Source organism: Fodinibius sp. AD559, from assembly GCF_052712805.1.
The window spans coordinates 172140-287482 of record NZ_JBQPVW010000001.1 but is presented as its reverse complement, the minus strand read 5'-3'; the positions used below and the strand labels follow the sequence as shown (position 1 = coordinate 287482).

Below are 115343 nucleotides of genomic sequence, written 5' to 3'. Positions count from 1 at the left end.
GTGTTCCGGAGTAAAGAGTGGAATTACATCAAACTTTACAGGATCGTCGCTGTAAATCGTTGTACCAATACGAAACGAACCGGGATTAAATAACGACACTACATCACCGGGATAAGCTTCTTCCAGAATATTACGCTCATCGCCCATCAATGTATGCGGGGTAGACATCTTTACTTTGTTACCTGTATTGCTTTCGGTAACCTGGAGTCCGCGCTCAAACTTTCCGGATGTAATCCGAAAAAAGGCCGCACAATCGCGGTGATCGGGATTCATGTTGGCCTGCATCTTAAAAACAAAACCTGAAAATCCGCGATCCAGATCACGGTCTTCACCGCTTTCATCCTGATAAGGCTGCGGAGGATTCGCCAGCTCTGAGAAATAATCCAAAAACACATCCAGTCCAAAATTATTAAGCGCCGAACCGAAAAATACGGGCGTTGCCTTACCGTTGGCAAAAGCTTCATCATCCATCATATCCATCATATCCTCGGTCAGCATTACCTCTTCGCGAAACTTCTCCTTGTCAAAATCAGAAAGTCGTGCTTCCTCGATTCCCTCTTCTAAATCATACAATTCAGTCTCGGCCTTTTTAGCCCCGTGCTCTTCCTTTTTCTGAAGATGCAGTTTCTTGCCAATCAGATCATAAATACCTTGGAAATCACGTCCGTAGCCCAACGGCCAGGAAGCGGGAACAGGTTCAATACCCAACTGGTTTTCAATATTACTGATTACTTCCAGCGGCTCCAGTCCCGGGCGGTCGCATTTGTTTACAAAAGTGATAATGGGAATTTCGCGCATCTTACAAACTTCAAAGAGCTTCTCGGTCTGCTCCTCAACGCCTTTGGCGACATCAATAACCATCAGCGCCGTATCGGCGGCAACCAGTGTCCGCAGGGTATCCTCGGAAAAGTCTTTGTGGCCCGGTGTATCCAGCAGGTTGAATTTAATGCCATCTTTTTCGAATCGTAGTACCGATGATGTTACCGAAATACCTCGCTCCTTCTCGATAGCCATCCAGTCGGAGGCCGCATAGCGGTTGGCCTTACGCTGACGGATTGATCCCGCTTCGTGTATCGCCCCACCATACAGAAGCAACTTCTCGGTGAGCGTTGTTTTACCCGCATCGGGATGCGAAATAATGGCAAAAGTACGCCGGCGCTTAGCCTCTTCTATAATTTCTTGCTGCTGGTTTGTTTTGGTATCAGTCTTGGACATGAAATGATCTCAGAGTTGGATATTCAAAAAGCCTGTAAAGATAAGGAAATTTCGAGCATATATCACCCTACAATACAACTTCCCATCTATTAAAAGAAAACATCACTATGTATTTATAACTTTTGTTATTCACCAGATGACAAGTTAAATCCTCTGATAAAAGGTCAATCAAAACAGATTCATCTGTTTACTTTGTCGATCGATAGGCCAAGCTGGCATTGGATCCATTTCAACTAAATCAGACAGTAATTGATGAAATCGCCGGGCATTCTTGGGCTGACTCACTTTATCCGGTGTATGGATAAATACATAGGGATGCAGCCCTTCTTTAATCCAGTCGGCCACCACAATCGCCCACTCTTTTAAATAAGGCTCGTTTCCAACGGGATCGTTGGATCCCACGAAACGCACAAAGGGACGAGCCGCCGTATTATCAAAACGAACCGGCACTTTCGGCTTCTTCTTTTTCGCCTCCAGCACCGAAGACTCCTCTGATTTCATAGCATGTAGTTTCCGCGTATCAAAAATGACACGGTCAATGCTGTAGCTTTTGAGCAACCGATTTAAGCGGTGCTCTTGGCGACCGTGATTAAAAAAATCGGGATGGCGAACTTCTACTGCATAATGATAGGAACTGGGCAAAAGGCTAACAAGGTTTTCCAACCGCAAGAATTCATCCGGGGAAAAATTGGGTGGTAACTGAATATGAAATGGGCCTAACCGATCGGCAATGGGATCAAAAGTCTCAATAAAGTTTAGAATCTCATCCTCAACATCATCCAGACGTTTTTCATGAGTAATTGACCGGTGAAACTTAAAACAGAATTTGAATCCGTCCGGTGTAGCTTTTCTCCATTTTATCAAAGTCTCTCTCGAAGGAATATTGTAAAACGTAGTGTTCCCTTCTACCGCATTAAAAACCGAAGAATATTGCTTTAGAAAATCATCCGGCTTGGCATCATCGGCAAAAAAGTTACCGATCCAATCTTTTAAGCTCCAACCGGTACATCCAATATGATATTTTCGGATTCCCATGCGAAAAAGTTAGATATTACATTAGCACCGTTTATTATTTTAACGAAACAGCATCAAAAACCGTTCTGTGGAATTTACTTTTCCGGCAGCATGGTTCCAAAAATACGATCCCATAGCGTGGTAGAAACAGCACAAGCCTTATCCAAGATAAAAGGTAAGCATAATAAAACTACTCTTGCTGAATGCTATCAACAGGATTAATAAGAGCTGCACGAAGGGATTGATAACTTACGGTCAGCAGTCCAATTACAATCGTAGCAACTCCTACCATCACAAAGATCGCTGCAAGATTCCATCCCAGTTCTATCCGGTTGGGAAACTCCTGCAACCACTGCACTGCCAGATAATAAATAACCGGCCAAGCTATAATGTTTGAAATCACGATTAGCTTCAGATAATCCTTTGACAAAAGTGCTACAATATTAGGAACGGTAGCTCCCAGCGTTTTTCGGATTCCAATCTCTTTCGTTCTTCGAGAGGCCGTATAAGAAGCGAGTCCAAAAAGTCCCAGGCACGCCACCAAAATACATAACAGGGTAAAAAAGCCAGAAACGCTGCTCATTTGTGCTTCGGACTTATATATTTCTTGCAGTCTTTCATCCTGAAAAAAGTATGTGAACGGATCTATATGGTTGACCTCTTTCCAGACCGTTCTGAGATCCTCAATCCCATTTTGAGTACTTCCCACTGCCAGTTTTGCTGTAGCGTATTCGATATTTCTAACCGTTGGACGTCCTTCCTTCACCAAGTTAATCACCAATGGAGAGATCTCTTTCTTGATGGAGGTATAATTAAAGTCATCAACGACACCAATCACTTCAAAAGCCTTGCGCTCACTCTCAGCAGTAGTATAATAAAATCGTGTTCCCAACGCATCGCGCGGAGTTTCGGCATCAATTTGATTCAACATTGCCTTGTTAATCAAAATGGAATTCTCTGCATCCGCGGAATAATCGCGGGAAAAGTCACGCCCGGCCAGCAATTTGATATTATAGGTATCAAGAAAATCGTGCTTTACGTGGAGCGTCATATTTGTTGGCGGCGCATCGGGCTGGTTTGCAGGCGAATATTTTGAAAAGAACTGGCTGTCAGATCCCAAAATCTTGCTCACTCCGGTAATACCTTTAATATGAGAACTTTTAAGCGCTTTTTCTTTAAACTGATCAAACTCCCATGCAATAAGCGTTTGTGTAATCGGCATCACCACAACCTGCTCCTGAGCAAAACCCATTTTTTTATTCTGCAGATGTTGCAACTGTAAATAGACGATAATAGTACCAATAATTAAAGTCACCGAAAGGGTAAACTGTAATACCACTAATCCCTTGCGCAGCAGCTTTTCTCCCGCACCACTTTGCGTTCCTTTAGACCCGTGCATTATAGATGTAGGCTTAAACCCTGATAAGTATAACGCCGGATATAAGCCAGCGAGTAACGCCACTACAATAAATAAAACCAATAAGCCGCCAATCACCTTCCCGTTCGTTATGACTTCAGCTCCCAGTGACATACCTAAAAATTGATTAAACCAAGGTAATGACAGATAGACCAAAAAAAGTGCCGTCAAAAATCCTAATCCTGTTATCAGCATCGACTCTCCCAAAAATTGCGCAAAAAGCTGCTTTCGTTGGGCTCCCAGCACCTTTCGCATCCCAACCTCCCGAGCTCTTTCGGTGGAACGAGCAGTACTCAGATTCATAAAGTTGATGGCTGCAATAACCAAGATCAGTATAGCCACTGCGGTAAACAGATACACATAAAAAATGGAGCCATTAGCTTCCATCTCCTGATCCAGATTGGAATAAAGGTGAATATCGGTGAGCGATTGCAGACTCAACGTAATTGTTTCTCCCTCTTCGCGATCAGCATAGTTTTTATCTACAAAACCAGAAAGTTGCGACTCCAATGCTTGTGGAGCAACACCTTCTTTAAGCAGCACGTATGTCCAGCAGGGATTCCAGAACCAGCGCTCCAAAAAATCACGGGTTCCATATAACTTAGGCAAGCTGTTAAATGACACTAACATATCAACCTGGAAGTGTGACGTTTCGGGTAAGGCTTTCATCATGCCTGTTACCGTAAAATCTTCGACCCCTTTAAAGGTCAGCTGTTTACCGATGGGATTCTGATTCCCAAAAAAGCGGCGCGCCTGCTCTTCGGTAATTACCGCCGACATCGGCTCATCGAGTACCGTTTGTGGATTTCCACGGACAAGATCGGCAGTAAAGACATCAAAAAAAGTAGAATCAACCACATAGAAATGGTCTACACGGAATGATTCTTCGGTCTGGGCATTCAGAATAGTTCGTACTTCTTCCTGCATATCAAAAAAACGAACCGTTTTTTCTATCTGACCCGAAAAATCATTTTGTAATGTCGGACCTACGGGGAAAGGCGTAGTAGCACCAGATTCGTTCTTGGAGGAGGTTTCCGTTGTTTGTGTTACTCGGAATATGCGATCAGATTTTTTATGAAACTGATCATAACTGAGCTCATGCAACACATAAGCTGCAATAAGCAGACAACTGGCAATGCCTATTGCCAATCCCAATACATTAATGAATGCAAACCCCTTTCGCTTGCCCAAATTACGAAAAGCAATTTTCAAATAATTTTTAATCATAGCCTTCTAAACTTCTAAAACTCAATTATCTCTCAAGAATATTGCCGAAGATGTAATATAAAGAGCTACACCACCCCAATTTGTTACAAAATTAACCTCTATATTAAGACAATTTAATGAGCTGTTATTTTAAAGATCTCAGGTAGGGAATAATCTGTTCGCGAAGCAGATCAAAAACCGGCTCTTTATAGCTTCGAGACTGTGTTGCATTATCGAGCGCACCGGTTAACACTACTGTTGCATTGAGGTTGGGAATTATAAAGATATACTGTCCGCCATATCCCCAGGCAAAATAAACCTTGTAATCACCAACCGGTTTATTCCACCACATATATCCATAGTTATAGGGGTTAAAATTACTGCGGGTATAGGTTTTGAATGAATCGACAATCCAATCCCTGGATATAATTCTTTTGTCATTATAAACGCCATCATTCAACATCATTTGGCCAATTTTGACCATATCCTCAGGTGCTAACGCCATATTATTTCCACCCATATAATACCCCTGCGGGTCGCGATCCCAGCCGCCCACCTTTATACCCATCGGCCCGAAAAGCTGTTTTTCTGCAAACGACTTGGTAGTCATTCCTGTGGCCTTACTTATAATTACGGATAACAAATGTGAGGTGCCGGTACTGTAGGCCATATCACCGCCGGGTTGTTTTTCCAGCGGCTGATCCAAAGCGAATTCGACCCAGTTATCACTTATTACCCAGCGCCCGTAGTTATGAAAGCTGGTGGTTTCCAGCCCTGATCGCATCGTCAGCAAATTTTCAATCGTGATCATTTCCTTTACAGAATCGGGGTTGGCGTTAAAATAATTCTCAAAATAGGACCGAATAGGTTGTTCTATTGACTCGATATATCCTTCATCTACAGCAATTCCAACAAGCAAAGAGATGATACTTTTCGATGCGGATTTAATATTCGTGGTTTCACCTTCTTCCATCCCCCTAAAATAGAATTTGGCCAACTGCTCACCGTCTTGCTGAATCAATAAGCTGGTAACGGAGTGAATGGAAGTAGCACTATGCTGGATTTGCTGAAGGGATACAGAATCTGCCGGAGATACCGACCGGGCATCAACACCATGAATACCAATCAAAAAAGTTAATAGTATGCTATATCCTGCCCATTTGATAGGACTGACGAATATTCTCACAATCTCAATAATTTATTTTGTCCTGCTAAACTTGTGATGTATCAGTTTATTGAAGGATAAATGCGCTCATAAGGTTCCGATTGTGAGATAAATACAAATACTAAATGAGTTTGTCCTACACGTGAAATCCTTCTTCCACTTCTTCTTGTACTATTTGTCCATCAAAGAGGTTTATCGTTCGCTCAGCATAACCGGCGTCGTGTGGTGAGTGGGTCACCATCACAATAGTCGTGCCCTGGTCGTTAAGCTCTGCCAAAAGCTTCATCACTTCATCTCCGTGGTCGGAATCCAGATTGCCGGTAGGTTCATCGGCAAGAATTAATTTGGCATTTGCCACAACTGCACGAGCAATAGCTACGCGCTGCTGCTGACCACCGGAAAGCTGCTGTGGAAAGTGATTCTGTCGATGCACCATATTCATACGATCGATAGCAGCTTCTGCTTTTTCTTTGCGCTCATCTTCAGGCATCCCCAGATACAGCAACGGAAGCTCTACATTTTCAAAAACGGTAAGCTCGTCAATTAGGTTAAAACTCTGAAATACAAACCCGATATTCCCTTTGCGGAGTCGGGCTCGCTCGCGTTCTGACTTATCAGACACTTCATAATCCAGAAACTCATAGGTGCCTTCTGTGGGATTATCAAGCAGCCCCAAAATATTTAGCAGCGTCGACTTCCCACATCCCGATGGACCCATAACAGCACAAAACTCTCCTTCACTTATTTCCAAATCTATGCCATTAAGAGCTGTTGTTTCAACTTCATCAGTGGTATATACCTTTTTAAAATTATTTGTCTTGATCATAGTCTAATGTATTAAGGTTTCAAGTATTAGCATCATTCCTCTATGTTTAATACCTCATTTTCGCCAAAAGAACTGTAATTAGAGGTTATCACTCGATCTCCCTCGTCCAGGCCGGATAGCACTTCAAAATAATTTGGGTTCTGCCTGCCCAATCGGATGTCATGCCTCACCGCTTTATCACCATCCTCTGTAATTTTATAGATCCAGTTCCCACCAGTCTTTTGATAAAATCCGCCTCTATCCAATACTAATGTAGATCCCGATTCCCCGAGCATAAGTTGAATGCGGAGCGTCTGTCCACGAGTAAGATCACCGGGAACCTGTTCGGTAAATTCCATATCTACCTTAAACTGTCCGTTTTCCACAACCGGATATACCTTGGCAATCTCCAGCTGGTGGGTATTACCGTTATAATCAAATGTGCCTTTCAGGCCCGTCGTAACTCTGGAAAGATGATACTCATCTATTTGTACACGAACTTTGTAGTTATCCAAAATATCGACTTGCCCAATCCGCTCGCTGGATGAAATAGATTGCCCGGGATTTAGCTCAATGGTAGATAGTTGTCCCGATATGGGAGCCGTCACTACCAGTCGATCTAAAATGTTCTGTACTGCTTCTAAGCTCGTCCACATTCGTTCCAACGATTGATCGATCTGGCGAATCTGCTGGCTCGATTTGATAGAATCCTGTTTGAAGGATTCATAAATCAAGTCGTATCGCTTTTGCTGATAGTCATAATTTTCTTGTGTCTCCAAGAACTGCTGCTCGGCGATAAGATTTTGCTCGTATAACTTCTTCTCGCGCTCATAATTAGATTTCGTAATTTCCAGCTGTTTTTTTGCCTGAGCTAACCGCTCTTTCAGACTCAATGTATTTTGCTCAATATTGAGACGAGAATTTCGTGTTTGGTTAATTTGGTCATAAATAGCGGAGGTCTGTTGTAAAACGTTGAGACGTAAATCAGAGTTGGAAAGAACAATAATCGTATCCCCCCGCTCTACCATCGCTCCAGACTCTCTATAAATCTCATCGACCACTCCACCCTCTACCGCATCCAGGTACATGGTTTGAATAGGCTGCACTGTGCCCGTAACCTGAATAAACTCTTGAAAGGATTCTTGCTGAACCGTACTAATATTTATGATTTCCCGATCCACATTTAAGGTGGACCGTGTATCCATAAAAACAAAGCTGTATACAAAAACTGCAAGAATAGCCAGCCCTCCGAAAAGCATCCCCAGTTGTTTCTTGTCCCAGCTGCTTTTTTTAATTTTTTTGTCCATTCCCTCACTGGAAATGCGCGAACCCTTCTCCGTGGCCATTATTAAGCCCTAAAATTATTTTTACTTTCTGTATTTATTGATCCCGTATTATCAGAACATACTTTTCCCACGGTCAATCGAGTTAAACAGGAGTTTTTCAGAACCTATTTGTTACAAAACATATCTGACAAAAAATTATATTTAAACAGATATCATGACTGTCCCAGTATTTTTTCGATCTTTTCTTTTAACTCTTTATCGTATTTTTTTCGATGATGACTGGGAACCGTAGGTTCATATTCTGGATTATTTATTGTTATCTTCGTCTTATTATCTTCCAAGCGTTCTATAATAATCTCACCTTCATCACTAGCCTGGGTCTGAGTATTGACATATGAAGTAGCATGAAATGTCACAAAATATCGATTTCCATCATCTGACTTTCGACTGTAGTTTACCTCTAATGATCGACCTCGAATGGCCTGCTCCACCGTTTCTACCATCGTATCAAAATCCTCCTCGTATGTCATCGATCGATCTCCTGATACCGATTCCAGCGGTCCGCATCCCTGTAAAAAAACTATCACTGAAATAGTGAATAAAACCAGCACTCTCTTTTTAATAGTATTCATAAAAATTGTCGTTGGGTTCTCCTTTATTTTTGTAAAAAATCAGTATAAAAAAATATATCCAATAAATTTAGCCGCTTCTAAAACTTTAGTATTACGAAGGTTCTTACACTAATGAATACTTTTCGCCTTTTATCTCTCACCTCGTATATTTCAGCAAATTAACACTCACACTCGGGTTGCATACTTATGCCAAATAAGCCGCTGCTTACGGTATCTATCATCGTGCAAAATCATCGGGATGTTATCGAATCTACACTGACATCACTCTACGAAATTTCGGGTATCCCCTTTGAACTTTTTATTGTTGATGACGGATCTACCGACAACAGTGATGAAGTTATTCAATCGGTTCTGGACTACTATCAACATGAACAAACTTTCTATTTTACCCACGAAAAGCCAGCGGGATTGGGCAACTCATTGAATGAAATCTTATCCCAACGGAACGGGCGACTTTTCTGGGCACCGCAGACTATTTCTGAAATTAATACTGAACAGTTAAGTCTCCGGCTGGAGCAGCTCACCGAATCAACCGATAGTGTGTTGGCGCTTCAAAACCATACGCTTCCAACCGGTTATGAAGAGTGGATCAATCTTATTTCACAAAAGAACTTGCCACAAAACGGCTCTTTTATCTGGGATTTATCAGCCCTGTCACCCGGTAACCGGTTCTTTAATCCCTATCTAAAGGAATTCCACGGGCTTGAACTGGCAGCCCGGCTCGATGACATTTCCTCGATCAAAAGTCCCAAAAGCTGGTTTACCCCAAGCAGCCTTTTTGAAGCTCCGGAACCGGACTTTAATCTTCGACAAGAACTACTGCTGACCTTGCTTCGTCGAGCCGATTACGGCGGACAAATGCGAGAAACAATCCTTCAACCCCTTCAAAATCTCTCTGCTAAATCTAAGGAATCCTATGATAACGACCTGCTTAATGAAGCAGTTCAGATGAAGCAGGATGGTCGGTTTAATTCGGCACTGGAACTTATCGGGGAAGTGCTGGAAAATAATCCGAGTCATAGTGGGGCACGTAATCTCAAAATTAAGATCCTCGAAAAAAAGCGTCGATATGTAGAGGCATCGGAACTCAAGCACCAGGTTTCAAAATCAGAAAAGCAGGAAAAAGAAGAGGAAAAACAAGAGCCAAAGAAACAATCCGCTACTGAACCGCATCAACCTGCTGATCCCGAAGATGTTACCACAAGTCTGATAATACCAACAACCACCTACGGTAAACCCGCCCTTGAACACTGCCTACTTTCGGTTTCAGAGCATTGCGATACCTCTCAACTCGAGCTCATTGTCGTTGACAACGCCAGTTTGGATAATACCCACGATTACTTGGATGAGCTCAAAGAACGAAACTTTCTAAACTGCCGGGTCATCACTAATAAAAAGAATGCGGGCTTTGCCGCCTCTGTAAATCAAGCGATGGAAAAGGTAAATGGGGATTATGCCTGTATTATCCACAACGACATTGAATTCGTTGATGACGCCATAGCTCAGCTTCGGGACTTGATGGAGTCTCATCCCAAATATGCTGTCATCGGTCCAACAACAGACAAAACCCTCAATCCCGATCAATCAACCCAAAATGTTCAAGAAGAGGATCCCGATTTTCTTCGCACAGAATATCTTGACAGTTTTTGCATGATGCTGCGCACAGATGCTAATTTAAAGATGGATAAGGCCTACCAGCTGGCGTTTTTTGAAGATATCGATCTCTGCTTCCAGGCGCGTGCTAAGGATTTTAAAGTCGGAATTGCTCCACATGTTCAGGTCAAGCATCATTTCGGCACTACCACATTTTCACTGGATCTGGATACCGAAAGCGAACAATATTGGAGAAATGTGTCCTATTTTAATGAAAAATGGAATATCGAAGTCTTTTCCGAAGATGAACTCAAGTCGCTCAGTACGTTCGACCAGCTGTTAGCGCTCGATGATCTTGTAAATCCATTATTCCCAGAACCCAAAATTCAGCAGCAGTTTGAGCGGCTTTTTACCGATGAGCTAAAAACTGAAATCCTGAACACCCAGCACGACGATGAAACACTCTGCAAGCTTGTGCACCTGTTTATGGTAATGGAAGAGCGGGAAATTATGCGTCGCCTCGAAGACAAACTCAAAAATATTAATATTCCTACATCACTCATTTATCAACTGGTGCGCTTTTATTTCAACCGCAACATTTACTCGCGCTGCACACACTACCTCAATCAACTTAAACCACAAAACGAATCGCTGCGCGCCGATTTATACCGTTTGGCTATCCTTGTTGAAAACAAAGACCTTGACGAGGCTATACCTATGCTAAAAGAGCTGATGGATCACGCACCTGCAAATCCGATGCTCTATAAACTGGCCGGCGATATCCACAAATTTAGTGGTAATAAAGAAGAGGCGATCTCATTTTATGATCTGGCAGAACAAATCAATCCTTTTGAGTTTGCCAACGAAGAGAAAGATGCGTTTGGGTTTAAACTCTAAAACAATTGCTTCTCCACAAAAGAAAGGGCTCAAAAAGAAAGACCCCACCGATCAAGGTAGGGCCTCCACTATTCATCAAGAGAGACGCCTAAAAAGGCGCTTTGTAAGATCATTAATTATATACAGAGTTCAAAATTTAATCACGATTAAATTTCGTAAAAACGTTGTCAGCGAACCATAATCTCAACGGTATTCAATAGTTTTTTCAGGCTCTCTACCGTATCCAGCTTACCCTGCTTTTCATAACTGTTGATGATATTCCGGATGCAGCGAGCAAGAATATCCTCTTCGCTGCTGCTCATAAAATGCTCGGTCTTGGGCTCTACCCCATTCTGCTTCAAAAAATAATAACATTGATCGTAGGTAACTACTTTTCCATGATCAAAGGGATCAATCAAAATTTCTTCATTTGCCGTTTTGTACTTCATCATAAAATGAATTGGCATATTGATTCCATAAAAGGGAAGATCCAATCGGCGTCCAAGAAACAACACGATTAGAGCCAGCGAAATAGGTAAACCCTCCCGCCGATCAATTACGCGATTCAAATATGAATTATGCGGGTTATAATAGTCATTCGTACTTCCACTGAATTCCAGATCCTCAAATACAAAGTTGAGAACCTTACGCATTTTCTGAGTCTCACTGAGCGAATAACGGACGTCATCAGCAATCATATCCGCAAAACGATCGAGCTTTTTCTTGTATTCACTTTCGCGCAGCGTGGGGTTATCAAATCGCGATAAAATAAACACGGCATTTTCCAGCTGTTTCATACTCGAAAGCCCGCCTTCGAGCACATCCATAAAATCCTGCTCCACACTCCCAAAGGTTATATGCTGGATTATCTCATTGATGAGCTCCCGCGCTTCTACATCACTGGTTTCACTTTTCTGTTGATCGAGCAGTGGCACTGCCGTTTCACCAAGCTCAAACAAACGATTGCGAACTTGTGATTTTACGAAGGGATCGGGGTCATCCAATAAATAAACAAGCGATTCAATTTCTGACTTTTTTGCTGACATTATTTTGGGGATAAATTCTTACGCCATCTGATTACTATTTTTAAACAGCTTTGACCATTAAATCGTGCGATTAAAATAGAGAAAAAGTTTTCGAATTATCTACCTAAATCTCAATTTAAATATTGCCCGTTCAAAACGTATATTTGGCCATGTGTTATATCCTTATCGGCCATTTTTTTAATCTACTTAATAAAAAATATACATGAAGCTATCTGTAACGTCCGAAACCGGATTATTAAAAAGCGTTATTGTCCACACTCCCGGCAAAGAGGTTTCACTGGTTAATCCCGAGCTCAAAGACGAGCTCCTTTTTGATGATATTATTTTTGAAAATGACGCCCGCCAGGAACACTTGGACATGCTCAAAGTTTTTAAAACAGCCATGCCCAAAGACGGAGAAATCCATGAAATTACAGATCTATTTGGCCAGGCCCTGAATACTGAGGATGCTCGAGCATATTTTATTGAGAAACTGATTAACCGCCTGCCGGAAGAAAACCTTAAAGCCATTGAACAAAGTTTACTTATTCTCTCAGGCGATGAACTACTGCGCTTTGTGATTGACGGGGCAACACCTTCCATTCCTGACTTTAACATGCATCCCACCCCTAACCTCTTGTTTACCCGTGATCTGGCAGCCGTTGTAAACGAGAGCATTCTCTTATCACGTCCCGCAAAAAAAGCCCGCGTTCGGGAAGCGGTACTCATGGAAACACTAATTAAGTTTCACCCGCTATTTGAGGGGATTAAAGAAAAAACAATAAAAATTTCCGATCAGGAATCTATCGAGGGTGGCGATGTGCTTGTTGCCTCAGATAAAGTCGTGCTTATAGGCATGAGTCAACGGACCTCATTCAGCGGATTAATGAATGCTACCGAAGGATTACTGGAGCAAGGCATTGAACATGTGCTTGCCGTAGATATCCCTAAGCAGCGTTCTTCCATGCATCTGGATACCATTTTTACCTTTGCCAGCGAAACCGAATGTGTGGTTTTTCCGCCGGCTATTACCGAACGCAGCAATAACGTGGTTGCTCTGCGATCCCAAAATGGGTCCATCATTTCGGAATCCAAGCCTTCATTAAGAAAAGCCCTTGAGGAACTGTTGGATCGTGACTTAACGTTTATCAATTGCGGAGGATCCCAGCGCACCAATCAATTTCGTGAGCAATGGACCGACGGTGCTAACGTTTTTGCAATAGCGCCCGGTGTTATTGTAGGCTACGAACGAAACACAAATACTTTTAACGAGTTGAAGGAACATGGTTATCAACTAATGAATCAATACGAATTTATTGAGGAATACGGCGATATCCCCTTTGATCCTACAGACAAAAAAATTGCCATTAGCTTTTTAGGGCACGAACTCTGTCGGGGTCGCGGCGGCGCTCGTTGTATGACCATGCCCATAGCAAGAGAATCTTAAAACACTGCAGCACCTTTGGATAACAAACCCACCACCGAGACAACTAAATTTAAAATCAGCGACTTTACCCCCGAGCCTACCATTTGGGAAACCATGCAGCGCGATCTTGATCCCAAAACGGTAACCAAACATCTATCTTTATTTTTGATCACCGTTCTTACGGTTTCGCTGGCCGGAGCCGGCTTTGTAGGTTTTAATCCCGTACCATTTCCCTTGGCACTTCCTTCTCTATCCGACTTTTATCGCGGACTTCTTTTCTCCGGACTCCTTTTAGGGTTTTTGGGCGTGCACGAATTCGGCCATTATTTTGCCGCACTTTACCATCATATTAAAGTAACACTGCCCTACTTTATTCCAATCCCGCTGGGTATTGGCACGGTGGGAGCCGTCATCCGCATTAAACAAAAAATTAACGATACTTATAAAATGTTCGATGTGGGAGCTGCTGGGCCATTGGCTGGTTTTGCTGTCTCCCTTGGCGTTTTACTCTATGGATTTTCTACCCTGCCCGATCCCTCATTTATACAAAATTTCGCAGGTCACGAAGCCGTCAAAGAATACGTCGCCCAATACGGCGTCTTTCCCGATAATCCTCTGCAAGAAACCAATGGCAATGTCTTGATTGTCGGTGATACGCTGCTCTATGGACTTTTGGCTTCTTTTTTTGAGAATGTCCCGCCTATGTGGGAGATGTATCACTATCCCTTTTTATTCGCAGGATGGCTGGGACTCTTTTTTACGGCCCTCAACCTTACACCTATTGGTCAGCTCGACGGCGGACATATTCTGTACTCACTAATCGGATTTAAAAAACACAAAATTGTTGCACGAATCTTCTTTGCTGTGCTCATTACGCTGGGAGGAACCGAAGCAGTACCCTTTATCCATTTATCACTTGGCGAATTTGCTTATCCCTATGGGCTACTAAGCTGGGTCATTTGGGGCGGTGTATTGATGATGCTGCTGCGCAAAGCATTCCGAAACGATTTCGAGTGGATAATACCAGTCTTTACAGCCTCACTTGGAGTAACAGCTTTATATTTATTTTTCGTTGTTGGTAACCTTACAACCGCGGGATCACTGATCTGGGTCGTCTGGTCATTTTTTATCGCTTATTTTGTAGGGATTGAACATCCCCCGGCACTGCGCGAACGTGAGCTTGATCCCACCCGCAAATTTCTTGGATGGCTCAGTATGGCTATCTTTGTTCTCTGCATCAGTCCTAACCCACTATATTTAATTTAAAAATCGCTATCTTTACTCGATTTAACCGCAAAACCTAATCCCTCTATTTTGATGCGTTACCTATTTCTATCAATTGTTGCCCTGTTTTTTATTTCATGCTCAAACAAAACCCCTGAGAATGTATCTGAACGGGTAAATCAGCTCATCGCCGAGGATAACTATACTCAGGCTTTGGATATCTTAACAAATACAGATCCTCAACAATCGGATGCGGATATCCCCAAGCTTAAAGAAAAGACATATCTCAATTATGGACTGTACCTGGAGTATCGAGGCCCTGAAGACAGCACCATGCGCGATCGAATGACCTCTGCACTCGAACAATATATTGAGGTGCTCAAATTAAATCCTGATAACCAGAAAGCACGAAAAGAGATCCAGCAAATTATGGGTATTTACCAAACCATGCCCGACAAATCGCCCGGTGAAGATATTGTCGCAGAGCTAAATAAACTGGGGTTTGATTATTAGGAGAAGGCAGACTTGAAACGGCAAAAGTGAACGGAGATAACCTTTCGTCTCACTTTTACCTTCTGCCTTTTTACACGACCCAGTTAAAGCTTATATTGAATTATATGAGATATTTTCAATAAAACATATCAGTCAACCCCAAACATGTCCAACAACTCCAATCCAACTATAAAAAATCGTAAAGCACGGCACGATTATCATGTTGAAGAAACCTACGAAGCCGGTATCGTTTTACGGGGAAGTGAGGTGAAATCACTCCGCGATGGTAATGCCAGCCTCAGCGAGTCTTTTGCATACCTGCAAGATGGGGAAGTATTTCTGCGGGACATGTATATTAAACCGTATAAGGAGGCTTCGTACACCAACCACGATGAGCGACGTGAACGCAAGCTGCTGCTAAACAAAAGAGAAATTGGTGAGCTTGATAAAGCTGTATCCCAAAAGGGATACACGCTTGTACCCCTCAAGCTTTATTTTAAAAAAGGATACGCCAAAATTTTACTGGGACTGGCACGTGGTAAACAAAAACATGACAAGCGAGAAGATATTAAAGAACGCGATACCAGACGCGAGCTGGAACGCAAGTATAAAGGTACCTACAAAGTTAATATGTAACCGACTATGCCATGTTCGGGTTTAAAAAATGGTGGCGAAAACGTCTACTGAAGAAAAGTTTTCCGGAGAACCAGCTTGCCATCCTAAAAAAGAATGTCCCCTACTACCATCATTTGCCATCCCACTTGCAAGAAAAGCTGGTCGGATTAACACAAATATTTCTGAACGAAAAGCGTTTTGAAGGATGTGCCGACCTTGAAATTACAGATGAGATTCGAATTTCTATTGCTGCCCAGGCCTCCATACTTCTACTGGGTAGCGAAGACCTCTCCTACTTTTATGAGGATTTGCGCTCGGTGCTTGTATATCCCAAAAAATATGTGGCTAAAGTTAAACACCGGAATAACGGTATTTTTGTCGAGGAGGGGTTTGAACAACGTCACGGAGAAGCATGGTCGCATGGCTATGTTGTTTTAGCCTGGAATGAAGTTCAGCAAGGCGTCTCCGATATTCGTGACGGACAAAATCTCGTATTCCACGAATTTGCCCACCAGCTGGACTACGAATATGGAGCAACCGACCAGATAAAACAAGACCATAACAACTCCCATTTTATATCCTGGGCCCGGATCATAGGTAGCGAATATGAACAATTTTTGAAATCCATCGAACAAAACCAGCAAACGCTTATCGATGACTATGGTGCCACCAACCCGGCAGAGTTTTTTGCCGTAGTCACAGAGCTTTTTTTTGAAAAACCAAAGGAGCTAAAACGTAAGCATCCCAAACTATACCATCAGTTCACAGAATTTTATCAGCAAGATCCTGCGGCTTATCTCAAATCTTGACGTTAGTCTTGAGTTTCGGACTGTTTTTCAGCGTTTGATAGATTACGCAGTACCGTTCGGTGAGCTCAATAAGTTTTTTAATCTTTTTCTCTACTGCGTCGGTCTTCAAATCGAAATGCATATCGATACTTTTAAATCCCACCGGTGCTTCTTGTGACACGGCCAGCGTGCCGCGAAAATCAAGCACGCCCTCCGCTTTAACCGTACCCTCTTCAATCTCAATTTCCATTGCCGTAGCTACTGACTTTAGCGTTACTCCTGCACAAGCTACCAAAGCTTCCAGCAACATATCGCCAGAGCAGGCCTGTGAACCATCCCCTCCTGTAGCCGGATGCAATCCTGCCTCTATTTCACCGGCATTAGTTGGCACAAAACATGCTATATCCTCCCCCAGCCTGCCTTCGACATGGAGCGTCCTTTCACCTTCTTTGGGATTGGTCTTATATTTCTTTTTTAGCGGGGTCTGCCGAGTGCGCAGTTCTGACTTCTCCATCTACAATAAAATTTTTTGGTTACACATAAACGTTCGGTGAGAAAATAAGCTTTAGACAACCCAGTTCCCAGCTATCTTCAATTAATTTAAGCAACAGCTTGGTATTTGAGCTTCCCAAGAAATAGAAAAACAGCTTTATATTTTTGGGACAACAGATATTCGTCCAGAACCAAAACTTTTTTACTGGTTTTAAAATCCTAAAACACACTTGTCCATCTTCTATGAAAGGAATCTGTTGAATATGAGGTTTTCGAAAACTTTAATCCTAATATACACATCTGATCAAAAGCATTAATTACAGCCTAAAAGACAAAAGACCGTCCTGCTCGGACGGCCTTTTGATATAGTTTCTCGGGATGATCTATAAGCCGAATTCTGTATCCCGACTGTGTCGGGATGGCAATCATTTATCTGGTCCCCAAATTACTTCGGGGCTCGAGCACTCTACCCGGCTGTATTGCGACGAGCGGCGCACAGCCTGCATGAGCTTGCACCCCGTGAGGTTTACCCTGCCTCCGAATGTTACCACCGGAGCGGTGAGCTCTTACCTCACCTTTTCACCTTTCCCCCCGATTGCTCGGGGGTAGTCTATTTTCTGTGGCACTGGCTATCCCGAAAAAAAATCGGGATCTTCCTGTTAGGAAGCACGGTGCTCGTTGGTGTTCGGACTTTCCTCCCCGACACTTACGTCGAGGCGATTGCCCGATCATCCCTCTAATTTCATTACTTTAAAGGACTATAATACCATTATAAACGAAAAAGATGCACAACATTATAATACATGTCGTACATCTTAAAAACAGTTAGTTAACAAAAAACGTTCTACAGCGTGAGCTCTTCTTTAGCATTCTCAAAAAATGAAGGATGCACAACAATACGCCCACTGTTTTCATCAATAATGATTTTATTCTTTTTACGCACTTCAACCTGCGTCTGTGGCGGTAATGCCATACCAAGTGCAGCCCCACGTTCCATAGGTACCACGGCAAGCCCGTTTGAGAGACCGTTTCGAAGACGTTTATAACTTTTCAGATAGCGTTCGTCAATATTTTCCTCGACTTCTTCACGCTTCTCTAAAAGCATGTCTTCCTCTTTCTGCGTATCTTTCTTTACCTCCTTAAGGTTTTCTTTCTTCTCTTCGTGCAACTCTTCAATATCATCAAGCTTTTCTTGAAGCTCTTCCATCTCAGGATCAACTTCTTGAAGACGTTTTTCTATCTCTTCTAATCGAGATTCTGAGTTTTCGATCACCTGCTTTTGAGATTCAATCTCTTTTGTGAGCGCATCATATTCACGATTATTACGCACCGACATCTGCTGTTCTTCATACTTTTCCATCTTGTTTTCAGCATCCTTGATCTCCAGCTCGAGGTTATCTCTTTCAACCTTCAGCTCTTTCTTCTCTTCCTCAAGACGACTGATTTTAGCTTCCAGCCGATTGATGTCAGTTTCAATATCCAGAATTTCTTCCGGCAAATCGCCACGCAGCTGTTTAAGCTCGTCTATTCTGCTGTCGATATATTGAAGATTCGCTAATTGTTGTAGTACTTCTTCCATAGATTAGATTACGTCGTTTATTCCTGCGGATTTTGTTTAGCATCAGGCAAATACACCTGCATTGGATTGGTGATTACTTCGGTTTCAAGAACTTCCAAATCTTCAAACGCTTCAGTAAGTTCTTGCTGAAGAGCCGACACCACCGGCACTTCGCTTTCGTAATGGCCTACATCGACCAGTAAAAAATTCTCTGTATCAGTAAAATAATCATGATACTTAATATCGGCGGTAACAAACGCCTGAGCACCTTCGCCGATAGCATTTCCAGCAAGTGAAACCCCCGCACCGCCACAAACAGCTACTTTTTTAATGCGGTCAGCGGATCCTGAAAAACGAACGGCTTTTACATCAAGCGCCTCAGCTACCGTGTCTAAAAATTGTTGCTGTGTCAATCCCTTGTCGCGATAAAAACCAACGACCCCCATACCTACATTTTTCGACGGGCTGGCAACATCCATCACCTGAAAATTACCATGATGCAACAGTCCGTTCTTTTCAAGCTCTTTCTCTAAATCAGCCACATGGTGTTCATCAATAATAGCTTCGTATGTAAACTGATGATCTTTCTTCCCCTCTACCTTATAGTAATGAGCTTCTTCAGCCGAATAGTAGTTCAATAGCTTTAGTACCGAGTCACTCTCGGAGTGACCGGTTGTCAATACAATTTTTCGGCTGATGTTGTAGCTGTTATCAAGGAACTTCAAGTTTTCGAGTCCCAACTCTTTTGCCAGCACAAAAGAAACTCCATCAAGAGCCGCATCAAGATTGGTATGGGCGGCAATTAATCCTATATCATTTTTAATGAGCTTAAAAATGATCTTACCCTGTTCATTAGTAGGGTTGATGCTGTCAATACTTTTGAAAATGAGAGGATGATGTGCGACAATGAGATCACAATTATTTGCAATCGCTTCATCAACAACATCCAGCGTAATATCTAAACAGGTGAGAACTCGTGACACTTGCTGGTGCGGATCGCCGACGAGCAGACCCACATTATCGTAGTCGAGTTTTGTGCTGGGCGGAGCCCATTGATTTAGGAAGGTGGATATATGCCGAACCTGAATATTCATTTGGGTTATCGGCCTCCGTGCTTTAAAGTTGCGGTTCTACAGCACCTGAGGCGATGTAAAAATATATCAGAGTCGAAATAAAAAATACTCAGTGTGTGAACTATCAATTTACCTTTGATTCTTTAATTCAGACTCCTAAAATACCATTTTAATAGCTTTCTTAAAAGCTTATTTTTAAAGTGTCACTTAGTTGTTCGTTATTCAATATCAACATTTAGTATAACCCAAACAGATTTAAAAACAGGTTTTCTATGCCCGAAGACATTTGTAACAATATTAAAGAACTGCAAAACAGAATAACCCAAGCTTGTGAAAGCGCCGAACGCGATTCCAGTGAAATTACGCTCGTTGCTGTCAGCAAAACGAAGCCACTTGATGATATAAAAACAGCTTATAGCTGTGGACAAATCCATTTTGGTGAAAATCGGGCAAAAGAGTTGCAGGATAAGATGGATGATTATGAGAACGAGGACATCCAGTGGCACATGGTTGGCAACCTGCAAACTAACAAAATTAAATATATGGTTGAGCGTGTAAACTGGATCCACTCCATCGAAAAGAGCAAATACCTTCGTGAAATAGAAAAACGGGCCTCCCGTATTGATCGCGTCATCAATACCTTGATACAGATTAACATCAGCGGTGAGGAACAGAAAAGCGGCTGCAACCCCGAGGACTTGAAAGAAATCCTCGAATATGCACAAGGCCTTGACCACGTACGAGTACGCGGACTCATGGGAATGGCAACATTTGTAGATCCCGAAGAAGTAGAGAAAGTACGTCCCGAGTTTAAAATGCTCAAAGAAATACGCGATGAACATCGCAGCTTTGAAACAGAAAATATACAGCTCGATGAACTTTCCATGGGAATGACAAATGATATGGAAATTGCCATTCAGGAAGGTTCTACCATGCTGAGAGTGGGCCGGGCTATATTTGGCGAACGTAACTACTAAGCAAAAATATCGTTATAAAACCTTTCAATCTTATTGAGATTTAGTACATTACAAAAGGTTAACTAAAATAACGCTTATTATGGCAGCATGGATTTGGGTACTTATACCGCTGGTAGCAATTATTGGAGCCTTTATCATCGAGTATCAGAAGAATAAAATGTCGATGAAGGATCGCAGCCGACAGAATGAAGAGGAAGTCGAAGATCTCCGAAAGTTGATTAATTCCTTAAAGGGTCGGATCGAAAACCTCGAAGCTATTGCTGCCGGTGAACCTGATGATTTTTCTACAGGAGCGGGACGAGGTATGGAAGAAATTGAAATTGATGAAGCCTCAAGCGTTGAGGAAAATAAGAAGGAAGTTTCTAATCTTGCAGATAAAGAGCGTAATAAATCATGAGTGGACCTGAATTTATTGTAGCTATTGTTGCAATTGGTTGTATTACAGGACTAATAAAAAAGTGGATGGACAATCGGTACAGTGGAACTGAAGCAATAAGTAAAGATGAACTGGAAGAGCTTCAGCAAACATTTGACCAGCACAAGAATAAGATGCAGAAACGCGTTCAAAATCTTGAGGCCATTGTTGCTGATGAAGATGACAATGAAAATATAGAGCCGGAATATCGTCAAATTGAAACATCATCATCGGGCAGCAGCCTTAATAATGATCTTAAACAAAAAGACCGGGTTCGATCATGAATGAAGATATTATAATTGTAGCAATTGTTTTTGGATCAATTCTTGGCATGATTGCCATTCCCATGCTTATTAACCTAGCTAAGAAGTGGATCGACCGAAACAACAGTTCCATTCCCGAAGAGCAATTTAACCGGTTGGCTCGAGCGTTTATGGAGCATAAAAAGGATACGCAGCGTCGAATTCAAAACCTGGAAGCAATTATCGCTGACGATGACTCCGTTGAAGGTTCTCCAAACAAAGAAACGTCCAACCAAATTGAGGCACCAAAGGAAAGTATAGAATTTGATGATGCCGAGAATGTATCGGAAGAGTCGGAATCTAACGGAAATAAAAACAATTTGCGGAACATGCTGCGGGAATAGCATGTTAAACTAACCACTTTATTTGACAGACAGCTCATAAATATCATGAAATTAACAGCTCTTGAAATAAAACAGCAGGAATTTGATAAGTCGCTGCGTGGCTACGACAAAGACGAAGTACAAGCATTTCTAAACCTGATGTCGAATGAGTGGGAGCACATGGTGGCAAAAAACCGTGAGCTTGAAAAACGTATCGACGAACTGGAGGAAAAGCTTAAGCATTACGAACGCGTTGAAGAGGCCCTTCACGAAACGCTACAAACAGCTAAAGAGTCGGCGGAGCAAAAACTTACAGGAGCCCGTAAAGATGCCCGTAACAAAATTGAAAAAGCCGAAATGGAGGCTGAGTCTATCGTTCGCGAAGCCACCCAGCAGCGACAACAGGTACGCCAAAGTATTATCCGACTGCTTGATCGACGCAAAGAGATTATCAGCGGTATTCGGTCCTACTTGGAAATGGCTCAGGAATCACTGGAACAATTTTCCAAAGATGAGGCTGCCCTTTTTGATCTGCCTGCCGAGGAGAATGAGTTCTCTGAAAAATTGAGCGAACAGGTCAACCGCCGCAGCAAGGCTCTCTTTGATGAAGATGACAACCAGCTCGAGGACGAAAGCCAGAACATGCCCCCCGGCAGTGAAAATATCGATGATTTAATTGACGAGCTTGACTAACCTTTTGAGCATTTGTCATATCGAGTCTAATAATATCTTTCGGCGATTGTAATTTCCTATCTACACAGGCTTTTTATATTTTCTGTAATCTATTTGAACCACTAAGCTTACTGTATTTATGCAAAGAGATACTGTTGAAGAATTCCGGAAAAAGCGTGAAGAAGCCCTTTCCTTTCTTAAAAAACAAACTGATGAACAACCGGATTATTTAATTATTCTCGGAACCGGCCTTGGTCGCCTGGCTGATGATATCGATGTTATTGACAGCATTTCCTATTCCGACATCCCACACTTTCCTGATTCAACAGTGGAAGGCCATGCCGGTAAACTTCTTTTTGGATCTCTTAGCGAAAAAAGTGTCGTAGCCATGCAGGGACGTTTTCACTATTACGAAGGCTACTCTATGCAGGAAATTGCTTTTCCCCCTCGCGTGCTCAATGCTATGGGGGCCGAAACGCTCATTGTCAGTAATGCCAGCGGCGGCATGAATCCCAATTATTCTCGCGGCGACATCATGCTGATTAACGATCATATTAATATGTTCGGCGACAATCCGTTGATCGGCCCCAATGATGATGAGCTCGGTCCTCGCTTTCCTGATATGAGCGATCCCTATACTGAAGGCCTGCGGGAAGTAGCTGAAAAAGTAGCCTTAGAAAAGGGTATCAAAATGCACGAAGGAGTGTATTTAGCTCTCAGCGGCCCAACAATGGAAACAAAGGCCGAATATCGGTTTCTTCGGAATATTGGCGCTGATGTAGTCGGAATGAGTACGGTCCCAGAAGTAATTGCTGCCGTCCATATGGGAATGGATGTGCTTGGTGTTTCGGTAATTACGGACGAATGTTTCCCCGACGCTCTTGAACCAGTCGACATTGAAAAGGTTTTGGAAGCTGCCGGCGAAGCAGAACCAGACATGACCGAAGTAATTACCGGTGTGCTGCAAGAACTTTAATAATTTCAGCTCCGATGCCATATCGCTACAGCTATATTTTTCTGATTTGTTTTACAACTCTTCTATTAAGCTGTAGGACCACTGATAAAACAAAGTCAGCACCGGAAGTAACCAAAGAAAATGTTAAAGTGGTTACCGAAACCACCCCTGTTATTATTGGTGGATTACAAGCTCTTTACCAAAAGTTGATCTATCCCTCTAATAGCTCGCAACAGACATCAAATATTACCTTAGAAGCCAATATTCTCGTTAGTAGTAATGGAGAGGTAAAACAAATTTCGTTCGATAAAGATCAATATCCCAAATATAAAAAAGCGGCCCGCGAAGCAATACATGCAGTTAGGTTTGTGCCGGGTAAACGCAATGGTGAAGCCGTTGATATGTTTATAACTATTCCAATTCAGTTCAACGCCCGATAAAACAACGGAACTGGATTTTTCCCACGAAAAGTTTAGTGTCAGGAATAAAAATTATATCAATTTTAATTTAAAAAGCGTTAATTTACAGAAGCTTTTATACTTCTAAGAGGATATAAGTAATAAACCATATCACCCGATCTTAATCATATGTCCAACGGCAATTTTAATGATCACATTTGGGATGAACATCAATGGGAATCTCACCTGAATGAAATTGAACGAAAAAGTTCCCGTCTGAGAAAGTTCATTATTTCCGAACACTCCGGCAACATTCCCCGATGGCTTAAGCTTCTGCAGGAAAGCTCAGACGAGTTTGACGCTGTGGACGCCTTTATTGAGGAAGAACTGCTCATTGACGAAGCCTATTTCCCCGACGAAGACGACGAAGAGATCGACGATGATGACGATGGAGAAGAAGAGTGGGAAGACCTTTCATTCGACGATTTCGAAGATGATTTTCTCTTCAATGATGAATATGATGACTTCGATGCTGGCGAAGAGTGGAAAGAACTCAGCGATGACTTTGCAATGTCAAATATGGGTTCAATAGATACCCTTTACATATACAACACTTCCCGCACCTTAGCAGCCGCCGTATTACAATGGGCCGAAACTATAAACCCCAAGAATATCAGCCGTGATTTCAATGAATTTATTGGTAATATATTGAAAATTGGTGCTAAAATTGCCGGCGGGTATAGCTTTGGATTTGATCGCGATTTCCTGGGCGGTAATATTGCCTACACCAAAAAAGCTCTATACTGCTCTAACGATGCTCTCATAATTTTACAGCGTGATCTGAAAGGAAGCTCTTACATCACCAAAAAACAATATTATTATTTCCACGAACAACTCTTTACTCTACGCAATGATATTGGCATTTATATCCAAGAGTTACGCGAAGAGTTCTACAATGGAATATAAAAAGTACTGAAGTGTTGGAGTCTTAAAGTTACACTACTTCAACACCACAGTACTCAAACATTGTCAATCTAATCCCAAATAGCTACCTCTCTATTCCCTTCGGAATCCGAACTGCCGCGGAACATTCCGTTGGTATTCATATCCATGTAGATATTGCCATATTTATCCACAGCAATCATTCCAGCCTCACCCGGATTCAACACATCTTGTAGCAAATAGTCACCGGCCTCCTTCAATGTTGCCGGCTTATATTTCATATATGCACTTACTGTATGTCCAGATACAGCACGCATAATTTTTTCGCCCCAGCCGGTCATTGATACTGCCACCACATCACTGGCGTAGGTACCGCTCCCAATAATAGGCACATCGCCAACGCGACCAAACTTCTTATTTGTCATACCACCCGTAGATGTCCCGGCAACAATTTGCCCATCCTTATCAACAGCTACAGCACCGACCGTTCCAAACTTTTCACCATCGGCATATAGTGCTGTTTTATCTTCATCCGGAATAAGGCTCGACTGCTTGCCATCTTCTTCCTCCTCTTGTTCTAAAGCCCGCTGCAAAGCTTTGTACCGAGATTCCGTATAAAAATAATCTTGATCTACCCGTTCAACACCTACCTTATCAGCATATCTTTCGGCTCCTTCCGTGGCAAACATCACGTGTTCGGAGGTCTCCATTACTTTTCGAGCAAGCGTAATAGGATTTTTCACAGTTTTAACGCCCGTCACCGTACCCGCCTCACGCGTATTGCCAACCATAAATGCGGCATCCAACTCGTGTTCTCCATCATGTGTAAATACAGCACCTTTCCCGGCATTAAACCGTGGGTTATCCTCCAGATAGTTAATTACCTTTTCCACTGCATCTTCTGCAGAGCCGCCACTGGACAAAATATCCTCTCCAATAGTCAGTGCTTCATCCAAATCATCAAAATAAGCCTGTTTTACCGAATCGGGGCGATCTTCAGAAATAGCACCTGCCCCTCCATGCAATGCCAGCGCCCACTCTTTTTGTTTGTTTTCTTGCTGTGCATCAGATTGTGTGCATCCAACTACAATTAACACTGCCAAAAGGCCAATAAGTTTTTTCCCTAATCCCATATCAATATATCCTTTAGTTATTAGTTAGCGGTTGTAAAATTATAAGCACCGCAGACCTCATTTCAAAGTTACTAAACCAGTTATAACATCATTTAATAGCTGTAAGGTTTAGCCAGCTCATCGGTCATACTAATGTGAGTATTCGTCAAACATATCAATTTCCCTTCGCATCCTATCCTGCCATCAGAATAGTATTATTGCTGGCCGGGGGTATTATTCTGGATTACCAGATTGATCCCACACTATCAATATGGGCATTCATTTTCGGATGCGCGACTATTTTGTACCTGGTAACAGAAATTATCTATCGCAAATCCTTAAATAGCCGAGTCTACAATATTGCTATCCTATCATATTTAGGAATCATCTTCAGCTTTGGCGGCACTTGGCATTCTTTTTGGGATTATCGCGACCTTCCGCAAGAGGCCCAAGTTATTAATACTTACACCTGGCAAGAACTTACGTTTAACGGTAGTATCCAGCAGATTAAACAAACGAGCACCGGAAAATTTCAAGTTGATGTCAATGTAGATACTACCATTTTTCCCAATGACCTTATTTGGAATAAGTCCCATAAATTACGCGCTGTACTCGATCCCGCCGATCACAACGTACCTGCCAACTTTGAGCTGGGGAATAAGATCACCTTTGAGGCCACCGTATATCCACTCGAAGAAAAAAGGAATCCCTCCCAATTTAACTATAACCAGTATCTTGCCTCACAAGACATCTACAGCCAAGTGGGCATACAACAAATAATCTCAATTATCCCCGTCCACAACATCTGGCGGTGGAGCTATTTCAGAAAACACGTACTCAATGCCATCGATACCAACTTCAGTAACGAAAGCGCCTCGCTGGCTAAAGCACTTTTGATCGGTTATAAAAACGAGTTGGCCCGGGAAGATAAAATTTCGTTTTCGCGAGCCGGACTTTCCCATATTATGGCAGTATCAGGATTGCATGTTGGATTTTTACTGTTTCCGTTCTGGCTGGTAATCCCATTCTTCTGGACCCTCAAGTATGGAAAACAGATCGGGATTACCCTGCTTATTATCACGCTATTTATATATGCCGGGCTTACAGATTTTTCTCCCTCCGTAACACGGGCTTCCTTAGTGGGAATACTGCTGGCTTATGGCAAGCTATTCCATAAAGTTCGCGACTCCAAAAATCTTACCGCCGTAGCAGCACTTATCATTCTGTTGATCAATCCTTCCGATCTGTTTTCTATTGGGTTTCAGCTCTCATTCGGAGCCGTTTACATTATTCTACTTACCGCTCCCGTTATTCAGCGCTGGCTGCCTCCCTGGATTCGATTCCGCTGGTACGGCAAGCCCATCATGATCATCATTATTTCATTTATTGTTCAAGTAGGCCTCTTTCCACTGCTTGCCTATTACTTTGGCGAATTTTCTCTCGTGGGACCTCTGGCGAATGCCTTAGTCATCCCTTTTCTGGGGATCGCCGTGCCTTTTGCACTGGTCGTACTTTTAATAACACCTTTTGCATCAGACATTGCCCAAACCCTGAACTATCCCGTCGATATTTTCCTGCAATGGTTGTATAGCTTTGTTGATTTTGCAGCCAGTCTACCCTGGAGCTGGGTTCAGGTCCACATTGATAGCCTGCTATTTTTCGGGATCTGGACTTCCATCATCTTTTTAATTGCCTCTCTTCCCATCCCCAAACTTCGGTGGAAGTTTTTAATCCTGCTTTTACTGGTTGGCTGTCTTCATCAGGGAAACAGGATTATTCAAAAATTTTCTCCTGCTACACTGAACCTTACATTTTTTGATGTGGGACAAGGTGATGCGGCACTCGTCACCACTCCTAATAATAAACACTTTTTAATTGATGCAGGCCGCTGGCAACCCAACTATAACAGTGCAAAATATATCATCATCCCTCATTTAAAAAAGCAAGGCATCAATAAACTGGATGCTGTTTTTCTCTCCCATCCGCATGCAGATCATATTGGGGGCATTCTGGAAATCATTGATTCTATTCCAGTGGATACGATTTATAATTCTGGCACAAACTATAATTCGCAGCTTTATAAAACATACAACCAAAAAGCTTTTGAGCATGATATCCCCATTAAATCCCTGCACGCCGGTGATGAAATTTATATCGATCCCGCGATGCGACTGTTTGTTTATGGTCCACAGAAATCTGTCTCTCAATCAAATGTCAACAACCGATCACTGGTTTTAGAACTAATTTATGGAGATACAGAATTTCTATTCATGGGGGATGCAGAACACAGACAAGAAGAAAATCTCCTGAAGCGCTACCCTAAATTGATTGACACTGACTTCCTTAAAGTGGGTCATCACGGCAGTAAAACCAGTTCGGGTTCTTTGCTCTTACAATCGACAACCCCTCAGATAGCGGTTGTCTCACTGGCGAAAAGCAACCGATTCGGACATCCCCATCAACAGGCATCCAGACGATTACATGAGCATATTCCCTCTCTTTACTTTACCAGCCTCGAAGGAGCAGTGCAATTTTATTCCAATGGCAAAAATATCTATAAACAATAATCCCTCTCAAACTTTCTAACACTCAACTCATGCTTTTGCTATACAGAAAAAGAGTTGGAATCTGACTACTAAAACTTTTTATTTATATGGTTTAAGAAAACATATATCGATTATAAGCAATTTTTATGTCCGAAAAGGAACGACCAAGCTTCGAACAGGCTTTACAAAGACTGGAAGACATCGTTAATCAACTTGAAGACGAGTCTATTTCACTGGAAAAATCTATTGATCTCTACGAAGAAGGAATTAAGCTATCTAAAATTTGCACAGAAACCCTTGAAGAAGCAGAGCTTCGCATCAAGAAAGTAGCGGATCAACATGACGATGACAACAAAAATGAATAACCCATTATGGAATTTGAAGAAGTAACTCCAGGTCCCCTTTTAGCAGAAATTGATTCGCCTGATGACCTAAAAAAATTAGATCCCGAACAGCTTGTGGACGTATGTGATGAGCTTCGGGATTTCATTATCGATACCGTCTCCATTCACGGCGGACATTTTGGAGCCAGCCTGGGCGTAGTAGAAATGACGGTAGCGCTACATTATGTATATGATACACCCAAAGATCTGTTGCTTTGGGATGTCGGTCACCAAGCATACGGCCATAAAATTTTAACCGGTCGACGTGATAATTTTCACACCAATCGAAAATATGGCGGACTTTCAGGATTTCCCAAACGAAGTGAAAGCGAATACGATACTTTTGGCGTAGGACATTCCAGCACCTCTATTTCTGCGGGACTCGGTATGGCTGTTGCCCGTGACCTTGATCAGAGTGATAAAAAAGTTGTCTCGGTTATTGGCGACGGAGCCATGACGGGCGGACTTGCTTACGAAGCCATGAATAATGCCGGGGTTATGAATTCTGACATCCTGGTCATTCTCAACGACAATAACATGTCCATTGATCCCAATGTGGGAGCAATGAAAGAATATCTAACCGAGATTACGACCAGCAAGACGTTCAACAAACTGCGTGACGAAATTTATGATATGCTGGGTCACTTTAAATCGGCTGGCGAAAAAATGAGAACCGTTGCATCACGTCTCGAAAAAGCTATTTCCTCCGCTATTACTCCGGGTGGATTATTTCAGGCATTAGGTTTTAAGTACTATGGCCCCGTAGACGGACACAATGTGGATGCCATGCGTCGCCATTTAGAAGATCTTAAAGATATTCCTGGCCCCAAACTCTTGCACGCTGTTACCGTTAAAGGAAAAGGGTTTGCTCCCGCCGAACGCGAACAGACCAAATGGCACGCGCAAAGCAGTCCGTTTGATAAAATTACCGGTAAACAGATCGACCCTGACACCTCTCCAAAACCACCGAAATACCAACACGTTTTCGGTGAGGCGGTTGTAGAACTTGCCGATAAAAACGAGGATATCGTAGGGATTACTCCGGCCATGCCCAGTGGATCGAGCTTATGGCCACTGATGAATAAATATCCCGATCGCGCTTTTGATGTCGGCATTGCAGAACAACACTCTATCACATTTGCAGCGGGATTGGCGGCGGAAGGTAAAAAAGCTTTTGCGGCTATTTATTCTACCTTTCTGCAGCGGGCCTATGACCAGGTAATTCACGATGTAGCCATTCAAAAGCTGCCGGTTGTGTTCTGTATTGATCGTGCCGGCTTGGTGGGCGCTGATGGACCAACCCATCACGGTTTGTATGACATCTCCTATCTCCGCAATGTGCCGAATATGATCGTTTCTTCTCCAATGAATGAGGAAGAGTTGCGCGACATGATGTACACTGCCTCAAAATATGATGAATGTGCCTGGGCTATTCGCTACCCCCGTGGACGCGCAACCGGCATGGACTATCCCGAAGGATTTAAGAATATGGAAATTGGCAAAGGCCAGAAATTGCGTGACGGTGACGAAATTGCCATTCTAAGTTTTGGCCCCTTTGGCAACTACGTAATGGAAGCTGCTGATGATCTATCCGAAGAAGGTATTAACGTTGGACATTTCAACATGCGTTTCGCCAAACCGCTGGATACGGATTTGATCGACGAAATCTGTCACACCTACGAGCGCATTATCACAATCGAAGATGGTACCAAGTTAGGTGGTTTCGGAAGTGCGGTAGTCGAGTATCTTGCTGACAAACCGCATCATATTCCTACAACTATCATGGGCGTTCCCGACCGCATTGTTGAGCACGGTACACAGGAAGAACTTCACGCCGAAGTTGAACTCGACCCCGAAGGCATCAAAAAGAAAGCGCGCGAAGTTCATGAATCTGCTTCGTTAAAAGCCTAACTGCTTACCACAACAGAATTTTTTGATCCTCAGGTTATTAGATATCCTGAAGGACTTTTAATTTTTTGTGTCAATGGCCTCAAACTCTGCCTCTTTTTCAAGCGCAGACTTTAATCTTCGTTCATACTCTTCGGCTGGTATTTCAATGCAGCCGAACTGTGCCAAATGCTCCGTCCAGAATTGCGTATCCCAAAGCTCAAAGCCCCCTTGTTTTAGGGCCTGATGCGTCCAATACAGTGCCACTTTTGAGGCTTCTTTAGCCCAGCCAAAAAGTGATTCTCCGAAAAAGACCGCTCCTAATGACACGCCATATTGACCGCCAACAAGCTCCCACTTCTTGTTATAAACGCTTACTGAATGCGCATGTCCCAACTCATGCAAACGACAGTACGATTCAATAATCTCATGAGATATCCACGTCGAATCGCGATCGGCGCACGCCTCCATCACCTGACGAAAATTGGAGTCAAACTTGATGTGGTAGTGGTGATTGCGGACGATCCGCCGCACGTTGGATGAGACATAAAAATTATCTATTGGTATTACCCCGCGTCGGCTTGAAGTATACCACTTGGCCTCCTCATCATCCCGGGAATCCGCCATCGGAAAAATCCCGTTGGCATAGGCATTGAGTAATTCTTGGGGATCGATCATTTATATTTTCATTTTATTACAAGATCCTGAAACAAGTTCAGGGATGACACTATTAGTTGCGCAACTGAACTACACAATCAAATGACAAAGTTAAAGCTTTTAATCAATATCCTTTTACTACGCACAAGACTCTGTAGAGCAACCTAAATCCCTCTTCTCCCGCCGAATACTCGGGACAGGCAAGTGGGACTTTCCAGACTAATTATTTCTAATAATTTTCTGCCTTAACAAAGAAGTTTTTTTCTTGGAAAAGCCTACCTGCGCGAAGCCGTGGCTTAGCTTCGGCGAAAGCAGGGAGGACAAGAATTTTGAACATCTAATAGAAACTACACTGCAAAAAAGTAGAATCATCACTGCCGATGGGAGAGCCCGGCGGAGGACTTAATGGTTCTGTCGGCATAAACATCTCACCCTTATCCTTAAATTGCTGGAGCGTTCGGTAACCGTACAGCAAAGAAGCAATGCGCTGTTCCTTTTCGGCCCTGTTCTCTGCCTCCTCACGCATCCATTCACGCAAAGCCTCAAGCTTAAAGTTAGTCACGGCACGCACTTGCGAAGAGGCGTTCTCATCCGCCGCCAAAGTCATCATCTGGTAAAGAACTACGTGATTGATAGTATTTTGTACAGCTCCCTGGTAGCTATCAGTAATCGATTTTTTCCACGTATTTTCAATGACTTCATCCAATAAATCACCCAGTCCCAGATTATCAATATTTTGTGCCTCAGACGCTACAAGTCGTGCTGCTCTATTGGTATTAAATAATAATTCAGCTGACATTGCAGCAGCGGTTTCAGCAGCTCCTAACGGATCAAAAGCAGGATCAGTGTGACTATTAAATAGCTCTCGCGAATCATAATAGCCGATGGGACGCGGTGGAATGAGTTCCACAATCCGCTGGGGCATTTTTAAAGCATCCACACTTAGTGTTTGTAACATAGCGTCCAGGGCCTCGCGCTGTGTTGAGTCAGCCACGGGCTCAGGTCCATGCTGATTATCCCCACGCAAATTATAGGTATAATCCAGTCCGCCAATAAGTTTTACCGTGCCTTCAATCTGATAACGATGATACAAATAAATCGGTACCAGCGCATCTTCAAGTTCTGCCATTGGTGTACCTTGTGGAATATTCGACTCAGAAAAGTTCTCCAACGCAATTTCACGTACATCCATAATATGATGGAGCTGATCCACCGCATCTTCGCCGTTATCCCACAAATGGGCTTTCGGATGCGCTCCGCCTTCCGGACGTGCATCCCGATCCGAGATAAACAGTAATCCCTCGTCAATTGCATCTTCAATCACGTTATTCAATGCAACTTCTTCATTCGGCAAACCAGATACATCTTTATATCCGTATTTTACCGCAACCTTATCCCATTCACCTATACCTATGTCGTAAGCCTCAGATAAATCAAGTGTACTGTCTTGGGTGATATTTACTTTGGGAGCGGGATAATCCATGACCGATGCACGGTCGTTTGTACTTGCTGCAAAATTATGGGCTAATCCTATCGTATGACCTACTTCGTGCGCCGATAACTGACGTATACGTGCCAGTGCCATCTCTAACATGGGATTATTTTCATCAAATGTTTTTCCCTCTTTGTATGGAGATAACAATCCTTCGGCAATCAGATAATCTTGTCGTACCCGAAGCGATCCCAGCAATACATGCCCCTTAATAATTTCTCCCGTACGGGGATCCACAACCGACGAGCCATACGACCATCCGCGCGTTGAGCGATGCACCCAGTTGATCATATTATAACGCACATCCATGGGATGCGCACTGTCCGGCAACACTTCTACACGAAAGGCATTCTTATATCCTGCCGCCTCAAAAGCCTCATTCCACCAGCGAGCTCCGTCCAACAATGCTCCACGTACCGGCTCCGGCGTTCCCGGATCCAGATAATAAACGATCGGCTCTACCGGCTCACTCATCTCCGCATCAGGATTTTTCTTTTTGAGTCGATGTTTTGTAATAAATCGTTTCGTGATAGGTTTCCCAATAGAAGTGCTGTAATCCTGGTAGCTGATGCCAAAATATCCGGCCCGGGGGTCAAAGGTTCGCGGCTCAAAATTATCATCCGGGAGGGCTACAAAAGAGTGATGCTGACGAACGGTAATCGCATTTGATGTGGGCGTCACCGAGCGAACCTGTCCGCCGGGATTATTACCCGTAAAGGTAAGAGTCGCCTCAAATTCCGTATTTTGGGGAAAGTTCATTGTGGCCTCACGATATAGAGCTGAACGATCTTTGTCTATGCTAAAATTACCTTCATCGCTCTGTTTTAATCGCTGACTCACCCCGTGAGCATCGCGCATCAGAAAATCCGTTGCATCAACAAGTACCGCGATCTCGTTCTGAGCAACAATTTCAAATCCCCACAACACCGATTGCGCAAACGCATCGCGCACCGACTGCTTTTCTTTGGGATTATCAGTTATCGCCCGGTAGGAATAGTTGGGCTGTACCATCAGCACTTTGGGGCCGCGCCGCTCAAATTTTACGATACGATCATCACCCAGCTGATTGCGATCGAGCCCGATATCATTAGACCCGACTCCAGCCGTAAGCGAATTGACATACAAAAACTCCGTATCAAACTTGTCGATCTCCAGCCATATTTTACCGGCAGTATCATCCCAGTAATAGGTAAAGTATCCCTCCTCTTTTTCGAGTCCCTGAGTTTTTTCGCTAATCGAAGAAAGATCTTGGGAAAATCCAGTTGCCGTAATAAATAGAAATGAAAAAAGTATAACAGATAGTTGCTTCATCGGTGCACTATTTTTGTTGGGAGTTAAAACCGTTGGTAAGTAACTGGTTTTCGTAGAAAGATTAAAACTCAATACATCTTTTAAGAAAATCCTATAACCACACAACTGAACTTTCTAACATCAAAACAGCAAGATAACAACTTTTCCTTGAGATGATTAAAAACTGAAAATACTAAGGCACCTGTATAATTTAATTCTTTGTCATCGCCCTCACAAAAACCGTGCGTTTCCCCCTTCGAAGGGGGACAGGGGGGATGATAGCTTTTTATCATAACCAATTACCAAAGGCAATAAAAAATGCCCGGCACTTTAAAAGTGCCGGGCATTTAACAAAAAGGTATTAAAGCAATTAATTATTACACTTCACCTTCATCATCGGCATATACTTTAGCCAGATCGTTAATCATCTCTTCGTCGATACCAGACGTAACAAACCCCCCATCATGATAGAGGTTCTGCATGGTAACTTTGCGCGTAAGATCTGAAAACAGCGTCACGCAATAGTCCGCACATTCGTCAGCGGTTGGGTTCCCCATTGGAGCAATTTTATCGGCGAAAGTATACATGCCGTCAAATCCTTTAATCCCTTTGCCTGCCGAGGTTCTGGTCGGAGCCTGCGAAACAGTATTCACACGGATTCCGCGGTCGGCCAGGCGGCTTCCATAATTGCGGGCAATACTTTCGAGCAGTGCTTTAGCATCATTCATATCACTATATTTTGAGAAAATGCGATGCGCACCGATATAAGAAAGTGCTATAATGCTTCCGCCTTCAGCCAAGATATCAGCTTCATCCGCATAGCGAATAACTTTATGCAGCGAAATTGCTGAAATATCCATCGTCTGTTGCATCCACTGGTAATTCAGTTCTTTATAATCTTGCTTTTTGCGCACATTAGGAGACATCCCAATGGCGTGGAGCATAAAATCGATCTTGCCGTGCTCCTCTTTTACATTCTGCATCAACTCCTCAATTTCATCTTCATTCGTTACATCGCAGGGAAAAACTTTAGCGCCCGTTTCATCGGATAGCTCATCAAGATCTCCAAATCGAAGAGCCACCGGGGCATTGGATAATGAAAACTCTGCGCCCTCTCGTTTACACGCCAATGCGATTCTCCAAGCTATGCTGCGCTCATCCAGTGCGCCAAAGATCAACCCTTTCTTTCCCTTAAGCAGTCCATATCCTTGTTGGTCAGCCATAAAATGATATCCTCAATTTCTTTGAATTCAATAGATTTCTGTGGGAAGATAATAAAAGAAACATAAAAACTGTCATTACATATTTTACCTAAACTCCTGCCATTATTTTAACAAATAATTCTGTTGATAACCCAATAAAATGTCCTTATTTTGCGTGACTCTTATTCCCATGCCGTATTCGGGAATACATTAATTGTTTTAAAGCTTAGATAGTTAGTAACATATGTTTCAAGATCTCTCATCAAAATTAGATAGCGCCTTTCAAAAGCTGAAAGGCGAAGCTAAGATTACCGACGTCAACATTGCGGAGACGGTGAGAGAAATACGTCGAGCCCTGCTCGATGCCGATGTGAACTACGAAGTTGCAAAAGAGTTCACGAACAAAGTTAAAGAACGTGCAATGGGCGAAGACGTGCTTAAGGCCGTTAATCCCGGTCAGCAGTTTACCAAGATTGTACATGATGAGCTGACTGACATTTTAGGTCAAGAGCGTGTAGATATCTCTGTTGCACACACGCCGCCCACGGTTATCTTGATTGCCGGGCTGCAAGGTTCCGGTAAGACAACCTTTAGTGCCAAGCTGGCTCGGTACTTGAAACAAGAAAACAATCGCAATCCTATTTTAGCAGCCGCCGACGTTTATCGTCCGGCAGCAATTGACCAGCTTAAAACGCTGGCTAATCAGATCGATGTTCCCGTCTATTCTATTGATCAGAAAGATGCAGTTCGTGCTGCAAAAGAGGCCGTTTCGATGGCCAAAAGCCTGGCGCTCGATACTGTTATTATTGATACGGCCGGGCGCATGCACGTAGATGAGAAGATGATGGACGAAGTGGCTGAAATAAAAGAAGCTGTTGAGCCACACGAAACACTGTTCATTGTTGACTCTATGACGGGACAAGATGCTGTAAATACAGCAAAAGAATTTAACGAAGTCATCAATTATGATGGTGTAGTATTAACCAAACTTGACGGTGATACCCGCGGCGGGGCGGCCCTTTCGATTAAGAAGGTGGTCCAAAAACCGATTAAGTTTGTAAGTACCGGCGAAAAGCTGGATGCTCTCTCTCCATTCTATCCTGAGCGGATGTCGAAGCGCATTCTCGGTATGGGTGATGTTGTATCACTCGTGGAGAAAGCACAGAAAGAATTTGATGAAGAAGAAGCACAAAAGCTGCAGAAAAAGATTAAGTCCGATGAGTTTGATCTCGACGACTTCTATCAGCAGCTGCAACAAGTAAAAGGCATGGGCAATATCCAGGATCTGGTCGGAATGATACCCGGTGCTGGAAAAGCCCTGCAAGAATCTGATACAGAAATTGATGAAGATTCCTTCAAGCCAATTGAAGCAATTATTTGCTCAATGACTCCGGAAGAGAAACATAATCCAGATATTCTAAATGCCACTCGAAAACGACGCATCGCCAAGGGTTCCGGGACTCGCGTTTCGGATATCAACGACCTGTTGAAACAGTTTGAACAGATGAAGAAGATGATGAAGTCGTTCTCCGGCATGGGTAAAATGGGCAAATTAATGCAAGGCATGAAAGGAATGAAAGGAAATTTACCATTTGGTTAACACCATTGATGCCGACTGTTTAGCCCAGTCCGGCATCTTTTATATAAAAAATATATTGCGCAAGATTCCGACAATATCCTCTATCAGAAATCAACGCAAATTTAAAATTATAACTAAGGAGATAATCCATTGTTAAGAATAAGATTACAACGTAGAGGTCGAAAAAAGCGACCGATCCATCACATTGTCGTTGCGGATAACCGTAAACCCAGAGATGGTCGTATTATTGAAGACTTAGGTCGTTTTGATAACGTAACCCCTAAAAATCAGCTCGATTTAAATCGTGAGCGTGCGCTCCATTGGTTAAAACAAGGAGCTCAGCCCACCGATACCGTTCGTTCTATTTTCAAGGACGAAGGGATCATGTACGAAATGCACCTGATTCGCTGGGGTAAGTCGGAAGAAGAAATTGAAGAAGCTCTTACTGAATGGCGTGAGCGTCGTGAGGAAAAGGAAAAAGAAGTTCCTACGCGCAAAGAACGTCAGCAGGCACTCTTGGAAGCCGAGGAGAAAGAATTCCAAAAGCAGCTTAAGAAGAAAGCTGAAGAAGCGGCTAAAGAAAAAGCCAAGCAAGAAGCGCTTGCTTCTGACGAAGATGATGAAGAAGAGGAAGCAAAAGCCGAGGCTGATGAAGAAGCAGCAGCTGAAGAGGACGATCAGCAAGAAGCTGAGGCACAAGAAGAAACGGCCGATGAGGAAGTTAAAGAAGAAGCCGCTGACAAAGAAGAGACTAAAGACGTCGAAGCTGAAGAGGATGAGTCTGATCAAGACGATTCTGAAGAAAAAGCTGAAGCTCAGGAAGAAGAGTCTGACGAGGACGAATCTGATGAAGAGCAAGTTGAAGTCAAGGAAGAAGACACCCCTGAAGAAGAGGTTGAAGCATCTGATGACGGAGAAGAGGAAGACGAAGATACTGAAGACGCTGCCGATGAGGATGAAGAAGAATCAAAAGCAGAAGGACAAGTATCTACTGATATGTTAGCCAAAGAGGCTATCGAACATATCGAAAATACACCTCTTGATGAGCTTGAAGGTTTTGTCCCTGAAGACGAAGATCGGGTAACCGTTCAGCGTGCTTTGGACGACAAGAAAGAAGATAATTAAATAAAGATAGATACCATCTTTAAGATGGAGTCTATCAGCAGAACAGATGCTGGAACCAATTGAAAACCAGTACAAAAAGATCGGGTATATTTCCCGATCGCACGGCGTACAGGGAGAAGTATTAATCATTCCCGACGTTTACGCGCCAACACTTTTTGATGCTCTTGACCTGGTACGTATTGAAACGGCCAGAGGGGATTTAGTCCCCGCTCGTATTGAGTCGGTTCGGGTGCAAGAAAAACACAACCGGCTTTCGTTCTTTGTAAAATTTGAACACGTAACGGATCGCACGCAGGCCGAGAACCTCAAAAACTCTTCGGTCTTTGCCGATCGCGAAATCGTTGAATCACTGCTTGATACGGATGCACGGCCACTGGATCTGACATCCTTTGCAATAATAAGCGATGAACAATCCATTGGTGAAGTAGAAGAAATGCTGGAGAACCCGGCACATCCGATACTTCAAGTAGTCACAGACAAACAAGAGCAGTTGCTCATCCCACTTGTAGATGAGTATATTGCCGATATTGATGAGGAATCAAAGCAAATTCAATGCAAAAATCTGGAACAACTGAAAGGTATATAGCATGATGCGCATTGATATTATATCGGCCGTTCCGCAGCTCTTGGAGAGCCCGCTGAAGCATAGTATTGTGGGCAACGCTCAGGATGAAGGATTGGTTGAAATCCATAGCCATGATCTGCGTGACTATACCGAGGACAAGCATAACAAGGTCGACGATTATCCCTATGGCGGCGGTGCCGGCATGGTGTTAACACCACAGCCGATTTTTTCTTGCATTGAACACCTACAAAGCCAGCGGGATTATGATGAAATTATTTTTACGGCTCCAAACGGCAAGCCGTTTAAACAGGAAGACGCCAACAGGCTGTCGACCGATAAAAACCTCATTTTTCTATGCGGTCACTACAAAGGTGTCGATCAGCGTGTAATAGATTCATTAATCACCAAGACATACAGCATTGGCGATTATGTACTTTCGGGCGGTGAACTGCCGGCTCTTGTGATGGTTGATTCCATTGTACGGGTTTTGCCCGGTGTTTTAGGCGACTCTGAAAGTGCGCTAACGGACTCTTTCCAAAATGAGAACTTGCTGGAAGGACCTGTTTATACGCGTCCCGCTGAATTTAAGGGGCTGGAAGTGCCAAAAGTGCTGCGATCAGGTGATCATCAAAAAGTGAAGGAATGGCGACATCAACAGTCGCTTGAGCGTACGAAGGAAGTACGTCCGGATATTTACAAGAAATTTCGAAACGAACAGTAGTAAGGTAACATTATGGATAAGTTAAAATTAGCAGAACAGACATTAATTGACGATGAGTATCCCGAGTTTAAAACCGGTGATACTGTTATTGTTCACTATCGCGTTCGCGAAGGCGACAAGGAGCGAATCCAGAAGTTTGAAGGACTCGTGATTTCTCGCCGCGGAACCGGTGCCAACCAGACATTTATGGTTCGTAAAATTTCCGCAGGGAATATCGGTGTTGAGCGTATTTTTCCGCTCCACTCTCCTTTTGTAGCCAAAATTGAGCTGAAGCGACAAGGTGATATTAAACGCTCCAAGCTCTATTATCTGCGCGACAGACAAGGAAAATCTGCCCGTATTAAAGAGAAAGATCAGAACCGAGATGAGGTTCGTGAACTGAACCGTGAGGCAGAAGCAAAAGCTGCTGCCAAAAAAGCACAAAACGCTGACGAAGAAGAGTAAGCTTTCTTCGTCTTGGTGTTTATTTTTATTAGTCTGATCTACAGATAAACAGATTGAAATTAGGAAGTCATTCTATTCCTGTAGTGGGATGGAATGGCTTTTTTATTTGTTTCCCAATAGAGCTTCTTGCCAAATAGCTTCTACTATCTGTAAACAAAGATCTCTCACTACGTTCGAGATGACACATGATTTTAATATTAAGTAATCGTCATTTCAATCTGCGAGAGAAACCTATATTTAATACGAATTAAATGAAGGGGTTAGCAAATCGCTCTTCGCAAATCTATTCCTTCATAGCCTCATAAACGGTCATAGGTGGAATATTTCGCCACTCCCAAGAGGTTTTTACGTCGCCAAAGGTATCCCGAAGGGGATCTTCGAGATGCCCTGATGTTTGGTAGGCCAAGAACTCTCCGCCATCGCGCAAGAGCTTATAACTTTGGTCGAGTATAGACGATTTGACTTCTGTATCCAAAAAAGAAAAAGGGATACCTGAAATAATAAAATCTACTTGCCCATTAATATTCTCGGGCAATAATTCGGTTACATATTCTACGCTCTGATTGTAGAACATGGTCCGAGGATCATCGATCTGTTGCAGTTTCTCAAACAAGTTCTCGTTGGTTTCAAAGAGATGCAGTTGAGAATTGGGGGTCATATGATCAAGCAAATAATGGGCAAATACGCCCGCACCGGCACCATATTCTACTATGGTGATATCTTGCGAAAAGTCGATGGGCCGACAGACCGTACGCACGCAAAAGCGTGAAGTGGGCGTCACCGAAGCAACATCTTTGTCTTTAAAAAAACTTTTGAGGTATGCTAACGTACTCATATTTGGGTATTGGTTAATTGTTATTGGTTATTAGAACTTCCAATCAACTAAGAACCAATAACTGATAAATTAATCTAATTCATTTTCTAATTGTTCTATTTGATCCCGAATACGAGCCGCTTCCTCGAACTCCATATTCTGCGCGGCCGTGTACATTGAGTCACGAAGATATTCCAAAAACTCTTCTTTGTCATCGAAAGTAACTTCGTTCATCGCAGGATTGGCCTTGTACTTAATACCATCGTCAGCCACTTTCACCACTTCAAGCGGATCCTCTTCGTCCCCATCCCGATCATCCAGATCAAAGTCTTTGTTAGAAATAAGCGCTGGATCGACCAGTGGCTTGAGTTCTTTTTCAATCGTTTTAGGCGTGATGCCGTGCTCTTCGTTAAATTCTTTCTGAATCTTACGACGACGCTCAGTTTCGTCGATTACCGTCTGCATGCTGTCTGTAATCTTATCAGCGTACATGATCGCTTTCCCATCGACGTTTCGCGCCGCACGACCAATTATCTGAAATAGGGATGTTTCTGATCGTAGAAATCCTTCTTTGTCGGCATCCAAAATGGCTACCAAACTGAGCTCGGGAATATCGATCCCCTCCCGCAGCAGGTTAATACCTACAAGCACGTCGAAGTCGCCACGACGGAATTTAAAGAGCACTTCTACCCGCTCCATGGCATTAAGCTCGCTGTGCATATAAGCAGCTGAAATACCAACGCTTTTGAGATATTCGCTGAGCTCTTCACTCAATCGCTTAGTTAGCGTAATGCATAGCACACGGTCTCCTTTGGCAACGCGCTCCTGAATTTGCTCCAGCAGATCGTCAATCTGATTATCCACGGGACGTACTTCAATTTCGGGCTCCATAAGTCCGGTCGGACGCACAATCTGTTCAACAAATACGCCTCCGCTTTTTTCAAGCTCATAGTCACTTGGGGTAGCACTCACAAAAATAGCCTGGTTCGTAACCTCTTCCCATTCCTCAAAAGTAAGTGGACGGTTGTCCATAGCTGATGGCAGTCTAAAGCCATTCTCTACCAACTCAATCTTACGGGATCGGTCTCCACCGTACATCGCCGAAATCTGAGGTACGGTCTGATGACTCTCATCCACAACGAGCAAAAAGTCATCCGGGAAATAATCGAACAAGCAATACGGACGTTCCCCCGGCTTTCGGTTACTTAGGTAACGGGAATAATTTTCAATACCAGAACAGTATCCAATCTCCTGCATCATCTCAATATCGAAGAGTGTTCGCTGCTCCAGTCGTTTGGCCTCCAGATGTTTTCCCTCATCGTTAAGAGTCCCTATGCGCCAGTGCAACTCATCCCGAATTTGCTCAATCGCTTCCTGAAGTCGATCTTCGGTGGTTACATAGTGTGATGCGGGAAAAATTCGAAACTCATCTACCGTATCCAGCACATCTCCACTTTCCGGCTCAACGATCTCCATCTTTTCGATTTCATCGCCCCAAAAGTGAATACGGAGTCCATGTTCGGCATAGGCCGGATAGAGATCTACAACATCCCCGCGCACCCGAAACGTCCCGCGCTCAAATTCGCGATCATTCCGCGTATAGTGCAGATCTACAAGATCGTAAAGCAATTTGTTTCTCGGGACTTCCGTGCCCGTTTCCAAGTTAATAATCAGTTTTTCATACTCAGACGGTGATCCAATACCGTAAATACAACTCACTGATGAAACAATAATTACATCGCGGCGCCCGGAAAGCAATGAGCTGGTGGCCCGGAGCCGAAGTCGCTGGATTTCATCGTTAATTGACAGATCCTTTTCGATGTATTTATCCTGCGAGGAAAGATAAGCTTCCGGCTGATAGTAATCATAATAGGAGATGAAAAACTCAACACGGTTATCCGGGAAAAAATCACTGAGCTCGCGATACAGCTGTGCGGCCAGTGTTTTATTGTGACTCATCACCAGCGTTGGCTTTTCAACCTCGTCAATCACGCCAGATACCGTTCGGGTTTTTCCCGAGCCCGTAATACCAAGCAGGGTCTGGTATTTATCACCGTTTTCAACACCTTCCACCAACTGTTCAATAGCTTCGGGTTGGTCTCCGGCCGGTGGCCAGGGAGATTGTAAATCAAAATGGGACATGTATTTTACTTAATTCTTAGATTTAAACCCTCGAGGTTTCAAAAAGGGCCAAAAAATTACACATGAATAACTTCTGTCAAACCCCAAGGGGTTTACTTGATTTCTATTCACATTTTTATAAAACGAAAACAGCGCTAAATCATTCTGTTAAAATCCCATATTTTTCGGGGAATTAACAGTAAAGCTTCTATTTAATTTCCAACCGCCAACTCGTTGTTAAATCTATCGATAAATTTATTTCATGCTCAATAAATTTGTATTTTAGCCCGCTCCAGCTGCTGAAATAAGTTCAGTACCATATTGTAGTTTACAGATCAATAGTTTATGACTCCAAAAGAAAAGAAACTTGGTCCACAACGTAATCGTATTGATGAAATAGATTCTAAGCTCTTGGAGCTTCTGGCCGAGCGGCGAGGGATTGTGCACGAAGTTATCGACAAAAAAATAAAAAATCAGTTGCCAATTTTCGCTCCCAAACGGGAAGACGAAAAAACGGAAAAATTTCGCAAAATGGCCGCCGATCATGATCTCGACCCCGACTGGGCCGAGGATTTTTTGCGAATGATTATGGCTTCTTCGCGTGCCAGTCAATCTTCGAACGAGTTTCCACGAGCTACCGAAGACCCAAAACACATACTTATTGTCGGAGCCAAGGGGGGCATGGGAAGTTTATATGCACGCATTATCGAGCAAACCGGTCATAACGTTTATAAGATCGATAAACACAACTGGCACGAACTCGAAGAAATTGTACCTAAGCTTGATCTGGCTATCGTTTCTGTTCCTATTAATGTAACCGTGGATGTCATTGAGCGATTAGCGCCCAAACTTAATAATAATACCATCCTCGCTGACTTTACCAGCAATAAAACTGATCCTATAGAGGCTATGAAGCAGGCGCATGACGGACCTGTTTTGGGATTACACCCCATGCACGGGCCCGACGTTGATAACCTCTCCAAACAGCTGATGGTTGCTTGTCCGGTACGAAATGCCGAGGCTTCGCAGTGGGTTATTGAACAATCCAAATTATGGGGCATGCGCGTAGTTGAAGCCGACGCCGAAAAGCATGATCACGTGATGCACATGGTACAGGGTCTGCGGCACTTTGTAGCGCTCACACACGGATCTTTCATGAAAACCTACGACCTGAAACCGCAGGATATTCTGGATTATTCTTCGCCTATCTACCGCGCCGAGTTGATGATGACGGGACGTATTTTTGCCCAGAGTGCCGAACTGTATGCTGATATCGTTTTTGCCAACGAAGAGCGTCGGGAGCTACTGCTTAACTTTATTGAACACAACGAAAAGCTGGCCCAGATGGTCAAAAATGATGACAAGAAAGGATTTATTAAAGAGTTTGAGTCAGTAACTGATTTCTTTGGCAAATTTGCCTCACAAGCGCTAAAGGAAAGCGGATACCTTATCAATCGACTGGCAGATCGTTTTGCTTAGTACTTTTTTTAGGTATAGTAACCCTGAATTCAGATCCCTTACCCGGCTCGCTTTCAACAGTTAGTTCTCCATTATGCATCTTCACAAACTCCTTGCAAAGTAGTAATCCCAAGCCAGTCCCTTTTTCATTATCAGTTCCTTCCCTTTTGGGACGTTTTTCAGGATTAAAAATATTCTGCCGTACTTCTTCAGGCATTCCCATTCCTTCATCCCTGACGGTGACGCTTCTTATGTCATCCGTAGAATCGACCTGAATGAATATGCGGCCTTCAGAATCAGAAAATTTAATAGCATTAGATATTAGGTTCCTAAAAACTGTAGAAATCATCTGTCTATCAGCTTCTATCATTGTATTCTCCGATTCAAATTCAATATCAACCTGCTTTTTTCTTGCCTTTACTTCATAGAGCCCAATGCTTTCCTCAATACATTCTGAAAGCGAAAATTTTGTGGAATCTAAATCTAAAAGATCTGTCTGCATGCGAGTCCACATCAGAAGATTTTCCAGTATTTGATTTGCTGCATGTGAAGATTGATAAATCAGAGAAATATTTTCCTTTATATCTTTATCTACCTCATGCCGGGCAATGTCCTCTTGCAGGATATCCGCGATACCCGAAATTCCAAACAGTGCACCCTTCAAATCGTGGGCAATAATTGAGTAGAGCTTATCTTTCGTTTCTGACAGTTGCTGAAGCTCTTGCTGCTGCTGAACAATTTGATCCCGGGCTTTCTTTAAGCTTAGGTGCGTATCGATGCGCGCCAGCAATTCTCCACTATTAAACGGCTTTGTTACATAATCGGCCCCACCGAGATTTAATCCCTTAATTATATCCTCCTCTTCGGATCGGGCCGTTAAAAAGATCACCGGAATTTCTTCAAGTTTATTATCCGCTTTCAGCTCTTGGCATACCTCATATCCCGATTTTTCAGGCATCATTATATCCAATAAGATCAAATCCGGCATATGCTTTTTCGCTGCTCTTACTACTTGGTCGCCCTTGGTAACCGCGACAACCTGATACCCCTTATTATCCAAAATTTTACCAAGCAACTGGATATTCTTTGGAACATCATCAACAATCAGAATTAAAGAATCGCCATTTTTTTTGTTGTCAGTATTTTTCATAAGCCACTCCCTAAATTAGAAATGGATAATACAATCCATATGAACTTCAAACTACTTTTTAAGATCTTCAATCAGCTGAGGATATTTATTAGTTGCCAAATTCCGTATTTGCTCGATATCAAATAAATCAATTGCCGATTCAAGATTATTATTAAATTGAACGAGTTGCTCCGCCGCAAATCTTTCTTCGATAGTTCTCATTTTTTTGAGTAATTCCCTGTATTGATCCATCATTATCGAATCCGTATCCAATGCTGCAACAATACCGGAAATATCACCTTTCAATTTTTTAAGCAGTTTCTCTTTTTTCTCTTTACTGATGGCTTGACCGGAGGATTTTTTCATCTTTTCCCCATCTTTTTTCAAGTTCAGTTTTTTATCTCCCCCCTCCTGTAAACCGACATATTTTGCCAGCTCCTGTAAAATCTGAGAGCGGTTAACTGGTTTCCTAAGATATCCGTCAAACCAATCCTCCCCCTTTGCCTCATTATGAAAATCAAAGGCAGAAGCAGTCAGCGCAACGATAGGCAGTGATTTCCTCTGTTGTTTTATCTGGCTCATCGCTTCGATCCCATCCATCTGAGCCATTTTGATATCCATGAAAATAAGATCCAGATTTTCTTTAGAGGCTATATCCACAGCTTCAACTCCATTTTGGGCTTCCAAAACCTCTATAGGATATTCTTTCAAAAACTCAGTAACCAGTCTGCGATTCAGCTGTATATCATCGACAATAAGAATTCTTCCTTTTTTCAGGGATATATCATAATCTTTATCTGTATCCTCCTGTTCCTCCTCCAGCATGGTGGCAATGGAAACATCAGGAATAAAAACAGTGAAAGTGCTGCCTCCATCCTTTTCGCTCTCTACCTCAATAGAACCGTTCATAAGCTTCGCAAGTCGACTGGAGATTGCCAGCCCCAAACCGGTACCACCAAATTCGTCTGATATGGAATAATCTTCCTGTTCGAATTCACGGAATATCGCTTCCTGCTTGTCTTCAGATATACCCTTGCCCGTATCTTTAATATATACTTCCAAGTTTATCCGGCTTTCAATTTCATTAAGCTCTTCTGATCGCACTCCAATTTCAACAAATCCCTGCTGAGTAAATTTTACCGCATTCCCAACAAGATTAAGTAATATCTGGCGAAGTTTCGTCTCATCCATCAGCAAAGAAGCGGGTAAATCATCATCAATATTCAGGCGCATTTGCAATCCCTTGTCTCCAGCCTTTAGCGAAAACATACTTTGAATCTCATCCAGGACACGCTCAACATCAATCGGCCGGATATCAACACCCTTTTTGCCCGCTTCTATTTTCGAAAGATCCAATACATCATTGATCAGCTTCAGCAGATTTTGCCCGCTCTTGCGAATATTTTCGACATATTCTTTCTCAAGATCGCTGTCCACCAATTCCTTCATCATATCAGCAAATCCCAGAATGGAATTCATCGGAGTTCGGATTTCATGACTCATATTCGCGATAAACTGGCTCTTAGCCCTATTCGCTTCTTCTGCTTTTTCTTTTGCATCAGTAAGCTCCCGTTCTAACTCTTTGCGCTCATTAATATCCCTGCCAATGATATACAGCAGACCGGATTCTTCATCAAAGGTTGCGGTCCAAGCCACCCAGCAAAGAGTGCCGTCTTTGCGTCGTAAACGGTTTTCAAAATCTACTACCACCTCCTGTTCACCGGTAGCTAACTTTTCGATCTCCTTCATCGTCGGCTCGACATCATCAGGATGAATTAATTCGGTGAACGGATCGCTCAACAGTTTCTCTTCGGAATATCCCAACACTTCTTCAAAATGGGAATTGATCTCTTTAAAATAACCATCGGGAGTAGCCGTACACATTAGATTAAGGGGCAGGGAATAAAATTTCTGGATTTCCCGGTCAGACTCCTTGCGTTCAGCTATATCTCTAACCACTCCCAGATAACCGACCACTTTTCCGCTGTCATTTTTTATTTTCTTCAAAACGGTTTCGGCATCAAGAATACCTCCATCTTTCTTTTTATAGCGGGTTTCGAAGGTTACAGAACCATTATTTGAATTATCGAAAAAAGATTTATCATCTCTCTTTTCAAAATCCGCTGGATTTACATGGAAGTGCTTTACCGATTCCCCTATTAATTCCGACGCCTTATATCCCAGTATCCTTTCCGCTACCTTATTTACGCCCACGATATTAAAATCAAGATCTTCTACAACAACAATATCAGGAAAGGAATCCAAAATATAGTCGAGGGGGGCCCCTTTTTTAGATAAAAAATGTACTAAGTCAGTATCTAAATCTTCTTCCCATTTCATACAAATACATTTTGAACCAAATTTACCTAATAAACAATATATTAAAAATTTCTAACATTATTTTAGGTGCGGGCAACTTTATATGGCATTTCATTATAGCTGAGGGGCTTTTTTTAGAAACCATAACGTTTTCTATTTAAAGAAAACTGGCAATTTCTTCGAGTGACTTCTTTGAAATATCCGGTACTTTCACATCCTCTTTAGGATATCCGACTACCAACAACAAAAACGGTCGCTCATTCTCGGGCCGATCTAAAATATCATTCAGGAAACCCATAGGGCTGGGTGTATGGGTAAGGGATGCCAGACCCGCTTTGTGAATAGCTGTTATTAATATCCCCGTTGCAATTCCAACCGATTCTTTAACATAGTAATGCTTTTCCTTTTCACCGTTCTCTTTGATACCATAACGCTGTGAAAATATAGCAATAAGATAGGGTGCCTCTTCCAGAAAGGGTTTATCAGCATCAGTACCAAGCGGAGCCAACGCCTCCAGCCATTCATCTGTAGCTCTGTTCTCGTAAAATTCTCGCTCCTCCTCTTCCGCAGCCTCACGAATTTCCTTTTTAACTTCGGGATTACTGACAACCGCAAAATGCCACGGTTGTTTATTCGCTCCATTCGGCGCTGTTCCGGCTGCTCGAATACAATCTTTAATTATTTCTTTCGGCACTTCTCGGTTCGAAAAGTCCCGCACCGTCCTTCGTCGTTTCATATCCCCATAAAAAGATCGAGCACGCTCACGCATCTCTTCAACGGGATACTCTTTGTAATCCGAATGTTCAATAAATTTATTTTCACTCATGATGTTCAAACTTTCATTCGAGAACCTTACAACCAACAAGATCAGAATGGTCCTGCACCTTCTTGCCCGACTTAACATTCCGCAACAACCATAAAATTAATATATCACCACTGGCAGCAAGAGTAAAAAAGAAGCCAAACCCCAGCAGCCATCCATTTCGAAAGATAAGCGCAAGCAGATAGGGAACAATACCTAACACAATACCCGGCATAGCCACGCCCCAGCGATAATTACTTACTTCCACCGGCTCGGGACAGTGTACATAAGGCGTTAGTACTTTCCATTTAAAACCAAAATGAATCTTTTTCCAGGGAATATCATCGAGCCACCACCAGCTTACTGCATGAATAAATTCATGTACCGTAATCCCTATAAAAATTATAATCAAAAAGAACAATGGATTGCCAAGTCCCTGAATGATATCTAATCCAAAAGACGACCACCCGTAAAGTAATCCATAGGGTACATAATATCCGACAATAATGGGGATATAGACCAGCAATGAATACATGTTCGCCTCTAAAAAAGATAGCGTATATTTTTTCATATGCTTTTACTACTTCAGTGTTGACTCGTTTGCTGTCCAATATTAAAAAACCATACACAGAAAACTTATCGCCAATACGGTTCTTATTACTTTGTTCTTTTTAGGATGTTTTAGTTAACGCCAAATTAGTAAAGTTTTAATCATAGTTTCCAACACCTTTTTCAGTTTCCAAGAATTGCATCCACTTCACCTCCCTTTGCAGTCGCTCCTGATAACGGTTACGCAGTTGCAACTCCTTTAACTGCTCTATAAACTGCTCAGCCAGATCCACTTTATTTCGATATGCCAAGTGATGAATTAGTTGCTGATAATCATCAAAGTATTTTGGATCCAGCGATTCCTTCAATAATTGATTAGCGTACTGTCCCATCTTCTGCCACTGTTCCTGTTCGATTGCCCTGCGTATACTTCGAACCTTTGTCCGGTGAAGGGCTTCATCAAACGAAGCAGAATCAGGCAAATTATTGTTATACGTCATCTGTCGATAAATCTGCCATTGACGGCGATCTTTTCGCGTTACCAGAGCAGCTTTTAGGAGAGAATCAGGATTTTCTTCAAACAACTTCTGTCCTTTTAATAAATATTTATCCGCCTCCTCCCAATTTCCGGTCATGGCAAAAGCATCTGCATACAGCAACTGCAAATCTACGGTTGTATCGCGAAGGGAAGCCTCTTCTTGAACTTTTTGAGGTTGACCACTTATCAAATTTTGATAGCTCCACTCGGTCTTTATCGGCTCTGCGCTATCCGCTTCAACTAAGGCCTGGTCTAAAAATTGCAACGCCCGTGCTGTATCTCTGTTCGCCAGTGAGAAGCGATAGTTATCATACGCAGTAGCAAAATCAGACACTACATGCGGACATTCTTTTTCAAACAGCGATCGCATCCCAAAAATACGCCGCGCAACCTGTTGATCGATAGAATCCGCTTCAACGGTGTCCAACACAGCATGCCATTCATTTGCCAATGTCTGCCAGTCCGTTTGATACGAGTCTTGTAAATTTCCAGTCCCATATGCTTTCTTTAAATATTCTATAGGATAATTCTGCATCAGAAACCATACAAACGATCCGCTTGTGGTATAGTTCACGCCCGAACGCCCGCCGTAAAAGCCCCAAAACGAAAACGCCTTTTGCAATTCTTCTGCAGTAGGATACGGCTTTTCGGATACCACCATTTGATGTATCGTTGAAGTCGATGAGGAACCTCCGTCAATAGCTACGGCAATGCCCTCAATCAAACCGATACTCCAGCTGGCGTTAAACCAGTTGCCAAACTGTTTGGCCATCACATGCACCAGCTCGTGTTTTAAGCTGTTAGCAATTTGCTCCTTGGCAATATGCAGTTGATCCTGCTCCAGCCATACCGGCACATAGCTGGTAAACTTGGCACCTACCAACTGCTTTTTCTGCCAGGGATGTCCGTATAAATAGCTTTCGATTTTATTAGTTGTATCTCTCTCAGGCAGTACAAGCTGACTGGAAATCTGATCAAAATAGAACTCGTGCTCTTTCGCCAGTAAATCGATTTCGTAATCACTGTAAAGACGCTGATCGTAATACAGTTCAAAATGCTCGGTGGACTGATGCCCACCCAAAACCTTTTGAAGATGAGATCGCGGAGAGTTAACACCAAACTCGGTTAATTGCGTATAACTAATCAAAATCGCGACCATCGAAAACCCCACAATCCATCTTGTATATCGCTCTTTATCCAAAACCGGAATGTGCCAGAGAAGGATAGCCCACAACAACGTCAGCATGCGAAAAAAGACGGTTACTCCATTTACTTTCACGACCTCATCATAAATCGGTCCCGGCCAGCCACCCCACACGTGATTAAAAAAATACACCTGAGGATAAGTCAACAATTCAATCAACAGAATACCAACGCCAACAAATAATAGAATGCCAACCGTTACCACCTTCGCATATGGTATTTTTAAACTGCGGGTTAGTCGACCGATAGCATATCCGAAGAACACGCTGGGCAGGGGAAATAGTAACCAGAATGCCAGTCCGTGAATACTGAAACAGCCCGTAAATAAAGCATTTACAAGTAATGGCAAACCAACCAAAAACAGGTAGCCGGTAATTCTAAGGGCAGCATAAAAATCTCTTTCTGTTGATTGGCTGCTTGCATAGATTCCGGCCCAAAAACATCCCACTAAAGAAACAAGTATAGCTGACTCGATGTGAAAATCACCAACCAGTGGGATAAAAAGTAGGGCAATCCCAGCAATGACGGGTATATAAAGTGTCTGCCACTTATGTGTTGTCCAGCTATTCATAAAACTTAATGTAAGGGGCAGAAGTGAAATGGCAAAAGTGAAACAGAACAGTCGTTTCACTTTTCATGCTTGCTATTTCACTCAACGCAAGCACGCCCAATATACCCAGTAGATCAACAGAAATTGTAACGGAAGCCGGGCAACAGTTACCATGCTGTATAATGAAGTGTATCCTGATTTCTGAACGGATTCGACTGTCATGTTGATATTGGCAGGGAATACGGCAATCAGCAGCAAAATGAGTCCCCAGCCCGCCCATAATTGTGTCTTTTCAAAGAGGATTGCCAATCCACCGAGTATCTCTGCTGCTCCACTAATATACACCATCGAAAGATGATAGGGAATGTAATCCGGCATGATACTGGCAAAAACCTTCGGCTTTACAAAATGGAGTATTCCTGTTAGTAAAAACAGCGCAGCAAGTATATAACGATGAACTTCTGGTGATATCCCCATATTATTTCTGGAATAATGTGGAAAGCACAAACCATATATTTTCTTTTCGCTCCATCAGACGGCGCTTAAAATAAGGGAACCACATCGTACCAAAAGGCACATAAATTCGCGCATTGTATCCATCGGAAACAAATTCTTCCATCGTTCCCTGGCGCAGTCCATAGAGCATCTGAAATTCAAATCGGGATTCTCCAATATCGTTTTCCTCAGTATACTCTTTAGTCCAATTTATCAACTCATCATCATGCGTGGCAATGCGCGGATAAGGGGTTTTTCCCAATAACACTTTCGCGTATTCTTTGAACGCCTCGCGGATGTCATCCATATTTTGTAGGGCGATATCTTTGGGCTCTTTATAAGCCCCCTTGCAAAGCCGCACATCGGCACCCATTTCGGCCAACTCCTCGATGTCTTCTTTAGTACGATGCAGATAGGCCTGAATTACAATACCTACGTGCTTGCCATATTCTTGAAAGGCTTCCTTAAAAATATCGATGGTCATCTGGGTATAATCGGAACCTTCCATATCAATGCGGACAAACTGATCGTTCTCGCGGGCAACATCGAGCAATCTAAACAGGTTATCTTTGCAGTAATTGCGGTCTATATCCAATCCCATCATGGTAAGTTTGATTGATATCGTGCTGTCCAATTCCGACTCATCAATATCATTCAGAAGCTGTATATAGTTTTCGACGGTCTCATCCGCAGTTTGCCGATCTTCTACGTTTTCGCCCAGCAAATCGAGGGTTATCTTTATCCCTTTTTCATTCAGCGCTTTAACTTTCGGTTTAGCCTGATCAAAAGATTCTCCCGCCACAAATCGCTTGGCAAGCACAAATGGTAATTTCATAAATAACTTTCATTTTATCCTATTTCTAAGCTGTCTGAAAATAATGAATTGATAGCAGCTCTCCTACCTCCAAACCCTTTGCTGCCAATTCTATAATTTCTGAAACTCTTTGTGAATTAATATCGTATCACAAAACTGTGATTCTATAAAATAAAATTTAACGAGGAGGACTTATGACTGCCCGAAATATATACATAACCAAGGTTTTACTTGCACTAACCTTTTCACTTATTCTTAGCCTTCTTTTAGTGAGTGCCTCAGTTGCTTCAGCTAACCTTGGGTCACTCGATCAAGATGATCCTTACCGTACAGAAGAATTTAACGTTAATGCTCCCGGAGAGCTTCAAGTTCGTACTTCGGGCGGACATATAACCGTCGAGGGCTCAAAATCTAACTCAGTTCATGTTGAGATGTACGTCCGCAAGGATGGCAAAAATCTTAGCCCAGACGATATCAGCCTTGATCAATGGGAGATTGATATTTCACAATCCGGAAATTCTGTTAAGGCCATTGCTAAGTATAAAAAAAGCAACAGCTGGTCTTCATGGAATAATGAACGCCCGTCTATTTCATTTGTGGTATTTGTCCCAAAGGAGATGAGTACTGACCTCAAAACAAGCGGCGGTCATATTGATTCCAAGAACCTTGAAGGAGATCAAACCATTACCACAAGCGGCGGGCATTTAAACTTGGCAAATCTAAAAGGTGTAATTCAAGCCAAAACCTCAGGCGGACATATTGACCTGGCTGATATTGAAGGTGATTTAAATGTTCGAACGAGTGGGGGACACATTAGTGCTAACAACGTGGCCGGAACACTACAAGCTAAAACCAGCGGGGGACATATAAAACTTTCAGATATTAGCGGAAGCATTAAAGCAGCAACAAGCGGGGGAAACATAACAGCCAATCTTAATACGGTGGATCAATTTGTTGATCTTAAAACCAGTGGTGGAAATGTAAATATCACCATTCCCAAAAACATTGGTGTTGACCTACAATTAAAGGGTTCTTTCGTTCAAGGAACGTTCAATAATTTTTCAGGAGAGATGGAGAATAATGAGGTTGATGGCAAACTAAATGGCGGTGGAGCGAAAGTGTCTGCACGAACTTCTGGCGGAACTGTTTCGCTTTCTTTTAATTAACCAGAATGATCAGAAATTTGAGAAAACTAACAAGACAAATTTACTTAGTTCTGCTCAATACTCACTGTATTTCCCTGACCAGACTGACGAACTTGCGCGGAATTATTACTCCCTTGCTGAGAAATATCAACATTGTTCAAACTACCTTGCTGTACTGTCCTGATCGTATTTGATACACCTATCTGTTGCGACCTGAACAAATTGTAGCTTCCAATCTGCCGGACTTCGTTTTCGGTTCGGTTAAAAGTACCAAAAACGTCTTCTGAATAAATATCTTGTCTTACCCTGTTATATGATCCGTTTTGTGTTACCGACAACCGGGCGTTATATGCATTAAACACATTCTGAATGGTCGTGTTGTAGTTTCCAATTGATGTGACTATAAAATCAGAATAGTAGGTATTATATAATGTCTGACTCAAATAATTACCAATCCCTATCTGGGTAATCATCCGCCTGTTCCCAAAACTTCCTACAATTTCGTCATCAAGCTCATTATTCTGTCCAAGCTCGTAATAGCTTAGGTTATTATTTACTTGAGCAATTCTCGGTGATGACTGCCGATTACTCTGCCGTTTTAAATTAAAATCTATTGCCCCTCCTTGATTATTGACTATCCAGCTGAAACCAATATTATTAGCGAATTCAGGGAGATCAAAAAGTAAATTCCTATCTGATTGCTCTTGTTGAACCAGCTCGGATTCCTTAACACTTTTCTCAGGCTTTTTAAGCTTAATCTTTTCAACCTTTATTCCCGAGGTATTAAGATTTTTTTGAATATTCGGCTTAATAATTTTAGGGGGACGATATAATGGTACCTTCGGTTTAACGCTAGAATCTAAATCGCTTAATGTACCATCCCCCAGCAGGGTACTATCCAAAGAAAGGAAATATATATCCGGGGGGACTACCTGTTGAGATTCCGGAGAAGCAGGAGGAGCAGGATTAATAAATCGTTGCAAATCATGCTTTAGCAAAAACGCCAATGCTACCAGTACAGCAACAGAAACAATTCTATAGAACCAATATTTTTGACGTGAATTTTCCATATCTGAAAAATAACATAGCCACCCCTATTCACACGAAATAGAAATTATCCAGTCTACTTAGTCTGCATATGTGCCGCTTACCACTATAGAATCTATTGTAGTATGATGAACATATTTTGAAAACTCATCTATATTTTTTTCGCCGGCAGAAAGAGCCGTATCCGCTTCTTCCCTGGAATACGTTTCCCCAGAGGTATAGATATCAAAGTAAACTTCGTACCTGTCAATATCGATATCATCACTGCTGTTCGCTACCTCGTACTCCACATCCGCAAATGTGCTGTCGGCGCCCGTGCTGTCAATATTAACCCTTCTCTCATTCCAGGCGGTAACTTTAGCTGTTAAACTTTTCTCCCCGCTTCCACTTTCGGGATCGAGATAAATCTGTGCCGTTGCCGTTTTACCTTCACGCACATTGACACTCACTGTTGTTGACTCAAAGTCGGACTTACTGGCTGTTATATTATAGTTCCCGGTTGTAACTTCATTAAGACTAAAACTCCCGTCCTGATTAGTAACTATAGAGTTTGTGGCCGGAGAAGTAGTAATATTTACCGCGGCAATCCCCTCTTCTGTTTCACTATTCAAGACCTGTCCATCGATATTACCAAAGGTTTCGGGGGTTATCGTTTCTTTGGAACAGCCCCATAGAGCGGTTATACAAAGTACAGCGACAATCGAATTCTTAATATTCATAAAGATACTATCTAAAATAAACCTTAGCTATTTAGTTGTTGCTGATAATTACTGGAACTCTCATCTTGTCTGTTGTGATCTGAATAGCAGGACTACCCGCATTTTTGGGAGTCAAAGTAAACTGGGTTTCATTTCCACCCATCGGTATTTGCGTAGCAGTATATTCCAAACCACTTCCCTTAAAGTCAAAGAAGGTATCTCGATTATTTACCTTTTGATCAAAATCGAGATAATGACTGCTGCCCTGCATATTGATAACAGACCTTAAATTATTTCCATCCTGATTTAAAAATGCCTTATGGTTTGATCCATGTTGAATAATGGCACCGTAAATATTTTCGCCCGTCTGTGTTAAATTTGCCACGTTGTTATCTCCAACCTGTTCGATAATTGCAACATTACCTCCATCGCCAGGAGTATCCTCTCTTTCAATACTTGAAGTCAGAAAATGTCTGATTCCAAATTCTTTCTGGGCTTCATTGTACTCAATACCAGGATTATTAATTTCCTCTACCTTATTTTCAGAAAAAGGACCATCTATATTCTCTTCCTGGGCAAAAGCTGATCCAAATCCAACGAACAGCACCACAAAAACCGTAATTAGTAATTTGCGTAACTTCATAGCGAGCCTCCTTGTGTTTTATGAATATTTTTTACTCAAAATGAGTATTATATTTTCTGATAATTTATTGCAAAAACTTTGGCGAATAACTAACGCCGGTACTTATGTTCCACATCTGATCATGTATTGTTCCCTTGCTTATTCCATCAAGCCCATCCCTTATCAAATAACGATAGTTAAATCCTACATGCACTCCGATTCGTTCTGATATCCGGTAATCCAAGCCCGCTTCGGCCGATACCGTTGGAAAGTATCCCCTATTCGAAAATGTGGGCTTACTGTCATAGGTAATATTTCCGGCACCTATCCCAACAAAGGGCGAAAGCTTTAAATTAGGTGTAAAGTATTTATTAACTGTTACATCAAAGGCCGTATAAGGTCTTGAAAACACCTTTTGTGCTCCCACATTCGACCGTTCCACATTTCCTTTTAGCGAAAGTTGCGGACTAAAAAAGTATTCGGCCTTCAGAGAAGCCCCTATCTCATTGTTAGCTGTAGGATAACTACCTATATGACTGCCAAACAAAAGATTTCCAGAGACATTTAAACCCGTTCGAAATTTTTCATTACTGTTCAACCCAAAATAATTGGTCTGTGCCCGCTGCTCCCACTCTTTTTTCTGCTCAAATTTATCAACATACTGCTTGAATGCGGTCGTATCCCGGGCACTCCAAATTCCCTGTTTTTCACCGTTAATAACCAGCAATTTCACCGCTTCATCAATGGCTTCGGTTACGGCCATCACCGGCGGTTCGTTATAGGTAAATCCCGCTTCAGCTTCGAGCAAACGATTGGTATCGATGTAGCGAAACGCCCCGCTCTGCAGCTCTTGTGATATAATAGATTTGGTTGTGTGCACAGTTTCGAGCACTTTTCCTGTTTTAGTGGAAACAGCCCGTAGATAAATAGTTACCTGATCTTTGCGATATTGACCCGAAGCGCCGGTACCAAGCAGTCGCGCGCCTCCGCCACCGGTAATAACATTCGTATCGTAACCAATAATGCCGCCTTCGAGCAATACGCCGGCAAATAACATGGGCGGCAGCTGCCCGCTTTGGTTATTTTGCTGGCGTGTTTTTTGGATAATCTGTCGCTCATTCAATAGATTCGAAACGCCCGCCCGCTCAATGGGCGTAAACCAACCAGAATCTTCCAGCGACTTAATTAAAATGGACGTTGCACCCTGCGTTACAGCTGTCGACCAGCTTGCCCCGCGTTCAGACGGTTTGTACTGCCCCGTCTGGTCGCGAAACCGATAAACAGCTGCCACTACTTTATTCTGCGGATCGGGCATTTTAGTTAATTCATCATGCACCTTGCTTTGAATACCCGGCTTTACACGCTCGGTTTCCAACGGGTGCAAGGCCGACGTACAGGAGCCAAGCATGAATGCCGCTAAAAATATGCCGCAGATCGTAACTGCTTTACTATGCATCAAATCTGATTAGGTAAAATTGCTATTTGTTCTGTTAAAAATATTTTGCTGCTAAAAGAAAACCGGGAGAGGAATCTTCCATCCTCTCCGGTCGATAATTTTATTTATCATAGTGCTTGACAGGAAAGGCCCCCTTCCCTTTAAAGACACTAAGAGATTTTATTAGTTCTGAGTGATGGTTGCAGTATTACTACCAGATTGCCAAACAGAGGCCGAATGGTTACCACCGGTTTGTGTAACTGTTGCTGTGTTAGCACCATGTTGTTCAAGATCAACAATATGATCGTCACCAGTTTGTGAAATAGTTGCCATATTCCAACCAGATGCATCACTATTATCTGTTTGAATGGCATACTCAACTTCGCTGGCACCATTCTGGAGAATATTCAAATTGTTCATCTCACCTAGCTGAACAAGAGCTTGACCACCTTCAGCATTACCTCGGAAAAAGGTATCATCAGCTCCACTTACCAGTTTACTCTCTGTTCCGGCAGAAGCATCACCGCTCTGGGTAATAGTCATAATGTTATCAGTACCCTCTTGGTAAGCACCGGGACCGTTATGACTGTATTCACCTACACTGTTTTCTCCTAAGCCTTGATTAATGTAGATTTGATTAGTTGCTTCACCTGAACCTGTTGAAACTTGGGCTTCGACATTAGCAATGTCTCCACCTGTTTGGTTTATTGTCAAAAGGTTACCCTCACCGGCTTGATCAGCGTCCCAAACTTTATTTCCAGCAGCTTCACCAGGAGCAAATTGTGCAATATGGATGAAGCCATCATAACTGTTGACTCCACCCTGTCCACCTTGCTCAGGATGCGATTGTACAATGTTACCCTCACCACTCTGGATTATACCGTAGTAGTTACCGGCACCCTTCTGGTTCAGGCCTCGAACTTCATTCGAAACACCATCTTGGTTAACTACAGCTTGGTTCATAGCTGCAGATTGGCCAGCATCATATACTTGGTTAATATCAGCACTATTATCAGTGCCTACTTGATCCACATCAGACGAATTGTTCTGCGCAAATGCCATAGAGCTGGCAAACACAAGAACGAAAAGTAGTGTTGTTAGCTTTTTCATAATAGGTTACCCCTATGTTGTTTTTATTCACATTAATTGAAGATTTAACAAGCCAACTAATTAGTATTCCGTTTATCGGAATAGGATCCGGGAGCTTATGTCCGGATCACATAGGAGCGAACAGTACGGAAGGCAAAAGCCCATTGAAGAAGGGATCACATCTTGTTATATTAAGATGTTTTAACATTCTACAATGGGCGGCATCAGAGGTTCTCCCTTCTCACAACCTTTCGGTTGGAGAAGATCCCTGGTGCTGCCCTCCTTATTTGATTCAGCTCCTAAATTCTTTGTACAATTCCATTTCTAATTCCTTTAGTGTTAATAATTTTACCTTAATTTCCTCCAAAATTACCACCGCTAAAACCGGATGGTATGGTTACAGTCGTCGACTCCCCGGACAAAATATTCTGAATCTGAATACTTACACCGTCCGGTCCGGGATTGACACTGATATTGAACTCTCCAAATTCAAAGTTACTCCGCTCACTCAAATCAATACCTCCTTCACCAAAACGATCTCCAATAATTTGTCTAGTCAATTGTGATAATACCTGTCGTTGCAAAGACTCTTCAAAGTTAGCCAACGGATCTCTGCTGAATCCTCCGCCGCTCTCCTGAAACTTATTCTGCTTATTTGCCGAGTTCATCATCCAGCTGTAGTTTGCGTACGAACCCCCAAATGCGGGGTTTTTCGGTTGGTACACAAAATCCTGCGCTTCAGCCTGACCTGGTGCCAACATCAAACCGGCCAGAACACCTATTGTAAAAAATGTTGTGACTAATCTCTTCATGGTTAATAGCCTGCAAATTCATTTTGGGTTGTTGCGATTCGCTGTAGCCTGCGCTGGCATATCTTCACCGCCTGCTTTGCCGCCTGCTGGGTTTTATAATAGCGCGGCTCTAGGCGATTCTTGAAAACAAGCTGATTATCAATTTCAACCTGTACCATCGTTCCTCGAGAGGGCATGGGCTGTTCCGAAACCGTAATCGTAAAATTTTGCACGTCCTTGGGATCCTCCCAGTGCTTGTAGAACACCGAATAGAAATTACTCCCCATTTTACTGCGTGTTTCATCTAAAATCATTCCCCCAAGCCCCAGCCCCTCATAATCATCTACCTCAGATTCATTCTTCTTTTTTTCCTCTCCTTTTTCAACTAATTCATTAAAGGCTTTCCGGAATTTCTTAAGCTTCTTTTCCTTCTCCTCACGCTCAAATTTTTTGCTCATCGCTAAAACTCTGTCAACGTCATCCGTTGTTACAGTAAGCCGGAAATCTTGAACTATATAGGTGGGAATCTCCAACGTTTGGCCGGGATAGATAAATCGTGGATTTTCAATCTTGTCAGCATTCGCTTTATAGATATCACTCCACCAAGTAAAATTGCCAAATTCAGCAGCAATTCCGTACAACGTATCACCCGGCTTTACCTCATACGTCAATGGGTCCGGATCATATTCTGTATTTCCGAGAAGAAAAAAGCACGAAAGTATAAATACAATACAAGTAGCACACCTTGTGAACCACTGACCCATATTAGTCTACTTACCTAAAACTAAACTTTTCTTTGTCTCTCTTTCTTGACTGCTTCTAATACATCCTAATACTCATGATCTGAGTTTAAAAAATCAACCACTTTAAAAATATCTAATGGTTTTAATAAAGGACTAAATAAGTTTAGCCTTTTAAAAGATTGGACCTTCTTTTTAAGAGTAAACTATTTATAAACATCTCTTCCGGTCATAACCATAATATGTGCCCACGGTGTACCCGGCTCCATAATCCACGGGGCACCTTTACTGGCAGGTTTTTTAGATAATCCGGTGGACTTTTCGGTGGCGTAGGGAATATATATCACATATAGGGGCTTGGCATTTTTTACCATTCCCGTTTTATTATCAAAACTTTGTGCAGATCCCGTAAGCGAATACAGCGCCATCGGCTTTTTAGGCAACTCAATTTTACCCTCTTCAATTTCCTTATAGCGGATGCTATCAACCTTTTCTCGAGACAATCCTTTAGCTTTGAGTTCTCGACCTCTTTTCATAAATGGCTCTAAGGCCTTATGATAGCATGCAACGTGAAAATTAGCCTGCCCGGGATCATCTGCAATACAAATCAACTGGTTTGATCCCTCTCGCAAGGTAGTAAGCTTTCCGGAGTCATCGTATCCCAAAACCTTGGCTCCCTCTTTCATGCCATCTGGTGCAGGACTAACAGCGGCTTTTATCTGATCTTCTTTACTCAGTGTATCAGGCTGTGTATAACCAACTGAAGTACCAAACAGAAATATACTTGTAATGATGAGAATCAAAGTTGTAGTACTCTTCACAATATGATGCTTTTTATTATTGATCAGTTATAACGTGGGATGAAGTATAAACAAACCATTTGTAACATTACTAATAATAATACACGTACCTTTCCCTTACTTCTACCAACGACGAACATTACAACAAGAACCGAGATAAATGGAAATGCATTATCATCGATAATCCGAGAATATTACTTATGCAGAAAGTACTATTTTCAGTTACTTGAATTGAATTTTAATATCATCCAACTCTTCGCAATACCCAAACCAATTTCCCAATACAGCGGTTAAGATCGCCAAAGCCAATTTCGATGGGATTTTCTTTTCCATTATGGGATTCCGCAATCAACTTATTCTGTTCCTTTTGCAGGCGCCGCAATGAAGCTTCCTGAGATGAAGCGATAAGAAATATTGCACCCGGGGCAGGCTCCTCATCAAGATTAATAACTGCAATATCATTCTCCTTTACTGTTGGTGCCATACCATTTCCGGAGTTAACATAGCCTATCAAATTATTAGAGCCCGAAATTCCATCAAATCCATTGGAAATATCCGTATGGATACTCCCTACTTTTTCACTGTTATTAAAATCCGGCTTCAGATCTTTTATATCCAAAGATGTATAAACAGGAATAGACGTTTGAGTATTAACTCCATCTACAGCTCTTTTTTCGCCTTTCCCATCCAGCAACCAATTCTTATTCAGGTCACTACATCTCTCGATTATTCTTTTAAGATCTAACCGTCCCCTGTTCTTTTGCATACTCAGGGTACTCGGCTTGATATTTAAAAAATCTGCAACTTCTGCATCCGTCTCTAAATGATACGCCTCTTTGATACGTTCTAATATTGCATTCACTTTTTTTTACTCTCTACATTTTATAAATTCACATTATGTGAATAAAGATTTTCCAATTTATAAATAAACAACTTAAAACGAAAACAAATGCAAAACAGAAAACGCAATGAGGCTGAGAAAGAGGTCATGAAAATGATGATCGATGCTGATATTACTCAAAAAATGATTGCCGAGCATCTTGATATTACCCCTCAAGCTGTAAACAATCGCCTTAAAAGAGGCAGTGTCGATCCCCTTATCAAAGCCATTGAGGAATTACAAGAAAAACGCTCGTAAGCAAAAAAGGACTGGGAGCAAATTTAGTTCAGGGATTTACTTTAAAAAAGGATTGAGAAACTTAAACCCTTTCATTTCGATAAAAGGTTTAATCTTATAGGAGAAATACCAGTTTAGGAATGACACATATAGTCTTGAATCAAAATCCATGATCTTATTACATGGGTAAAATTACTTGGCTTATCTATTATCCTTCTTCGTAATACAGACTCATAAACTGGCTTTCCTGCTCTACATTTCCTATCAGCACTAACTCACTATCGGGAGTAAGTATTGTCTCTGGATGAGGATTAATTTTCTGTTTTCCATTCTGCTTAATAGATAATACACTGCATCCGGTATCTTTTCTAATATTGGACTCTACCAACGTTTTGCCAACCAGTGACTGTGGTATTTCTAAATTAAATACGTTAAGTCCCTCTGCAATCATAACAACATCATTACGCTCAAGGATATTAAATACTGCATTCGCTCCCATGGTGGCGTAAGACATCACAAAATCAGCTCCGGCCCTGTGCAGTGTCGAAACATTACGCTGTAGCGTAGCCCGACTGATAATTTGGATATCGGGGCGAAGGCGACGAGCATAAATCGTCAGATAAACATTCATGTCATCATCATGTGTTGTCATAATAATACAGGGAGCCTCCTCAATTCCTGCTTTTTTCAGAACCTCAATATCTTCGCCGCCTCCCAAAACATATTTCTCGTTATCACGAATACGTTCGGGATCTTTTTCTATAACCCGGTAATCCATTCCCCGCTCTTCAAATGCTGAGGCCGTTCCACGTCCCACCCGGCCGGCCCCTACAATTATAACGGGTTTATCATTGGATCCATAGATTGCCATATGCTCATCATAACTTCGCAATTGTTCCACCGATCCAGCCAAAAGCAATACACTTTCTTTATGGATTAACGTATCCGGTGTTGGCTTGATGAATTTGCCACGCTCCCATATGCCCACAATATTGATGTTTAGCTCTTCGCGAAGATTGCTTTCGGCTATCGTTTTCCCAACCAAGGGAGTACCATCCGCGGTAGCTTCCGCTATCACTAACTCTTCAAAACGTCCTATAACGTGCACGCGGGAATCCTGACTTATGGTTCTCCGGGAGAGAGATTTTCCCATCATTTCTCCCAGCCGAATAACATGATCTGCACCGGCCATTTTCAAGAGGTCTACAGAGTCGGAGGAATTTGCCGTGGTAACGATCGTCACATCCTCATCCAGTTCTCGAACCGTATTACTGATATTAGAATTAACCATATCAGAGCCAAGAGAAACCACCATTGCAGCATTTTCTACACGGAGGCGCTTATAGGTGTCGGGATCATCTAATTCCCCAAACACAACCCGGTATCCTTCATCGTATAACTCCAAAGCCTTGGACAAATCAGTAATCAACAGGACATACTCATAATTGTACTGATCCAATTTCTCGATCAGCGATTTTGAAATGGGATCAAGGTGCGTGATGATTACATGGTTTTGGGTATCCTCGGGCAATTTTCGGGGCGCCCGCGCTTTGGATTGTGCTTCGAGCCAGGGAGCATAGAAAAATTCAATAAAGGTAAAGGGTAATAATATCAACAAAGATAACATGCCAGACATAAGAACAATAACTGAAAACACTCTGCCCAAATCACTGGTAAAGGTAATATCACCGAACCCAAGTGTAGACATAACCGTGAGCGTCCAATAAAATCCGGTCACCCAACTGTGCTCCTGTCCTTCATACAGCATGATGAAGTGAAAAATAATGCTATACGCAACAATCAGTGCCGAAAGCGCCGCTAAAAATCGAAGAAGTCGCTTTATGTTTACTTTGGTATTCCGGTTGGAGAGGAAGTAGCTAATTTGGGAAGTAAAAAATTTCATAATCTATCTGATAGTCCGAACTGAATGAAACTAAACTGCACCCGTTCAATCTAATAATTTATTTTGATGCTAAAAGGGATCCCATTATTTAGCTCAATACTGCAATGTCACAGCACAACAAAAATCCCTTATTCTAACACAAAGCGGAAGGTAATGGTACCCCATTGCGACTGCTGAGGAACGCCTGATGGAAGTTGAGAAAAACGCCAACTGCGAAGGGTTCGCATTACTTCTCGTTCCAACTCCGGATTCATTTTTTTGAGCGGCACAATGCGACCGATAGATCCGTCCGGCTTTACCTCAAATCGAATAGTAATTGTTGCTTCGGCATCGGTAATATTATCCGGCAACGGCTGCACCATGGGGTTGCGCTCGATATCACCCTCCCAGTTAAGCTCATAGGGTGCTGATTTTTCCTGCTCGTTGCCGGTTCCCTGATCGGCATTAAGTTCTCCGGTATTCCCTTGCTCATCGCCGCTGGTTTCAGCACCCTCTTGCTGTACTTCGTCCTCCTCTGTTTTAGGGGGAACGGTTACTTCTTTAGGCTCATCTGTTTCAGTCTCTTCCTGTGGATCTACCTTATCTGTTTCCGGTGTTTCAATCGGTTCTTCCTCGACCTCTTCGGTTTGATCAGGCGCGTCTACCGGTTTCGTGGTTTCTTCTGTGGATTCCTGCTGCTCTTCAACCGGTTCAGGTTCTTCAGGCTCCGGATTTTCAGGTTCAGTCTCTGACGGATTGGGCCGTGTAGCCACCTGTTCGGCCTGCTGCTCGGCATATTCTGCAGGCGTTCCCGTTTTAAATTCTCCAAATTCTACTTCAATAAAAGAGGGGCGCACATTCGACTCAATAGAAAAGGTATACAGCAAAAAAACGACAACCATAGCCACGTGTATCCCGCCCGTTACGGCAAGGGCAAAACGATCTTCTTCGTTATTGAATACAGGTTGCTCCATAAACGTATTTCTATCCTACCGGGATGCCTGTTCTGTTGCCATCACAATTCTTAAGTCCAGCGCTTTCGCAATATTCATCACACGCACCGCATTATCTATAATAGCATCTTTATCCGCTCTTAAAACAAGTGTAGCCTGCGATTTGTTTCCTCTGGCTTCGCGCAGTGCCGATGCCAACATGCCGCTACTGGTAGGCTCTCCATCAACATAAAATTGTCCGTCTTTGGTTACGGCAACCGTAATAAACTGGGCCTCGGTCTGTGCACCGGTTTCTGCTTTGGGAATGTCTACCTTAATCCCAAAGTTGGTGACAAACGACGAGGTCAACAGGAAGAAAATCAGGAGCAACAATACAATATCTGTCAGTGACGACTGCGAAAACAGTGTCAGGGGCTCCATTCGGTCGTCATCTTTTCTAAAGTCCATTATCCTACCTTCTCACGTTCTTTTTCTTTCTTGTTTGATGGTGCCTGAAGCAGATCTATAAAATCTGCCGAGGCGTTTTCCAGTTCATGCACCATGCGATTAATTTTGCCCAGCAAGAAGTTGTAAAATCCATACGCAATAATACCCACAATCAATCCTGTTGCCGTTGTGATTAATGCCTCCCAAATACCGCCGGCCAGCACGCTTGGATTTACATTTCCCTGTAGCGACTGTATGTCCATAAAGGCTTCAATCATGCCGGTAACCGTTCCCGTGAACCCTATCAACGGAGCAACACCGGCAATCGTAGCCAGCCAATTCATCCGTTTTTCCAGATGATAAATTTCCTTTTTGCCGGCATTACTAATGGCATCCTCAATATCTCTAATGGGTCGTCCCAATCTACGAATACCCGCCTTAAGGATACGCGCCAACGGTTTATCAATGCCATCGCAATAGGTTAACGCACGCTCACGATCACCATCTTTTAACATACTCTCCACAGTTCGCAAGAAACCATCGATTTCAATGCGTGCATTATTTAATGAACGCCAGCGCTCGGCAATAACATATACGGCTACAACCGACAGGATAAACAACGGTATCATAAGCACGCCGCCTTCTGCCAGCAGTTCTAACATCGACATTTGTTCTTGTTCTGCAGCCATACTTAATGTATCAGCGGCTGTAGTATCAGTCTGTGCTTGTATGATCAAAAAGAATAACGCTTGCATAATTTTATATAGTTACGATTCTATTATTAAATTCTTTTTATGAAATTGTTGTCGCGGTATCGTTTGGGGATATCACCTATCGCCTGCTGGGCATCGCTGATCGTTTCAAACTGACCAATACCCACCCGGTAATAGGTAGCCCCTTCTACTTGAGCCTGATTTATTAATGCACGATAACCAGCCTCCTGTAGTTGCTGACGATTTTGCTCAGCTTGCTGTTGGTTTCGCAGCGAATGTACAACAATAGTATAACCATTGGCAATAGCCTGATTGGGTTCTCCATGCAACCCATACCGATCTTGCTGCTGAGGAGTTGATTGCCTACCAACATCTTCTTCCCCTGTTGATACTGCTGACGGCTGTTCAGGTTCCACATCCTCTTCATCTTGATCAGAAGATTGTTCTTCTGATTGCGTATTGTCATCAGTAGGTTCTACTGTTTCGGTAGGCTGAGGTGATGTCGTTGAAATTTCAGTATTACTCGTTCCGAATAAACCAAAATCATAAGTCAGCCATCCGCCAACTCCTATAACCAACACCACTACCACAGCAACTATAATAGTTCCAATAGGATCGCTTGGTTTTTCCTTTTCATCTTCTGCCGGGACTTCAGCTTTTTCTTCAGAATTGTCTTCACCAAACTCATCCTCTTGAGCTTCGACTTCTGCCGTTTCAGTCTCCAAAGTCTCTGGTGCAGAAGATCCTTCACTTGTTGTTCCGAAAACGGTATCAAAAACTTCTTCTGCTTCTTGCTGATCTTCTTCTATTTCTTCTGATCCAGTATCCTTCTCCGTTTCAGGTCTTTCATCATCCAGCTCTGGTTCAGACTCAATTGGTTCTGCTTCTTGTTTTTTATCCTTCTCACCTTCTACTGCGCCGGAATCAAAAGCCCATTTATCCTCCGTATCTATATCGCCAGGCTGCACATCTGCCATATCCACTTCGGGGACTTCCTCATCACTTTCGGGCTCTTTAAAGGCCCCTATAAGCTCTATGGGCTTCATCCCTGCATACTTATTATTGATCTCGGTCTCAAGGGTATCCCCGGGCTCAAACTGCAAACTTCCCTCTTCCATGCTAAACGTACCGAATCCTTCCACTTCAAAAGTTTTATCCTCTTCAGCCGCCTTTTGTATTCGGTTTATCAACTCTGAGAGCTGCGTCTCAACCTGTTCGCGCTCCAAGCCTGTTTTTTCTTCAAGAAGTGATATCAGTTGTTCCTTGTCGATAGTCATATCCCCAGTTAGTTTTCCGGAATAAAAGTGATGGTATCCTTTGGCGGCATCATCACAACCCGGCCGCTGTCATACTGTTTTTGAAATTGTTTCTGATGTTTAAATTCGAATCGGCCAACGCCTTTAAGATATACATCATTTTTTCGGGCCACCTCTTCACGGATAACCTCAGAAAAAGCTTTTAAAAACTCTTTATCCATTGCCATTATAATTTTACTGTTACCCCGCCATACGCCTGAAAGGGTCGCTCATTGTACCCTTGCCAAACTTCATAATCCTGATTTAATATATTGACTAACTTTATATAGGCTCCAAACCGTTCGGTAATTTGCACATCGACCTGTCCTCCAAACAATATAAAGCTATCCAGTTTTTCATTTGTTTGAAAGGTTCTTCGTGAACCTACATAATCAGCCCACGCTTCGAAAGTAATTCCATCAAAGGGCTGTACTGTTATGCCGGAGTTAATACCGATTTTTTCCTCAAACGGAATACGTCCGCCACCTTTAAGTTTGGGAGAACGCAAATAGATCTTCCCATTCACCCGTAATTTCTCAGGAATAATTTGATGTACCACACTGGCATAGGCTGATACTTTATAAGCATCTCTATACCGCATCTCATAAAATTCATACACAGGATTTCCGAACTGTCCGTTATCGGAGCGTAGAAAAATAGGATAGTTGGAAAAGTCCTCATACTGGAATCCAAAATTAAACTCACCCTGATCGGCATATTCTATACTGGCCTCTCCTTTTCCATACAGGCGATAGGTGTGTTGGAGTCTATTTTGCACCGCTAAAAAACGGTTCTTTGAGTGTTGCTGCTCTAATGTTTTCATATAGGGCTGGGCTCCAGCAGTAACTTTTAACGTCAATATATCCAACAGTGGATGTTCTACTGTCACCTCTGGTCCCAGATATACCTTACTATCAATCCCATCTTGTGCATAATAGACACTGGCATCTACCTCCACATTAGTTGCATAATTAAACAGTCGTTCATACACCAAACCACCCTGAGCGGTAAGCCACGAATCTTGTGCTATGGCATTTTCATAATTTCCACCCTTGGCACCAATCTTGGCAGTAAAAGTTTCATCTGTATTTCCACCGGCCCATCGTTTAGCTACCGAAACGTTATATACCCGTTCTTCACTCTGTCCGGTTAACCCATCCGCATTTTTTAGATCAATATTGTAATAGCGGATACCGGCGCTTGCTTTCCAGCCGGTAATGCTATTTTTAAAATGTCGAAATTCGGTTCCTAAATTAATGCCGCTATACTTTTTACGAGCATCAGCCGGTATGGTAGTAGCGGGCAGATCAAGCATATTATTAAAACTCGTTTTTAGCCCCCCATTTACTGAAAGCTGGCTTTTTTTACTCAGCTTTGTAGCATATTTTGCATTAGCATCAAAAAATCGAAAGCTACTGTTTTGATTATCCAAATGCCCATCAGAAGAGGAGTAGTCAAAATCTCCCCCGATATAACTTTTATTGTTCAGTTGCTTTACGCCCCAAAATTGAGCCTCGGGGCTTATATAACTACCAAAACCTAAGCGGCCAAATACCTTCTGTGGAGAAGAATAAGGGAAAGCCATATAACGTGGCGGGGCAGGACGGGACAACTGACTTACCGGCAAGTTTGCTACGACCTGCTCATGCGTTTCCATAAAGGGCGTCCGGTTCGGATCAATCTGATATACTCGTGGGTTCGGATCAAACCCCAATATGGGCTGTCGGCGTAACCCGGGAAATCGGGCCTGGAACTGGCTGCGAATTTCAATGTCCTGCGGATCGATCTCCGGCAGCATCGACGATTCGGAATCCTGTTGCTGTTGTGCAGCTATGGGATTAGCTGCCAAAACCGTTACGATAATAAGTGCTATTGCTGATATCCCTTTCATATAAATTTTACTGCTGTAGTGCTCAAAAATCAGTGTTAAAGGTACTAATTTTTTTGCAACGATTAATGTATCAATTAAGACCAATTTATACCAGATTCCTGTCCCTCTGTTTCGAATAACGAAAAAAGAATGAGTGAATTGCAACAAGACCTAACTTGTAGGAGAAAATCTTTATAGCATTCTTCCGATACATTTATATAACCGACTCTCCCGCCCTGGTCGATCGGAGCTTATCAATGAACAAAAATACTGGGGTTATACTTGAAACAAATAACACCATCACTCCGTGAGTAACCGTTGCATATGCGATACCGGTAACTGCGGGCACGGCAAATAATACCAATAGCGACTGTTTTACAAAATAGTGGTAGGTGCCCAAACCACCGGGCGACGGAATAGCAATACCGATGGCAGAAATAACCGTAATCACGAGTGCATCCAGCAAATCCAGATTATATACCTCTTGCATGTCGAACATCCAAAATGGAATATAGGTCATTAAAGTATAACAGAACCAGATTAAAACGGTGTAAAGAATAAACAACCACCACCGTTCTACATCCCGTGCTGCCAGCAGTCCATTACGAAACATAATAAAGGCCCTTTTTGCCTTAAAAATCCACCTTCGTAGAACCTCAAACCTGGAGCCAAGATAGACTACAAATCTGATCAACAAGAAACCAATGCCAAAAACTGCTGCCAGCAAAAAAGCTACCCATAAATAGGTTAGCAAACTCGATTCATTGGTAAGAAAGTTAATAGTTTCATTTCCAAAAATTTGCCGCAACAGATTCATATCAGCAATAACATACACCGACACCACAACCATTAGAAACGCCATTACGGCAATATCAATTACGCGCTCCAATACAATGGTCCCCATTAATTTAGAACTGCTCAGTCCCTCCTTTTTGCCCACATATACCGGTCGGGAAACCTCTCCAAAACGCGGGCCTACCAAATTCATCATGTATCCAACCAGCACCCCAGAAATTAAGGTTATGCGGTCAAGCTCTTCCTTGTCCTGCTCAATAAACAGACGCCAGCGTTCGGCTCTAAAAATATGGCTGAACAGGGCCGTAATTGCGAAAGGAAGTAACCATCCAAACTGGATGTTCTTCGAATATTCCCACACTTCTTGCAACTGCACATTACGAAAAGCCAACCACAGAAAAAGGACTCCCAGCGATAGTGCGAGCCCGATCTTAATTACTTTTTTATACATTAATCTCTAACAGTATGTTAGTTTCGCATGTCAACTTTTTCGGCACTCTCGGGATAGCTAAGCTTAAACATTCCTTTTTCCGGATCCATGAATTCACCCTCAGAAAAGGTTGTAGTAATTACATTATCGGCCGGATCTACAGCTTCAATCTTTTTCGGTACCAGACTTTTTGAAAGAAATATTTCGACCTTCTGGTATATCGCAAAAGGATCATCCGAAGACAATAATATATATATATCATCATCTCGCTTTTCTTGAGCCTGTACCGTAAACGTAGAATCAACTCCATTCAGAATTCGCGAGGGGGCAAAGTCATCATCTTCCGGTTCATATTTGCTAATGATAACCCGATTTCTGTCCTCATCATAAACCGTCGAGGTTTCCCCATCCACAACAACAGACTTATTATCGGCCTCAACTCTGTACTGCTGACCTCCAACCCAAATACGTCCACTGCTTGCAACAGTATCCTGGGTATAGGAATCTACGGTTTGATGATGGAAATCAGCCTTAAATACAGATCCCTCTTCAAATGTCTGTTTTAAGTCTGAAAAATAGGATTGCTGTCCCAAAGCCAACGAAGGCAACCCCACACCAATAATTATTACAACAAAAAATATGTTTAATTTATCGCTCAAATTCTTCCAGATCATCTAATATTTCCTCTAATTCTTCTTCATCGTCAACTAACACATCACGCGCCGTACTGCCCTGGTAAGGACCAACAATACCGGCATTATACAGCTGATCAACAATTCTTCCGGCACGATTATAACCAATCTTAAGTTTTCGCTGCAGCAGCGACACCGATCCCTGTTGATGCAGCACAATAACTTTGGCAGCCGCCTCAAAAAGTTCATCAATATCATCGAGTGGATCAGGGATGTCACCACTTGATGAGGTCTCATCTTCTAAAACAGGTAACTCGTACTTATTATTGTATCCTCGCTGATTACCAATAAAATCGGTAATACTTTCAACCTCTTCTGTAGATACAAACGCATTCTGGATTCTCGTCATGCCGCCACCGTTGGTAAACAACATATCACCGCTTCCAATGAGCTGATCTGCACCGCCGGTATCAAGGATCGTACGCGAGTCTACTTTTGAGGCCACCTGGTAAGCAATACGTGCGGGGAAATTAGCTTTTATCGTTCCGGTAACCACATTCACTGACGGACGCTGTGTTGCAACTACCAAATGAATCCCTACCGCACGGGCCAGCTGAGCCAATCGGGCAATCGGTTCCTCAATATCCTTTCCGGCCGTCATCATCAAATCAGCCAGCTCATCAATAAGCACTACAATATACGGCAGATGGCGGTGTCCTTCATCCTCGTCAAGCTCCCCATTATCAAATTTCTCGTTATAAGCCCGAATATCACGCACCATCCCATCCTTCAGCAAATCGTAGCGCTCGTCCATCTCTTTGGTCAGGCTTTCGAGCGTTTCTTTGGCTGCTGAGGTATCTGTAATAATAGGTTCTTCTGCGCCGGGCAGCGTAGCCAAAAAGTGTTCCTCAATTTTCTGAAACAGTGAGAGCTCAATCTTCTTGGGATCAATCATCACAAATTTCAGATCATCGGGATGGCACTTGTACAACAGACATGTAATAATCGTATTTATTCCCACTGTTTTACCTGAACCTGTAGCACCGGCAATAAGTAAGTGCGGCATCTTGGTCAGATCAACCATAAATACTTCGTTCTCGATGGTCTTACCAAATGCCAGCGGCAGCTCATAATCACTTTCTACAAATTTCTTCGTATTGATAACCGACTTAATAAAAACTGTTTCCCGTGATCCATTGGGAACCTCAATTCCTACCGCCGATCTGCCTGGAATAGGCGCCATAATACGCAATCCCTTCGCCGCCGTAGCCATCTTCAAGTCATTGGCATAACTCTCGATCTTACTGATTTTAACATCCGGTGCGGGATCAAGCTCATAAAGCGTAACCGTGGGACCGACAATCGCATTAATACTGCGGATTTCAATATTATGACGCTTTAGCTTATCAAGGATAATGCGCTTATTCTCCTTGATCTCCTCAAGATCAACGTCGTTACCTTCATTTGGAGGAGAATCCAGCAGATCAATCGTCGGAAACTTATAGCGAACCTTAGGAACATCCTTCGCCTTATCCTTATTTTGCTTATCCAGCTCTTTTTCATCAGCCTGCTCATCACCTTCTCCCACGTACACCGAAATATCGACATCGTCTTCTTCATCCTCGGCAATTTTCTTTTTTTCGATATCTGCCCGCGGACGCTGATCGAGTGACTGCACTTCTTCTTTTTCCTGGCGCATCCGCTCACGATCGCGCTTCTGTGACTCTTCTACAATATCATCAATAGAGCGGGATTCGGGCTCATCCTCTTCAGGTTCGACCTTCGTTTCTGCCTGGGATTGAGCCTGCTTTTTCTCTGATTTTTGAGACTTTTTACGCATCTGCTGTTCAGCTTGTCGCTGCTTTTCAATCTCTCTTTGCTCGGCTTCCTGTTGCTTGCGTTTTCTTTTCTCCTCTTTTTCCTGGCGCCAGCGTTCTTTCCAATCCGCATATGATTCCTTGACATTCGCAATCCAATCCTTCACCCGCTCTATAGTGTGCTGAAGATCACGATCCAGCAGTGCCAGTAAGGTAGTTAACAGCAATACCGCCAAGATAATGATAGAACCGATCCCCGTAATATTTTGCAGCACACGAGCTATATAAAACCCGGCCGAGCCATTCCACACCGACTCAACCCACTCATAATTGGTATTAAGCCATCCCAAAATCGTTGATAACAACACCATACTCCAGATACCATAAGCGGTAGGCCACAGCATTAGGCTTATATCCCGATTCCTGAAGATAAACCAGCCGTATCCCACGATAATAAGCGGTATAACAATACTCATATATCCAAACAGCAGGTGGACAAAAAAGTGTGCCAGGTAAGCTCCAACAACACCTAATCCGTTTTGGATACGCAGGGCCGGACCTTGATCCAGCGCAAATAAACTATCGGTCGACAGCGATTGGATTAGCGTATAGTCTGCCGGATTATACGTAGCAATACTGAACCCAAGCAGGCCGCCGACAGCCATCACCAAAATCCCCAGTATTTCCATTTTTCGGGATTCCGAAAGGCCTCCCAAAAAACTATCTGAACTACTTTGCTTTGCCATTTATATCTGTAATAATTCCTTCATTAAGTGCAGGTAAAATATCCGTAATACTGCGTTGACAACAATACTCAAGGTCCTCTTCGCTTACAATATCCTTAAGCCGTTCTGCATAATTCGACGATTTGATACTATTTTCTATATCATCACCAAATTTTTCATAAAGACCAAAAGCAACTTTTGCTCCATCTCTGGCCCCATTAGGTAAATCTCCTCTATAAAGTTCGTAAATAATATTCCCGGCACAAAGAATATCCTCCAGTGAAAGTCTACCACGCCATCCGGCACACACCAACAGTACTTCTTCATCAAGATTCTGTAAGTATTCAACGATGGTATTTAGATTAAGAAACGAACCCACAATAATTTGATCCGCCAAACTGCAGCGCCGAATTGCTTTTGTACCATTCGTAGTATTTAGAATGATCGTCTTGCCATTTACAACCTCTTGGGTATGTTCCAAGGGCGAATTCCCCAGATCATAACCTTCAATTGTTATTCCATTTTTTTCCCCACTCATCAAAAAGCTTTCCGCATCCAGGTTATGCGAAATCTTGCTGGCATCCCCCATATCCTCAACGGCAATAACGCCCTTCGCACCATTTTGCAATGCTGTAACCATTGTTGAGCTGGCCCGCAGTACATCAATCATCACCACTGTTTTGTCGCGGATATCCTCTTCCTTAAAAGAGTGGGCCGATGAAAATACATCAATTTGATTTATCATATGTAATAAATAATGTCCTAATCTCTGTTTGTCTCAGTTGATATATTAGTAACTATTACTTTCTGCAACCACTTTTTATTTTACAAACGGTGGTTTTGTTACTTCAGCCTCGGCTTTTTTGTTTCGGATCTCTACAAAAACGGATGTCCCCTCATCAGTGTAATTAATATCCACATATCCCATAGCGATGTTATTACCCAGTGTAATAGAACGAGAGCCGCTTGTTACAAATCCGATCTCGTTGTCCTCCTCATCAAAAATGGTATAGCCCTTTCGCGGTATAGAACGCTTATCATCAATTGTAAGACCAACCAATTTTCGTGAAAGCCCTTCCTCTTTGACTTTAAGTAGCGCATCACGACCCACAAATTCTCCCTTGTCCAACTTAGTGAGCCAACCCATACGGGCTTCGAGCGGGTGCGTATCTTTGGTGATATCATTACCATAGAGCGCAAATCCTTTTTCCAGTCGAAGTGTATCCCGCGCGCCGAGTCCGCAGGGTTCGATACCGAATTCTTCGCCTGCTTCCATAATCGCTTTCCAGATCGCTTCGGGGTCAACGTGATCTTTATTGAAATAAAGCTCGAAGCCTTTTTCGCCTGTATAACCAGTGGCCGAAAGCGTTACATCATCATAGCCGGCCAGCGTACCCAGCTCGAAGGTATAGAATTTTATGGACGAAAGATCGGTGCCTGTAAGTTTTTGCAGCATTTCTACAGACTTTGGTCCCTGCACAGCTAAAAGGCAAGTGTCATCAGAAATATTAGTAAGCTCCGCATCAAAGGAATTATTCTCAGCAATCCACTCAAAATCTTTCTCAATATTGGAGGCATTCACCACTAACATATATTCATTCTCTCCGAGCATATAAATCAGAAGGTCATCAACGATGCCACCGTCTTCATAACACATGGCCGAATACTGTGCCTTGCCCGGGATCAGCTTAGAGACATCATTAATCGTTACATGCTGAATTAAATCCAAGGCCTCATCGCCCGTCACATAAAATTCACCCATGTGCGATACGTCAAACATACCCACTTTTTCGCGCACGGCGTTGTGTTCTTTACGGATACTGTCGTACTGCACGGGCATCTCAAATCCGCCAAAATCTATAAGCTTTGCTCCGGCTTGTTCATGAAGATCGTAAAAGGGCGTTCGTTTTAACATCGATTACTTTTATTTTTGTATGATTCTAAACTTCGTTAGGACCACTTGACTTTTTATCAATTTCCAGTCGACTAAAATACGGATTTCGCAATAGAATAGAGAATCATAATTAAACGTAGATCTGCTTTAAAAATCCTCTGTTAGGGATGTCCTACATCGCCACCTAATCCCACAGATTCATCCGTGGACTAATTTTATAAATAAGTTCGCTTGAAGTGAACCTCATCATGGGTTATTTAACCTGACAATTTATCTCCAGACTCTTTTACTCTCGTTTCGCGACTATCCGGCCAATCCGTCTCATTCGCATTCCTTTTAACCGAATTCTTTATCCCCAATAACCGTTTAGCATCTGGAAAGAAATCGTTATCTTTCAAGACTAAAAAATTTAGCCACAACAGAACCCTTTTTACCCAATGGCCATTAACAAGCAGCAAGTACGTACGGCACTTACCCATGTGATGCATCCTGAGATGGAAAAAGATCTGGTGACCCTCGATATGATCGAAGATCTTATTGTCCAGGATTCATTCATCACCTTCACGATTGATCTCCCCGAAAAAGATCCCAAACTTGAATCCAAGCTTAAGGAGAAGTGCGAAGATGCGATTCGCAAATTCGTGGATGAGAATGCCGTTCTTGATATAACGACGGCCGTCAATATCTCAAAATTTCGTGATAACGAGGACAAAGGGGAATTCCCGGGACAGGGTCATCGAAAGAAAAAAGACCAGCAGCAAGATCAAGATGAGGAAGTACTTTCGGGCGTGAAAAATATTATTGCTGTAGCCTCGGGCAAAGGAGGCGTTGGAAAATCTACAGTAGCTGTTAACTTGGCCTGTGGATTAGCACGCACCGGGGCAAAAGTTGGACTGTTAGATACTGACATTTACGGGCCCAGTATTCCTACGATGATGGATGCCCACGGACGACCCAACATTACAACCCAAAAGAAGCTTATCCCAAAAGAAAAATACGGCGTCCGCTTTCTATCTATGGGTATGCTTGTTGATCCGGACCAAGCCATGATCTGGCGCGGACCGATGGTAACCAGTGCCGTCAAGCAGTTTATGAATGAAGTAGAGTGGGGCGAACTCGATTATATGGTATTGGATCTTCCTCCCGGAACGGGCGATATCCAGCTGACGCTGGTACAAACCGTTCCACTAACGGGAGCTGTTATCGTTTCTACCCCGCAGGACGTAGCTCTCGATGATGCCCGTAAAGGAGTGGCCATGTTTAAGAAAGTTAATGTGCCAGTTCTGGGCATGGTTGAAAATATGGCCTATTTCATCCCAGAGGATATGCCGGATAAAAAATACTACATCTTTGGCAAGCATGGTGTTCGCAACCTTGCCGATCGCATGGGTACGAACTTCTTGGGAGAAATTCCGTTAGAGCAAAAAGTGCGCGAGAGCAGCGACGAGGGTAAACCTATCGTACTGGGCGATATGGAAACAAAGTCGGCACAAAAATTTGTAGAGCTATCAAATAATGTGATTCAGCAACTGGCGATCCGAAATCAAGAGCAGGATCCTACGGAAAAAATCGATATTAAAATTCGACCTTAGGCAACAAGGTCATGCTGAGCTTGTTTCATCATCTATCTTACAGATCCCGAAACAAGTTCGGGATGACACTTACTTCTTTCATAGTTTGGGGTTCAATTGTTATACCGCTGATGGAGCAACTGTTTTCGATAGTCAAAAATATCGCGCAGTTTATTCCTGATCAGCAAAATATTTACGATTCTCCCCAAGATTCCATAGGGAGGCACGTAATTCACTTCATCAATCATTCTCACACCCGATTCCGCCTCTTCTATTTTATGATGGTGATACCAAAATCGGTACGGACCTATCCGCTGCTCATCGACAAACTCTTTTCCGGGGACAATATGCTTGATTTCTGTAATCCATTTCGATTTCCCTAACAAAGGAAGCTTTACATCATATTCAATAAGCAGCCCATTGTACATTTTCTCGGGAATATCACTAATAATAGTGAATTCAAGTTCCGGAGGCGTAATTTTGTTAAGATTTGCCGGGTGGGATATAAATTCCCAAAGCTGATCTGCTGAAGTATCTAATACCTGCTCTTGCTGTAGTTTGTACATGGGAAACCTTTATCGATTTGTAAATTTCTTACAATGCAGTACAAACCGAAAATCCCTAAACAAAGGTTCCATCTTGCTAATCTTATTCGAGGGGCACGTGCATAAAACGGATTAAATAGGTATCCGCCGAAAATATATTTCCAATCTGTGCCAACCAGATCAATCGGCGCTATCTGTTTACCTGTGTTCTATTCCCGCTCACTTAATCCCAGCAGAAAATTCCAGATTGTGAGTGCGGCCAGTTTTGCCGTCTGATTATCCCGGTCGTGACGTGGATTTACTTCTGACAAGTCAAAGGACGTAACCTGCTCATTTCGCCCGGCTAAATATGCTGACGTCAACCACAAATCGGAAGGCAATCCATTTGCACAAGGCGCACTTACACCCGGTGCCTGCGATTGGTCAACGGCATCCATATCAAACGTTACCATAAGACGGTCACTCTCGTGCTGATGAAATAATCCCGAAATTGAGGTAATATTGGTTTCATCCCTCAACATATATTCACCCCCGCTCTCTTTTATATACTTCAGGTGTGATTGTGCTACAGAATTCGGCTGCAATCCTGCTACCAAGTACATTTCACTGCATTCGCTTTCATGCTCAATAGCCTGACGAAAGGGTGACCCGGAATGGGCTTGCCCCTCTTTTAGCGGACGTACATCGGTATGGGCATCCAAGTTAAAAATGGAGGTTTGCAATCCCGCTTTAGCATAGCCCAGAAAATGCCCGAATGCTGTTTCGTGTCCGCCACCCAAAGTTATCGGCACTACTCCCTGCTCTAAACATTTGGCAACAATCTCTCCTAACCGGTGTTGATCTTCCTCTACTTCGTAACGGATATTAATATTACCAAGATCTGTAGATCGGCTAATCAGATCAACAAAAGCAGTATAGTTTTCAGGATTGGGGGTAAGCTTATATAACTGCTCCCGAATAGCATGGGGGGCATCTGCAGCACCGGCACGCCCTCCATTTCTGGTTACACCTTTATCCGAGGGAAATCCAATTATTACTGCTTCCGGTAAATCATCCTCAGCCAACTTTTTTTCCAAGAAATGACCAATTCGGGGATCATCTTCTAAAGTATTCGGAACTGCTACTGTCGTCTTATTCAAATTCTCCATTACAGTATGCGTTATGTTCTAAATTCTCTAACCAAAATTACAATTATCGTTATGACTGTTATAGGCAATATAAACCATATCATTGCTGTATTAAAAAGGGGTAGCACATTATGTTGACTTGCTGTTAAAATCAGATAAGCTGCAAAAACCAAATAATAGATCAAAAACAGTAATCCCTCCCATCGAGTAATCACATTTCCTGTAAAAAAGATAGGTAGACATGCAATGGAAACGGCTATCATAACAGGCAGGTCAAATGCGAGTACACCATCTGCAACAGAAATATCCTCCGGTAAAATAGTAGCTGTTAACCCAACGATACACATCATATTAAACAGGTTGCTGCCTATAATATTACCCACTGCCATATCACGCTCTCCCTTTATACTTGCCATTATAGATGTAGCCACTTCGGGAAGTGAGGTGCCTGCAGCAACAATAGTAAGTCCAATAATAAGACTACTTAATCCCAAGTACTCAGCAAATATTACGGCACTGTCTACCAACCAGTGAGCACCCAAAACAAGTAGCCCGAGCCCTGCTACAACAAAAATTATATGCCACAACCAATGGCTCTCTGCCTGTAGAGAATTGTCTGCCTTCGACGGCTCCTGCTCTATGAGATTCTTTTGCTTGGAATCATAGACAAGATATCCCAGATAAATTAACAACATTACAAAAAGAATAACCCCTTCAATCCTGCCTATAGATCCACCTAAGGCAAAGAGATAAAGCACAAATGAAACAACAATCATGAAAGGAACATCCAGCTTAATAAGCTTTTTTGATACTGTAAGAGGGGTAATGATTGCAGAAAGCCCCAGTATAAAAAGCACGTTAAAAATATTGCTTCCAATAACATTGCCGAGCAGTAAATCAGATTCCCCTGCGAATCCTGATTGCATGCTTATAGCAAGCTCCGGTGCGCTCGTCCCAAAAGCCACCACGGTGAGGCCAATCATTAATGAGCTCATTCCCAAACGGGCAGCCAGCTTCGATGCTCCCCTAACCAATAGCTCAGCTCCAGAAATTAACAGCAAAAGTCCCGCAACAAAGAAAATGAATGTCGTACCCAATATTCAATAATTAGTTATTCAAGAATATCTATAAAAGAAACTTACTTTTAGCTAAGAATTATTTAACACTAACATTATTTTCATAACCTTCGAAATAGAATCGTTCCGTTTTTCCCTTTCCACATTATAATTTCGTTGCATTATCATCGATGAATTTGTTCAAACCCCTTAAGAAGTTTTCGTCCCTTTTTGAAACTTCCTAAGCACTGTGCTCCTTTATAATGATACATCCAGAAATTGGGATTGGGAGCATCAATAATAGCGAAATCAGCAGATTTTCCTTTTTCGATAGAACCCAGTTTTTCATCTCGGTTAATCGTCTTGGCTGCATAAATTGTGGCGCCCTTCAACGCTTCGGCGGGGCTTAATCGGCCTTGATTACAGGATAACATCATCGCCAGCGGCAGATCGAAACTGGGGGCTGAACCCGGATTAAAATCCGTAGCCACTGCTACTTCCACACCCCCATCAACCAACCTGCGGCAGTTGAGCGATTTTTCCTGTGTATACAAAGAAGCCAGCGGAAGCGTCACGCCCACCACACCAGCTTTTGCCATTGCCTTAATTCCTTCGTTCGAAATCTTTTCGAGATGATCCGCGCTGACCGCTCCCACCTCCGCCGCCAGTTCAGCCCCTCCGCAAGAGGTAAGCTGATCAGCGTGCACCTTGGGTATTAATCCTTCTCCCTTCGCTGCCAGCAAAATTCTGCGCGATTCCTCAATTGAAAAAGCCGACTCTTCAGCAAAAATATCACAAAATTCAGCCAACTTTTGCTCTGCAACGGCTGGAATCATCTCCTTAATCACCAGCTCAATATATCTCTCCCGGTTCTCTTTATATTCAGGCGGAATGGTATGTGCACCCAAAAAGGTGGGAACAATTTGCATCGGTTGATCTTCATCCAATCGCTGATACACTCGCAGCGTTTTCAGCTCATCCTCTACCGATAACCCATAGCCGCTCTTACACTCAACAGTGGTCACGCCCAGCTTAGCCATCTCTTTTAAAAATCCAGATGCCTTTTCATAAAGTTCATCTTCGCTGGCCCGCCGGGTCTCTTTTACCGTCGACAGAATTCCACCCCCCGATTTAGCAATTTCAAGATAGCTTTTGCCCTGCACCCGCATCGCGAACTCATCGGGACGCCAACCCCCAAATGCCAGATGCGTATGAGAATCTATGAGGCCCGGGATTACTATTTTTCCATCGGCATCAAATGCTTTTTCATTCTTATATTTCGAAGGCAAATCAGATTCCGATCCTACCCACGAAATAGTGTCATCCTCCCAGACAACTGCCGCATTTTTTATGGGATGGATCTCTCCCTGCCCACCTTTATCTCTGCAAGTCGCTAAAAACCCGATATTTTTAAGTATTGCCATAGATAATAAATCAATTAACGCTGAATTCCTTTTCTAACGAACACCCTACGATAATAATTAATCCTCTTAAGTTATTATCACTATCACTTACTGATTGTACAACGAGTCAAAAATCATGCAGTAGACAGACTGAATTGTAAGGACACGACGCGCCGTGTCCTTACTTATCATTTATACCAGTTTCGTAAGCTTTTTTTCCACTTCTTCGACCATATTCCGGTTCTGCAGCAGTTCTACCGCCTTGCTGATATCATCCTTAAAATAGTGATCCTCATCAGCGTGAGGAATGGCATCGCGAATAAATTTGTGTGCAATTTCTACGCCTTTGCCCGGCTTTAGCGGCTTGCGGAAGTCCAGTGCCTGGGCAGCAGTAAACAGCTCAATAGCCAGTACCTGCTCCACATTCTGATACACTTCCAGCAGTTTTAACGCACTGATACTTCCCATGCTCACGTGATCTTCCTGACCCAAGCTGGTGGGAATGGAGTCCACCGAAGAAGGATGACACAGCACTTTGTTTTCTGATACTAAGGAAGCCGAAGTGTACTGCGGAATCATAAATCCGGAGTTAATACCCGTTTCCTCCATCAGTAGTTCGGGCAAGCCATCATGGCCTTTCAGCAGCAAGTACGTTCGTCGCTCCGAAATACTTGCCAGCTCTGCCAATGCGATTTTAGCGTGATCAAGGGCTAACGCCAACGGCTGTCCGTGAAAATTACCGCCACTGATGATATCGCCATTCTCAAATACCAATGGATTATCGGTTACCGAATTGAGCTCCGTTTCTATCGCCTGACTGCTATATCGCAACCCATCACGACTGGCACCATGCACCTGCGGCACGCACCGCAAGCAATAGGGATCCTGCACTTTCCCACAATCACGGTGCGACTCCAAAATCTCACTTTCTACCAAAAGATTGCGTACATTTCGGGCTACTTGCTGCTGTCCCTCGTGTGGACGAATTTCGTGGATACGCTCATCAAACGGCTTAATGCTTCCCTGCAACGCCTCTAAACTCATCGCGGCAATTAGGTCGGCAGCTTTCAGCATACTTAGTGATTTTTCCAGTACGTACGCTCCATACGCCCCCATCTGCTGAGTACCATTGATTAGTGACAGTCCATCCTTAGGCTGCAAATTAATGGGCTCCAATTCATGTTCATTCAATACTTTTTCGGCTGGGATGGTATCGGTACCATCCTCATTCCAGAACAGCCCATAGCCCAACAGGGGAAGTGACATATGTGCCAGCGGCGCCAGATCACCTGATGCTCCTACACTTCCCTTTTCAGGCATGGCGGGAATTAGATCATGATCAGAAAAATAGATCAGCCGGTCGAAGGTCTTCTCAGATATCCCCGAATTACCCAATCCCAACGCGTGAATTTTGAGTTGTAACATCAGCCGAGAAATATCTTTGGGGATGAGTTCCCCTACTCCTACTGAATGCGACAAAACTAAATTGCGCTGCAGCTGCTTTAGCTCCTCCTTCCCCACCCTTTTATTAGCCAGTGCCCCAAAGCCGGTGTTAATGCCATACATCGGCTCGTCGAGATCAAGGGCATCTTCTACAACTTGCCGGGACTCTTTCACGGAAGAGGGGTCTTCTTTCAGACTTTCAATGCTATCTGCAAGGTCGGAGTACAACTGATCTAATTTTATCATCGAACTTCTAAACAGTTTGTTTTCGTTTTCCAGAAGATAGGAGAATAGCGACAGTTGCCCAACTTGTTATCATTCCATAAACAAAAAATCCTTCTATTAATACCCTTGTATTGAGAAAATCTAAAGCCAATCGATCAATCCGATATCTCACCCAGCATTTTAAAAAGGGATCAGCGCGTTTCCCGCCAATCCCTTTAATAATTAATTCTGAATTAGAACTACTATTTAAGATGGCTCAACATCTTTTGGGCAACTAATTCCGATGAAGCGGGATTCTGGCCAGTAATCAGGTTACCGTCTTCCACGGCATACGCCTCCCAAGAATCGGCCTTGCTATATTTACCGCCATTCTCAATAAGCATATCTTCTACTTTGAAAGGTACTACATCGGTAAGACCGACAGCTTCTTCCTCTTCGTTTGAAAAGCCGGTAACTTTTTTCCCATTCACTAAAGGCTCATCATCCGTTCCCTTAACCCCTTTCAAAGCCGCGGGTGCATGGCAAACAAAACCAACCGGTTTGTTTGACTTGTTGAACGATTCAATCAGGTTAATGGAATCCTCATCATCGGCCAGATCCCAAAGCGGTCCATGCCCGCCGGGATAAAATACGGCATCAAAATCCGCTTCATTGACGTCCGACAGCTTTTTTGTCTTCGCCAATTTTTGCTGGAGGTCTTCATCATCTTTAAACCGCTCGGTTGCTTCTGTTTGAGCATCCGGAGTATCACTGCTGGGATCGATAGGCGGTTGACCTCCTTTTGGAGATGCAAGTGTGATGTCCGCTCCTTCATCCTGAAAGGCGTAATAGGGACTGGCAAATTCTTCGATCCAGAAACCGGTTTTCTTTCCGGTATTTCCCAGTTCGTCGTGCGATGTTAATACAAAAAGGATGTTCATAATACTATATACTCTTTATTAATTAATGTTATTTACTGTTTATAACCACACCTTATTTAAACTTTTACAAGCATCTTTCCTTTATTCTTACCATCAAAAAGGTCCAGGAAGGTCTGTGGAATGTTATCAAAACCTTCCACAATGGTTTCGGAATATTCCAGCTTGCCTTCCCCCAACCATTGAGCCAGCTGTTTGACGGCCTCCCGAAACTTCTCTTCATAGTTTCCTACAATGAATCCCTTCATTAATGCGCTCTTTTTAATCAACATTGGCTCTACACGTGGACCCGTTGGAACCGAAGTGGCATTGTAATGCGCAATAGCGCCACAGTTAATAATGCGTCCAAATCGGTTTATATGTTGATGTACACCGTCCGAAATTTCTCCGGCTACGTTATCGAAATAAATATCTACTCCATCGGGACAAACCTCTGCAATGGCAGCGCCCATATCATCGGTAGTTTTGTAATTGATGCCGTCATCAAAGCCGAACTTCGACTTTAACAACTCTACCTTTTCATCAGATCCTGCAATGCCTATAACCCTACAGCCTTGTATTTTACCAATCTGTCCAACAACACTTCCTACAGCTCCCGCTGCTCCGGAAACTACCAGCGTTTCACCCTCCTCGGACTTGCCAATTTCTGTCAATCCTATATAAGCAGTAAGCCCGGTCATACCCAGAATGCCAAGATAAGCTGAAAGTGGTGCCACCTCCGGATCAACTTTCCTCAATTCTTCTCCATCAGATACCTGGTACTCTTTCCAATCCAGCCGTCCCGATACATAATCTCCTTCTATAAGGTCCTCCTTCTCGGATTCAACGACCTTGGCCACAATACCACCCTCAATAGGTTCCCCCAACTCAAAGGGAGCAACATAGGATTCTGCATCACTCATACGTCCCCGCATATAGGGATCTACCGATACGTATTTTGTCTCGAGCAGCACTTCTCCATCATCGGGAATTGGCTTTTCTTCAGTTTCAAAATTAAAATCTGAAATCTCTGGTCTTCCTTCCGGTCGATTTGCTAAGGTAATTACAGTATTCATAATATTTTTCTGATCTTATTCAATGTTATACACTTTGTGATATCAATTTCTTTTTAGACTTTGATAGCATTCCAAGCCATCTCAAATGCTTCTTGTCGCAACTCTTTGGATAAATGATGTTCGTCACGCTCTTCAACAGCTACAAAAAAAGAAAGCGGGTACACCGTATTGGCATATAGCAGGTAGGGCGAAACCTGACGAATCATCCCCTGTTGCTGTCCACGCTTCCAGAGATCAAGCAACGGTTGCAGGTGCTTTAAGGCTTTCTCCCTGACCTCCTCTGAAATAATAGGGGAGTTATCACAGCGAGAAAGAACATTGGCTTCCATTCGGTTGTTCATCTTATATTCAACCATGTTGTGCCAAACATGCTTGAAGCCCTCTTTCACAGGCATATCTTTAGAATAATCCTGAAAAGCCGCATCCGTAAACGCCGCCTTAGTCTCCAGATATAAACTATCAACAAGATCCTGCTTGTTATCGAAATAGAGATAAATGGTACCGGCCGATACGTCCGCCAGCTGAGCAATCTCCGACATAGGCGCATTATGAAATCCGTGATTACTCACCAATCTGAGCGTAGCTTCCAACAAGGCCGTTCGCTTGTTACTTTCCTTCCCTGCCATAACTTCTGTATGCTCTTATTAAGGATTATTTGGTTTTCTTGCCATTATACAACCTTCAACAATAATGAATGAACGTTCATTCATTAAAATTATTTTTTTTGATCCCTTATCTTTTTGTTTCAACTTTGAGTCAATTAATTTAAGTCACTTTTTCTTGTTAAATATGAATGTGCCTTCCTGCATTTTGTGCAGCAACCAAGACGTTCAGCTGTTTTATAAAGATACCTCCGAACACTATTCTTCGGATTATTTTCAGTGTCAAAGCTGCCGATTAATATTTGCACCATCCAAAGATCGTCCCGACCGCAACGAGGAATTTGCCCGTTATGAAACCCACGAAAACGATCCCGAGGACGAAGGTTACCGCAATTTTTTAAGTCAGCTTTTTGATCCGCTAAACAAGCGATTGGAAACCGAATCTATGGGGCTCGATTTCGGATCAGGTCCGGGACCAACGCTCAGCCTGATGTTTGAAGAAGCAGGGCACACGATGCGCATTTACGATTCTTTTTATGATGATGACCCTTCGGTCTTAGAAGAAACCTACGATTTCATCACGGCTACCGAAGTGGTGGAGCACCTCTTTCATCCCGGAAAAGAATTAGAACGACTGTGGAACTGCCTGCGTCCCGGTGGATATCTGGGCATCATGACCAAGATCGCCGAAGATGATAAGGACTTCTTCGCCGACTGGCATTACCGGCTGGACCTAACCCACGTTACTTTTTATACCGAAGATACTTTTCGTTGGCTTGCCGATCATTGGAATGCTCACCTCTCTTTTCCTGCTGACCGAGTCATTATCTTCCAGAAGCCAAATCGTTAAAACACATTTACTACAAAATAATATCCCATTACTCCGCTGGCAATAACTTTCATCAGCGTATTTACCAATAACCCGGCAAAAGAGCCGACCGCCGACTTCAGTGCCCGATCCGAGGTTTTTCCGCCTACGATTTCACCTACAAAAGCACCGGCAAGCGGACCGACAATCATCCCAATGGGTGGGAAGAAAAATATCCCAATAAGCATACCCACGATACTACCCGAGATACCGTAAGCTGATCCGCCAAACTTTTTGGTTCCGTACGCGGGGATTACATTATCCAAAACCATTATTGTGGCTACAATTAGTGCCCAAACAATTAAGAATGTCGCTGAAAATGGTTGCGTGGCCAGTTGTAAAATCAGTAATCCGCAATAAGTTACCGGGGTTCCCGGAACTACGGGCAGAAATGAGCCGATAAATCCGGCAACAATAAAAAGAGCAGCAAAGATGATCAGAATCGTTTCCATGGCATTTATTTACTAAAACGTTAGATGCTACAAAACGAAATTTGGGCTCAATTGTTACAAGCATACCTCCTAATATGATAAGCCTACCTGTTCTCCCTCAACAATAACCGCATGAATATCTTCTGTGTTTTCGATGTCATCGAGTGGATTGCTGTTAAGCAAAAGTAGATCGGCCATATAGTTTTTTTGGACTTTGCCATAATCATCAGAAACTCCGAAAAATTCAGGGCCATTAATTATAGAAGTTTGTAGAGCTTCCAAGGGGGTTAGTCCCGCGGCCACTAATTCCTGCAACTCTTTGTGAAGAGACTTTCCGGGATACACAAACGAGTTATAAGGCCCACTGTCAGATCCCGCCAAAATATTAACACCGGCATTATGCATTTCGGGAATCATCTCCAGAAATAGTTTTCTTAAATTGTGGCGCCGTTGTGTTGCTTCTTCACTCCTACTTTTAGCAGCCTGCAATCGCCCTTGATAAGTTTCCTGTATCCCTTCCCCTATATAGTTCAAATATTTATCTTCGCTGTGATCCTCTTCATTAAGATCTGCCAGCACTTTTCCGATATGTAACGTAGGCACTATTGCAGTACCGGATTTAGCCATTTGCTCATACGTTTTCTGTGCCGTTTGTTCATCATATGTTTCAATGACTTCCGTCAGAGCAGCCCAAAAACTATACTCACCCTGACGAACGGCCTCAGTTATCTTTTCTTCTTGGGATGAAGAGCCCTTGAGCACATAATACATGTGTTCCGTAGCATCAAGTCCCGCTTCCACGGCTTCATTAAAATCAACGGTAAACGGCATGTGTCCGGTAACCTTCAGGCCCCGTTTCTCAGCTTCTTTGACGGCTGCCAGGTAAACATCCGCAGGAATCGAACTATCATATAGTTTCACATAGTCAACATTTAACGACTCCAACGAATCAAAAGCAGCAGGTATCTGATCCACGGAACTTAATTCAATTGAACCTGCCCAGGAAGGATCAGGGCCATCAAGCTTGGGACCGGAGGTGAAAATTTTAGGTCCCAGAAGTTCACCCTTTTCAATTTGTTGCTTCCACTCTAAAATAGCTGGAGTAATATCTCCCCCGGCATCCCGGACAGTCGTTACCCCATTGGCAATAAAGAGATCAAGCAAATCTTTATTTTCGGCAACCAATGTATCTCCGCCCCGAAAATGCACGTGCATATCCCACAATCCCGGAATCACATATTTTCCGGATCCATCGATTCTATTCTCCGCATTGATTTCAACTTCGCTATTATGAATTTCAGCAATTTTTCCATCCCGAATTTCGATCGTCTGGCCCTCGGCTATTTCACCTGTTTCTACATCAACAATATTTGTATCGGCAATTATTACATCAGCCATATTTTGGGAAGTACACGAAATTGTAAAAAATAATACGCTTAGAAGGATCGCTATTCTGTAAATCATTCTTAAAACCATAAAATTTATATGAGTTAAAACTCTTGTATATCAATCTATCATCGGCAGATCCACGCGGCGTTCTTTAGCTGTTTTAATAGCCTCATCGTAGCCAGCATCAGCATGACGCATAACGCCACTGCCCGGATCGTTAGTAAGCACCCTTTCGAGGCGCTCATCGGCCGATTCCGTACCATCGGCTACACAGACCATTCCTGCGTGAATGGAGTATCCAATTCCTACGCCTCCACCGTGATGCAGCGACACCCAACTCGCTCCACTTGCAGTATTTAACATAGCATTCAACAGCGGCCAGTCGGCAATAGCATCCGAGCCGTCTTTCATGCCTTCTGTTTCGCGATTCGGTGAAGCAACCGAGCCAGCATCCAAGTGATCACGTCCAATAACAAGCGGAGCATCCACTTTGCCCTTTTTAACGAGCCAGTTGAACTTAGCACCCATCTCGGCGCGTTCACCGTATTCCAGCCAACAAATACGCGAAGGTAATCCCTGGAAATGCACCTGGTCCTGTGCCTTGTGAATCCACCGGTTCAATGATTCTTTCTCGGGAAAGGTATCCAGCACCGCTTGATCAGTGGTGTAAATATCTTCTGGATTGCCAGACAGCGCAGCCCAGCGAAACGGACCCGATCCTTTACAAAACAGCGGGCGAACAAAAGCGGGTACAAATCCCGGGAAGTTAAAGGCCTCCTCCATACCACGATGATCAGCCACTTGTCCCCGCAAATTATTACCGTAATCAAAAGTAATGGCCCCTTTTTCCTGCATTTTCAGCATGGTCTCCACATGAGTAACCATCGAATCGAGCACGGCATCTTGGTACATCTCGGGATTCAGCTCCCGCTCTTCGGCCGCTTCCTCGATCGACATGCCAGCGGGAATGTATCCAACCTGCAGGTCGTGAGCTGCAGTCTGATCCGTCAACACATCAGGTATCACATCTTTCTCCAACATTTTGGGGAGCACTTCTGCTACATTTCCAAGTAATCCAATCGAGAGCGCTTCGCCTTTTTCTTTTGCGTCCAATGCTTTTTCGAGTGCCTCATCCAGATTCGTGCATTTTATATCACAATACCCGGTTTCGATACGCCGGTCGATATGGCTTTCATCTACTTCGATGGCAATACAAGCCGCGCCGTTCATCGTGGCCGCCAACGGCTGCGCACCGCCCATGCCGCCGAGCCCAGCCGTAACTAACAGCTGACCTTCCAGCGTACCGTCAAACTTCTGGCGGGCACACTCCGCAAAGGTTTCATATGTGCCCTGCAAAATACCCTGGGTGCCAATATAAATCCACGAACCAGCGGTCATCTGCCCATACATGGTAAGCCCCATTTTATCGAGGCGGCGAAATTCATCCCAATTGGCCCAGTTTGGCACTAAGTGTGAATTGGCGATAAGTACACGCGGGGCCTCTTCGTGTGTCTGAAATACGCCAACCGGTTTTCCGCTTTGTACTAAAAGCGTTTCGTCATTCTCAAGTCGTTTCAGCGTTTCAACAATTTTGTGATAGCACTCCCAGTTACGCGCCGCTTTACCGCTTCCACCATAAACGATCAATTCGTCTGGTTTCTCAGCTACATCCGGATCAAGGTTATTCATCAGCATTCGTAGGGCGGCTTCTTGGTGCCACCCCTTACACTGCAAGTCGGTTCCGGTTGGTGCCTTAATATTTTTTTCAACGCCTCTTTCTGTACTCATCACCACTGTTTTTACTTCGGATTTTTGGGCAATGTAATAAATTTAATGGGTATTGCGTACCATTTAAACCAGCTAAAACACTTCAATATCTTTTGTTATATAGTACACACACTTTAAAGTTGCTTCACTTTGTCGGTTTAATTATCATGCACGGCGTAAATCAAATGTATTATTGGGAATTGCAATTCTAAATAAATACCAGTTTCAATGGCAAACGAACAATCAGGGACGGTAGACGCCGCCCAGCAAAATGACTTTTTTGGTCATCCGCGGGGGCTATCAACACTTTTCTTTACTGAGCTTTGGGAACGTTTCAGTTACTATGGGATGCGCGCACTGCTCGTTCTATACATGACAGCTGAAACCATGAGTAGTAATCCCGGCCTGGGATTCAGCGTCGGTAAAGCTACCGCTATATATGGCCTTTATACTTTTTTCGTCTACGTACTTTCACTACCGGGTGGATGGGTCGCCGATAAGCTTTGGGGACAAAGAAAAGCGGTTTTTGTAGGTGGTTGTATCATTGCTGCCGGTCACTTTAGCATGGCTGTTCCATGGATTGAATTTTTCTACCTTGGCTTGGCGCTTATCGTCATCGGTACCGGACTTTTAAAACCAAACGTAAGTTCGATGGTTGGCGACTTGTACCCCGAAGGCGGTGCCCGTCGCGATGCCGGCTTCTCTATTTTTTACATGGGAATTAACTTCGGTGCCATTTTAGGTCCTTTACTTTGCGGTGTTTTGGGTGAAGGCTACAACTGGCACTGGGGGTTCTCCCTGGCCGGATTCGGAATGGTGCTTGGACTTATCTCTTACAAATACGGATATAAATTTCTGGGTAACGCCGGAAATCTAAAAACCGGTGAAAGCCAAGAAGTGCTCAATGCACGGAGCCGAAGGTTCTACACCATTTTATCAGTAGTAGCAGGTGCAATTGTGGTCTTTGGATTTCTGATGAGCTCCGGAGTTATCAATATTACCCTGCAAACCTTGGCTGAATATCTTGGCGGTGCGGCTGTTGCAATTACCATTACCTTTTTTGCCTACATTATTTTCTTTGGCGGGCACAACAGGGAAGAACAGAAGAAACTGGGTGTCATTTTCTGGCTGTTTTTTTTAGCCGCCCTCTTTTGGAGCGGATTTGAACAGGCTGGTTCCTCCCTTAACCTATTTGCAAAAGATCTTACCGATCGTGCTATCGGAGACGTTGCCTGGCTTGGAACTACCACTGCTGGACTCATTACTTTGCTGATAGCTATTCCCGTCTTCTATGTGGTTTACCGCGTATACAAACGTGATGACTTATGGGACTTTGCAAAAGGCGTCGTTGCTGTTTCTTCGGTTGGCGTTCTCATCTTCCTGTGGTGGCTCATACAGCGCATTGGCATCGGATGGGAAACCCCTGCCAGTACGCTGCAGCTTATTAATCCATTTTTCATTGTTGTATTTGCACCCATTTTTGGGTTTATGTGGACGTGGTTGGCGGCTCGTAATGCCAATCCATCTATTCCCGTTAAATTTGGTTTGGGATTATTTGGTCTCGCGGCCGGATTCTTTGTTCTCTCCTGGGGTGCTGCCAATGCAACCGAAGCAAATCCGGTAAGCCCTGCCTGGCTCGTTGTTACCTATTTTTTACATACAGCCGGTGAACTCTGTTTGTCCCCCGTTGGACTTTCATCGATGACAAAGCTGGCACCGAAATCACGCGTCAGCCAAATGATGGGTATCTGGTTTGTGGCTGCTGCCGTTGGAAATCTGTTTGCAGGCCTTATGGCTGGTCAACTTGAAGTTCTTTCTGAGGCAAGCCTCTTTTGGTGGGTAGCCATGATTGTAGGCGGTGGCGGAGTCATTGCCTTAATTGCAAGTCCATTCGTACAAAAGCTAATGGGCGATGTAGAATAATCTTTCTAAAAATATAAAATATTAACCCTGCCAGAGTCTCAACCTCTGACAGGGTTTTTTATTTGAATGATATAAGGCACAAAACCCCTTATATTTATCTCTATGACAAAAGAAGAAGCCACTCCCAAGACAAAACAGCAAAAAATAAATCAGAAAGAACCCATTGCTGCCATTGCTACGCCTGTAGGTGAAGGGGGTATTGCTGTCATTCGCGTATCGGGTAAAAATGCTGTCGGTAAAGTTAACGAAGCATTTCGTGGCAAAGACCTCACCAAACAGGATTCTCATACCGTCCACTTTGGTAATATTGTGGATCAGGACGACAACGTAGTAGATGAAGTGTTAACTACACTGTTTCACTCTCCAAAATCGTATACCGGTGAAGAAACTGTGGAGATTTCCTGTCACGGCGGTGTACTTGTCACCCAGGCCGTATTAGAAACTATGCTCGATCTTGGCATCCGCTCTGCCGAACCCGGCGAATTCACCCAGCGTGCTTTTCTAAATGGCAAGATGGAGCTCAGTCAGGCCGAGGCAGTTGCTGATCTTATCCATGCCAAAAGCCAAAAGGCAATGGATGCAGCCCATCAACAGCTCGAAGGTCAGCTTGGCAAACACATCAAGCAATTTCGGCAGCAGATTATCGACGCTACTGCCATGGTGGAACTCGAGCTCGACTTCGTAGAAGAAGACGTAGAGTTTGCCGACAAAGAAGAGCTGGAGCGACTCCTGAAAGAACTCGATGAAGAAATTGATAAACTACTGGCCACTTACGAAACAGGACGACTGGTAAAACACGGCGTCAAAACAGTATTTATCGGACTGCCTAACGCAGGAAAATCCACTCTGTTGAATACTCTCGTCGGAAAAGATCGAGCTATTGTTACGGATATTGCCGGCACTACCCGCGATACTATTGATGTGGACTGGAGCTATGACGGGCTTCGGTTTAAGCTCACCGATACCGCCGGCCTTCGCGACACTGAGGACGTAATTGAGGCCGAGGGCGTTAAACGATCACAGGAAGCCTTCGAAAAAGCCGACCTGGCGGTTTACCTAAAAGATCTGTCAAAAGAACTAACGCAAGAAGAGCGCGAAGATATTGCTAAATTTCAAAAGGCTGCTGGTGAAACCCCCTTCGTGCTTATCGGCACCAAAAATGATATCGCCTTGGATATTGAGGACGAGCGAATGGACTACGATCTGAAAATATCGGCGCTCGAGGGCGAAAAAATCGACGAGCTCAAAAAACTAATGAAACAACGGGCACTCGAAAATAAAGAGTATGACTCGTCAAGCCTGTTGGTCACTTCCAGCCGACACCGAGATGCCCTACAAAATGCCCAAAAAAATGTCCGCAGTGCCCTACAAGCTCTCGATCAAGGCATGACCGGCGATTTTCTCTCAATTGATTTACGGTCGGCTCTCAAAGATCTCGGAACTATCACCGGTGAAATTACCACCGAAGATATTTTAGACTCCATTTTTTCACGGTTTTGTATCGGAAAGTGAAGCTACTTTCTCTTAGTTGCCTGAAATCTTTATATCCATTCACTTAGGTAATAACAGCGTACTATATTTTCAATTCTTTGTTGTTATATTGTTATTAGAATTAAATTGTGACAATGTGAACGTTAATCTCAGAGAGAAAATACCTTTTCTAACTATTTGAAGAGGACGTTTGTGAGGGATTTAGGTTTTAGCTTTAATATAATTCATCCCATATGGTCTGGATTGCTATAATTATATCGGTCGTTATCTTTTTTATTTGGTTAGGTGAAAGCAAACCACCTATCGTACTCAAAGGCAATGGCTCCTTTGATTATGAAGTTGTAGGTGAATCAAATTATCAGCGAAATATTAAAAAGGCACTCGATTTAAATGGCAAAAAATTCAGCAAGAGCTTTTTGGTACGGTTAGAATATGAAGATCATAATAAACATGATGAGAAAGCTGTTGCAGTTTATATTGAAAATAAAAAAGCAGGTCATTTGTCAAGGCCTAAAGCCAAGAGTTACAGAAACATGATGCAACGTATAGGACTAAGTAAAAGAGATGCTGAATGCTATGCTACTGTTCGTGGTGGTGGAAATAAGAAAAACTATGGGCTCTTTTTGAACTTTGATTTACAAAAAACAAAAAGCTGCCATTACGATAATTAGATATATAAAGAACTTTGCATTTTCTACTCAGTGCCTTTCTATAAGAATATGTTTTAAATAAACTTATAGATACTACCCCACTTTGGATCTTGGGAATTAAATACCATAAAAAAAGGAACTGGTTTTCACTCATTAGATAAACTCTTCCTATCCCACCTATTTGAAGAATATATTTTCCTTTGGAATCAAAAATATCCATCCTGAGGATAGAAATTCTAAAACATTTAAATTACAACACATGTTATTATGAAAATTTTACTGATAGGCGGAACCGGAACTATTGGCTCAAAGGTGGCAGAGCGACTTGATGCTGATCACCAGCTAATCATTGCGGGAAGAAGTTCAGGCGACGTACAAGTAGATATTACGAAACCGGATTCCATTCAAAAACTCTTTGAAGAAACCGGCAACATCGATGCCGTTATTGTTACTGCGGGATCGGCGCCTGTAAAACCTTTGGCCGACTCTACAAATGAGGATTTTATACAGGGTATTAAAAGCAAGATGATGGGGCAGATCAACGTAGCTCTCACCGCCCTGGATTACCTGAACGAGGGCGGCAGTGTTACACTGACCTCTGGAATCCTTTCTGACGATCCCATCCCACAGGGAACCATTTTGAGCACGATCAATGGTGCCGTTAATGGGTTTGTAACGGGTGCCTACGGGGAATTTCTGCAAAAAGGCTTTCGCATTAATGCCGTAAGTCCGGCGCTGGTCGAAGATTCGGCTGATGCACTCGGCGATTTCTTTCCGGGCCATACACCCGCCCAAATGGAGCACGTCGTCGACGGCTACGAGAAAAGTCTCAAGACGCTCATCACCGGACAAATTATCAATATCTCATAATTTTTTTACTTAATGGATTCTCAAGCCTTGAATAATATCAAATATTCGGTCCTTGATCTGGCGGTCATTACCGAGGGGCAATCACCCGCCGATGCCATCCGTAACAGTCGCGATTTAGCTCAACATGTCGAGGATTGGGGCTATACCCGATTCTGGATGGCCGAACACCACAACATGGAAAATATCGCCAGCTCCGCTACGTCGGTACTACTGGGACATGTAGCCGAAGCCACCGAATCGCTGCGTATCGGTTCCGGCGGTGTAATGCTGCCGAACCATTCCCCGCTTGTTATTGCTGAACACTACGGCACGCTGGCTACGCTTTATCCTGATCGCATTGATCTGGGGCTGGGTCGCGCACCGGGCACTGACCAAAAAACTGCACAGGCCATTCGTCCTGATCGCATGCAACAAGTGCAACAATTTCCCAAGAACGTGCAACAACTGCAGCAGTACTTTTCTTCCGACAACAGTTCGGCCGATGTCCGTGCTATTCCCGGGGAAGGAACCGAAGTACCGTTGTGGATTTTGGGCTCCAGTACCGACAGTGCCCATCTGGCAGCCGCATTGGGATTACCGTATGTATTTGCCAGCCACTTTTCGCCCCAGCAACTGCATGCAGCTCTGCAGGTGTATCGCGAAAAGTTTGAGCCTTCCGAACAGCTGGATAAACCCTACGTACTGCCCTGCGTTAATACTGTTGTGGCAGACACTGATGAACAAGCTGAATATCTGTCAACATCACTAAAACAGATGTTTATGGGCGTTGTTACCGGTAACCGTGATCCCATGCCGCCGCCCGTTGACAACATGAATACGGTTTGGAATTTTCGAGAGAAAATGGCGGTAGAGCAGATGCTCAAATATACCTTTGTAGGAAGTAAAGAAACGGTAAGAGAGCAACTTTCCGATTTCGTAGAAAAAACAGGTGCCGATGAAATTATGACTGCCACTTATATTTATGATCATAATCAACGGCTAAAATCACACCGGCTTCTATCTGAAATTATAAACGGCCAATAATAAAGCCCGATCTCCTATTCAGAAATCGGGCTGTGAAATCTTTAATCTGTTCGGGAATTAATTATTATCTCCCGAGCTTCCTCCGTTATCTCCATCACCATTATTACCACCTTGATTCTGTGGTAATTCAGGTACGGCAGATGGACTTTGCGAAGCATCCATGCCATCAGTTTGTTCGGTCGGTGCTTGAACACCACTTTGTTGCACTGCACTTTCGGTAGTGCCACCGCGCTCAATAGCAAAGTTCGCAAATACGCTAAGCACCAATAAAGCCGTGCCAAGTACCGTAGTTGATTTTGATAAAAGATCAGCTGTGCGACGAGCACCAAGCCCCTGTCCGCCTGCTTGCCCCCCTGCCAAACCGCCGGAAATTCCTTGTCCCTGGCCCGGCTGCAAGAGAATTACAATTACCAAAAGAACACTAACAAGAGTAATTATCGAAAGTATAATTGTATAAAGCATGAGTATAAACTATGTAACGGTGATTTTCAGACCCGTAAAGTTATTCAAAATTCCTTTTCTTTCCAATGAAGATATAATAGAAATTTAGTTCTAATGCACCTATAATAACTAATTGAATTATTAAATATTTCATTCACTAAATAATTAGCCGTGCCAGATTTTCCAAATAGAGTTCAAGAGTTTATTCAAAATTCGCCGGGGATTACCTATCAGGTTACCCTTTCGATCATTGCCATTTTTGTGATTTGGTTGGTTCGCCTTATCACCCTACGCATCATTAATAAAAAATTACCGGAGGCAAAAGCCCAATATAAATGGCGTAAAAATCTGACCTATATTGCTGTTTTCCTTGGATTTTTAATTGTTGGGCGCATCTGGTTTGAAGGTCTGCAATCGCTGGCTACCTTTTTGGGATTACTTTCTGCCGGTTTAGCTATTGCGCTCAGAGGTCCCGTCACAGATTTTGCCGGATGGATCTTTCTGATTTGGCGTAAACCTTTTGACGTTGGAGACCGCATCCAGGTTGGTGATGTTAAAGGGGATGTGATAGATATCCGTGTTTTTAAGTTTACCCTTTTAGAAATTGGCAACTGGGTTCATGCCGACCAAAGCACCGGTCGCGTTATCCATGTACCCAATCATTTAGTTTTTGATGATTCACTGGCCAATTACACCAGTGATTTTGAGTTTATCTGGAACGAACTGCAGGTGCTCGTCACGTTTGAAAGCGACTGGAAGAAAGCGAAACAAATACTTCAAGAAATTGCCAATAAGCACCTAAAAGATTATGTAAATGAGGCCCAAAACCAAGTAAGTCATGCTAAGAAATCGTATCTCATTCATTACCGTTATCTAACCCCTACTGTTTATACAGATGTACATGACAGCGGTATTTGCCTGACAATTCGCCATCTTTCTAATCCCCGTAAAAGACGAAAGTTAGGGCAGGATATCTGGGAGGATGTATTGGATAGGTTTGACGAACACGACGATATCGACCTGGCTTATCCCACCATGCGGATCTATAAAGAAGGCGAACACTAATTGGGCAGTTCACCTAAATTAAACCACGTTCCTATTTCGGAATTGGCTGAATAAGCCCCGGACCGTTATTTTCGGGATCATTGACATCTTCTGACACACGATTTACAGTCAATTCGGTCATGGCGTAGCCATTAATAACTTTCTCCAAATCGGACTCACTTAATTGCTCATTCCCCAGCCATTGGCCATAATCATCGGGATGCACAAAAATAGGCATGCGATTATCTACCGGCTGAACAAGGGTGTTCGCCTCAGTCGTAAGCATTGCGCAGGAATAGACATCCCGGCCTGCCGATGATTCCCAGACTGAGTAAATACCGGCAATAGCCGTTAGCTGATTAGAAAGCAACCGGATATAAAAAGGCGTGCTTTTCTTTTCCGAAAACTTCCATTTGTAGAATCCATTAGCAGGAATCAGGCATCGCCGTTGCTCAATACATTCGGTTAGCCATTCGTCTTCTTCGAGATCCTCAATCGGAACAACAAAATTGTCGTTGCCCTCAATTTCTTCTTCGGCATCGGGCGGAATCAATCCCCAACGAAAAGTATAGATTTTGCGTTTTCCATCCTCTTTATAAACCACCGGAATCAGAGAGCCAGGCGTGATATTATAATCGGGCTTAAAAAAATCATCCCGGGCTGTTGATACATCAAATAGTTGTTCAACCTCTTTTTTGGATGCCTCTAAAACAAAACGATCACTCATATATGTATGATTTCCTTCAGCTTTTCACGTAGATTATGTTGCCTTTATACTAAGGGAACCGAGTTAAAACTGCTAATGTTTCTTTTTATATGGATATCTTCATCAATGACGACGAGCAGCGCCTTAGAGCCGGCTGGCGACTGTTAATCCAATTCATCTTTATGTTTCTCTTTGTTGGCTTCGGCATAATGGCCGTACAACAAACACTGGCTGACCCGCTGATGGTCTACACAACCATTCCTCAACTTTTGGGAATTACTCTAAGCGTATGGCTTGCCGCAAAGCTATTAGATAAACGCTCTTTCTTTGATTACGGAATCAATTTCAACAAGCAATGGGCAAAAGATTTTTGTACGGGATGCTTAATTGCTGCCATCTCCATTAGCTCCATTTTTCTTATTCAATGGTCATTAGGATGGATAACCTTCGTGGAGTACGGCTGGAATACAGAAACGGAAACGCCCTTTTTTACAGGTATAATCAGCTTTTTTGTAGCAATGATAATAGTTGGATTTCATGAGGAGTTGTTCTCGCGTGGCTATCAACTTCTCAATTTTACTGAAGGATTAAAATATCCCGCGGTTGGAATACATGGTGCCCTTATCACAGCTATATTACTTACATCATCACTTTTTGGATTTATGCACTTCTTTAACTCTAATGCTTCACTTATCTCAACATTCAATATTATGTTAGCCGGCATTGTCCTTGCCATTCCCTATGTTCTTACCGGTAGTTTGGGCTTGTCGGTCGGACTTCATTTTAGCTGGAATTTTGTCATGGGGGGCATTTTTGGCTTTCCCGTAAGCGGCATTAATATCGAATTTTCCATTCTCCAGATTCAACAATCCGGTCCCACCCTTTTTACCGGTGGCGCTTTTGGTCCCGAAGCGGGCATTCTTGGATTGTTTGGGATGACAATAATGTTAGGGGGATCACTCGTTTATGTAAAGCAGAGCCGTCACGAACTTCATGTTGATCCGCTGTTTACAAAAGACTATCAACAAACCGCGAAATCAGATGAGCAAACGGCATAAGTTTTGTATATTCCGCTATTGATACGCATCGCTTGGTTTTGAAGCGAATGCATGATGAACAAACATTAATAAAATGAAAGGTTAGAACGTTGAAGTTTGAAGAAATGACGCTTAGCCCCAATATCATGAGCGGGCTTAAAGACATTAATTACACTGAACTTACTGAACTGCAAGAAAAAGTAATCCCAGCTGTACTGGAAGGCAATGATGCACTTATAAAAGCCGAACCGGGAAGCAGCAAAATCGCTTCTTTTGTAATACCTGCACTTGAGCAAGTTAATAAAAGAGAGGATAAAGACGGTACCTCGGTACTGGTAATAACACCCAATCCTGAAGAGTCTCAAGAAATTGACGAATTAGTTTGGGCTATGGGTTATCATGCTCAAATTGAGTGTGCTTCCATCGATATGGATACTAATATCGAAGAACAAAAGGAGGCTATTCAAAGTGAGGTGGAAGTGATTGTTGGCAATCCCGGCCCTCTGCTGGATGTGTGCCAGGATCTAAGATTTATATTCCGCCATGTTGAGTTAGTGGTTATCGATGCCGCTGATGAAATGGTGGCCCTAAATCTGCAGGACAAAATCCAGAATATTTTAAAGCGTGTGCTCAGTGATCATCAAACACTCATCTATTCAAATGAGGTTAATGATGATGTCAAAGAACTTACCAAGCAGCATACTGAAGACCCCATTGCTATCGGCTTTGAAGATAAGCCGGGTATGTTGACAGAACCTCCAAAGGTTGATCAAAATCTGACACAGGGCTACATCTATGTGCCTAATCGCATGAAGATTACCACCCTGATGGCACACCTTGAGAATACCCCCCATGATAACTGCGTAATTTTCACAGCTTCTAAGCGCGGAACGGATCGCCTCTATCGAACACTACGCAAAAACGATATGAAGGCGACAAGCCTGCACGGCAAGCTTTCAGAGGAAAAACAATCGCAGCGCTTTGCCAACTTTACCAACGGTGACGTACAATATCTCTTGGTTGCCGATATTCCGGCCGCTGAACTCGGATTAGACCGAGTTACACAGGTCATCAACTATGATGTGCCTAACGATCCGAATGAGTATCGCTATCGCGCCAGCTTAGTTGGATCTGGGACAGCTTCGCGCATTGTGTCGCTCGTTTCCAAGCAGGATCGCAGTGATATTAATGAACTGGAAAATAGCCTGGGACAAGCGCCCAAAGAATTACCACTTCCAGACAAGGTGAAGCAAAAGCTTGAAGAACGAAAGAAACAGAAAAAGAAAAAGTCTCGAGGCGGTAAGCGTAATAACCAATCCAAACGAGGCAGCAACAATGGTCGTGGTAAAAAGGAAAAGAAGGATGACGGACTTCAATTACCACGCCCAAGCTATGACAAGCTCAGCGGCGGAAAGAAGGGTGATGCCCCGAAAGATCAAAAATCCGGCGTTATCGGCTTGATTAAGAAGCTCTTTTCTTAAGGTAAAATATATGTTCTATTTAAAGGATGGGTAGCTTATACCCATCCTTTTTGTTTGAATAATTTATTTGTGAACATGTATTAGATATTCACAAATAAAAAGACCCACATAAAATAAAGGGTCAGGCAGTAGGGCATTTACCTGACCCCTCACTTGATGAATAAATTCTTCTTGAGCAATAAAAATGTAAAGACATTATGTAACGAATTTATTACCTGTTTAATTAATAGACTGTTATTTATACATGTAGCTATCTGCATGTGTTTATAATCCCAATGAGCGATCAAAATCACCTACCATATTACTCTAATACAGATCTTTTGGATTGGATAGTCCAAGCTGCTCTGGTGTCAAAACCACGGAAAACACATAAGATTACCATTGCTTTACGACCACTTAATACATAGTTAAAATTCAGTCATTATCATTATCGCGTTAATTCTCTACAACCTTAAAGACTGGAGTAATGATGACGGTTCTTTTTGAAGAAAAGCTTGACGAATACTATCGTACCGGAAAATTCAAAGGGTTTTACGAAGTGATCGAACATGAACAAGGAAGAATGACACACCTGACTCTCACAAATGGATTTCAAGAAATATCAGTATCCGGGATGTTTAAAAGTGATGCCTTGCAATGTATATTTCATCAAATTGACAGCGTGCGATCAAATTAGAAATAGCCGTCCTTGAGTATATCTAACAAGAATTTTTCGGTAATATCATCAGGATTTTTATAGTGAGTTTATTGGCCGTACTTATAAATAGTTATAAGGGAGTTTCTCCTCTGCTTTATTATTCAGCTATTCAAAATTAAAAAAGCCCCGCTGATAGTCAGCGAGGCTTCTAAATATATTGATGCTACTAAAAAATTAAGCAGTCATCTTTTTTTTCTGTTTTTTCGCCTCAGCAAATACCATATCTTTAATTGCCTCAAATCCATTGAGCGTTTTTTCGATATGCTCCTTCGTATGAGCAGCAGTCGGTATCAGGCGAATCAATACCGTTCCTTTGGGTACTACCGGATAGGCAACACCGCTTACAAAAATACCGTGTTCTTCACGCATTTTACGCATTATAAGCTGACAAAGATCAGTACTTCCTTTTGTCAATACAGGCGTTACCGGGCATTCAGCAGGCAATACATTGTAACCCATATCCCGAAGTCCGCCACGCAGCATATTCGTGTTTTCCCACAGCTTTTCTCTCCACTGGGGATTATTACGAATCATTTCCAATCGCTTACGCGCCGACTTAACGATCGGCATGGGTACCGACTTTGCAAAAATCTGACTGCGTACATTCGCTTTTAAAAATTCTACGACGCGCTCATCCGTAGCTACAAAAGCACCTATCAAAGCAAAGGCCTTGGCAAAAGTACCAAAATAAATATCAATACCATCGTGGCAATCTAAATGTGTTCCCGTACCGGAACCGTCTTCTCCCATCGTTCCTACTCCGTGCGCATCGTCAACAAGCAGACGGAACGGATATTCTTCCTTAAGAGCAATCATCTCATTCAAGATACCCAGATCCCCGGTCATCCCAAAAGCACCCTCTGTTACCACCAGAACAGCTCCATCATCCTTTTTCTTTCGATGGGCACGCTCCAACTGTGTCTTAAAACTATCAACATCGTTATGCTTGAACACATACTTTTCGGCCATAGCCAGCTGCTTTCCATCAACAATACAAGCATGACTCAGCTCATCATAAATAAGAACATCGTTGCGATCTACCAGGGCGTGAATAACGCTCATAATGCCCTGATATCCGTAATTTAACAGAAAGGCATCATCCTTATGGACAAAATCGGCCAGCTCTTCTTCCAGCTTCTCGTGCTCAGTAGAATTACCTGTCATCAGGCGGGCGCCCATCGGGCTACTTAAACTGTAATCCTGGGCAATCTTGGCATCATATTCTTTTATCTCTTCATTGCTCCCCATACCCAAATAGTCATTGATGCTCCAGACAATTACATCCTCATCATTAAACTTCATTACGGGTCCCAACGGACCTTCAAGTTTGGGGTATGTATAATATCCGTACCCTTCCGAAGTAAATTCCCCTAATGGGCTTGGTCTGGACTCAAGCTTATCAAATAAATCCATAAACTAACTTGTGCTAATTGTTGGTTATGTGTAGATGATTGTTCTGCGAATAAACGAAAAAGTGTCTGTAAAAACTTTCAAAAAAAGGTAATGAAAATAACCCGCATCTCAAAAATAACACCCCTTCCAACAACCCATCCTAAATGGCTGATATTAATATACTTATAAGAAATATCTCCTCTTTCTTATTAAATTTTGCCATTTGCCCTCCCTTTTGAACCCTTTCTTTTCACAATTTGCTACCAATTTCCAAAACTACCTTCTCCAGTAATTCTATATCGGTCTTCTCGGTACGGGGATTAATAAAACAAACACGAAGTGCTGTTTTGCCATCGATTTTTGTACCGGTTAGAAAAATACGTCCATCCGACTCAATTTTTTGAATAATTTGATCATTCAACTTGTTTAGAGTTGACTCCTCTATTCCACCGGGATTATACCGAAAGCAAACAATCGACAACGGAACCGGGGCCATAATCTCCAGCTTCTTATTCGAATCTACACGTTCCGACAGGTACCTTGCTTTATCCATATCAGAGGCTATTTCCTCGCGCAAACGACTGGCCCCAAACGCTTTTATTGTCATCCAAACCTTTAAAGCTTTAAACTCTTTGGTAAGCGGAAGATTGTATTCCATTAAATCAGTACGGCCGCCATTCTGCTCATCAGATTTCAGGTAATCGGGAATAGTACTAAACGTTTCTCGTAGATGATCGGGATTTTTAACCAGTGCACCACCTGCTTCGAAAGGCACATACAACCACTTATGGGGATTAACCACCACCGAATCTGCTTTCTCAATTCCCGAGAACAAATCACTGGTTTCCTCTACTTTTGCAGCTGGACCTCCGTATGCCGCATCAACATGATACCACAAATCGTAGCGCTGGCAGATATCAGCAACCGCATCCAGATCATCAACAGCGCCCGTATTTGTCGTACCCGCTACGGCAATAGCGCAAATAGGTTGGAAGCCCGCATTTTTATCAGTGCGAATTTGCTCTTCCAACTGATCGATATCAATACGAAAATCATCCTTTACCGGAATTTTACGCAAGTATTTCTTGCCCAATCCCAGCATATCCATCGCCTTGTCAAAGCTGGAGTGCCCCTCCTCCGAAACATATACGGTCATCGGCTGTGAACCATAGATCCCCTCATCCGAAATATCGCCCGGCGCCTTAATCTTTCGCGCTACCGCCAGACAGTTAAAATTGGCTACCGATCCGCCGCTAAGCAACACCCCGGCACTGCTCGTCGGATAACCGATAAACTCTGCTACCCAACGCATCACCAATCGCTCCAGTTCGGTACTTACCGGCGACGAATGCCACTTTAGATTATTCTGATTGATTGACGCTTTGATCATTTCCGCCAGCACCGCCACCTGATTTCCACCCCCCGTGATATATCCAAAATAACGGGGACCGGCACTATTCGTGATTGTGCTTAAAATTTTTTCGCCCACTTCATTCAGCAGAGAGCCCATATTTTGTGGATCATCCGGCAAGGGCTCATTCAAAAGCTCCTGCACTTCGGAAGGACTTTTTCCGGCAAAAACCTTTGCCTCGTTATGTTCTTCGTAATGGGATGCAACCAGCTTACCCGCTTCGTCAATCCAGCGCTTAAACTGCTTTGGAGATACATCAAGACTCATGATCAACAAATGTTTTATTGATGCCTGTTTAAAAGTGTGCCAATATAGATATTAGACAGCAGTATTCCATCTCTGGATAATTATGGGAAGCTGGGTGATAATAATTGGTTCCTTCTTATCCAACAACCACTTATTTGGGTTTTTATATCTCGATAAATTTGAAACCAGAAGCCAGACCAAATCTATTTAAAATGCCTCATAAAAATAATTCCCCAAACCCAATGTAAAAATCAGCCACCCGTAAATAACATGCTCTATCGCAACCCAAATTAGGGATTGTGTTTGTTTATAGGTCATTCCAAATAATATGCCTCCGCCAAAACTGAGTCCTATAGCCACCCAGTTTCCATATACGATGTGCAGAAAGGAAAATGCCAATGCACTCAACAGAATATCACTATTCTTGAAGTACAAAAAGTCCTTGTACCGGTGGAAAAAGAACGTGCGATAGATAAATTCCTGTGGCAACGCAGAAAAAAACGGATATAATACCATCACGAGCATCCATATCCAGGGCCGTTCAATTGGGAAAGCAAACAACTGTTCAGGATGTAAAAACCACGCCAACCCTAACAGTCCCGGAGCAATAACCAGCAGACGAAGTGCTATTGTTTTGCTGACCTCATCGGCATCAGATCTTCGAAATAACCCTTTTCCAAACGTGGGATCCCGCCAAAGCATATAGGCGCAGTACACGGCAACCAATACGAGAAAAACCAGCTTGGGAAGTGGATTTATTCCTAAATATTCCAGCAGTGGCAATCCTATAAAAAGGGCCACCCCTTCCAATATGAGAAACCACGAAGCTGACGAAGTCGGATCTTCTTTGGTATCACTTGCACGGGTCGTCATAAGCGAACGTATTTAAGCTCAGATATGTTTTTGTTAATTGTTTCCTATCGATTAAAACCTCACTTTTTGTCAGAAAATTTGTACCTTTACCCGTTTATAAAAACGCAAAAATAACTGAATGTCTCAGACCGAAACGATCTCCGATAAAGACCAATCACAAACCGACGAAGATCGCCCTATTATTGTCAAAGGGGCTCGCGTTCATAACCTCAAAGATATTGATGTAGAAATACCCCGAAACAAGATGACGGTGGTTACCGGCGTCAGCGGTTCGGGTAAATCGAGCCTGGCTTTCGATACTATCTACGCCGAGGGACAGCGCCGCTATGTGGAGAGCCTGTCCAGTTACGCGCGACAATTTCTGGAGCGCATGGACAAACCCGATGTAGATTTCATGCAGGGCATTTCTCCGGCCATGGCCATCCAGCAAAAGACCACTTCTTCGAATCCCCGCTCTACGGTTGGGACCACTACCGAGATTTACGATTATATGCGGCTGCTTTATGCACGCATTGGACGCACGATCTCTCCCAAATCCGGCAAAGAGGTTCAAAAAGACAGCACCAAAACGGCTATTGAAGAACTGCACAATCAGTTTGATGAAGATACAAAATTTTATGTGTTGTTTTCTATTCCCGAGCATGAAGAAAAGGGGCTGGAAGATGAACTTCGCGTTTTAAAAGAAAAAGGCTATCCGCGGCTACTGCATATTGACGATGAAAGCATTTTAGATCTCACAACCGATGATGTAGATCCAGATAGTATCAATGCGGATAACTATCGGGTTCTGGTAGATCGATTGATCTTAAAAGATGATGAAGACACGAGAACCCGTATTGCAGGATCACTGGAAACAGCCTTTCAGGAAGGCAGTGGACGATGCTCCGTAAAAATTCGCGATGGCAAAGAACTGAATTTCAGTGAGCTTTTTGAACGTGACGGCATGGAGTTCACCGAACCCACGCCGCAGATGTTTTCATTCAATAATCCCTTCGGAGCCTGCGATAAATGTGAAGGGTTCGGCAAAGTATCGGGGATCGATGAGAACTTAGTTATTCCCGATCCCGAAGAAACTATCCGTAACGGCGCCATTGCTCCCTACAGCGGCGAAAAATTCAGTAAGCACCTACGTGATCTCGTCAAGGTTTCCGCGCGATACAGCCTGCCTATTGATACGCCCTACCAGCAACTCGATGATGAAGTCAAAGAGATTATCTGGGAAGGTAAAGATGAATATATTGGCATTCGTCCGTTTTTTGAGGATATAAAAAGCCAATCCTATAAAGTGCACATGCGCGTGTTCTATTCGCGCTACCGCGGATACAGCCGATGCCCCGACTGTAAAGGATATCGGGTGCGTAAAGATGCCCTATATGTAAAAGTGAACGATAAGCATATCGGCGAAGTCGCAGAGATGACGATCGGACATGCCCGGGAGTTTTTTGAGAATCTGGAACTGACAGAGTTTGAAAAAGAAGTAGCCGAGCAGGTTCTTTTTGAAATCCGCAAGCGACTGAAATATCTCGATGAGGTTGGGCTTAGCTACCTGACGCTTAATCGACTGGCAAAAACACTGAGTGGCGGTGAATCACAGCGCATCAGCCTGGCAAATTCGCTGGGCAGCTCCCTGATTGGAAGCCTGTATGTGCTGGATGAGCCGACTATTGGACTCCATCCTCGCGACAACGATCGCTTGATAAATATTTTAAAATCGCTGCGAGATATCGGGAATACCGTACTGGTTGTAGAGCATGATCCCGAGATGATAAAAGCAGCTGATAATATTATTGATATTGGACCTTTTGCCGGGGTGCACGGCGGAGAGGTAGTCTTCAGCGGATCGTATGACAACCTGCTGGAAGCCAACTCACTGACCGGCAAATATATTAGCGGTCGAAAAGAGATCCCCGTACCTGAAAATCGTCGAAAAGGAAGTGGCAAAACGATCAGGCTTGAGGGGGCGATGGAGAACAACCTCAAGAGCCTTGATGTGGAATTTCCGCTCGAAAAACTGATCTGTGTCACCGGTGTTAGCGGATCGGGCAAATCCACTTTAGTTCACGATACGCTGTATGCCGCCATTCAAAACCAGATGGGCACCTACAACGATAAAATCGGCCATCACCGAAAGGTTACCGGTACCAATTATATTGATTCGGTAGAGATGGTCGACCAGTCTCCCATTGGCCGATCTTCGCGTTCCAATCCTGCTACCTATACCAAAGCATTTGATGGCATTCGCGATCTTTTTGCCAATACGCGTCAGTCCAAGATTATGGGTTACGAGCCGGGACACTTTTCGTTTAATGTCCCCGGTGGCCGTTGTGAAGCCTGTCAGGGCGAAGGCATCCAGACAATAGAGATGCAGTTTATGGCCGACATTGAGCTGACCTGCGAGGAGTGCGGCGGTAAGCGATATCGCAAGGATGTACTGCAGGTTAAATATCGCGGCAAGAATATCCACGATGTGCTTAACATGTCCGTTTCCGAAGCCATCGAGTTTTTTGTGGATGAGGAGCGAATCACCAATAAACTACAGACAATGGAAGATGTGGGACTTGGCTACCTCAAACTGGGGCAAAGTGCCCCGACACTTTCCGGCGGTGAGGCACAGCGCGTAAAGCTGGCCAAGTTTCTCAGTAAATCAGCCGGCGACAGCACACTCTATTTCTTTGATGAGCCCACAACGGGTCTCCATTATGAGGATATTGCCAAACTGCTCGATTCCTTCAAAGAACTTGTCAATAACGGCCACACCGTCATTATCATCGAGCATAATCTCGACGTCATCAAATGTGCAGATCATATTATTGATATTGGGCCCGAAGGCGGTTTTGCCGGCGGACAAGTGGTTGCTACGGGAACACCCGAAGAAATTGCCGAAGTGGAAGAAAGTTATACCGGTCAGTATCTAAAAGACGTGCTGTAGCTAACTACTCCTCTATAGGCACAATTTGTCCGGTAGGCGTTATTTTTTCGCGAGGTCCCGGCTCTACTTGAGGAAATTTATCAATAGACACATCGGGATCACGATCGTCCGGCACATAGTGGACATGCGAGCCGTGTGATACAGCCGTATAGGGTTTTGGATTAAAATAACCGAGTGCATCGGCCAGTGCCAAAGAGGCCAACACCATTACCACGGCAATAAAAATATATTTAAGCGTATTCTTTGAGGTCATATCGTCATTTCCTTCAGGATTTTAAACAGCCTTATAAAGATAATATTGTCAGCTTGATTCCCGAAATGCTATTTTGAACATTAAAGAACTGCTGAACTAACTTTTGGATCATGCTTCGTAAGCTTATATATCTCAACTGGTCTGCGTTTTTGAACAGACTCACAAACTTCCAGACCTTTCTGGTGGTGGGATATATTATTTTCCTGCTGGTTCTCTTTTCCAATCTTCTCGGTTCAGCGCTGGTCATTGTTCTTTTTGATCAAAACCCCATTGTCACCAACCAGCTGCCCTGGCTTACCGCCGAAATTCATCAGCTCATCACCCTCATTTTCGCCAACGTTCTTTGGATTCTCCACTTTTCCTTTACCAGTACCCGACTACTTAACATGGAAGAAAATCGGAAACTCTTGGCCTACGGGTATCCCGTTAAAAAACTGAGCTGGTACCTCAACCTAATGGGCTTTTTCCATCCGCTTAATCTTATCTATAATTTTACCTGGCTGGTTTTTTTGCTGATGCAGATTCAAAACCTAATGTACATCCCAGTTGTCATTACGGCAGTCCTGCTGAATTATGCCATCATCTATTCGATTAAACATCGTTTCCTCAAAATTATCGAAAAGCGATTCAAGATCATTGTCTTTAGTGCCCTATTCCTAATATTTGGCACCATCCAGGCAATTGCCATCATTTCACGTCAATTTGAACAAGTCATCGCCCATTATCTACCAAGCGTAGAAATCATCAACAGCTACCTGTTTTACACTCCCGGCGGACTGCTCCAATACACCGCTACCGGGACCTATAATTTAGCCGCGGCATCGGCCATTTATGGATTCAGTGCATTGCTTATTTTTATGATCTTTAGAGATCACTTTCTTAAAACACGAGAAGGACTACAACAACCGGTTAAAGAACGGAAAATTTTCAAACGTAATAAACGCTGGTATTATCTCAAGAAATGGCTTGGACTCAACGCCGGCAAGTTTTACTATTATGTATTTTCTCACTCATATAACCGCCTGCAGTTATTAACCATCGCACTTATTCCCGCTGTATACATCCCCCTTCTGCTACAGTTGGGCAACAGTTATTACAGCGCTCTGCTCATTCCAACAATGCTGGCAGCCATACCGGTAGCACTACTTGCCATGGGGATGGCTAATATGTTTGGCTATGAAAACAAAGAATTTCTCATTCATAAACAGTTTCCCGTCTCTTTTGAAAAGCAGCTCAAAGAGCGCTTTTTAGGAATTATAGTCGTGCCGTTGCTCATATTTTATCTGATTACAACTGCCGAAATTATCTATTTGCCACAACTGGGATCGGTTATTGAAATCTATATTGCCAACACCTTCTTCTTTGTTTGCTTTACGCTCGTATTTCTTTGGGCATCATTTTACTACTACAAAAAAGTGAACTATTCCTCCTTTAGCTTCAAGCATCCCATAATCTCCCAAAAAGTTACCTTTATGATGATGTTTCTCATTTTTGGGCTCGGCTATGCCGTTTTTGCTCCGCTGGGAGAATACCAGATTTACCGACTTTGGGTAATGGGAGCATTAATTATAGCTATCGGAATTTACCTTTGGCGGGACATGGATCTGTTAGTCCGAGCCTTCGATAAACATGTATTGAATAAGATTTGGGCCGATTCCGGCTAATAAGTTTAACACTCTAATATTGCAACTATGAATCAAGCAATACAAATAACCGGACTACAAAAATCGTATGGAGATACCCCTGTACTCACCAATTTTGAGCTGTCTGTTCCAGAAGGAAATATTTTTGGCCTTATCGGTCCCAATGGTGCCGGTAAAAGTACGTTGATAAGTATTCTTACAGGTTTACTCGATTATGATGAGGGAGAAATCATCATCAACGGACGTAAGCTTAACGAGCAAAATGAGCTTATGATTAAACGAGAAGTGGCTTCAGTACTTCAGCCGCCCCTTCTTTTCGAACACTTCACCAGTCACGATTTTCTGCACTATATCTGTGATATCTATGAGATTGATTCCGAAACTCGGCAGCAAAAAATGGATTCTCTTCTGGAATATTTAGGACTTACTGAATTTAAACACGCTAAAATCAACAAACTATCTGCCGGAAGTCGCAAAAAACTGTCCTTCTGTGCAGCTATTCTCAGCGAGCCTAAAATCCTGTTTTTGGACGAACCTTTTGAAAGTATCGATGTTATTTCTATCGGACGGATGAAAAACATCCTCAACCGCCTGCAAGAAAATGGAGTTACCATTATCATCACCAGCCATATACTGGAGATCGTTGAAAACCTTTGTGACGATATTGCCATCCTCCATAATCAAAAAGTTATTGCCTATCTCGATTCGGAAACACGCAGGGAACTTCAAAAAGATGCCAGCCTCAGCGAAATTTTTGAGAGCTATGTGCAGGTCGAACAACCCAAAAATGATGTGCTTAAATGGTTGTAAAACCAACTTTTAAGATTGTTTCTATTCTAATACTCAGTATATCATATGTTGGTACCTACTTACTAATGTAACTTTGTAAAAGCCAAAATATTAACCTGTACTACGAAGTCTTTTCAGTAGGATTTACTTCAAAAAAATAACTGGAGTAATGCTCCATATAAACTTGCTGTCACCTCGAATGTGAGTGAGAGATCCTTGTTCTCCACTATTAAAAACAAAGATTTCTCTCTCCACTATGTTACGTTCGAAATGACAGGTAAGGAGATTATAACCTATTCATATCATTTCGATCGAAGTACTCCAGGATGTAACAGAGAGATCTATTATAATCTAAAATGATTTATGAAGCATATTAGAGATTTCGTTTCCAACTATTCAACAAGACCGAAGTAATAGCCTTATAGTCTTAGGTAAAAATGTCATCCCGACTGAGCGGAGCACACAAGGGAGCTATCATGGTTCAAAATAAAATGTATGAAACATAATAAATTATTGAAGTGATCTGCTCTTCAATAATTTGGCCTGTAAAGCTTAACATAACAAGCTAATTGCATGTAAATAAGGCATTTAGACCGACCATCAGGGAGAGAAGAACTCCAACGAAATACAAATAAAAAACAAGAAAAATCTTTGTTTTGATATGAAAGTAAGAATCCCATAACCGAAAATGGCTTTCATCGCGCCGTTAATTATAATAAAAATACAATATCAATTTAGGGGGTTCGAATATAGAAACAGGAACAACACAAGAAAAAGCCAAGAATCCCAACCACGAAGCAGGGTATTTTGAACGTCTTTCTGTTCACGTTCGGGACCTCCGTGATACCCCGCCCAATGTTTTCGAAGACGTCAGCCATAAAGTCTAATACAAAGAGTATATGAACATGATTTTGTAGTCCAAGATATATTAAAGCACATAACGGATTGACCTACAAGATCCAATAAACTATACTAGTCTTCCGCAAAAGCGACCTATAGCTCTGCTGCACCGTTTTCAATCAATCTAATCTGAAATCGTATCATTTCCATGTAATTTTCAACGCTTATTCGCTCGTCTATTCCGTGTACACGAGACCGATCTTCGTGACGGGCACGAATAGGACGAAAGCGATAAATATTAGAGGTCAAACCATGAAAATGACGGGCATCACTGGCAGCAATAAAAAGTGATGGAGCAACCAACACCTGATTAAATGCCCCCTCAATCGTCTGCTTCAACATTTGATAGGGCACAGCCCGTGTACTGGATACCGGAGACGGGTTCCGCGCCCGATCCATAACCCGAACGTCTATATTTGAATTTTTGATGCGACTGCGCACATACTGCTCTACATCCTCTACTGTGTCATTGGGATGTATCCTGAAGTTAATGATTACGCGTCCATCCACCGGTAACACATTTTCTTTGAATCCAGCCTCAAAAATTGTCTTTGCTGCAGTCGTACGGAGTGCCGCATTCGTTGCGGGATTATTGCTTAGCTTATTTTTTATAATTCCCTTGAACAACCAAGTGTTGTTAAACGCCAGACGCTGGGTAAATGTCATATAGGGAATTAACGGCTCAAAAGTCTCAACAATCAACCCGCTGTAACTCGCTCTCATGGGCTTTCGCTCAATACGATTAACGGCATTACTAAGGGTTCCAATCACAGAGGTACGCGTCGGCATCGACGAATGCCCTCCATCCTGACTATATCGAAGCTCAATATTTACGGATCCCTTAGATGCCACTCCGATCATTGCCAGAGGAACCTCGACATTCTCAATAATTTCTTCGGCTATAGGCAGTCCCTCATCAACCAAATAAGCCAATTCAATATTCTGTTCTTCTAAATGCTCGGCTATTTGCTGAGCTCCACGAACTCCGCCTACCTCTTCATCGTGATGCAACGCAATATAAAAAGTACGCTCTGGTTCAAATCCTTGCTCTGTTAAATACTCCAACGCCTCCATGATCGACATAACACCGCCTTTATCATCCAACGCACCGCGCCCCCAAACAAAACCTTCAGCAACTTCTCCGGCAAATGGAGCATACTGCCATAATGTATCGTCACCATACTTAACAGGAACTACATCATAGTGTCCTATCATCATGGCTGGTTTTAGTCCGGTATTAGCCCCCTCCCATTTGTAAAGTAAACTGTATTGACTAATGCGTTCGCGTTCAATATTTTCGTGTACATTCGGATAGTTTTCATCAAGGAAAGCAATGAAATTGTCATAAGCCTCAAAGTCAATCTCTGAAGTATCTTCCAAAGATACCGTTTGATACTGCAGCCCCTGACTGAGCCGGTCAATAGCTACATTCTTATCAAGATCATATGAAGGTGCTGAGTTAGAAGTATTTTGACTCACCTTGTGGGACGAACTACATGAAACCCATAAAAAGCTCGAAACAAGTATTCCTATCAGCGTTATCCGCATTATATACCTTATAATTTTCACCCGTTTCTACCGGTTCCACCAGCCGCGGGACTTAATCTGTATTTTAGGCAACGCCCATATTTGTTAAAATAATATTCTAACAATTATAGTAGCCAAGTTTTAAAATTCGAGTTCTTCGGTAACGCTTTATCCCTTCTCAGTAAGCCTTCTACCCGGTAGAGCTAGTACCAGCATCGAAACTGGACCCATCGTAACTTACCACCATGCCCACTACCAGAAAACAACCGATCATGACATAAAAAATATTGTTCGAAACAGTTCAAAAAGAGATATTTAGGATAATATGCTTCTTAGAACATTGAACAAACGCGTTTACAAGTTAGTATAAATCTGAGAGACCGACAATTTTCAGGGGAAAGATCGTTGTTTGCCCAGTGTTCATTTTTTTATCAAATAAATATGATATTCTTGATGGCTATCCAAAAAGCGAATGACTATGGTTAGGGAGGGGCTTACCAAGAGAAACAAAAAGATTTTACAAATGGCAAACACAACGTATTCGGTTTTATTACTGGCTGAGCAGAACGAACTTGCCTTGGCGGTCATCCGCTCACTGGGTATGGTTCCGGGTGTGGAAGTACATTTGGCTTCGAATAAAAAGTCTCATGCAAAATATTCTAAGTATCTATGCTCTTTCCACTTGGTCGATAACGAAAAAGAGTCAAACCGAGTCAAACAGGTAGTGACTTGTGCCGAAAAGGTAAAAGCAGATGTACTACTGCCCGTTGATGTTCCGGCAATGCGGTTTGCAATACGTCACCTGCAAATATTAAGCAAGGCGGGCATGTTACCGCCGTTACCTGAGTCCGGGCAGTTTGAACGGGTTATTGACAAGTATCAGCTGAACCGATGGTTACAGGAGCATGACTTTCCTACCGCCCGCTTCACACCGGTTGTACAGAAGGATGATTACACAGATGCTGCCAGCCAGCTGAAGTTTCCGATACTTCTGAAACCGGTTAAGGATGAACCGGACGGAGCTTCGCAACAAAAAGAACAACAAAACCTGTATCTATTTGAAACCAGTGATGAATGGAACCGTTTTTTGCAGGACCATGATCCCACCGAACGCGACGCTATTCTTCAGGAGTATATACCCGGTTACGACATCGACTGCAGCATACTAGCTCGTGATGGACAAATCCTTGCTCACACCATCCAGAAAGGGTTCATTCTGCAAGACCTGCAATATTCGCCGGGCATCGAACTTATTCATAATCAGTCTCTGTATAAAACAGCCCGGGAGATCATCTCCGTTTTAAACTGGTCGGGTATATGCCATCTGGACTTTCGCCGTGATAAACGTGATAGCACCTATAAACTCGTCGATTTTAATGCGCGTTTCTGGACTACACTGCAAGGATCGCTGGGGGCGGGGGTGAACTTTCCACATCTGACCTGTCTTGCTGCACTTGGTGTGTCGTTTGAGCAGCCGGATTACGAAGAATCCAAATTTGTGATGACACGAACGGCCCTGAAACATCTGTTTACACCGACCGGGGCCAACCGATTTTCGTTGCATGAAACAGGGTTTTATTACGTTTTGAAAGATCCCGTTCCCTCTCTGGTCAAGGCGGGATGTGCCCTCAAAAGAGCCCTTAGCTCTAACTTTTGATAACATCTTTACAGATACGGGTTTTCAGGTTTGAATGGTATCTTTTTTCTTTTACCTGCCACAACGTATTACGGTGGTCGCCGAACAGGCTGTACAGTGTGGCCTATACCCAAGGCATTTTGCAAACTATTACATCGGGTCCCCTACCTTTCTTTATAATTTTATTACATACATAGATGTACCTCTAATGGAATAGAGTAGTATCAGCCAGCCACTTCCACGCCAACCTTTTACACGAAGGAACTAGATATGGGCAAGGAACTTAACACAAATTGTCGAAGAGCAGATCAACGCCTATAAGCATCAGAACCTGAGAAATCAATCCTCATCGAGGATAACCAAACCACGACCTTTCGTATTTAGCG

103 protein-coding genes and 1 other RNA gene (1 of these 104 only partly in view) are annotated in these 115343 nt (G+C 43.0%); 40 read left to right on the top strand and 64 right to left on the bottom strand.

Annotation, left to right across the window (positions count from 1 at the left end; translation table 11 throughout):
- The 7 genes from ACQ4LT_RS01340 to ACQ4LT_RS01310 form a co-directional block, all read right to left on the bottom strand.
- Positions 1-1215, bottom strand: the 5' portion of a protein-coding gene (locus ACQ4LT_RS01340) for a peptide chain release factor 3 (RefSeq protein ID WP_445664201.1). It extends 402 nt beyond the left edge of the window; the window shows 1215 of its 1617 coding nt (coding positions 1-1215); the start codon lies at positions 1213-1215; the stop codon falls past the left edge of the window.
- Positions 1216-1383: 168 nt separating this feature from the next.
- Positions 1384-2250, bottom strand: coding sequence for a DUF72 domain-containing protein (locus ACQ4LT_RS01335; protein WP_445664200.1), 867 nt, complete (start codon positions 2248-2250; stop codon positions 1384-1386).
- A 169-nt stretch (positions 2251-2419) separates the two neighbouring features.
- The gene (locus ACQ4LT_RS01330) at positions 2420-4873 is read right to left on the bottom strand and encodes an ABC transporter permease (RefSeq protein WP_445664199.1); all 2454 of its coding nucleotides are present in this window, start codon (positions 4871-4873) and stop codon (positions 2420-2422) included.
- A gap of 124 nt (positions 4874-4997) precedes the next feature.
- The gene (locus ACQ4LT_RS01325) at positions 4998-6038 is read right to left on the bottom strand and encodes a serine hydrolase domain-containing protein (RefSeq protein ID WP_445664198.1); all 1041 of its coding nucleotides are present in this window, start codon (positions 6036-6038) and stop codon (positions 4998-5000) included.
- 115 nt (positions 6039-6153) lie between these two features.
- The gene (locus tag ACQ4LT_RS01320; protein WP_445664197.1) at positions 6154-6843 is read right to left on the bottom strand and encodes an ABC transporter ATP-binding protein; all 690 of its coding nucleotides are present in this window, start codon (positions 6841-6843) and stop codon (positions 6154-6156) included.
- 32 nt (positions 6844-6875) lie between these two features.
- Complete coding sequence (locus tag ACQ4LT_RS01315) at positions 6876-8168, bottom strand: efflux RND transporter periplasmic adaptor subunit (RefSeq protein WP_445664196.1); 1293 nt, start codon at positions 8166-8168, stop codon at positions 6876-6878.
- 152 nt (positions 8169-8320) lie between these two features.
- Complete coding sequence (locus ACQ4LT_RS01310; RefSeq protein WP_445664195.1) at positions 8321-8740, bottom strand: hypothetical protein; 420 nt, start codon at positions 8738-8740, stop codon at positions 8321-8323.
- A 186-nt stretch (positions 8741-8926) separates the two neighbouring features.
- Here ACQ4LT_RS01310 and ACQ4LT_RS01305 point away from each other — a divergent pair, with 186 nt between their 5' ends.
- Positions 8927-11230 carry a glycosyltransferase gene (locus tag ACQ4LT_RS01305; protein ID WP_445664194.1) on the top strand — a complete coding sequence of 768 codons (2304 nt, stop codon included), beginning with the start codon at positions 8927-8929 and terminating at the stop codon, positions 11228-11230.
- Positions 11231-11397: 167 nt separating this feature from the next.
- Here the strand turns inward: ACQ4LT_RS01305 and ACQ4LT_RS01300 are convergent, their stop codons facing one another.
- Positions 11398-12255: a transglutaminase family protein gene (locus tag ACQ4LT_RS01300; protein WP_445664193.1), complete on the bottom strand. Its 858-nt coding sequence runs from the start codon at positions 12253-12255 to the stop codon at positions 11398-11400.
- Positions 12256-12457: 202 nt separating this feature from the next.
- On the opposite strand from ACQ4LT_RS01300, the gene ACQ4LT_RS01295 reads away from it, so the two are divergent.
- From ACQ4LT_RS01295 to ACQ4LT_RS01275, 5 genes are all read left to right on the top strand, one after another.
- Complete coding sequence (locus ACQ4LT_RS01295) at positions 12458-13681, top strand: arginine deiminase (protein ID WP_445664192.1); 1224 nt, start codon at positions 12458-12460, stop codon at positions 13679-13681.
- A gap of 15 nt (positions 13682-13696) precedes the next feature.
- Positions 13697-14926 carry a site-2 protease family protein gene (locus tag ACQ4LT_RS01290; protein WP_445664191.1) on the top strand — a complete coding sequence of 410 codons (1230 nt, stop codon included), beginning with the start codon at positions 13697-13699 and terminating at the stop codon, positions 14924-14926.
- A 51-nt stretch (positions 14927-14977) separates the two neighbouring features.
- A complete protein-coding gene (locus ACQ4LT_RS01285; protein ID WP_445664190.1) occupies positions 14978-15397 on the top strand; it encodes a hypothetical protein in 420 nt (139 codons plus the stop codon).
- 144 nt (positions 15398-15541) lie between these two features.
- A complete protein-coding gene (gene smpB, locus ACQ4LT_RS01280) occupies positions 15542-16012 on the top strand; it encodes an SsrA-binding protein SmpB (RefSeq protein ID WP_445664189.1) in 471 nt (156 codons plus the stop codon).
- Between the two features lie 11 nt (positions 16013-16023).
- The gene (locus ACQ4LT_RS01275; protein WP_445664188.1) at positions 16024-16800 is read left to right on the top strand and encodes a M90 family metallopeptidase; all 777 of its coding nucleotides are present in this window, start codon (positions 16024-16026) and stop codon (positions 16798-16800) included.
- On the opposite strand, the gene ACQ4LT_RS01270 is transcribed toward ACQ4LT_RS01275, so the two are convergent.
- The 4 genes from ACQ4LT_RS01270 to ACQ4LT_RS01255 all read right to left on the bottom strand — a co-directional run bounded on the left by ACQ4LT_RS01270 (position 16790) and on the right by ACQ4LT_RS01255 (position 19923).
- The gene (locus tag ACQ4LT_RS01270; RefSeq protein WP_445664187.1) at positions 16790-17293 is read right to left on the bottom strand and encodes an OsmC family protein; all 504 of its coding nucleotides are present in this window, start codon (positions 17291-17293) and stop codon (positions 16790-16792) included. The genes ACQ4LT_RS01275 and ACQ4LT_RS01270 overlap by 11 nt on opposite strands.
- A gap of 348 nt (positions 17294-17641) precedes the next feature.
- Positions 17642-18007: RNase P RNA component class A (gene rnpB, locus ACQ4LT_RS01265), an RNA gene on the bottom strand.
- A 108-nt stretch (positions 18008-18115) separates the two neighbouring features.
- Positions 18116-18850, bottom strand: coding sequence for a zinc ribbon domain-containing protein (locus tag ACQ4LT_RS01260; RefSeq protein WP_445664186.1), 735 nt, complete (start codon positions 18848-18850; stop codon positions 18116-18118).
- 17 nt (positions 18851-18867) lie between these two features.
- Positions 18868-19923 (bottom strand): Nif3-like dinuclear metal center hexameric protein, encoded by a 1056-nt coding sequence (locus ACQ4LT_RS01255; RefSeq protein ID WP_445664185.1) that lies wholly within the window; start codon positions 19921-19923, stop codon positions 18868-18870.
- A 251-nt stretch (positions 19924-20174) separates the two neighbouring features.
- On the opposite strand from ACQ4LT_RS01255, the gene ACQ4LT_RS01250 reads away from it, so the two are divergent.
- The 8 genes from ACQ4LT_RS01250 (at position 20175) to ACQ4LT_RS01215 (ending at position 24910) form a co-directional block, all read left to right on the top strand.
- A complete protein-coding gene (locus ACQ4LT_RS01250; RefSeq protein WP_445664184.1) occupies positions 20175-20879 on the top strand; it encodes a YggS family pyridoxal phosphate-dependent enzyme in 705 nt (234 codons plus the stop codon).
- A gap of 79 nt (positions 20880-20958) precedes the next feature.
- Entirely contained in the window at positions 20959-21276 is a 318-nt protein-coding gene (locus ACQ4LT_RS01245) for a hypothetical protein (protein WP_445664183.1), read from the top strand.
- The gene (locus tag ACQ4LT_RS01240; protein WP_445664182.1) at positions 21273-21578 is read left to right on the top strand and encodes a hypothetical protein; all 306 of its coding nucleotides are present in this window, start codon (positions 21273-21275) and stop codon (positions 21576-21578) included. The genes ACQ4LT_RS01245 and ACQ4LT_RS01240 overlap by 4 nt, the downstream gene beginning before the upstream one ends.
- Positions 21575-21940 carry a hypothetical protein gene (locus ACQ4LT_RS01235; protein WP_445664181.1) on the top strand — a complete coding sequence of 122 codons (366 nt, stop codon included), beginning with the start codon at positions 21575-21577 and terminating at the stop codon, positions 21938-21940. The genes ACQ4LT_RS01240 and ACQ4LT_RS01235 overlap by 4 nt, the downstream gene beginning before the upstream one ends.
- A 45-nt stretch (positions 21941-21985) precedes the next feature.
- Positions 21986-22612: a DivIVA domain-containing protein gene (locus ACQ4LT_RS01230; protein ID WP_445664180.1), complete on the top strand. Its 627-nt coding sequence runs from the start codon at positions 21986-21988 to the stop codon at positions 22610-22612.
- Between the two features lie 118 nt (positions 22613-22730).
- Positions 22731-23567: a purine-nucleoside phosphorylase gene (locus ACQ4LT_RS01225; protein ID WP_445664179.1), complete on the top strand. Its 837-nt coding sequence runs from the start codon at positions 22731-22733 to the stop codon at positions 23565-23567.
- 14 nt (positions 23568-23581) lie between these two features.
- Entirely contained in the window at positions 23582-23986 is a 405-nt protein-coding gene (locus tag ACQ4LT_RS01220) for an energy transducer TonB (protein ID WP_445664178.1), read from the top strand.
- 147 nt (positions 23987-24133) lie between these two features.
- Positions 24134-24910: a hypothetical protein gene (locus ACQ4LT_RS01215; RefSeq protein ID WP_445664177.1), complete on the top strand. Its 777-nt coding sequence runs from the start codon at positions 24134-24136 to the stop codon at positions 24908-24910.
- A 68-nt stretch (positions 24911-24978) separates the two neighbouring features.
- Here the strand turns inward: ACQ4LT_RS01215 and ACQ4LT_RS01210 are convergent, their stop codons facing one another.
- Positions 24979-26019 (bottom strand): isoaspartyl peptidase/L-asparaginase family protein, encoded by a 1041-nt coding sequence (locus ACQ4LT_RS01210; protein ID WP_445664176.1) that lies wholly within the window; start codon positions 26017-26019, stop codon positions 24979-24981.
- Between the two features lie 134 nt (positions 26020-26153).
- Between ACQ4LT_RS01210 and ACQ4LT_RS01205 the strand changes: the two genes are divergently transcribed.
- From ACQ4LT_RS01205 to dxs, 3 genes are all read left to right on the top strand, one after another.
- The gene (locus ACQ4LT_RS01205) at positions 26154-28565 is read left to right on the top strand and encodes a DNA internalization-related competence protein ComEC/Rec2 (RefSeq protein ID WP_445664175.1); all 2412 of its coding nucleotides are present in this window, start codon (positions 26154-26156) and stop codon (positions 28563-28565) included.
- A gap of 125 nt (positions 28566-28690) precedes the next feature.
- Positions 28691-28909, top strand: a complete 219-nt coding sequence (locus ACQ4LT_RS01200) for an exodeoxyribonuclease VII small subunit (RefSeq protein WP_445664174.1) — start codon at positions 28691-28693, stop codon at positions 28907-28909.
- A 6-nt stretch (positions 28910-28915) separates the two neighbouring features.
- Positions 28916-30838, top strand: a complete 1923-nt coding sequence (dxs, locus tag ACQ4LT_RS01195; RefSeq protein ID WP_445664173.1) for a 1-deoxy-D-xylulose-5-phosphate synthase — start codon at positions 28916-28918, stop codon at positions 30836-30838.
- 57 nt (positions 30839-30895) lie between these two features.
- On the opposite strand, the gene aat is transcribed toward dxs, so the two are convergent.
- The 3 genes from aat to ACQ4LT_RS01180 all read right to left on the bottom strand — a co-directional run bounded on the left by aat (position 30896) and on the right by ACQ4LT_RS01180 (position 35476).
- Positions 30896-31492 carry a leucyl/phenylalanyl-tRNA--protein transferase gene (gene aat, locus ACQ4LT_RS01190; protein WP_445664172.1) on the bottom strand — a complete coding sequence of 199 codons (597 nt, stop codon included), beginning with the start codon at positions 31490-31492 and terminating at the stop codon, positions 30896-30898.
- Positions 31493-31808: 316 nt separating this feature from the next.
- Positions 31809-34274: a zinc-dependent metalloprotease gene (locus ACQ4LT_RS01185; RefSeq protein WP_445664171.1), complete on the bottom strand. Its 2466-nt coding sequence runs from the start codon at positions 34272-34274 to the stop codon at positions 31809-31811.
- 356 nt (positions 34275-34630) lie between these two features.
- Positions 34631-35476 (bottom strand): enoyl-ACP reductase FabI, encoded by an 846-nt coding sequence (locus ACQ4LT_RS01180; protein WP_445664170.1) that lies wholly within the window; start codon positions 35474-35476, stop codon positions 34631-34633.
- Between the two features lie 223 nt (positions 35477-35699).
- On the opposite strand from ACQ4LT_RS01180, the gene ffh reads away from it, so the two are divergent.
- The 5 genes from ffh (at position 35700) to rplS (ending at position 39889) form a co-directional block, all read left to right on the top strand.
- The gene (gene ffh / locus ACQ4LT_RS01175; protein ID WP_445664169.1) at positions 35700-37055 is read left to right on the top strand and encodes a signal recognition particle protein; all 1356 of its coding nucleotides are present in this window, start codon (positions 35700-35702) and stop codon (positions 37053-37055) included.
- 129 nt (positions 37056-37184) lie between these two features.
- Entirely contained in the window at positions 37185-38159 is a 975-nt protein-coding gene (rpsP, locus tag ACQ4LT_RS01170; protein WP_445664168.1) for a 30S ribosomal protein S16, read from the top strand.
- Between the two features lie 46 nt (positions 38160-38205).
- Complete coding sequence (gene rimM / locus ACQ4LT_RS01165) at positions 38206-38745, top strand: ribosome maturation factor RimM (protein ID WP_445664167.1); 540 nt, start codon at positions 38206-38208, stop codon at positions 38743-38745.
- A gap of 4 nt (positions 38746-38749) precedes the next feature.
- Positions 38750-39445 carry a tRNA (guanosine(37)-N1)-methyltransferase TrmD gene (gene trmD, locus ACQ4LT_RS01160; protein WP_445664544.1) on the top strand — a complete coding sequence of 232 codons (696 nt, stop codon included), beginning with the start codon at positions 38750-38752 and terminating at the stop codon, positions 39443-39445.
- A 12-nt stretch (positions 39446-39457) separates the two neighbouring features.
- Positions 39458-39889: a 50S ribosomal protein L19 gene (rplS, locus tag ACQ4LT_RS01155; RefSeq protein WP_445664166.1), complete on the top strand. Its 432-nt coding sequence runs from the start codon at positions 39458-39460 to the stop codon at positions 39887-39889.
- A gap of 283 nt (positions 39890-40172) precedes the next feature.
- Here rplS and ACQ4LT_RS01150 read toward each other — a convergent pair whose 3' ends face one another.
- Both ACQ4LT_RS01150 and uvrB read right to left on the bottom strand, forming a co-directional pair.
- The gene (locus ACQ4LT_RS01150; RefSeq protein ID WP_445664165.1) at positions 40173-40724 is read right to left on the bottom strand and encodes a class I SAM-dependent methyltransferase; all 552 of its coding nucleotides are present in this window, start codon (positions 40722-40724) and stop codon (positions 40173-40175) included.
- Between the two features lie 69 nt (positions 40725-40793).
- The gene (gene uvrB / locus ACQ4LT_RS01145; protein WP_445664164.1) at positions 40794-42845 is read right to left on the bottom strand and encodes an excinuclease ABC subunit UvrB; all 2052 of its coding nucleotides are present in this window, start codon (positions 42843-42845) and stop codon (positions 40794-40796) included.
- 324 nt (positions 42846-43169) lie between these two features.
- Here uvrB and tyrA point away from each other — a divergent pair, with 324 nt between their 5' ends.
- Complete coding sequence (gene tyrA, locus ACQ4LT_RS01140; RefSeq protein ID WP_445664163.1) at positions 43170-44303, top strand: bifunctional chorismate mutase/prephenate dehydrogenase; 1134 nt, start codon at positions 43170-43172, stop codon at positions 44301-44303.
- Here the strand turns inward: tyrA and ACQ4LT_RS01135 are convergent.
- The 7 genes from ACQ4LT_RS01135 to ACQ4LT_RS01105 all read right to left on the bottom strand — a co-directional run bounded on the left by ACQ4LT_RS01135 (position 44275) and on the right by ACQ4LT_RS01105 (position 52702).
- Positions 44275-45432 carry a hybrid sensor histidine kinase/response regulator gene (locus ACQ4LT_RS01135; RefSeq protein WP_445664162.1) on the bottom strand — a complete coding sequence of 386 codons (1158 nt, stop codon included), beginning with the start codon at positions 45430-45432 and terminating at the stop codon, positions 44275-44277. The genes tyrA and ACQ4LT_RS01135 overlap by 29 nt on opposite strands.
- A 51-nt stretch (positions 45433-45483) precedes the next feature.
- Positions 45484-47751, bottom strand: coding sequence for a PAS domain S-box protein (locus ACQ4LT_RS01130; RefSeq protein WP_445664161.1), 2268 nt, complete (start codon positions 47749-47751; stop codon positions 45484-45486).
- A 136-nt stretch (positions 47752-47887) separates the two neighbouring features.
- Complete coding sequence (locus tag ACQ4LT_RS01125; protein ID WP_445664160.1) at positions 47888-48556, bottom strand: nitroreductase family protein; 669 nt, start codon at positions 48554-48556, stop codon at positions 47888-47890.
- 13 nt (positions 48557-48569) lie between these two features.
- Positions 48570-49103, bottom strand: a complete 534-nt coding sequence (locus ACQ4LT_RS01120; RefSeq protein WP_445664159.1) for a DUF3267 domain-containing protein — start codon at positions 49101-49103, stop codon at positions 48570-48572.
- Between the two features lie 136 nt (positions 49104-49239).
- Positions 49240-51453 carry a hypothetical protein gene (locus tag ACQ4LT_RS01115; protein WP_445664158.1) on the bottom strand — a complete coding sequence of 738 codons (2214 nt, stop codon included), beginning with the start codon at positions 51451-51453 and terminating at the stop codon, positions 49240-49242.
- 21 nt (positions 51454-51474) lie between these two features.
- Positions 51475-51849 (bottom strand): DoxX family protein, encoded by a 375-nt coding sequence (locus tag ACQ4LT_RS01110; protein WP_445664157.1) that lies wholly within the window; start codon positions 51847-51849, stop codon positions 51475-51477.
- Between the two features lies 1 nt (position 51850).
- Positions 51851-52702, bottom strand: coding sequence for a proline dehydrogenase family protein (locus tag ACQ4LT_RS01105; RefSeq protein ID WP_445664156.1), 852 nt, complete (start codon positions 52700-52702; stop codon positions 51851-51853).
- 173 nt (positions 52703-52875) lie between these two features.
- On the opposite strand from ACQ4LT_RS01105, the gene ACQ4LT_RS01100 reads away from it, so the two are divergent.
- Positions 52876-53847 carry a DUF4097 family beta strand repeat-containing protein gene (locus ACQ4LT_RS01100; protein ID WP_445664155.1) on the top strand — a complete coding sequence of 324 codons (972 nt, stop codon included), beginning with the start codon at positions 52876-52878 and terminating at the stop codon, positions 53845-53847.
- 44 nt (positions 53848-53891) lie between these two features.
- Here ACQ4LT_RS01100 and ACQ4LT_RS01095 read toward each other — a convergent pair whose 3' ends face one another.
- The 9 genes from ACQ4LT_RS01095 to ACQ4LT_RS01055 all read right to left on the bottom strand — a co-directional run bounded on the left by ACQ4LT_RS01095 (position 53892) and on the right by ACQ4LT_RS01055 (position 61910).
- Positions 53892-54896 carry a curlin repeat-containing protein gene (locus ACQ4LT_RS01095; protein ID WP_445664154.1) on the bottom strand — a complete coding sequence of 335 codons (1005 nt, stop codon included), beginning with the start codon at positions 54894-54896 and terminating at the stop codon, positions 53892-53894.
- A 57-nt stretch (positions 54897-54953) separates the two neighbouring features.
- Positions 54954-55592, bottom strand: a complete 639-nt coding sequence (locus ACQ4LT_RS01090) for a carboxypeptidase regulatory-like domain-containing protein (RefSeq protein ID WP_445664153.1) — start codon at positions 55590-55592, stop codon at positions 54954-54956.
- A gap of 31 nt (positions 55593-55623) precedes the next feature.
- The gene (locus ACQ4LT_RS01085; RefSeq protein WP_445664152.1) at positions 55624-56214 is read right to left on the bottom strand and encodes a curlin repeat-containing protein; all 591 of its coding nucleotides are present in this window, start codon (positions 56212-56214) and stop codon (positions 55624-55626) included.
- Positions 56215-56278: 64 nt separating this feature from the next.
- On the bottom strand, positions 56279-57649 hold the full coding sequence (locus ACQ4LT_RS01080; protein WP_445664151.1) for a CsgG/HfaB family protein: 1371 nt from the start codon (positions 57647-57649) through the stop codon (positions 56279-56281).
- Positions 57650-57811: 162 nt separating this feature from the next.
- Complete coding sequence (locus ACQ4LT_RS01075) at positions 57812-58705, bottom strand: hypothetical protein (protein ID WP_445664150.1); 894 nt, start codon at positions 58703-58705, stop codon at positions 57812-57814.
- A 365-nt stretch (positions 58706-59070) separates the two neighbouring features.
- Positions 59071-59529 (bottom strand): curli production assembly/transport component CsgF, encoded by a 459-nt coding sequence (locus tag ACQ4LT_RS01070; protein ID WP_445664149.1) that lies wholly within the window; start codon positions 59527-59529, stop codon positions 59071-59073.
- Between the two features lie 2 nt (positions 59530-59531).
- Entirely contained in the window at positions 59532-60272 is a 741-nt protein-coding gene (locus tag ACQ4LT_RS01065) for a CsgE family curli-type amyloid fiber assembly protein (RefSeq protein ID WP_445664148.1), read from the bottom strand.
- A gap of 182 nt (positions 60273-60454) precedes the next feature.
- Positions 60455-61069 carry a hypothetical protein gene (locus ACQ4LT_RS01060; protein WP_445664147.1) on the bottom strand — a complete coding sequence of 205 codons (615 nt, stop codon included), beginning with the start codon at positions 61067-61069 and terminating at the stop codon, positions 60455-60457.
- A gap of 223 nt (positions 61070-61292) precedes the next feature.
- Positions 61293-61910, bottom strand: coding sequence for a LexA family transcriptional regulator (locus ACQ4LT_RS01055; RefSeq protein ID WP_445664146.1), 618 nt, complete (start codon positions 61908-61910; stop codon positions 61293-61295).
- Positions 61911-61997: 87 nt separating this feature from the next.
- Here ACQ4LT_RS01055 and ACQ4LT_RS01050 point away from each other — a divergent pair, with 87 nt between their 5' ends.
- Positions 61998-62186 carry a winged helix-turn-helix transcriptional regulator gene (locus ACQ4LT_RS01050; RefSeq protein WP_445664145.1) on the top strand — a complete coding sequence of 63 codons (189 nt, stop codon included), beginning with the start codon at positions 61998-62000 and terminating at the stop codon, positions 62184-62186.
- Between the two features lie 187 nt (positions 62187-62373).
- On the opposite strand, the gene ACQ4LT_RS01045 is transcribed toward ACQ4LT_RS01050, so the two are convergent.
- From ACQ4LT_RS01045 to gcvT, 12 genes are all read right to left on the bottom strand, one after another.
- Complete coding sequence (locus ACQ4LT_RS01045; RefSeq protein ID WP_445664144.1) at positions 62374-64068, bottom strand: potassium channel family protein; 1695 nt, start codon at positions 64066-64068, stop codon at positions 62374-62376.
- A gap of 128 nt (positions 64069-64196) precedes the next feature.
- Positions 64197-65021, bottom strand: a complete 825-nt coding sequence (locus ACQ4LT_RS01040; RefSeq protein ID WP_445664143.1) for an energy transducer TonB family protein — start codon at positions 65019-65021, stop codon at positions 64197-64199.
- Positions 65022-65036: 15 nt separating this feature from the next.
- Entirely contained in the window at positions 65037-65447 is a 411-nt protein-coding gene (locus tag ACQ4LT_RS01035) for an ExbD/TolR family protein (RefSeq protein ID WP_445664142.1), read from the bottom strand.
- On the bottom strand, positions 65447-66181 hold the full coding sequence (locus ACQ4LT_RS01030; RefSeq protein WP_445664141.1) for a MotA/TolQ/ExbB proton channel family protein: 735 nt from the start codon (positions 66179-66181) through the stop codon (positions 65447-65449). Before ACQ4LT_RS01030 ends, ACQ4LT_RS01035 begins: the two co-directional genes overlap by 1 nt.
- Before the next feature lie 26 nt (positions 66182-66207).
- Entirely contained in the window at positions 66208-67416 is a 1209-nt protein-coding gene (locus tag ACQ4LT_RS01025; protein WP_445664140.1) for an SPOR domain-containing protein, read from the bottom strand.
- A gap of 8 nt (positions 67417-67424) precedes the next feature.
- Positions 67425-67622, bottom strand: a complete 198-nt coding sequence (locus ACQ4LT_RS01020) for an HU family DNA-binding protein (protein ID WP_445664139.1) — start codon at positions 67620-67622, stop codon at positions 67425-67427.
- Positions 67622-69325, bottom strand: coding sequence for a hypothetical protein (locus ACQ4LT_RS01015; RefSeq protein WP_445664138.1), 1704 nt, complete (start codon positions 69323-69325; stop codon positions 67622-67624). Before ACQ4LT_RS01015 ends, ACQ4LT_RS01020 begins: the two co-directional genes overlap by 1 nt.
- 193 nt (positions 69326-69518) lie before the next feature.
- Positions 69519-70550 carry a lysylphosphatidylglycerol synthase transmembrane domain-containing protein gene (locus tag ACQ4LT_RS01010; RefSeq protein ID WP_445664137.1) on the bottom strand — a complete coding sequence of 344 codons (1032 nt, stop codon included), beginning with the start codon at positions 70548-70550 and terminating at the stop codon, positions 69519-69521.
- 17 nt (positions 70551-70567) lie between these two features.
- Positions 70568-71203, bottom strand: a complete 636-nt coding sequence (locus ACQ4LT_RS01005) for a LolA family protein (protein WP_445664136.1) — start codon at positions 71201-71203, stop codon at positions 70568-70570.
- Positions 71178-73724, bottom strand: a complete 2547-nt coding sequence (locus tag ACQ4LT_RS01000; protein WP_445664135.1) for a DNA translocase FtsK 4TM domain-containing protein — start codon at positions 73722-73724, stop codon at positions 71178-71180. The genes ACQ4LT_RS01005 and ACQ4LT_RS01000 overlap by 26 nt, the downstream gene beginning before the upstream one ends.
- Positions 73708-74448: a 2-phosphosulfolactate phosphatase gene (locus ACQ4LT_RS00995; RefSeq protein WP_445664134.1), complete on the bottom strand. Its 741-nt coding sequence runs from the start codon at positions 74446-74448 to the stop codon at positions 73708-73710. The genes ACQ4LT_RS01000 and ACQ4LT_RS00995 overlap by 17 nt, the downstream gene beginning before the upstream one ends.
- Positions 74449-74523: 75 nt before the next feature.
- On the bottom strand, positions 74524-75618 hold the full coding sequence (gene gcvT, locus ACQ4LT_RS00990) for a glycine cleavage system aminomethyltransferase GcvT (RefSeq protein WP_445664133.1): 1095 nt from the start codon (positions 75616-75618) through the stop codon (positions 74524-74526).
- A gap of 416 nt (positions 75619-76034) precedes the next feature.
- Here gcvT and ACQ4LT_RS00985 point away from each other — a divergent pair, with 416 nt between their 5' ends.
- The gene (locus ACQ4LT_RS00985) at positions 76035-77189 is read left to right on the top strand and encodes an Mrp/NBP35 family ATP-binding protein (protein ID WP_445664132.1); all 1155 of its coding nucleotides are present in this window, start codon (positions 76035-76037) and stop codon (positions 77187-77189) included.
- 92 nt (positions 77190-77281) lie between these two features.
- On the opposite strand, the gene ACQ4LT_RS00980 is transcribed toward ACQ4LT_RS00985, so the two are convergent.
- From ACQ4LT_RS00980 to ACQ4LT_RS00945, 8 genes are all read right to left on the bottom strand, one after another.
- Complete coding sequence (locus tag ACQ4LT_RS00980; protein ID WP_445664131.1) at positions 77282-77734, bottom strand: SRPBCC family protein; 453 nt, start codon at positions 77732-77734, stop codon at positions 77282-77284.
- Between the two features lie 188 nt (positions 77735-77922).
- Entirely contained in the window at positions 77923-78861 is a 939-nt protein-coding gene (locus ACQ4LT_RS00975) for a formimidoylglutamase (protein WP_445664130.1), read from the bottom strand.
- Positions 78862-78872: 11 nt separating this feature from the next.
- On the bottom strand, positions 78873-79937 hold the full coding sequence (locus ACQ4LT_RS00970; protein WP_445664129.1) for a calcium/sodium antiporter: 1065 nt from the start codon (positions 79935-79937) through the stop codon (positions 78873-78875).
- A 143-nt stretch (positions 79938-80080) separates the two neighbouring features.
- A complete protein-coding gene (gene hutI / locus ACQ4LT_RS00965; RefSeq protein ID WP_445664128.1) occupies positions 80081-81319 on the bottom strand; it encodes an imidazolonepropionase in 1239 nt (412 codons plus the stop codon).
- 171 nt (positions 81320-81490) lie between these two features.
- Positions 81491-82987, bottom strand: a complete 1497-nt coding sequence (hutH, locus tag ACQ4LT_RS00960; RefSeq protein ID WP_445664127.1) for a histidine ammonia-lyase — start codon at positions 82985-82987, stop codon at positions 81491-81493.
- Between the two features lie 221 nt (positions 82988-83208).
- Positions 83209-83886 carry a type 1 glutamine amidotransferase domain-containing protein gene (locus ACQ4LT_RS00955; RefSeq protein WP_445664126.1) on the bottom strand — a complete coding sequence of 226 codons (678 nt, stop codon included), beginning with the start codon at positions 83884-83886 and terminating at the stop codon, positions 83209-83211.
- Between the two features lie 56 nt (positions 83887-83942).
- The gene (locus ACQ4LT_RS00950) at positions 83943-84938 is read right to left on the bottom strand and encodes an NADP-dependent oxidoreductase (RefSeq protein ID WP_445664125.1); all 996 of its coding nucleotides are present in this window, start codon (positions 84936-84938) and stop codon (positions 83943-83945) included.
- Between the two features lie 53 nt (positions 84939-84991).
- Positions 84992-85564, bottom strand: a complete 573-nt coding sequence (locus ACQ4LT_RS00945) for a TetR/AcrR family transcriptional regulator (protein ID WP_445664124.1) — start codon at positions 85562-85564, stop codon at positions 84992-84994.
- 163 nt (positions 85565-85727) lie between these two features.
- Here ACQ4LT_RS00945 and ACQ4LT_RS00940 point away from each other — a divergent pair, with 163 nt between their 5' ends.
- On the top strand, positions 85728-86390 hold the full coding sequence (locus tag ACQ4LT_RS00940; RefSeq protein WP_445664543.1) for a class I SAM-dependent methyltransferase: 663 nt from the start codon (positions 85728-85730) through the stop codon (positions 86388-86390).
- Here the strand turns inward: ACQ4LT_RS00940 and ACQ4LT_RS00935 are convergent.
- From ACQ4LT_RS00935 to hutU, 3 genes are all read right to left on the bottom strand, one after another.
- Entirely contained in the window at positions 86387-86860 is a 474-nt protein-coding gene (locus tag ACQ4LT_RS00935; RefSeq protein ID WP_445664123.1) for a DUF456 domain-containing protein, read from the bottom strand. The genes ACQ4LT_RS00940 and ACQ4LT_RS00935 overlap by 4 nt on opposite strands.
- A 69-nt stretch (positions 86861-86929) precedes the next feature.
- Complete coding sequence (locus ACQ4LT_RS00930; protein ID WP_445664122.1) at positions 86930-88237, bottom strand: amidohydrolase family protein; 1308 nt, start codon at positions 88235-88237, stop codon at positions 86930-86932.
- A 108-nt stretch (positions 88238-88345) separates the two neighbouring features.
- The gene (gene hutU, locus ACQ4LT_RS00925) at positions 88346-90016 is read right to left on the bottom strand and encodes a urocanate hydratase (protein ID WP_445664121.1); all 1671 of its coding nucleotides are present in this window, start codon (positions 90014-90016) and stop codon (positions 88346-88348) included.
- Positions 90017-90223: 207 nt separating this feature from the next.
- Here hutU and ACQ4LT_RS00920 point away from each other — a divergent pair, with 207 nt between their 5' ends.
- From ACQ4LT_RS00920 to ACQ4LT_RS00900, 5 genes are all read left to right on the top strand, one after another.
- Positions 90224-91918: a peptide MFS transporter gene (locus ACQ4LT_RS00920; protein ID WP_445664120.1), complete on the top strand. Its 1695-nt coding sequence runs from the start codon at positions 90224-90226 to the stop codon at positions 91916-91918.
- Positions 91919-92020: 102 nt separating this feature from the next.
- Positions 92021-93430, top strand: coding sequence for a tRNA uridine-5-carboxymethylaminomethyl(34) synthesis GTPase MnmE (mnmE, locus tag ACQ4LT_RS00915; RefSeq protein WP_445664119.1), 1410 nt, complete (start codon positions 92021-92023; stop codon positions 93428-93430).
- Between the two features lie 212 nt (positions 93431-93642).
- The gene (locus ACQ4LT_RS00910) at positions 93643-94080 is read left to right on the top strand and encodes a hypothetical protein (protein WP_445664118.1); all 438 of its coding nucleotides are present in this window, start codon (positions 93643-93645) and stop codon (positions 94078-94080) included.
- 246 nt (positions 94081-94326) lie between these two features.
- Positions 94327-94929, top strand: coding sequence for a short chain dehydrogenase (locus tag ACQ4LT_RS00905; protein WP_445664117.1), 603 nt, complete (start codon positions 94327-94329; stop codon positions 94927-94929).
- A 12-nt stretch (positions 94930-94941) separates the two neighbouring features.
- Positions 94942-95952: an LLM class flavin-dependent oxidoreductase gene (locus ACQ4LT_RS00900; RefSeq protein ID WP_445664116.1), complete on the top strand. Its 1011-nt coding sequence runs from the start codon at positions 94942-94944 to the stop codon at positions 95950-95952.
- A gap of 57 nt (positions 95953-96009) precedes the next feature.
- Here ACQ4LT_RS00900 and secG read toward each other — a convergent pair whose 3' ends face one another.
- Entirely contained in the window at positions 96010-96414 is a 405-nt protein-coding gene (gene secG, locus ACQ4LT_RS00895) for a preprotein translocase subunit SecG (protein ID WP_445664115.1), read from the bottom strand.
- 150 nt (positions 96415-96564) lie between these two features.
- On the opposite strand from secG, the gene ACQ4LT_RS00890 reads away from it, so the two are divergent.
- Entirely contained in the window at positions 96565-97458 is an 894-nt protein-coding gene (locus tag ACQ4LT_RS00890; RefSeq protein ID WP_445664114.1) for a mechanosensitive ion channel family protein, read from the top strand.
- Positions 97459-97489: 31 nt separating this feature from the next.
- On the opposite strand, the gene ACQ4LT_RS00885 is transcribed toward ACQ4LT_RS00890, so the two are convergent.
- On the bottom strand, positions 97490-98164 hold the full coding sequence (locus ACQ4LT_RS00885; RefSeq protein WP_445664113.1) for an SOS response-associated peptidase: 675 nt from the start codon (positions 98162-98164) through the stop codon (positions 97490-97492).
- Positions 98165-98253: 89 nt separating this feature from the next.
- Between ACQ4LT_RS00885 and ACQ4LT_RS00880 the strand changes: the two genes are divergently transcribed.
- The 3 genes from ACQ4LT_RS00880 (at position 98254) to ACQ4LT_RS00870 (ending at position 101337) form a co-directional block, all read left to right on the top strand.
- Positions 98254-99201 (top strand): lysostaphin resistance A-like protein, encoded by a 948-nt coding sequence (locus ACQ4LT_RS00880; protein WP_445664112.1) that lies wholly within the window; start codon positions 98254-98256, stop codon positions 99199-99201.
- 89 nt (positions 99202-99290) lie between these two features.
- The gene (locus tag ACQ4LT_RS00875) at positions 99291-100661 is read left to right on the top strand and encodes a DEAD/DEAH box helicase (RefSeq protein WP_445664111.1); all 1371 of its coding nucleotides are present in this window, start codon (positions 99291-99293) and stop codon (positions 100659-100661) included.
- Positions 100662-101127: 466 nt separating this feature from the next.
- Entirely contained in the window at positions 101128-101337 is a 210-nt protein-coding gene (locus tag ACQ4LT_RS00870) for a hypothetical protein (RefSeq protein ID WP_445664110.1), read from the top strand.
- A gap of 195 nt (positions 101338-101532) precedes the next feature.
- On the opposite strand, the gene ACQ4LT_RS00865 is transcribed toward ACQ4LT_RS00870, so the two are convergent.
- From ACQ4LT_RS00865 to ACQ4LT_RS00855, 3 genes are all read right to left on the bottom strand, one after another.
- The gene (locus ACQ4LT_RS00865) at positions 101533-102771 is read right to left on the bottom strand and encodes an aminotransferase class I/II-fold pyridoxal phosphate-dependent enzyme (protein ID WP_445664109.1); all 1239 of its coding nucleotides are present in this window, start codon (positions 102769-102771) and stop codon (positions 101533-101535) included.
- Positions 102772-103000: 229 nt separating this feature from the next.
- A complete protein-coding gene (locus ACQ4LT_RS00860; protein ID WP_445664108.1) occupies positions 103001-104428 on the bottom strand; it encodes a pyridoxal phosphate-dependent decarboxylase family protein in 1428 nt (475 codons plus the stop codon).
- A gap of 186 nt (positions 104429-104614) precedes the next feature.
- Positions 104615-105280, bottom strand: a complete 666-nt coding sequence (locus tag ACQ4LT_RS00855) for a CPBP family glutamic-type intramembrane protease (RefSeq protein WP_445664107.1) — start codon at positions 105278-105280, stop codon at positions 104615-104617.
- A gap of 118 nt (positions 105281-105398) precedes the next feature.
- Between ACQ4LT_RS00855 and uvrA the strand changes: the two genes are divergently transcribed.
- A complete protein-coding gene (gene uvrA / locus ACQ4LT_RS00850; RefSeq protein ID WP_445664106.1) occupies positions 105399-108209 on the top strand; it encodes an excinuclease ABC subunit UvrA in 2811 nt (936 codons plus the stop codon).
- A 4-nt stretch (positions 108210-108213) separates the two neighbouring features.
- Here uvrA and ACQ4LT_RS00845 read toward each other — a convergent pair whose 3' ends face one another.
- Entirely contained in the window at positions 108214-108462 is a 249-nt protein-coding gene (locus ACQ4LT_RS00845) for a hypothetical protein (RefSeq protein WP_445664105.1), read from the bottom strand.
- Between the two features lie 149 nt (positions 108463-108611).
- On the opposite strand from ACQ4LT_RS00845, the gene ACQ4LT_RS00840 reads away from it, so the two are divergent.
- The gene (locus ACQ4LT_RS00840; RefSeq protein WP_445664104.1) at positions 108612-110126 is read left to right on the top strand and encodes a hypothetical protein; all 1515 of its coding nucleotides are present in this window, start codon (positions 108612-108614) and stop codon (positions 110124-110126) included.
- 27 nt (positions 110127-110153) lie between these two features.
- Positions 110154-110915 carry an ABC transporter ATP-binding protein gene (locus ACQ4LT_RS00835; protein WP_445664103.1) on the top strand — a complete coding sequence of 254 codons (762 nt, stop codon included), beginning with the start codon at positions 110154-110156 and terminating at the stop codon, positions 110913-110915.
- A 972-nt stretch (positions 110916-111887) separates the two neighbouring features.
- On the opposite strand, the gene ACQ4LT_RS00830 is transcribed toward ACQ4LT_RS00835, so the two are convergent.
- Positions 111888-113342, bottom strand: a complete 1455-nt coding sequence (locus tag ACQ4LT_RS00830; RefSeq protein ID WP_445664102.1) for a M20/M25/M40 family metallo-hydrolase — start codon at positions 113340-113342, stop codon at positions 111888-111890.
- A 502-nt stretch (positions 113343-113844) separates the two neighbouring features.
- On the opposite strand from ACQ4LT_RS00830, the gene ACQ4LT_RS00825 reads away from it, so the two are divergent.
- Entirely contained in the window at positions 113845-114978 is a 1134-nt protein-coding gene (locus tag ACQ4LT_RS00825) for an ATP-grasp domain-containing protein (protein WP_445664101.1), read from the top strand.
- Positions 114979-115343 lie beyond the last annotated feature (365 nt).

What these genes read in the sequence shown, in the direction of transcription:
- ACQ4LT_RS01335 (WP_445664200.1), bottom strand. Translation starts at nt 2,250, where the DNA reads ATGGGAATCCGAAAATATCATATTGGATGTACCGGTTGGAGCTTAAAA.
- ACQ4LT_RS01330 (WP_445664199.1), bottom strand. Translation starts at nt 4,873, where the DNA reads ATGATTAAAAATTATTTGAAAATTGCTTTTCGTAATTTGGGCAAGCGA.
- ACQ4LT_RS01320 (WP_445664197.1), bottom strand. Translation starts at nt 6,843, where the DNA reads ATGATCAAGACAAATAATTTTAAAAAGGTATATACCACTGATGAAGTT.
- ACQ4LT_RS01315 (WP_445664196.1), bottom strand. Translation starts at nt 8,168, where the DNA reads ATGGCCACGGAGAAGGGTTCGCGCATTTCCAGTGAGGGAATGGACAAA.
- ACQ4LT_RS01310 (WP_445664195.1), bottom strand. Translation starts at nt 8,740, where the DNA reads ATGAATACTATTAAAAAGAGAGTGCTGGTTTTATTCACTATTTCAGTG.
- ACQ4LT_RS01305 (WP_445664194.1), top strand. Translation starts at nt 8,927, where the DNA reads ATGCCAAATAAGCCGCTGCTTACGGTATCTATCATCGTGCAAAATCAT.
- ACQ4LT_RS01300 (WP_445664193.1), bottom strand. Translation starts at nt 12,255, where the DNA reads ATGTCAGCAAAAAAGTCAGAAATTGAATCGCTTGTTTATTTATTGGAT.
- ACQ4LT_RS01295 (WP_445664192.1), top strand. Translation starts at nt 12,458, where the DNA reads ATGAAGCTATCTGTAACGTCCGAAACCGGATTATTAAAAAGCGTTATT.
- ACQ4LT_RS01285 (WP_445664190.1), top strand. Translation starts at nt 14,978, where the DNA reads ATGCGTTACCTATTTCTATCAATTGTTGCCCTGTTTTTTATTTCATGC.
- smpB (WP_445664189.1), top strand. Translation starts at nt 15,542, where the DNA reads ATGTCCAACAACTCCAATCCAACTATAAAAAATCGTAAAGCACGGCAC.
- ACQ4LT_RS01275 (WP_445664188.1), top strand. Translation starts at nt 16,024, where the DNA reads ATGTTCGGGTTTAAAAAATGGTGGCGAAAACGTCTACTGAAGAAAAGT.
- ACQ4LT_RS01270 (WP_445664187.1), bottom strand. Translation starts at nt 17,293, where the DNA reads ATGGAGAAGTCAGAACTGCGCACTCGGCAGACCCCGCTAAAAAAGAAA.
- ACQ4LT_RS01260 (WP_445664186.1), bottom strand. Translation starts at nt 18,850, where the DNA reads ATGGAAGAAGTACTACAACAATTAGCGAATCTTCAATATATCGACAGC.
- ACQ4LT_RS01255 (WP_445664185.1), bottom strand. Translation starts at nt 19,923, where the DNA reads ATGAATATTCAGGTTCGGCATATATCCACCTTCCTAAATCAATGGGCT.
- ACQ4LT_RS01250 (WP_445664184.1), top strand. Translation starts at nt 20,175, where the DNA reads ATGCCCGAAGACATTTGTAACAATATTAAAGAACTGCAAAACAGAATA.
- ACQ4LT_RS01245 (WP_445664183.1), top strand. Translation starts at nt 20,959, where the DNA reads ATGGCAGCATGGATTTGGGTACTTATACCGCTGGTAGCAATTATTGGA.
- ACQ4LT_RS01240 (WP_445664182.1), top strand. Translation starts at nt 21,273, where the DNA reads ATGAGTGGACCTGAATTTATTGTAGCTATTGTTGCAATTGGTTGTATT.
- ACQ4LT_RS01235 (WP_445664181.1), top strand. Translation starts at nt 21,575, where the DNA reads ATGAATGAAGATATTATAATTGTAGCAATTGTTTTTGGATCAATTCTT.
- ACQ4LT_RS01230 (WP_445664180.1), top strand. Translation starts at nt 21,986, where the DNA reads ATGAAATTAACAGCTCTTGAAATAAAACAGCAGGAATTTGATAAGTCG.
- ACQ4LT_RS01225 (WP_445664179.1), top strand. Translation starts at nt 22,731, where the DNA reads ATGCAAAGAGATACTGTTGAAGAATTCCGGAAAAAGCGTGAAGAAGCC.
- ACQ4LT_RS01220 (WP_445664178.1), top strand. Translation starts at nt 23,582, where the DNA reads ATGCCATATCGCTACAGCTATATTTTTCTGATTTGTTTTACAACTCTT.
- ACQ4LT_RS01215 (WP_445664177.1), top strand. Translation starts at nt 24,134, where the DNA reads ATGTCCAACGGCAATTTTAATGATCACATTTGGGATGAACATCAATGG.
- ACQ4LT_RS01210 (WP_445664176.1), bottom strand. Translation starts at nt 26,019, where the DNA reads ATGGGATTAGGGAAAAAACTTATTGGCCTTTTGGCAGTGTTAATTGTA.
- ACQ4LT_RS01200 (WP_445664174.1), top strand. Translation starts at nt 28,691, where the DNA reads ATGTCCGAAAAGGAACGACCAAGCTTCGAACAGGCTTTACAAAGACTG.
- dxs (WP_445664173.1), top strand. Translation starts at nt 28,916, where the DNA reads ATGGAATTTGAAGAAGTAACTCCAGGTCCCCTTTTAGCAGAAATTGAT.
- aat (WP_445664172.1), bottom strand. Translation starts at nt 31,492, where the DNA reads ATGATCGATCCCCAAGAATTACTCAATGCCTATGCCAACGGGATTTTT.
- ACQ4LT_RS01185 (WP_445664171.1), bottom strand. Translation starts at nt 34,274, where the DNA reads ATGAAGCAACTATCTGTTATACTTTTTTCATTTCTATTTATTACGGCA.
- ACQ4LT_RS01180 (WP_445664170.1), bottom strand. Translation starts at nt 35,476, where the DNA reads ATGGCTGACCAACAAGGATATGGACTGCTTAAGGGAAAGAAAGGGTTG.
- ffh (WP_445664169.1), top strand. Translation starts at nt 35,700, where the DNA reads ATGTTTCAAGATCTCTCATCAAAATTAGATAGCGCCTTTCAAAAGCTG.
- rimM (WP_445664167.1), top strand. Translation starts at nt 38,206, where the DNA reads ATGCTGGAACCAATTGAAAACCAGTACAAAAAGATCGGGTATATTTCC.
- trmD (WP_445664544.1), top strand. Translation starts at nt 38,750, where the DNA reads ATGCGCATTGATATTATATCGGCCGTTCCGCAGCTCTTGGAGAGCCCG.
- rplS (WP_445664166.1), top strand. Translation starts at nt 39,458, where the DNA reads ATGGATAAGTTAAAATTAGCAGAACAGACATTAATTGACGATGAGTAT.
- ACQ4LT_RS01150 (WP_445664165.1), bottom strand. Translation starts at nt 40,724, where the DNA reads ATGAGTACGTTAGCATACCTCAAAAGTTTTTTTAAAGACAAAGATGTT.
- uvrB (WP_445664164.1), bottom strand. Translation starts at nt 42,845, where the DNA reads ATGTCCCATTTTGATTTACAATCTCCCTGGCCACCGGCCGGAGACCAA.
- tyrA (WP_445664163.1), top strand. Translation starts at nt 43,170, where the DNA reads ATGACTCCAAAAGAAAAGAAACTTGGTCCACAACGTAATCGTATTGAT.
- ACQ4LT_RS01135 (WP_445664162.1), bottom strand. Translation starts at nt 45,432, where the DNA reads ATGAAAAATACTGACAACAAAAAAAATGGCGATTCTTTAATTCTGATT.
- ACQ4LT_RS01130 (WP_445664161.1), bottom strand. Translation starts at nt 47,751, where the DNA reads ATGAAATGGGAAGAAGATTTAGATACTGACTTAGTACATTTTTTATCT.
- ACQ4LT_RS01125 (WP_445664160.1), bottom strand. Translation starts at nt 48,556, where the DNA reads ATGAGTGAAAATAAATTTATTGAACATTCGGATTACAAAGAGTATCCC.
- ACQ4LT_RS01120 (WP_445664159.1), bottom strand. Translation starts at nt 49,103, where the DNA reads ATGAAAAAATATACGCTATCTTTTTTAGAGGCGAACATGTATTCATTG.
- ACQ4LT_RS01110 (WP_445664157.1), bottom strand. Translation starts at nt 51,849, where the DNA reads ATGGGGATATCACCAGAAGTTCATCGTTATATACTTGCTGCGCTGTTT.
- ACQ4LT_RS01105 (WP_445664156.1), bottom strand. Translation starts at nt 52,702, where the DNA reads ATGAAATTACCATTTGTGCTTGCCAAGCGATTTGTGGCGGGAGAATCT.
- ACQ4LT_RS01100 (WP_445664155.1), top strand. Translation starts at nt 52,876, where the DNA reads ATGACTGCCCGAAATATATACATAACCAAGGTTTTACTTGCACTAACC.
- ACQ4LT_RS01095 (WP_445664154.1), bottom strand. Translation starts at nt 54,896, where the DNA reads ATGGAAAATTCACGTCAAAAATATTGGTTCTATAGAATTGTTTCTGTT.
- ACQ4LT_RS01090 (WP_445664153.1), bottom strand. Translation starts at nt 55,592, where the DNA reads ATGAATATTAAGAATTCGATTGTCGCTGTACTTTGTATAACCGCTCTA.
- ACQ4LT_RS01085 (WP_445664152.1), bottom strand. Translation starts at nt 56,214, where the DNA reads ATGAAGTTACGCAAATTACTAATTACGGTTTTTGTGGTGCTGTTCGTT.
- ACQ4LT_RS01080 (WP_445664151.1), bottom strand. Translation starts at nt 57,649, where the DNA reads ATGCATAGTAAAGCAGTTACGATCTGCGGCATATTTTTAGCGGCATTC.
- ACQ4LT_RS01070 (WP_445664149.1), bottom strand. Translation starts at nt 59,529, where the DNA reads ATGAAGAGATTAGTCACAACATTTTTTACAATAGGTGTTCTGGCCGGT.
- ACQ4LT_RS01065 (WP_445664148.1), bottom strand. Translation starts at nt 60,272, where the DNA reads ATGGGTCAGTGGTTCACAAGGTGTGCTACTTGTATTGTATTTATACTT.
- ACQ4LT_RS01050 (WP_445664145.1), top strand. Translation starts at nt 61,998, where the DNA reads ATGCAAAACAGAAAACGCAATGAGGCTGAGAAAGAGGTCATGAAAATG.
- ACQ4LT_RS01045 (WP_445664144.1), bottom strand. Translation starts at nt 64,068, where the DNA reads ATGAAATTTTTTACTTCCCAAATTAGCTACTTCCTCTCCAACCGGAAT.
- ACQ4LT_RS01040 (WP_445664143.1), bottom strand. Translation starts at nt 65,021, where the DNA reads ATGGAGCAACCTGTATTCAATAACGAAGAAGATCGTTTTGCCCTTGCC.
- ACQ4LT_RS01035 (WP_445664142.1), bottom strand. Translation starts at nt 65,447, where the DNA reads ATGGACTTTAGAAAAGATGACGACCGAATGGAGCCCCTGACACTGTTT.
- ACQ4LT_RS01030 (WP_445664141.1), bottom strand. Translation starts at nt 66,181, where the DNA reads ATGCAAGCGTTATTCTTTTTGATCATACAAGCACAGACTGATACTACA.
- ACQ4LT_RS01025 (WP_445664140.1), bottom strand. Translation starts at nt 67,416, where the DNA reads ATGACTATCGACAAGGAACAACTGATATCACTTCTTGAAGAAAAAACA.
- ACQ4LT_RS01020 (WP_445664139.1), bottom strand. Translation starts at nt 67,622, where the DNA reads ATGGCAATGGATAAAGAGTTTTTAAAAGCTTTTTCTGAGGTTATCCGT.
- ACQ4LT_RS01015 (WP_445664138.1), bottom strand. Translation starts at nt 69,325, where the DNA reads ATGAAAGGGATATCAGCAATAGCACTTATTATCGTAACGGTTTTGGCA.
- ACQ4LT_RS01010 (WP_445664137.1), bottom strand. Translation starts at nt 70,550, where the DNA reads ATGTATAAAAAAGTAATTAAGATCGGGCTCGCACTATCGCTGGGAGTC.
- ACQ4LT_RS01005 (WP_445664136.1), bottom strand. Translation starts at nt 71,203, where the DNA reads ATGATCTGGAAGAATTTGAGCGATAAATTAAACATATTTTTTGTTGTA.
- ACQ4LT_RS01000 (WP_445664135.1), bottom strand. Translation starts at nt 73,724, where the DNA reads ATGGCAAAGCAAAGTAGTTCAGATAGTTTTTTGGGAGGCCTTTCGGAA.
- ACQ4LT_RS00995 (WP_445664134.1), bottom strand. Translation starts at nt 74,448, where the DNA reads ATGATAAATCAAATTGATGTATTTTCATCGGCCCACTCTTTTAAGGAA.
- gcvT (WP_445664133.1), bottom strand. Translation starts at nt 75,618, where the DNA reads ATGTTAAAACGAACGCCCTTTTACGATCTTCATGAACAAGCCGGAGCA.
- ACQ4LT_RS00985 (WP_445664132.1), top strand. Translation starts at nt 76,035, where the DNA reads ATGGCCATTAACAAGCAGCAAGTACGTACGGCACTTACCCATGTGATG.
- ACQ4LT_RS00980 (WP_445664131.1), bottom strand. Translation starts at nt 77,734, where the DNA reads ATGTACAAACTACAGCAAGAGCAGGTATTAGATACTTCAGCAGATCAG.
- ACQ4LT_RS00975 (WP_445664130.1), bottom strand. Translation starts at nt 78,861, where the DNA reads ATGGAGAATTTGAATAAGACGACAGTAGCAGTTCCGAATACTTTAGAA.
- hutI (WP_445664128.1), bottom strand. Translation starts at nt 81,319, where the DNA reads ATGGCAATACTTAAAAATATCGGGTTTTTAGCGACTTGCAGAGATAAA.
- hutH (WP_445664127.1), bottom strand. Translation starts at nt 82,987, where the DNA reads ATGATAAAATTAGATCAGTTGTACTCCGACCTTGCAGATAGCATTGAA.
- ACQ4LT_RS00955 (WP_445664126.1), bottom strand. Translation starts at nt 83,886, where the DNA reads ATGAACATCCTTTTTGTATTAACATCGCACGACGAACTGGGAAATACC.
- ACQ4LT_RS00950 (WP_445664125.1), bottom strand. Translation starts at nt 84,938, where the DNA reads ATGAATACTGTAATTACCTTAGCAAATCGACCGGAAGGAAGACCAGAG.
- ACQ4LT_RS00945 (WP_445664124.1), bottom strand. Translation starts at nt 85,564, where the DNA reads ATGGCAGGGAAGGAAAGTAACAAGCGAACGGCCTTGTTGGAAGCTACG.
- ACQ4LT_RS00940 (WP_445664543.1), top strand. Translation starts at nt 85,728, where the DNA reads ATGAATGTGCCTTCCTGCATTTTGTGCAGCAACCAAGACGTTCAGCTG.
- ACQ4LT_RS00935 (WP_445664123.1), bottom strand. Translation starts at nt 86,860, where the DNA reads ATGGAAACGATTCTGATCATCTTTGCTGCTCTTTTTATTGTTGCCGGA.
- ACQ4LT_RS00930 (WP_445664122.1), bottom strand. Translation starts at nt 88,237, where the DNA reads ATGGCTGATGTAATAATTGCCGATACAAATATTGTTGATGTAGAAACA.
- hutU (WP_445664121.1), bottom strand. Translation starts at nt 90,016, where the DNA reads ATGAGTACAGAAAGAGGCGTTGAAAAAAATATTAAGGCACCAACCGGA.
- ACQ4LT_RS00920 (WP_445664120.1), top strand. Translation starts at nt 90,224, where the DNA reads ATGGCAAACGAACAATCAGGGACGGTAGACGCCGCCCAGCAAAATGAC.
- mnmE (WP_445664119.1), top strand. Translation starts at nt 92,021, where the DNA reads ATGACAAAAGAAGAAGCCACTCCCAAGACAAAACAGCAAAAAATAAAT.
- ACQ4LT_RS00910 (WP_445664118.1), top strand. Translation starts at nt 93,643, where the DNA reads ATGGTCTGGATTGCTATAATTATATCGGTCGTTATCTTTTTTATTTGG.
- ACQ4LT_RS00905 (WP_445664117.1), top strand. Translation starts at nt 94,327, where the DNA reads ATGAAAATTTTACTGATAGGCGGAACCGGAACTATTGGCTCAAAGGTG.
- ACQ4LT_RS00900 (WP_445664116.1), top strand. Translation starts at nt 94,942, where the DNA reads ATGGATTCTCAAGCCTTGAATAATATCAAATATTCGGTCCTTGATCTG.
- secG (WP_445664115.1), bottom strand. Translation starts at nt 96,414, where the DNA reads ATGCTTTATACAATTATACTTTCGATAATTACTCTTGTTAGTGTTCTT.
- ACQ4LT_RS00885 (WP_445664113.1), bottom strand. Translation starts at nt 98,164, where the DNA reads ATGAGTGATCGTTTTGTTTTAGAGGCATCCAAAAAAGAGGTTGAACAA.
- ACQ4LT_RS00880 (WP_445664112.1), top strand. Translation starts at nt 98,254, where the DNA reads ATGGATATCTTCATCAATGACGACGAGCAGCGCCTTAGAGCCGGCTGG.
- ACQ4LT_RS00870 (WP_445664110.1), top strand. Translation starts at nt 101,128, where the DNA reads ATGATGACGGTTCTTTTTGAAGAAAAGCTTGACGAATACTATCGTACC.
- ACQ4LT_RS00865 (WP_445664109.1), bottom strand. Translation starts at nt 102,771, where the DNA reads ATGGATTTATTTGATAAGCTTGAGTCCAGACCAAGCCCATTAGGGGAA.
- ACQ4LT_RS00860 (WP_445664108.1), bottom strand. Translation starts at nt 104,428, where the DNA reads ATGAGTCTTGATGTATCTCCAAAGCAGTTTAAGCGCTGGATTGACGAA.
- ACQ4LT_RS00855 (WP_445664107.1), bottom strand. Translation starts at nt 105,280, where the DNA reads ATGACGACCCGTGCAAGTGATACCAAAGAAGATCCGACTTCGTCAGCT.
- uvrA (WP_445664106.1), top strand. Translation starts at nt 105,399, where the DNA reads ATGTCTCAGACCGAAACGATCTCCGATAAAGACCAATCACAAACCGAC.
- ACQ4LT_RS00845 (WP_445664105.1), bottom strand. Translation starts at nt 108,462, where the DNA reads ATGACCTCAAAGAATACGCTTAAATATATTTTTATTGCCGTGGTAATG.
- ACQ4LT_RS00835 (WP_445664103.1), top strand. Translation starts at nt 110,154, where the DNA reads ATGAATCAAGCAATACAAATAACCGGACTACAAAAATCGTATGGAGAT.
- ACQ4LT_RS00830 (WP_445664102.1), bottom strand. Translation starts at nt 113,342, where the DNA reads ATGCGGATAACGCTGATAGGAATACTTGTTTCGAGCTTTTTATGGGTT.
- ACQ4LT_RS00825 (WP_445664101.1), top strand. Translation starts at nt 113,845, where the DNA reads ATGGCAAACACAACGTATTCGGTTTTATTACTGGCTGAGCAGAACGAA.